The organism is Stenotrophomonas sp. YJH_SMC_135 (assembly GCF_059372355.1).
Map to the genome: position 1 here is coordinate 168,125 of NZ_JCAFVN010000004.1, position 113,515 is coordinate 281,639.

100 protein-coding genes and 1 riboswitch (2 of these 101 cut by a window edge) are annotated in these 113,515 nt (G+C 68.0%); of the genes, 43 read left to right on the forward strand and 57 right to left on the reverse strand.

Annotation, left to right across the window (positions count from 1 at the left end; translation table 11 throughout):
* Positions 1-348, reverse strand: the beginning of a protein-coding gene (gene oleC, locus AC5P98_RS15520; protein WP_041862955.1) for an olefin beta-lactone synthetase. Its footprint begins 1,311 nt before the window's first position; only the first 348 of its 1,659 coding nucleotides appear in the window; the start codon lies at positions 346-348; its stop codon lies beyond the left edge, outside the window.
* A 104-nt stretch (positions 349-452) separates the two neighbouring features.
* On the opposite strand from oleC, the gene AC5P98_RS15525 reads away from it, so the two are divergent.
* Positions 453-884 carry a YkgJ family cysteine cluster protein gene (locus tag AC5P98_RS15525; protein ID WP_029380125.1) on the forward strand — a complete coding sequence of 144 codons (432 nt, stop codon included), beginning with the start codon at positions 453-455 and terminating at the stop codon, positions 882-884.
* A 111-nt stretch (positions 885-995) separates the two neighbouring features.
* Here AC5P98_RS15525 and AC5P98_RS15530 read toward each other — a convergent pair whose 3' ends face one another.
* The 4 genes from AC5P98_RS15530 to AC5P98_RS15545 all read right to left on the reverse strand — a co-directional run bounded on the left by AC5P98_RS15530 (position 996) and on the right by AC5P98_RS15545 (position 6,527).
* Positions 996-1,886: an alpha/beta fold hydrolase gene (locus AC5P98_RS15530; RefSeq protein ID WP_014645544.1), complete on the reverse strand. Its 891-nt coding sequence runs from the start codon at positions 1,884-1,886 to the stop codon at positions 996-998.
* Between the two features lie 140 nt (positions 1,887-2,026).
* Positions 2,027-3,043, reverse strand: coding sequence for a 3-oxoacyl-ACP synthase III (locus tag AC5P98_RS15535; protein WP_014035559.1), 1,017 nt, complete (start codon positions 3,041-3,043; stop codon positions 2,027-2,029).
* Positions 3,044-3,146: 103 nt separating this feature from the next.
* On the reverse strand, positions 3,147-3,464 hold the full coding sequence (locus AC5P98_RS15540; RefSeq protein WP_005407628.1) for a DUF4156 domain-containing protein: 318 nt from the start codon (positions 3,462-3,464) through the stop codon (positions 3,147-3,149).
* Between the two features lie 213 nt (positions 3,465-3,677).
* Positions 3,678-6,527 (reverse strand): M16 family metallopeptidase, encoded by a 2,850-nt coding sequence (locus AC5P98_RS15545; protein ID WP_049405196.1) that lies wholly within the window; start codon positions 6,525-6,527, stop codon positions 3,678-3,680.
* 416 nt (positions 6,528-6,943) lie between these two features.
* Here AC5P98_RS15545 and AC5P98_RS15550 point away from each other — a divergent pair, with 416 nt between their 5' ends.
* Both AC5P98_RS15550 and AC5P98_RS15555 read left to right on the forward strand, forming a co-directional pair.
* On the forward strand, positions 6,944-7,420 hold the full coding sequence (locus tag AC5P98_RS15550; RefSeq protein WP_049405198.1) for an XAC0231 family protein: 477 nt from the start codon (positions 6,944-6,946) through the stop codon (positions 7,418-7,420).
* A gap of 69 nt (positions 7,421-7,489) precedes the next feature.
* Complete coding sequence (locus tag AC5P98_RS15555) at positions 7,490-7,969, forward strand: tRNA (cytidine(34)-2'-O)-methyltransferase (RefSeq protein WP_049405201.1); 480 nt, start codon at positions 7,490-7,492, stop codon at positions 7,967-7,969.
* Between the two features lie 202 nt (positions 7,970-8,171).
* Here AC5P98_RS15555 and AC5P98_RS15560 read toward each other — a convergent pair whose 3' ends face one another.
* On the reverse strand, positions 8,172-9,335 hold the full coding sequence (locus tag AC5P98_RS15560; RefSeq protein WP_049405203.1) for an acyl-CoA dehydrogenase family protein: 1,164 nt from the start codon (positions 9,333-9,335) through the stop codon (positions 8,172-8,174).
* A 257-nt stretch (positions 9,336-9,592) separates the two neighbouring features.
* Between AC5P98_RS15560 and AC5P98_RS15565 the strand changes: the two genes are divergently transcribed.
* Complete coding sequence (locus AC5P98_RS15565) at positions 9,593-11,269, forward strand: electron transfer flavoprotein-ubiquinone oxidoreductase (RefSeq protein WP_049405204.1); 1,677 nt, start codon at positions 9,593-9,595, stop codon at positions 11,267-11,269.
* Positions 11,270-11,334: 65 nt separating this feature from the next.
* A complete protein-coding gene (locus AC5P98_RS15570; RefSeq protein WP_014645538.1) occupies positions 11,335-11,736 on the forward strand; it encodes a c-type cytochrome in 402 nt (133 codons plus the stop codon).
* Here the strand turns inward: AC5P98_RS15570 and AC5P98_RS15575 are convergent.
* Positions 11,730-15,329 carry an ATP-binding protein gene (locus AC5P98_RS15575; protein ID WP_099475995.1) on the reverse strand — a complete coding sequence of 1,200 codons (3,600 nt, stop codon included), beginning with the start codon at positions 15,327-15,329 and terminating at the stop codon, positions 11,730-11,732. The two genes, AC5P98_RS15570 and AC5P98_RS15575, sit on opposite strands and share 7 nt — an antisense overlap.
* Positions 15,330-15,404: 75 nt before the next feature.
* On the opposite strand from AC5P98_RS15575, the gene AC5P98_RS15580 reads away from it, so the two are divergent.
* The 7 genes from AC5P98_RS15580 (at position 15,405) to pnuC (ending at position 24,224) form a co-directional block, all read left to right on the forward strand.
* The gene (locus AC5P98_RS15580; RefSeq protein ID WP_014035550.1) at positions 15,405-16,043 is read left to right on the forward strand and encodes a response regulator; all 639 of its coding nucleotides are present in this window, start codon (positions 15,405-15,407) and stop codon (positions 16,041-16,043) included.
* A gap of 376 nt (positions 16,044-16,419) precedes the next feature.
* Complete coding sequence (locus tag AC5P98_RS15585; RefSeq protein WP_049405209.1) at positions 16,420-17,190, forward strand: hypothetical protein; 771 nt, start codon at positions 16,420-16,422, stop codon at positions 17,188-17,190.
* A gap of 112 nt (positions 17,191-17,302) precedes the next feature.
* Positions 17,303-19,291, forward strand: coding sequence for a peptidoglycan-binding domain-containing protein (locus AC5P98_RS15590; protein WP_049405265.1), 1,989 nt, complete (start codon positions 17,303-17,305; stop codon positions 19,289-19,291).
* A gap of 247 nt (positions 19,292-19,538) precedes the next feature.
* Positions 19,539-19,946, forward strand: coding sequence for a glycine zipper 2TM domain-containing protein (locus AC5P98_RS15595; protein ID WP_014645533.1), 408 nt, complete (start codon positions 19,539-19,541; stop codon positions 19,944-19,946).
* Between the two features lie 121 nt (positions 19,947-20,067).
* Positions 20,068-21,192 carry a phosphotransferase enzyme family protein gene (locus AC5P98_RS15600; RefSeq protein WP_049405211.1) on the forward strand — a complete coding sequence of 375 codons (1,125 nt, stop codon included), beginning with the start codon at positions 20,068-20,070 and terminating at the stop codon, positions 21,190-21,192.
* 98 nt (positions 21,193-21,290) lie between these two features.
* Positions 21,291-21,386, forward strand: a riboswitch (TPP riboswitch).
* Positions 21,387-21,456: 70 nt separating this feature from the next.
* Positions 21,457-23,646: a TonB-dependent receptor gene (locus AC5P98_RS15605; protein ID WP_049405214.1), complete on the forward strand. Its 2,190-nt coding sequence runs from the start codon at positions 21,457-21,459 to the stop codon at positions 23,644-23,646.
* A gap of 8 nt (positions 23,647-23,654) precedes the next feature.
* Positions 23,655-24,224 (forward strand): nicotinamide riboside transporter PnuC, encoded by a 570-nt coding sequence (gene pnuC / locus AC5P98_RS15610; RefSeq protein ID WP_049405267.1) that lies wholly within the window; start codon positions 23,655-23,657, stop codon positions 24,222-24,224.
* Between the two features lie 106 nt (positions 24,225-24,330).
* Here pnuC and AC5P98_RS15615 read toward each other — a convergent pair whose 3' ends face one another.
* From AC5P98_RS15615 to AC5P98_RS15635, 5 genes are all read right to left on the reverse strand, one after another.
* A complete protein-coding gene (locus tag AC5P98_RS15615; protein ID WP_049405216.1) occupies positions 24,331-24,750 on the reverse strand; it encodes a hypothetical protein in 420 nt (139 codons plus the stop codon).
* 86 nt (positions 24,751-24,836) lie between these two features.
* The gene (locus tag AC5P98_RS15620; protein WP_049405218.1) at positions 24,837-25,811 is read right to left on the reverse strand and encodes a Dyp-type peroxidase; all 975 of its coding nucleotides are present in this window, start codon (positions 25,809-25,811) and stop codon (positions 24,837-24,839) included.
* Positions 25,812-25,934: 123 nt separating this feature from the next.
* The gene (locus AC5P98_RS15625) at positions 25,935-26,303 is read right to left on the reverse strand and encodes a VOC family protein (protein ID WP_049405220.1); all 369 of its coding nucleotides are present in this window, start codon (positions 26,301-26,303) and stop codon (positions 25,935-25,937) included.
* A gap of 68 nt (positions 26,304-26,371) precedes the next feature.
* Positions 26,372-27,139, reverse strand: a complete 768-nt coding sequence (locus tag AC5P98_RS15630; RefSeq protein ID WP_049405223.1) for a helix-turn-helix transcriptional regulator — start codon at positions 27,137-27,139, stop codon at positions 26,372-26,374.
* A 125-nt stretch (positions 27,140-27,264) separates the two neighbouring features.
* Positions 27,265-27,840 (reverse strand): OmpO family porin, encoded by a 576-nt coding sequence (locus AC5P98_RS15635; protein ID WP_005411880.1) that lies wholly within the window; start codon positions 27,838-27,840, stop codon positions 27,265-27,267.
* Between the two features lie 161 nt (positions 27,841-28,001).
* Between AC5P98_RS15635 and AC5P98_RS15640 the strand changes: the two genes are divergently transcribed.
* The 3 genes from AC5P98_RS15640 to AC5P98_RS15650 all read left to right on the forward strand — a co-directional run bounded on the left by AC5P98_RS15640 (position 28,002) and on the right by AC5P98_RS15650 (position 30,343).
* Entirely contained in the window at positions 28,002-29,006 is a 1,005-nt protein-coding gene (locus AC5P98_RS15640) for a DUF2268 domain-containing putative Zn-dependent protease (RefSeq protein WP_049405225.1), read from the forward strand.
* A gap of 211 nt (positions 29,007-29,217) precedes the next feature.
* Entirely contained in the window at positions 29,218-29,490 is a 273-nt protein-coding gene (locus tag AC5P98_RS15645) for a hypothetical protein (protein WP_010487149.1), read from the forward strand.
* A 166-nt stretch (positions 29,491-29,656) separates the two neighbouring features.
* Positions 29,657-30,343 (forward strand): L,D-transpeptidase, encoded by a 687-nt coding sequence (locus tag AC5P98_RS15650; protein WP_049405230.1) that lies wholly within the window; start codon positions 29,657-29,659, stop codon positions 30,341-30,343.
* Positions 30,344-30,446: 103 nt separating this feature from the next.
* Here AC5P98_RS15650 and AC5P98_RS15655 read toward each other — a convergent pair whose 3' ends face one another.
* Positions 30,447-30,893, reverse strand: coding sequence for a hypothetical protein (locus AC5P98_RS15655; RefSeq protein WP_049405231.1), 447 nt, complete (start codon positions 30,891-30,893; stop codon positions 30,447-30,449).
* A 325-nt stretch (positions 30,894-31,218) separates the two neighbouring features.
* Positions 31,219-31,884 carry an Ivy family c-type lysozyme inhibitor gene (locus AC5P98_RS15660; protein WP_049405233.1) on the reverse strand — a complete coding sequence of 222 codons (666 nt, stop codon included), beginning with the start codon at positions 31,882-31,884 and terminating at the stop codon, positions 31,219-31,221.
* 135 nt (positions 31,885-32,019) lie between these two features.
* Here AC5P98_RS15660 and AC5P98_RS15665 point away from each other — a divergent pair, with 135 nt between their 5' ends.
* Positions 32,020-32,475 (forward strand): YybH family protein, encoded by a 456-nt coding sequence (locus AC5P98_RS15665; RefSeq protein WP_049405235.1) that lies wholly within the window; start codon positions 32,020-32,022, stop codon positions 32,473-32,475.
* Between the two features lie 125 nt (positions 32,476-32,600).
* Here the strand turns inward: AC5P98_RS15665 and AC5P98_RS15670 are convergent, their stop codons facing one another.
* The 5 genes from AC5P98_RS15670 to AC5P98_RS15690 all read right to left on the reverse strand — a co-directional run bounded on the left by AC5P98_RS15670 (position 32,601) and on the right by AC5P98_RS15690 (position 35,685).
* Positions 32,601-33,626 carry an NAD(P)H-dependent glycerol-3-phosphate dehydrogenase gene (locus AC5P98_RS15670; protein WP_032959354.1) on the reverse strand — a complete coding sequence of 342 codons (1,026 nt, stop codon included), beginning with the start codon at positions 33,624-33,626 and terminating at the stop codon, positions 32,601-32,603.
* 20 nt (positions 33,627-33,646) lie between these two features.
* Entirely contained in the window at positions 33,647-34,165 is a 519-nt protein-coding gene (gene secB / locus AC5P98_RS15675; protein WP_005407596.1) for a protein-export chaperone SecB, read from the reverse strand.
* A 99-nt stretch (positions 34,166-34,264) separates the two neighbouring features.
* Positions 34,265-34,702: a rhodanese-like domain-containing protein gene (locus tag AC5P98_RS15680; RefSeq protein ID WP_005411869.1), complete on the reverse strand. Its 438-nt coding sequence runs from the start codon at positions 34,700-34,702 to the stop codon at positions 34,265-34,267.
* A gap of 57 nt (positions 34,703-34,759) precedes the next feature.
* On the reverse strand, positions 34,760-35,185 hold the full coding sequence (locus tag AC5P98_RS15685; protein ID WP_014035526.1) for a hypothetical protein: 426 nt from the start codon (positions 35,183-35,185) through the stop codon (positions 34,760-34,762).
* A gap of 32 nt (positions 35,186-35,217) precedes the next feature.
* Entirely contained in the window at positions 35,218-35,685 is a 468-nt protein-coding gene (locus tag AC5P98_RS15690) for a YiiD C-terminal domain-containing protein (protein WP_005407593.1), read from the reverse strand.
* A 35-nt stretch (positions 35,686-35,720) separates the two neighbouring features.
* Between AC5P98_RS15690 and AC5P98_RS15695 the strand changes: the two genes are divergently transcribed.
* The 3 genes from AC5P98_RS15695 (at position 35,721) to AC5P98_RS15705 (ending at position 38,914) form a co-directional block, all read left to right on the forward strand.
* Positions 35,721-36,530, forward strand: a complete 810-nt coding sequence (locus AC5P98_RS15695; RefSeq protein WP_049405876.1) for a uroporphyrinogen-III synthase — start codon at positions 35,721-35,723, stop codon at positions 36,528-36,530.
* A 104-nt stretch (positions 36,531-36,634) separates the two neighbouring features.
* A complete protein-coding gene (locus AC5P98_RS15700) occupies positions 36,635-37,612 on the forward strand; it encodes a uroporphyrinogen-III C-methyltransferase (RefSeq protein ID WP_049405878.1) in 978 nt (325 codons plus the stop codon).
* A 6-nt stretch (positions 37,613-37,618) separates the two neighbouring features.
* Entirely contained in the window at positions 37,619-38,914 is a 1,296-nt protein-coding gene (locus AC5P98_RS15705; RefSeq protein ID WP_049418860.1) for a heme biosynthesis HemY N-terminal domain-containing protein, read from the forward strand.
* 227 nt (positions 38,915-39,141) lie between these two features.
* Here AC5P98_RS15705 and AC5P98_RS15710 read toward each other — a convergent pair whose 3' ends face one another.
* Positions 39,142-40,437 (reverse strand): acetyl-CoA C-acetyltransferase, encoded by a 1,296-nt coding sequence (locus AC5P98_RS15710; protein ID WP_087786464.1) that lies wholly within the window; start codon positions 40,435-40,437, stop codon positions 39,142-39,144.
* A 93-nt stretch (positions 40,438-40,530) separates the two neighbouring features.
* On the opposite strand from AC5P98_RS15710, the gene AC5P98_RS15715 reads away from it, so the two are divergent.
* A complete protein-coding gene (locus AC5P98_RS15715) occupies positions 40,531-41,418 on the forward strand; it encodes a hypothetical protein (RefSeq protein WP_041862938.1) in 888 nt (295 codons plus the stop codon).
* Positions 41,419-41,529: 111 nt separating this feature from the next.
* Here AC5P98_RS15715 and AC5P98_RS15720 read toward each other — a convergent pair whose 3' ends face one another.
* The 14 genes from AC5P98_RS15720 to glnA all read right to left on the reverse strand — a co-directional run bounded on the left by AC5P98_RS15720 (position 41,530) and on the right by glnA (position 55,159).
* Positions 41,530-42,156 carry a superoxide dismutase family protein gene (locus AC5P98_RS15720; protein ID WP_049408330.1) on the reverse strand — a complete coding sequence of 209 codons (627 nt, stop codon included), beginning with the start codon at positions 42,154-42,156 and terminating at the stop codon, positions 41,530-41,532.
* A 32-nt stretch (positions 42,157-42,188) separates the two neighbouring features.
* On the reverse strand, positions 42,189-42,758 hold the full coding sequence (locus AC5P98_RS15725) for a superoxide dismutase family protein (RefSeq protein ID WP_075075898.1): 570 nt from the start codon (positions 42,756-42,758) through the stop codon (positions 42,189-42,191).
* Positions 42,759-42,851: 93 nt separating this feature from the next.
* Positions 42,852-44,300: a nitrogen regulation protein NR(I) gene (gene ntrC / locus AC5P98_RS15730; RefSeq protein WP_014645497.1), complete on the reverse strand. Its 1,449-nt coding sequence runs from the start codon at positions 44,298-44,300 to the stop codon at positions 42,852-42,854.
* Entirely contained in the window at positions 44,293-45,354 is a 1,062-nt protein-coding gene (locus AC5P98_RS15735; RefSeq protein WP_032959394.1) for a two-component system sensor histidine kinase NtrB, read from the reverse strand. The genes ntrC and AC5P98_RS15735 overlap by 8 nt, the downstream gene beginning before the upstream one ends.
* Positions 45,355-45,469: 115 nt before the next feature.
* Positions 45,470-47,515 carry a TonB-dependent receptor gene (locus AC5P98_RS15740; RefSeq protein WP_495230094.1) on the reverse strand — a complete coding sequence of 682 codons (2,046 nt, stop codon included), beginning with the start codon at positions 47,513-47,515 and terminating at the stop codon, positions 45,470-45,472.
* A gap of 104 nt (positions 47,516-47,619) precedes the next feature.
* Positions 47,620-47,934, reverse strand: coding sequence for a hypothetical protein (locus AC5P98_RS15745; protein ID WP_005411860.1), 315 nt, complete (start codon positions 47,932-47,934; stop codon positions 47,620-47,622).
* 108 nt (positions 47,935-48,042) lie between these two features.
* Positions 48,043-49,209, reverse strand: a complete 1,167-nt coding sequence (mltA, locus tag AC5P98_RS15750) for a murein transglycosylase A (protein WP_495230095.1) — start codon at positions 49,207-49,209, stop codon at positions 48,043-48,045.
* Between the two features lie 67 nt (positions 49,210-49,276).
* Positions 49,277-50,023, reverse strand: coding sequence for an N-acetylmuramoyl-L-alanine amidase (locus tag AC5P98_RS15755; protein ID WP_069118180.1), 747 nt, complete (start codon positions 50,021-50,023; stop codon positions 49,277-49,279).
* 67 nt (positions 50,024-50,090) lie between these two features.
* On the reverse strand, positions 50,091-50,579 hold the full coding sequence (locus tag AC5P98_RS15760; RefSeq protein ID WP_049408341.1) for a hypothetical protein: 489 nt from the start codon (positions 50,577-50,579) through the stop codon (positions 50,091-50,093).
* A gap of 51 nt (positions 50,580-50,630) precedes the next feature.
* Positions 50,631-50,798, reverse strand: a complete 168-nt coding sequence (locus tag AC5P98_RS15765) for a hypothetical protein (protein WP_154806562.1) — start codon at positions 50,796-50,798, stop codon at positions 50,631-50,633.
* A gap of 138 nt (positions 50,799-50,936) precedes the next feature.
* Positions 50,937-51,401, reverse strand: a complete 465-nt coding sequence (locus AC5P98_RS15770; protein ID WP_495230096.1) for a hypothetical protein — start codon at positions 51,399-51,401, stop codon at positions 50,937-50,939.
* Between the two features lie 235 nt (positions 51,402-51,636).
* Complete coding sequence (amt, locus tag AC5P98_RS15775; protein ID WP_053495709.1) at positions 51,637-53,067, reverse strand: ammonium transporter; 1,431 nt, start codon at positions 53,065-53,067, stop codon at positions 51,637-51,639.
* Between the two features lie 22 nt (positions 53,068-53,089).
* A complete protein-coding gene (locus AC5P98_RS15780; protein WP_004134334.1) occupies positions 53,090-53,428 on the reverse strand; it encodes a P-II family nitrogen regulator in 339 nt (112 codons plus the stop codon).
* A gap of 321 nt (positions 53,429-53,749) precedes the next feature.
* Positions 53,750-55,159: a type I glutamate--ammonia ligase gene (glnA, locus tag AC5P98_RS15785; protein ID WP_495230097.1), complete on the reverse strand. Its 1,410-nt coding sequence runs from the start codon at positions 55,157-55,159 to the stop codon at positions 53,750-53,752.
* Between the two features lie 222 nt (positions 55,160-55,381).
* Between glnA and AC5P98_RS15790 the strand changes: the two genes are divergently transcribed.
* The 3 genes from AC5P98_RS15790 to AC5P98_RS15800 all read left to right on the forward strand — a co-directional run bounded on the left by AC5P98_RS15790 (position 55,382) and on the right by AC5P98_RS15800 (position 57,702).
* On the forward strand, positions 55,382-56,176 hold the full coding sequence (locus tag AC5P98_RS15790; protein ID WP_014645490.1) for an undecaprenyl-diphosphate phosphatase: 795 nt from the start codon (positions 55,382-55,384) through the stop codon (positions 56,174-56,176).
* A gap of 73 nt (positions 56,177-56,249) precedes the next feature.
* The gene (locus AC5P98_RS15795) at positions 56,250-57,074 is read left to right on the forward strand and encodes an META and DUF4377 domain-containing protein (RefSeq protein WP_032961635.1); all 825 of its coding nucleotides are present in this window, start codon (positions 56,250-56,252) and stop codon (positions 57,072-57,074) included.
* A 169-nt stretch (positions 57,075-57,243) separates the two neighbouring features.
* Positions 57,244-57,702 carry an META domain-containing protein gene (locus tag AC5P98_RS15800; protein WP_049408347.1) on the forward strand — a complete coding sequence of 153 codons (459 nt, stop codon included), beginning with the start codon at positions 57,244-57,246 and terminating at the stop codon, positions 57,700-57,702.
* A 126-nt stretch (positions 57,703-57,828) separates the two neighbouring features.
* On the opposite strand, the gene AC5P98_RS15805 is transcribed toward AC5P98_RS15800, so the two are convergent.
* The 9 genes from AC5P98_RS15805 to AC5P98_RS15845 form a co-directional block, all read right to left on the reverse strand.
* Positions 57,829-58,440 carry a YbhB/YbcL family Raf kinase inhibitor-like protein gene (locus tag AC5P98_RS15805; RefSeq protein ID WP_014645487.1) on the reverse strand — a complete coding sequence of 204 codons (612 nt, stop codon included), beginning with the start codon at positions 58,438-58,440 and terminating at the stop codon, positions 57,829-57,831.
* Between the two features lie 10 nt (positions 58,441-58,450).
* The gene (locus tag AC5P98_RS15810) at positions 58,451-60,520 is read right to left on the reverse strand and encodes a tetratricopeptide repeat protein (protein WP_053495707.1); all 2,070 of its coding nucleotides are present in this window, start codon (positions 60,518-60,520) and stop codon (positions 58,451-58,453) included.
* Between the two features lie 56 nt (positions 60,521-60,576).
* Positions 60,577-61,566 carry a YheT family hydrolase gene (locus AC5P98_RS15815; protein ID WP_049408361.1) on the reverse strand — a complete coding sequence of 330 codons (990 nt, stop codon included), beginning with the start codon at positions 61,564-61,566 and terminating at the stop codon, positions 60,577-60,579.
* A gap of 52 nt (positions 61,567-61,618) precedes the next feature.
* Positions 61,619-62,410, reverse strand: coding sequence for a lysophospholipid acyltransferase family protein (locus AC5P98_RS15820; RefSeq protein WP_032961622.1), 792 nt, complete (start codon positions 62,408-62,410; stop codon positions 61,619-61,621).
* A 118-nt stretch (positions 62,411-62,528) separates the two neighbouring features.
* Positions 62,529-62,963 (reverse strand): hotdog fold thioesterase, encoded by a 435-nt coding sequence (locus tag AC5P98_RS15825; protein ID WP_014035502.1) that lies wholly within the window; start codon positions 62,961-62,963, stop codon positions 62,529-62,531.
* Between the two features lie 10 nt (positions 62,964-62,973).
* Positions 62,974-65,031 carry a phospholipase D family protein gene (locus AC5P98_RS15830; protein ID WP_049408351.1) on the reverse strand — a complete coding sequence of 686 codons (2,058 nt, stop codon included), beginning with the start codon at positions 65,029-65,031 and terminating at the stop codon, positions 62,974-62,976.
* The gene (locus AC5P98_RS15835; protein WP_014645483.1) at positions 65,028-65,645 is read right to left on the reverse strand and encodes a YceI family protein; all 618 of its coding nucleotides are present in this window, start codon (positions 65,643-65,645) and stop codon (positions 65,028-65,030) included. Before AC5P98_RS15835 ends, AC5P98_RS15830 begins: the two co-directional genes overlap by 4 nt.
* Before the next feature lie 4 nt (positions 65,646-65,649).
* On the reverse strand, positions 65,650-66,126 hold the full coding sequence (locus AC5P98_RS15840) for a SixA phosphatase family protein (RefSeq protein ID WP_014035499.1): 477 nt from the start codon (positions 66,124-66,126) through the stop codon (positions 65,650-65,652).
* A 49-nt stretch (positions 66,127-66,175) separates the two neighbouring features.
* Positions 66,176-66,805, reverse strand: a complete 630-nt coding sequence (locus AC5P98_RS15845; RefSeq protein ID WP_005420986.1) for a nucleotide-binding protein — start codon at positions 66,803-66,805, stop codon at positions 66,176-66,178.
* Positions 66,806-66,928: 123 nt separating this feature from the next.
* Here AC5P98_RS15845 and AC5P98_RS15850 point away from each other — a divergent pair, with 123 nt between their 5' ends.
* Complete coding sequence (locus AC5P98_RS15850) at positions 66,929-68,413, forward strand: AAA family ATPase (protein WP_014645482.1); 1,485 nt, start codon at positions 66,929-66,931, stop codon at positions 68,411-68,413.
* Between the two features lie 473 nt (positions 68,414-68,886).
* Here AC5P98_RS15850 and AC5P98_RS15855 read toward each other — a convergent pair whose 3' ends face one another.
* Positions 68,887-69,522 carry a tetratricopeptide repeat protein gene (locus AC5P98_RS15855; RefSeq protein ID WP_069118184.1) on the reverse strand — a complete coding sequence of 212 codons (636 nt, stop codon included), beginning with the start codon at positions 69,520-69,522 and terminating at the stop codon, positions 68,887-68,889.
* Between the two features lie 169 nt (positions 69,523-69,691).
* On the opposite strand from AC5P98_RS15855, the gene AC5P98_RS15860 reads away from it, so the two are divergent.
* Positions 69,692-73,378, forward strand: coding sequence for an indolepyruvate ferredoxin oxidoreductase family protein (locus AC5P98_RS15860; protein ID WP_495230099.1), 3,687 nt, complete (start codon positions 69,692-69,694; stop codon positions 73,376-73,378).
* Positions 73,379-73,451: 73 nt separating this feature from the next.
* Here the strand turns inward: AC5P98_RS15860 and AC5P98_RS15865 are convergent, their stop codons facing one another.
* Complete coding sequence (locus tag AC5P98_RS15865; RefSeq protein ID WP_495230100.1) at positions 73,452-74,066, reverse strand: DUF938 domain-containing protein; 615 nt, start codon at positions 74,064-74,066, stop codon at positions 73,452-73,454.
* 770 nt (positions 74,067-74,836) lie between these two features.
* On the opposite strand from AC5P98_RS15865, the gene AC5P98_RS15870 reads away from it, so the two are divergent.
* The 9 genes from AC5P98_RS15870 to AC5P98_RS15910 are packed head-to-tail and all read left to right on the forward strand — an operon-like array spanning position 74,837 to position 87,188.
* Complete coding sequence (locus tag AC5P98_RS15870; RefSeq protein WP_049419130.1) at positions 74,837-76,468, forward strand: TldD/PmbA family protein; 1,632 nt, start codon at positions 74,837-74,839, stop codon at positions 76,466-76,468.
* Positions 76,469-76,498: 30 nt separating this feature from the next.
* Complete coding sequence (locus AC5P98_RS15875; RefSeq protein ID WP_049419129.1) at positions 76,499-78,133, forward strand: TldD/PmbA family protein; 1,635 nt, start codon at positions 76,499-76,501, stop codon at positions 78,131-78,133.
* A 21-nt stretch (positions 78,134-78,154) separates the two neighbouring features.
* Entirely contained in the window at positions 78,155-79,489 is a 1,335-nt protein-coding gene (locus AC5P98_RS15880; RefSeq protein ID WP_014645476.1) for a TldD/PmbA family protein, read from the forward strand.
* Positions 79,489-80,196 carry a DUF4159 domain-containing protein gene (locus AC5P98_RS15885; protein ID WP_032957605.1) on the forward strand — a complete coding sequence of 236 codons (708 nt, stop codon included), beginning with the start codon at positions 79,489-79,491 and terminating at the stop codon, positions 80,194-80,196. The genes AC5P98_RS15880 and AC5P98_RS15885 overlap by 1 nt, the downstream gene beginning before the upstream one ends.
* Positions 80,197-80,212: 16 nt before the next feature.
* The gene (locus AC5P98_RS15890; RefSeq protein WP_049404208.1) at positions 80,213-81,196 is read left to right on the forward strand and encodes an AAA family ATPase; all 984 of its coding nucleotides are present in this window, start codon (positions 80,213-80,215) and stop codon (positions 81,194-81,196) included.
* A gap of 7 nt (positions 81,197-81,203) precedes the next feature.
* Entirely contained in the window at positions 81,204-82,100 is an 897-nt protein-coding gene (locus AC5P98_RS15895; RefSeq protein WP_423179830.1) for a DUF58 domain-containing protein, read from the forward strand.
* Entirely contained in the window at positions 82,097-83,218 is a 1,122-nt protein-coding gene (locus AC5P98_RS15900) for a BatA domain-containing protein (RefSeq protein WP_423179831.1), read from the forward strand. The genes AC5P98_RS15895 and AC5P98_RS15900 overlap by 4 nt, the downstream gene beginning before the upstream one ends.
* The gene (locus AC5P98_RS15905) at positions 83,215-85,383 is read left to right on the forward strand and encodes a hypothetical protein (RefSeq protein WP_495230102.1); all 2,169 of its coding nucleotides are present in this window, start codon (positions 83,215-83,217) and stop codon (positions 85,381-85,383) included. The genes AC5P98_RS15900 and AC5P98_RS15905 overlap by 4 nt, the downstream gene beginning before the upstream one ends.
* The gene (locus AC5P98_RS15910) at positions 85,380-87,188 is read left to right on the forward strand and encodes a hypothetical protein (protein WP_495230103.1); all 1,809 of its coding nucleotides are present in this window, start codon (positions 85,380-85,382) and stop codon (positions 87,186-87,188) included. Before AC5P98_RS15905 ends, AC5P98_RS15910 begins: the two co-directional genes overlap by 4 nt.
* A 59-nt stretch (positions 87,189-87,247) precedes the next feature.
* On the opposite strand, the gene AC5P98_RS15915 is transcribed toward AC5P98_RS15910, so the two are convergent.
* Both AC5P98_RS15915 and AC5P98_RS15920 read right to left on the reverse strand, forming a co-directional pair.
* Complete coding sequence (locus tag AC5P98_RS15915; protein WP_014645470.1) at positions 87,248-87,922, reverse strand: hypothetical protein; 675 nt, start codon at positions 87,920-87,922, stop codon at positions 87,248-87,250.
* A 40-nt stretch (positions 87,923-87,962) separates the two neighbouring features.
* Positions 87,963-88,481, reverse strand: coding sequence for a hypothetical protein (locus AC5P98_RS15920; protein ID WP_478439946.1), 519 nt, complete (start codon positions 88,479-88,481; stop codon positions 87,963-87,965).
* Positions 88,482-88,693: 212 nt separating this feature from the next.
* On the opposite strand from AC5P98_RS15920, the gene AC5P98_RS15925 reads away from it, so the two are divergent.
* The 3 genes from AC5P98_RS15925 to AC5P98_RS15935 all read left to right on the forward strand — a co-directional run bounded on the left by AC5P98_RS15925 (position 88,694) and on the right by AC5P98_RS15935 (position 92,595).
* The gene (locus AC5P98_RS15925) at positions 88,694-91,183 is read left to right on the forward strand and encodes a DEAD/DEAH box helicase (RefSeq protein WP_126411570.1); all 2,490 of its coding nucleotides are present in this window, start codon (positions 88,694-88,696) and stop codon (positions 91,181-91,183) included.
* A complete protein-coding gene (locus tag AC5P98_RS15930; protein WP_495230104.1) occupies positions 91,180-92,202 on the forward strand; it encodes a ribonuclease H-like domain-containing protein in 1,023 nt (340 codons plus the stop codon). The genes AC5P98_RS15925 and AC5P98_RS15930 overlap by 4 nt, the downstream gene beginning before the upstream one ends.
* A 78-nt stretch (positions 92,203-92,280) precedes the next feature.
* Entirely contained in the window at positions 92,281-92,595 is a 315-nt protein-coding gene (locus tag AC5P98_RS15935) for an I78 family peptidase inhibitor (protein WP_049404229.1), read from the forward strand.
* A gap of 66 nt (positions 92,596-92,661) precedes the next feature.
* Here AC5P98_RS15935 and AC5P98_RS15940 read toward each other — a convergent pair whose 3' ends face one another.
* Entirely contained in the window at positions 92,662-94,662 is a 2,001-nt protein-coding gene (locus AC5P98_RS15940; RefSeq protein WP_495230105.1) for a M56 family metallopeptidase, read from the reverse strand.
* A 3-nt stretch (positions 94,663-94,665) separates the two neighbouring features.
* Complete coding sequence (locus AC5P98_RS15945; protein WP_014645465.1) at positions 94,666-95,052, reverse strand: BlaI/MecI/CopY family transcriptional regulator; 387 nt, start codon at positions 95,050-95,052, stop codon at positions 94,666-94,668.
* 191 nt (positions 95,053-95,243) lie between these two features.
* Between AC5P98_RS15945 and AC5P98_RS15950 the strand changes: the two genes are divergently transcribed.
* Positions 95,244-96,371 carry a serine hydrolase domain-containing protein gene (locus AC5P98_RS15950; protein ID WP_100450930.1) on the forward strand — a complete coding sequence of 376 codons (1,128 nt, stop codon included), beginning with the start codon at positions 95,244-95,246 and terminating at the stop codon, positions 96,369-96,371.
* Here the strand turns inward: AC5P98_RS15950 and AC5P98_RS15955 are convergent.
* The 3 genes from AC5P98_RS15955 to AC5P98_RS15965 all read right to left on the reverse strand — a co-directional run bounded on the left by AC5P98_RS15955 (position 96,306) and on the right by AC5P98_RS15965 (position 99,760).
* Entirely contained in the window at positions 96,306-97,118 is an 813-nt protein-coding gene (locus AC5P98_RS15955) for a hypothetical protein (RefSeq protein WP_075075917.1), read from the reverse strand. The genes AC5P98_RS15950 and AC5P98_RS15955 overlap by 66 nt on opposite strands.
* A gap of 3 nt (positions 97,119-97,121) precedes the next feature.
* Positions 97,122-98,537: an XVIPCD domain-containing protein gene (locus tag AC5P98_RS15960; RefSeq protein WP_495230106.1), complete on the reverse strand. Its 1,416-nt coding sequence runs from the start codon at positions 98,535-98,537 to the stop codon at positions 97,122-97,124.
* 116 nt (positions 98,538-98,653) lie between these two features.
* Complete coding sequence (locus tag AC5P98_RS15965; protein ID WP_495230107.1) at positions 98,654-99,760, reverse strand: SDR family oxidoreductase; 1,107 nt, start codon at positions 99,758-99,760, stop codon at positions 98,654-98,656.
* 217 nt (positions 99,761-99,977) lie between these two features.
* Here AC5P98_RS15965 and AC5P98_RS15970 point away from each other — a divergent pair, with 217 nt between their 5' ends.
* Positions 99,978-100,286 (forward strand): hypothetical protein, encoded by a 309-nt coding sequence (locus AC5P98_RS15970; protein WP_014645461.1) that lies wholly within the window; start codon positions 99,978-99,980, stop codon positions 100,284-100,286.
* On the opposite strand, the gene AC5P98_RS15975 is transcribed toward AC5P98_RS15970, so the two are convergent.
* Complete coding sequence (locus tag AC5P98_RS15975; RefSeq protein ID WP_014645460.1) at positions 100,274-101,332, reverse strand: DNA topoisomerase IB; 1,059 nt, start codon at positions 101,330-101,332, stop codon at positions 100,274-100,276. The two genes, AC5P98_RS15970 and AC5P98_RS15975, sit on opposite strands and share 13 nt — an antisense overlap.
* A gap of 111 nt (positions 101,333-101,443) precedes the next feature.
* On the opposite strand from AC5P98_RS15975, the gene AC5P98_RS15980 reads away from it, so the two are divergent.
* The 3 genes from AC5P98_RS15980 to AC5P98_RS15990 all read left to right on the forward strand — a co-directional run bounded on the left by AC5P98_RS15980 (position 101,444) and on the right by AC5P98_RS15990 (position 107,969).
* A complete protein-coding gene (locus AC5P98_RS15980) occupies positions 101,444-101,833 on the forward strand; it encodes an I78 family peptidase inhibitor (RefSeq protein ID WP_014035471.1) in 390 nt (129 codons plus the stop codon).
* Positions 101,834-102,007: 174 nt separating this feature from the next.
* Positions 102,008-106,462, forward strand: a complete 4,455-nt coding sequence (gene gltB, locus AC5P98_RS15985; protein ID WP_495230108.1) for a glutamate synthase large subunit — start codon at positions 102,008-102,010, stop codon at positions 106,460-106,462.
* Between the two features lie 61 nt (positions 106,463-106,523).
* Positions 106,524-107,969 carry an FAD-dependent oxidoreductase gene (locus AC5P98_RS15990; protein ID WP_032962391.1) on the forward strand — a complete coding sequence of 482 codons (1,446 nt, stop codon included), beginning with the start codon at positions 106,524-106,526 and terminating at the stop codon, positions 107,967-107,969.
* Here AC5P98_RS15990 and AC5P98_RS15995 read toward each other — a convergent pair.
* Complete coding sequence (locus tag AC5P98_RS15995; protein WP_049404242.1) at positions 107,955-110,363, reverse strand: ATP-binding protein; 2,409 nt, start codon at positions 110,361-110,363, stop codon at positions 107,955-107,957. The genes AC5P98_RS15990 and AC5P98_RS15995 overlap by 15 nt on opposite strands.
* A gap of 166 nt (positions 110,364-110,529) precedes the next feature.
* Between AC5P98_RS15995 and AC5P98_RS16000 the strand changes: the two genes are divergently transcribed.
* Positions 110,530-111,396 (forward strand): methylglyoxal synthase, encoded by an 867-nt coding sequence (locus AC5P98_RS16000; RefSeq protein ID WP_049404244.1) that lies wholly within the window; start codon positions 110,530-110,532, stop codon positions 111,394-111,396.
* A gap of 321 nt (positions 111,397-111,717) precedes the next feature.
* Here the strand turns inward: AC5P98_RS16000 and AC5P98_RS16005 are convergent, their stop codons facing one another.
* The 3 genes in view from AC5P98_RS16005 to ttcA are tightly spaced (at most 59 nt apart) and all read right to left on the reverse strand, a layout consistent with a single transcriptional unit that may run on beyond the window.
* Entirely contained in the window at positions 111,718-112,497 is a 780-nt protein-coding gene (locus AC5P98_RS16005) for a M48 family metallopeptidase (protein WP_032962385.1), read from the reverse strand.
* A gap of 59 nt (positions 112,498-112,556) precedes the next feature.
* On the reverse strand, positions 112,557-113,462 hold the full coding sequence (locus tag AC5P98_RS16010; protein ID WP_005411825.1) for a recombination-associated protein RdgC: 906 nt from the start codon (positions 113,460-113,462) through the stop codon (positions 112,557-112,559).
* Between the two features lie 36 nt (positions 113,463-113,498).
* Positions 113,499-113,515, reverse strand: the end of a protein-coding gene (gene ttcA / locus AC5P98_RS16015) for a tRNA 2-thiocytidine(32) synthetase TtcA (RefSeq protein ID WP_032962383.1). It continues 904 nt past the right edge of the window; only the last 17 of its 921 coding nucleotides appear in the window; its start codon lies off the right edge, out of view — the gene reads right to left on this strand; the stop codon is at positions 113,499-113,501.

The window sequence follows — 113,515 nt, forward strand, 5'->3', positions numbered from 1 at the left end:
CTGCGGCTGCGCCTCGTCCAGGCACTGTTTCAGCGCGCGCTTGTCGATGCCCGGATCGACCAGCACCGGCACCGCGCCCAGCTTGAACAACGCGAACATCAGCAGGAAGAACTCCGGCGACGGCCGCACCATCACCACCGTGCGCACTCCACGGCCGATCCCATAGCCGGCCAGGCCGGCGGCCATGGCATCACTGCGGGCGTCCAACTGGCGGTAATCCAGGGTGACATCGTAGGCGGCCATGCCGTTGCCGGCGCCCCGGCGGCCCGGGCAGCGGATGGCGATCTGGTCAGGGCGTTCACGCGCCAGTTCAGGCAGGCGCGCGGCAATGTTGCAGGGTCGGTTCATCCGTTCATTGTCGCCGCTTACGGAATTTCTTGCGCGGCGGCCCACTTCGTGGAAAATCCGCACCCTCGTTCCTGATTCCGACTGCCGCCCGAGGCGGCTTGCCCATGCAACATCCCTGCATGACCTGCGGCGCCTGCTGCACCCAATACCGCGTGGCCTTCCACTGGATGGAATCGGACGAGGTCACCCCCGGCGGCGTGCCGCACCAGCTGACCGAGGTGCTGGACCCGCACCGCCTGTGCATGCGCGGCACCCACTCCAAGCCGGTGCGCTGCGTGGCGCTGGACGCGCAGATCGGCGTGTACTCACGCTGCACCATCCACCCCAACCGGCCCAGCGTGTGCCGTGAGGTGGATGCATCGTGGGAGTACGGCAAGGCCAGCCCGCAGTGCGACAAGGCACGCATCGCCTACGGCCTGGACCCGCTGACGCTGGCCGACTGGCGCTGGCGCGATGACGCCGACAATGACGACGATCACCCGGACGACAACGGCAACAGCCCGTCCTCACCGCCGCAGGCACCGGTCGCGGCGTAGTAGTGCCGGCCGCTGGCCGGCAACCTCATGAACCCTTCGAGTGTGCCGACCAACGGTCGGCACCCACCGGAAGAGGAAGGGGTGGGTGCCGACCGTTGGTCGGCACACCGATCAGATCGGGTTCTTGTCCAGAAAAGCGCGGATCTCCGGCACCAGCACTTCGTGCTTGTCTTCCAGCACGTAGTGCCCGGCGTCCTCGAAGGCATGCACCTGGGCCTGCGGCAACGCGGCCTGGAAGCCCTTCAGGAAGTGGTGGTCGAACACGAAGTCGCGCAGGCCCCAGCCGAGGAAGGCCGGTCGGTCGGCGAACGACGGCAGCGCCTTGCCGGCCCGCTCCAGCAGCGACCAGGCCTTGTCGGCCGGCGACAGCGGGATGTCCTGCATGAAACGGATGGTGCTGATCCGGTTGGCCCAGCTGTTGTACGGCGACACGTAGGCGCGGCGCACGTCGGCCGGCATCTTCCGCTCCACGCCCAGCCACGAGGCACCGGACGAGAACGCATTGAAGCTGCGGATGATCCACTCGCCGATCTTCCAGTGGCGGCCCAGCGCGATCTGCCACGGCATCGTCTTCGCCGCCGGCATCGGGAACGCGGCGGTATTGAGCACCACCAGGCGCTTGACCTGGTCGTGGTGCGACAGCGCCCAGCCGAAACCGATCATGCCGCCCCAGTCGTGCACCGCCAGGGTCACCGGGCCGGTGATGCCCAGATGCTTGAGCAGCGCATCGAGGTCGTCAACGCGCGACTGCAGCGTGTACTCGTAGCGGCTGTCATCGGGCTTGTCCGACAGGCCCATGCCGATGTGGTCCGGCACGATGCAGCGGTATGTGTCCGACAGGCCGGCCACCAGCGTGCGCCAGTAATAGCTCCACGACGGGTTGCCATGCACCATCACCACCACTTCGCCATCGCGCGGGCCTTCGTCGAGATAGTTCATCGACAGGCCGGGGCGAACCTCGAAGCGCTGCGGGTGGGCGGGGTAACCGGGAAGATCGCGCATGCGGAGCACCTAGGGAGAGTCGCGGCGCAATGTGGAGCCGAACCGTTGCTCGGCTGCTCTCCGGTCCGCTGCGGAAGAGCCGCGCTGCGCGCGTGAGCCGAGCATGGCTCGGCTCTACAGGAGGTCGGGCAGCGGGCTGCTTACCAGACCACTTCGGCCATCGAGCAGTTCAGGCCGGAACCAATGCCCAGAAGTGCAATGCGATCGCCCTTCTTCAGCTTGCCCAGCTGCTTGAGCTTGCTCAGCACGATCGGCACCGAGGCCGGGCCGATGTTGCCGTGCTCGCCGAAGATGGTCATGACCTTCTTCGGGTCGATGCCGAAGTTCTTGATGAACGCAGCGGTGTGCGGCTGGCTGACCTGGTGGATCACGAACTGGTCCAGCTCTTCCACGGCCCAGCCCAAGGCGATCTTCGCGGCGGTGAAGGTCTTCTGGGCCAGCTTGATGCCTTCGATCAGCAGCAGGCGGGTATCGGTGACCATGCGGTCCAGATTGCCCAGGCACAGCTGGTTCCACTCGGTGGCCGAACGGGTCACGCCACCCTTGTAGCGGGGTGCATCCGGCACCAGTTCCGAGCGCGCCATCACCATCGCGGCGGCGCCCGAACCGGTGGTCAGGGCGGCCAGCTCGTTGCGGAAGTCGTCGGCGGTGACGTCCGGGGCGGTCATGCGCTCCAGGGTCTTCTCGTACACCAGGTTGGCGGTCTCGCCATCCACCACCAGCGCGTAGTCGATGTCGCCACGCTCGATCATGCGCGCCGCGATATCCATGCCGTTGATGAAGGCCAGGCAGGCATTGGCGACGTCGAAGGTCATGCACTCGTCGCTGACGCCGAGGTTGCCCGACACGATCGAGGCGGTGGACGGCTCCAGGTAGTCGCGGCTGACCGAGGTGTTGACCAGCAGGCCGACCTGCGTCGCATCGATGCCTGCGTCTTCCAGCGCCTTGCGGCCGGCCATGGTGGCGGCATCGGACGCCAGCACGCCGTTGTCCCACAGGCGGCGGGCATGGATGCCGGCGATATCGCCGAGCACGTCGGTGCGGATACCGAGGCGATCCAACGTCGGCTGCAGCCGCTCGTTGATTTCCTTGGTCGTCAGCGTATGCGGCGCATCAACGTGTGCCAGGCCGGCGATCGAGACATTCTTGAAGAGCATCGAGGTTAGCGCCAAGGCTCAGGCAAAAGGGGGCGCTATTCTATAACCCCCGGGGCCTTCACCGCATCTTTACGAATTCAGGCTTGGCCGTATGGTGAAGCGTTCAGCGCGGCGGGCACTGGAACGCGGCGAACCGCTGGCTGCCATCGGCGGGCGCGGCGGCGGCCTGTACGGCGTTGGCGCCGGCACTCGGGGCCTCGTTGCGGGCCAGGGTTTCCAGCTCTTCCTGCACGCGCAGCGGGTTGCGGTTGTAGAAGCCGACCTTGCTCTTCACGGTGACCACCACCTCGCCCTTGGCGATGCAGCCGGCCGGAACCGGACCTGCCGGCAACACGCGGGTCGCCTTGCCGGCCGGTTCGATCGGCACCCAGGTACAGGCAGTGACGGTGAGCAGCAGGGAGGAAAGCAGCAGAACGCGCATGGGCAGATCCTGGAAGGGTATGGGGCGATTCTGCCTGAACAGCCTGAATCGGGGGTAGCCGGGGCCGGGGTCAGAGCCCCTGCGGGGATCCGACCCCAGGTCGGCGGAGGGGTCGGATCCCCCGCAGGGGGCTCCGACCCCTTAAGGGTTTGCCGGCCAGCGGCCGGCACTACCGGGGGAGCCGGCCCGCCACAGGGCGGGCCGGGTCGTGCCTTATTTCTTGACCGGGTTGCCCTCGGCGTCGATCACCGTCACCTCGCCCAGGTTCAGCGCGCGCACGGCCGCTTCGGTCTGCTTGAGATCGCCCACCACCACCCAGGTCAGGGCCTGCGGCTTGATCTCGGCAGCGGCCTGCTGCACCTGCGCCGGGGTCATCGCTTCGATCTCGGCCTTGCGACGCAGCACATAGTCGTCCGGGCGCTTGAACTGCACGATCGAACCGATGGTCGCGGCCACGGCACTGGCGGTCTCGTAGGCACCGGGCAGGCTGAGGGTCTGGATGTTGCGGATGCGGTTGACTTCGGCAGCGGTGGCCGGCTTGCTGCCGTCGGCGAATGCGGCGATCTCCTTGCGCATTTCCGCCAGTGCCGGGCCGGTCTTGTCGATCTGCACCGGCGCACTGGCCATCCACGGGCGCTGGCCCACCGAACTGGTCGCGCTGCTGCGCGCGCCGTACGACCAGTGCTTGTCCTCGCGCAGGTTCATGTTCAGGCGCGAGGTGAAGTCGCCGCCGATCACGCCGTTGGCAATGTCGAAGCGGGTCGAACTGGCGGCGCTGGACGGCGCCACCACCTGGCCGGCGAACAGGTTGGCCTGCACCGCACCCGGCTGGTCGATCAGGAACACGCGCGGGCCCTTCGGCAGCGCGACATCGGTGGCCGCCTTCACCTGCGGCGCCTCGCCGGTCGCCTTCCAGTCACCCAGCTGCTTGTCCAGCAGCGGCACGATCTCGGCCAGGGTGGTGTCACCGACCACGATCAGGGTGCCATTCTGCGGGCGCAGCCAGTCGTGGTGGAAATCAACCAGATCTTCGCGGGTGAGGCCGTTGATCGCCGCCTCGTCGCCGCTGCCGGTGAACGGGATGGCGTACGGGTGGCCCTTGCCGTACAGCAGCGGCGGCAGCACGCGCATGGCCACTGCACCCGGGTTCACCTTCTCCTGCTGGATGCCGGCGATCCAGGTCGCCTTGACCCGGTCGATCTCGCCCTGCTCGAAACGCGGTTCGCGCAGCAGGTCGCGATACAACGCCAGCGACGGTGCCAGGTTTTCCTTCAGCGCCGACAGGTCCACGCTCATCGAGTCCAGGCCGGCCGAGGCATCCAGGCTGGCGCCCAGTGCGTCGGCGGCGTCGGCGAAGGCCAGCGAACCGAGCTTGCCGGCGCCTTCGGTCATCAGGCTCATGGTGAAGTTGGCGGTGCCGGGCTTGCGACCCTGGTCGGCGCTGAAGCCGCCCGGGAACTGGTAGCTGAACTGCACCACCGGAATCTCGTGGCGTTCGGCCAGGATCACCTGGGTGCCGTTCTTCAGCGTGGCGCGCTGCAGTGCCGGGAACTTCAGCTGCGGGAACTCGCGGGTCTGCGGCACGCCGGCCTTGCGGTCCACCTGTTCCGGCAGGGTGCTGTACTTCGGGTCCACCGCCGGCACGGTGAACGGCTTCGGCGTCTGGCTCGGTTCTTCCTTCAGCGCCACGCGCTCACCCGGTGCGATCACCAGGGTGTGGCTGCCCTTGTCCAGCCACTGTGCGCCCAGGCGGCTCAGATCGGCGGCACTGGCCTTCTCGATGTTGGCCAGCGAGGTGCGGAAGCAACCCGGGTCGCCGGTGAACACCGCGCACTCGGCCAGCGCATCGGCCTTGCCGCCGAAGCCACCGATGCGCTCGATGCCACGGATGAAGCCGGCACGGGCGCCGGTCTTGGCGCGCTCCAGCTCGGCCGCGGTCGGGCCCTGCTTGATCAGGCGGTCCAGTTCCTCGTCGATGATCTTCTCGACTTTGGCCGGGTCCTGGCCCTGCTTCACGGTCGCCACGATCACGAAGTTGGAGCCCAGCTGCGAGGTCGACAGGCCCGAGCCGATGCTGTCCACCAGCTTGTCCTGGTGCTGCAGGCGCTGGCTCAGGCGTGAGGACTTGGCGCCGCCCAGCACTTCGGAGAACAGCTGCAACTGGTCGATGTCGGCGGTGCCGACCTGCGGCACGTTCCAGGCGCGGTAGATGCGCGCCTGCGGCACCTTGTCGGTCATCGTCTCGCGGGTATCGGCACTGCGCTTGGCCACGTTCACCGCCGGCTGCGCCATGGTCGGGCCAGCGGGGATGCTGCCGAAGTACCTGGCGACCTTCTCCTTGGCGGTGGCCAGATCGATGTCGCCGGCCAGCACCAGCACCGCGTTGTTCGGGCCATACCAGGTGCGGAACCAGGTCTTCACGTCATCCAGCGAGGCCGCGTTGAGATCGTTCATCGAGCCGATCACGCCGTGGTGGTACGGGTGGCCAACCGGATACAGCGCCTTGTTGATCTGGTCCCAGGCCTGGCCGTAGGGCTGGTTCTCGCCCTGGCGCTTCTCGTTCTGCACCACGCCGCGCTGCTCGTCCAGCGCAGCCTGGTCGATCGCACCGACCAGATGGCCCATGCGGTCCGACTCCATCCACAGTGCCATGTCCAGCGCGGTGGTCGGCACGTTCTCGAAGTAGTTGGTGCGATCGGTGTTGGTGGTGCCGTTCTGGCCGGTGGCACCGACCTGCTTGAACGGTTCGAAGAATTCGCCGTCGTGGTTCTCGCTGCCCTGGAACATCAGGTGCTCGAACAGGTGCGCGAAGCCGGTGCGGCCGGCCGGCTCATCCTTGCTGCCCACGTGGTACCAGACGTTGACCGCGACGATCGGCGCCTTGCGATCGGTATGCACGATCACGCGCAGGCCGTTGGGCAGGGTGAACTGCTCGTACGGGATATCGACCTTGGCCGGTGCCGTCGGCCTGGCGGCAAGCGCGGAGGTGGGCGCAAGCGTGCCCAGGGCGGTGCTGAGGGCGACGGCCAGCAATGCGGCGCGCGGGCGAAGGGCGAGAGACATATCCGGATCCTTGGTCACATAGGTGAACCCCGATCCTAGCCTGCGCAGGCAACGGCAGGAATCGGTCGCCAGTCACTGGGGGTGTTTGCCCTGAAGGCCTTCCGGCCCGGCCCCAGCCGGGGGGCGTGAACCGTCACATGTGCCGGCTGAAGGCGTCCGGACAGTGTCCGCGGCACATCGAATGGACAGGTGTCCGCCCACCGGACACTTCTCGATTGATAAAAAACCCTTGTAAATCAATGAATAAAAGTTGGCACGGGGATTGCTTGGCACTTCCTGCGCCAGGAAGGGCTTCAGACGCAAGCTGACTGAAGACTGAACAAATGCAGGGAATCGAAAATTCTCCTTGCATCCCCAGAATCGGTGTACTACCTTACTACCACACCACTGCTCACCAACACTAAACAGGCCCCGTCATGAACGCCAAGACCATTGCCATCGCCATCGCCCTGATCGCCGGCACCGCGGTTGTTTCGTCGGTGCAGGCCTCCGAATCCATCAAGACCCTGGCCACCGTGCAGGTTCGCCCGGCCGCCGACCAGCTGGCCCAGCAGGCCTGGGAACAGGCCAGCGGCATCCCGACCCTGGCCACCGTGGAAGTGCGCCCGAGCGCCGACCAGCTGGCCGAGCGCAGCGGCTACGTCGCCGCCCCGGTCGCCGCCGCGATGCCGATCACCACCCTGGCCTCGGTGGAAGTGCGCCCGAGCCTGGAACAGCGCGTCGCCCTGGCCGCCGAACTGGAAGCCCAGCGCTACGCCGCCACCCTGGCTGCCGCTGCCACCAGCGTCGCCAACCAGGTGATCGTCAACCTGCCGGCCCTGCAGGTGCGTCCGAGCGCTGCCGACCTGCAGGCCCTGGCCACCGAAACCGCCCAGGTCCTGCTGCGCCCGTAAGCGGTGCCGCCCTGCCCAGCGCAGGGCGTGCGCCGTAGAGGCGGCCGCCGTCGCAGGTACACTGCGCCGATGAATGCCGCGCCCCCGTTCCACGTAATCCTGTTCCAACCGGAAATCCCGCCCAACACGGGCAATGTGATCCGGCTCTGCGCCAACACCGGCGCGCAGCTGCACCTGGTCGAGCCGCTCGGCTTCGCACTGGAAGACAAGCAGCTCAAGCGCGCCGGCCTGGACTACCACGAGTACTCGCGCCTGCAGGTGCACCCCGACCTGGACACCGCGCTGGCGCGGATCGCACCGAAGCGGTTGTTCGCCCTGAGTACGCGTGCCAGCGTGCGCTATGACAGCGTGGCGTTCGAAGATGGTGATGCCTTCCTGTTCGGCCCGGAAAGCCGTGGCCTGCCGCAGGACGTGCTCGATGCGCTGCCGGATGGCCGCCGCCTGCGCCTGCCGATGCAGCCGGACAACCGCAGCCTCAATCTTTCCAACACCGTTGCCGTGGTGATGTACGAGGCGTGGCGGCAGCATGGGTTTGCCGGCGGCGCGTAAACCGCCTCAGGTGGGTGCGAAGCGCTGCTGATGGGTGTGACCTGCTTCTGGTGGGTGCGGACCTTGGTCCGCACTGTTCCCCGGTCGCGTGCCGAAGGAGTGTGCCAACCAAGGTTGGCACCTACCAAAGACAGATCAAGGCGGCTGCAGAAACTTCTGGAAAGATGTGCCAACCAAGGTTGGCACCCACCGGAACCAGGTTTCAGAACGCGTTGATGCCGGTCAGTTCGCGGCCGATCACCAGCTGGTGCACGGTCTCGGTGCCTTCATAGGTGATCACCGATTCCAGGTTCAGTGCGTGCCGGATCGCCACGTGTTCGGTGGTGATGCCGGCCCCACCCAGCAGATCGCGACATTCGCGGGCGATGTCGATCGCCATGCGGCAGTTGTTCCATTTGGCCAGGCTGACCTGCTGCGGCTGCAGCTGCCCGGCTTCCTTCAGGCGGCCCAGCTGCAGCGCCAGCAGCTGCGCGGTGGTGATGCGGCGGGCCATTTCGGCCAGCTTGATCTGCGCGCTCTGGGTGGCCGCCAGCGGGCGGCCGAACAGCACGCGCTCCTTGGAATAGCCCAGCGCTTCATCCAGGCAGGCAACGGCGGCACCGATCGGGCCCCAGCTGATGCCGTAACGGGCCTGGGTCAGGCAGCCCAGCGGCCCCTTCAGGCCCTTCACGTTCGGCAGGCGATGGCTGTCGGGCACGCGCACGTCATCGAAGAACAGCGCGCCGGTCAGCGACGCGCGCAGGCTCATCTTGTGCTTGATCTCCTGCGTGGTGAAGCCGGCCATGCCCTTCTCCAGCACGAAGCCCTGGATGCCGTCCTCGGTCTGCGCCCAGACGATGGCCAGGTCGGCCACCGGGCCGCTGGTGATCCACATCTTGCTGCCGCTGATGCGCCAGTCGCTGCCGTCGCGCACCGCGCGGGTCTTCATGCTGGCCGGGTCGGACCCACCGTGCGCCTCGGTCAGGCCAAAGCAGCCGATCAGTTCGCCGCGCGCCATCGCCGGCAGCCACTGCTGGCGCTGTTCCTCGCTGCCGTAGGCATAGATCGGGTACATGCACAGCGAGCTCTGCACCGAGACGAAGCTGCGCAGGCCCGAATCGCCGCGCTCCAGCTCCTGGCAGATCAAGCCATAGCTGACCGCACCCAGATCACCGCCGCCGTATTCGGCCGGCAGGGTGGCGCCCAGCAGGCCCAGCGAGGCGATCTCCGGCACCAGTTCAGAGGGGAAACGGGCCTGGTCGAAGGCATCGCCGATGATCGGCAGCACGCGCTCGTTGGTGAAGCGGGCGACGCTCTCCTGCACCGCGCGCTCTTCCTCATTGAGCAGGGAACGGACATCGAACAGATCGTACGGATGCAAAGCCATGGCACTCACGCGCAGTCAGGACCCGGCCATTGTCGGTCATCCGGGCAGAGCGTGCCGACCAGGGTCGGCACCCACCCGGGCCGCAGCCTTACGCTGCACCGCAGCAATCGTGACGTGAACATCGGCGATCTAGCTCGATCACGCGCGGCCCGGTACCCTGACACATTCAAACAACCGTTTCGCTCGTGGCTGCACGCGCGATTCCCAGGCACCGCCGGTGGCCCCGATGCCGGCCCTACCCACGAGTCATGCAATCGATGAGCGCTGAAGCCAACGCCCTGCCCCCGCGTGAAGTAATGGAATTCGACGTGGTGATCGTCGGCGCCGGCCCCGCCGGCCTGGCCACCGCGATCCGCCTGCGCCAGCGCGCGATCGAAGCCGGCCGCGAGTTGTCGGTGTGCGTGCTGGAGAAGGGGTCCGAACCAGGCGCGCACGTGCTGTCTGGTGCGGTGATGGATCCGCGCGCGCTGACCGAGCTGTTCCCGGACTGGGCCGAGCGCGGCGCACCGCTGAAGCAGAAGGTCACCCGTGACGAATTCCTGTTCCTCAGCGAAACCGGCGCGCGCAGCACGCCCAACGCGCTGCTGCCGGAGTGCTTCCACAACGAAGGCAACTACATCATCAGCCTGGGCGAAGTGACCCGCTGGCTGGCGCAGCAGGCCGAGGCGCTGGAAGTGGCGATCTTCCCCGGCTTCGCCGCAGCCGAGGTGCTGTACGGCGACAACGGTGAAGTGATCGGCGTGGCCACCGGCGACATGGGTATCGAGAAGGATGGCAGCATCGGCCCGGCGTTCGAGCGCGGCATGGCGCTGCAGGCGAAATACACGATCTTCGCCGAAGGCGCGCGCGGCCATCTCGGCCGCCAGTTGATCGCGCGTTACACGCTGGACGAAGGCAAGGACCCGCAGGCCTACGGCATCGGCATCAAGGAGCTGTGGCAGATCGACCCGTCCCGGCATGAGCCGGGTCTGGTGGTTCACGCCGCCGGCTGGCCGCTGGACAGCGACACCTACGGCGGCGCGTTCCTGTACCACGCCGACGGCGGCAAGGTCGCCATCGGCTACGTGGTAGGCCTGGACTACAGGAACCCGTGGCTGAGCCCATTCGAAGAGTTCCAGCGCTTCAAGACCCATCCGTCCATCCGCAAGCATCTGGAAGGCGGTACCCGCATCGGTTACGGCGCGCGTGCGATCACCGCCGGTGGCCTGCTGTCGCTACCGAAGACGGTGTTCCCGGGCGGTGCACTGGTCGGCTGCGAGGCCGGCTACCTCAACGCCAGCCGCATCAAGGGCAGCCATGCCGCGATCAAGACCGGCATGCTGTGCGCCGACGCCGCGTTCGACGCGCTGGCCGCCGACCGCCAGCACGATGAACTGAGCTCCTACCCGAAGGCGTTCGAAGCCAGCTGGCTGTTCACCGAACTGCAGCAGGCCAAGAACTTCAAGCAGTGGTTCAAGAAGGGCCAGACCGTGGCCACGCTGATGACCGGCGTCGAGCAGTGGCTGCTGCCGAAGCTGGGCGTGCGCAACCCGCCGTGGACCCTGCACCGGACGCAGCCGGATCATGCCTGCCTGGAACCGGCCGCCAAGCACACCCGCATCGCCTACCCGAAGCCGGATGGGGTGCTGACCTTCGACCGCCTCAGCTCGGTGTTCCTGAGCAGCACCAACCACGACGAGAACCAGCCCAGCCACCTGACGCTGAAGGACCCCAGCATTCCGGTGAAGGTGAACCTGGCCGAGTACGCAGGCCCGGAAGCCCGCTATTGCCCGGCCGGTGTGTACGAGTTCGTTGGCGAAGCCGACAATGCGCGCCTGCAGATCAACGCGCAGAACTGCGTGCACTGCAAGACCTGCGACATCAAGGATCCGACCCAGAACATCGTCTGGGTGACCCCGCAGGGCGGCGGCGGCCCGAACTACTCGGGCATGTGATCGCCCCGGGCTGCGACCGTGTGTCGCAGCCCGACCGCTCCACCGCACCGCTATCCTGCCCACCCATGCGTGCCTGCCGCCTGCTCACCGCCGTTGCCGTGGCCCTGCTTGCCACGGCCTGCCAGCGCCCGCCCGCGGTGCCGGCCACGCCCGAACAGGCCCGGCAGCAGGCCATGCAGCGCGCGTTCGAACTGTGTGCCGGCTGCCACACCGTGCAGCCCGGTGGCATCCACCGCTTCGGACCCAACCTGCACGGCGTGATCGGCCGCCGCGCCGGCAGCCTGCCCGACTATGGGTATTCCGACGGCATGCGCCGCGCCGACATCACCTGGACCGCACAGACGCTGGATACCTTCCTGCAGTCACCCACGCACCTGGTGCCGGGCACCCGCATGTACAACGCCTTCCCCAGCGCAGAACGCCGCGCCCTGGTGATCGCCTACCTGCAGCAGCAGTCGGCTCAGTGAGCCAGGCGCTGCAGCTGTTGCTGCAGCCGCGCCACGAACGTCGTTACGGTGGCGAACAACGGCGCCGTATCGGCCTCTGCCGCATCCTGCAGGCGCTCGACCAGGGCATTGGCCTGCTGGGCCAGTGCCGTGGCCCCGATCGCCCCGAGCCCGCCGGCCTGGCGATGCAGGTGCAGCGCCGCAGCCTGGCGGTCGCCAGCCTGCACGGCGCGCTGCACGGCGGCCAGGTCACCCTCGCTGGCCTGCAACAGGCTGTCGCGCAGCTGCTCGGCCACCACGCGCGAGCCGAAGCGCTGCTGCAGGGTGGCCAGATCAGGCAATGCTTCACCGTCGTCGGCGGCAACCTCCGGCACCGGCACCTCGAACGACTGGCCCTGGGCCTGCGGCAGCCAGCGCAGCAGCGCCGCACGCAGCGTGGCCAGCGACAGCGGCTTGGCCAGTACCTCGTCCATGCCGGCCTCGCGGCAGCGGCGCGCATCGTCGTCCAGCACGCTGGCGGTCAGCGCCAGCACCGTCAGCCGCGGCTGGCCGGTACGGCCCTCGCGTTCGCGCAGCAGGCGGGTGAAGCCAAATCCATCGAGTACCGGCATGCGGCAGTCGGTGATCACCAGGTCGAAGCTCTCCGACGACAGGCGATCCAGCGCCTGCTGGCCATCGCCCAGCAGCACATGGGGCACGCCCAGCTGCTGCAGCCGCCACGCCATCATCGCCTGGTTGGTCGGGTGGTCCTCGATCACCAGCACCCGTGCCTGACGCAGCGCGGCGGGCAGCAGCGCGGTCTGGTCCTGCTCGGCCAGCAGTGCCGCCGCGTCCTCGCTGCCGGCCTCCACCAGCGATACCCGCACTTCGGCGCGGGTTCCTTCGCCCAGCGTGCTGTGCAGGGTCAATTCGCCCTGCATCATCTGCACCAGTCGCTGGCAGATGCTCAAGCCCAGGCCAGTGCCGCCGTGGTCACGCTGGATGTAGGCACCGGCCTGCGTAAAGGGCGCGAACAGGTGCTGCAGTTGTTCCGGTGCGATGCCGATGCCGGTGTCGGTAACGCTCAGGCACAGAGGTTGCACGCCGTCTTCGCTGGTCGGCCCCAGCACCTCCAGCTGCAGGCGCACCTCGCCCTGTGCGGTGAACTTGATGGCATTGCTGAGCAGGTTGAACACGATCTGGCGCAGCCGCACGCCGTCCACTTCGTGGGCCGGCGCCAGCTCGGGATCGATCTGCACGTGCAGCGCCAGGCCACGCGCGCTGGCCTGGGCCGACAGCAGGCGGCACACGCTCTCCAGCAGGGGCCGCAGCGGTTGTGGCACCGGTTCCAGGCGCAACGCCCCTGCTTCCAGCCGCGAGTAATCGAGGATGTCATCGAGGATCTGCCGCAGCATCTGGGCCGAATCCTCGATAACGCCGAGGATGCGCTGCTGTTCGCTGTCCAGCGGTGAGTGCGCCAGCACCTCCAGCATCCCCAGCACGCCACTCATCGGCGTGCGGATCTCATGGCTCATCGTGGCCAGGAAGCGCGATTTGGCCTCGGCGGCCTGCTCGGCGTCCGCCTTCGCCGCCGCCAGGGCATCGGCCTGCATCCGCGCTTCGCTCACGTCCACCCAGTAACCGCTCCATATCACCGCGCCCTCTTCGGCGGCATAGGGGTGGGCCTGGCTGCGCACCCAGCGCACGCCCTCCCCATCGCTGCGCAGGCGGAACTCCAGGATCAATGGGGCGAACTGGCGCGCGGCCTGCTCGATGGAGTGCAGGATGTGCGCGCGGTCCTCTTCCTCGATGCGTTCCAGCAACACCCTCGCATCCTGTTCGGCCTGCTGCCGTGTAATGCCGAACAACGCAGGCAGGTCACCGGCGATGAACGGGAAGCTGAGCGCGCCATCGGCGTCGCGACGCGCCTGATAGACCACTGCAGGCAGGTTGTCGGTCACCTCGGCCAGACGCTGCTCCAGCTGGCGACGTCCTGCCACCTCGCGGCGCAGCCGCCAATGGCCGACGCCATGTACCAGCAGCGCGGTCAGCAGCACCAGCAGCACCGGCACGCCCCACCGCAGCACCTTGTTCCAGTCGACACCGTTGCGGTACTCCACCCCCAGCCAGGCATTGCGCAGGGCCTCGCGCTTGCGTGGGGTCATCTGCAGCAGCAGGCGATCGAAGGTGGTAGCCAGTGCCGCGTGGCGACGATCCACGGCCAGCACCAGCTGGTCGTTGAAGCCGGCCGGTGCCGCCACCTGCAGCCGCCCCGGGAAACGGCTGCGCAGCAGGTGATCGACCACGGCAAGGTTGCCGATGTACGCATCGGCGTCGCCAGCGAGCAGGCGCTGCAGCGACTGTTCGGCACTGCGTGCAGCGATGATCCGCGCCTGCGGTGCCTGCTGCAGCACGTAGCCGCGCACACGCTCCGGGTCGGACAGCAGCACGCGCTTGCCCTGCAGGTCAGCCAGGCCCAGCAGCGACTCGCCATCGCTCCTGACCACAATCACGTTCGGCACGCTGATGAAGGGCTGGCTGAACACCCAGTCCGGGCCCAGGTAACGTGAATCGACAGGAATGCCCATCACCGCCTGCAGCTCACCGCGGCGGGCCTTCTCGCGCACCTCGTACCAGTCGTGGCTGTCCTCGACCTGCAGGTTGGCACCGGCCTGCATCAGGCGCTGCAGGTATTCGCTGGCCAGCCCGCTGGGCCGGCCATCCTCGCCGGTGAACGACAGTGGCGCGGCATTCGGGGCGAAACCGATCTTCAACGGCTGCTCCAGCACGCGCTTCTCGGCCTGGCTCAGCGCCAGCTGCGCCGATGCCGACCAGTGCGGCGGTGGCAGCCATCGTTGTGCGAGGGCATCACGCTGGGCCTGGCTGGTGGCCGCCAGCGCCAGGTCCAGGGCTTCAGCCAGGGGTTGCTTGCTGTTGGGAATGCCGAAGTGCAGCCGTTCAGGGGGCAGGTCGCTGGGCCGCAACAGCGCCACGCCCTGCAGGCGCCGGCTGGCAATCAGCTCGGTGGCGACAAAGGCATTGCCGATGTAGACGTCGGCCTTGTCGTCTCTGACCATCTGCAATGCGCTCAACGTGTCGTTTACGACAAGCTGGCGGGCACGCGGGAATCGGGCGCGCACCTGCGGACCGGTCAGGAAATCCTGCTCGATCACCACCCGCAGACCCTCCAGGTCGGGCATGTCGGAGGCACGCAGGTCGTCCGGCCGGCCCACCAGGGCCAGCGGCGCTTCGCTGTAGGCCGCGGTATAGACCATGCAGCGGGTGCGGTCGGCACTGAGGCCGACATTCATCACCACGTCGATCTCGCCACGACATGCCGCATCCAGCACGGATGTCCAGTCCGGATAGCGGCGCGCCTCGACCTTCATGCCGAGCTGGCGTGCAAGATGCGACAGGTAGTCCGGTCCCAGACCGACCTGCTGGCCGTCACGGAGGGACTCGAACGGCGGCCAACCGCTGTCATACTGCCCGACAACGATGGTCGGATGCGCCACCAGGTATTCGCGCTGCAACGGGCTGAGCGGCAGCAGCCCAGGGGCCGGCTGTGCCTGGGCCACGGGCAGGGCCAGCACCGCCAGCAGCAGGAGCAGCCCGCGAACAGCCCACCTACGCATCTGCGTCGATCTCCTAGAATCCTGCCAGGGACCGCGATGGTCGCGGTCCGGCGTGCCCGATGGCCATACTAGAGCATGAGCTTGCGCATCATCATCGCAGACGATCACCCGGTGGTCCGCATCGGTACCCGCGCCGTCATCGAGTCGAGCGGCGTGGGCCGCGTGGTCGGCGAGGCCGACAGCGCGCAGGCGCTGATGACCCTGCTCGCCAACCAGCCCTGTGACCTGCTGGTCACCGACTACTCCATGCCGGGCAGCCCGCAGGCCGATGGCTTCGCCATGATCGGCATGATCCGCCGCCGGCATCCGGACCTGCCGGTGCTGATGCTCAGCGTCTCCAGCAACCTGGCGATCCTGCGCATGGTGCTCGACAGTGGCGTGCTCGGTCTGGTCGACAAGAGTTCGTCAATGGACGAGCTGCCGCAGGCCATCCAGTCGGTGTACCGCGGCCAGCCCTACATCAGCCGCAGCCTGCGCGAGCGGGTGGACGCGGCCGGCAGCTGGCGCATGCGCGAGGGCGACGGCAAGCCGTTGTCACCACGCGAAGTGGAGGTGCTGCGGCTGCTCGGCACCGGCATGACGGTGAAGGAGATTTCGCTGCAGCTGCACAAGAGCGTCAGCACCATCAGCCGGCAGAAGGGCGACGCCATGCTCAAGCTGGGGTTGAAGGGCGACGCCGAATTGTTCGACTACCTGCGTGACGGCAAGATCTGAGACGCACTTCACATCACAGACCCGGCTGCCGCACCCCCTCTTTGACGGTCTGCGGATCTGTGCCAAGATGGACGGGCATGAGTTCTCAATGCGAGGTCGAAGGAATCGACCGGCTCATGTCCTCGCTCCCGTCCGTGGTGGATGGGGTGCGGCTTCCTGCCGGCCGTCTGGCCCGGCAACGCTGACCATGGAGAGGCGCATGCAGTCCCCCCCCGAGCTACGTTGGACCCTGCTGTTGCGGCCCCTGCGCGCATTCGCGGCATGCCTGCTCGTCTCTCTTTCCGCTGCCGCCTGCAGCGCCGCCGATCCGGCCCCCTCGTCCTCCCAGCCTGCGCCTGCGCAGGCTGCCAAAGCGCCCCGACAGGATGTTGCCCCGATGCAGAACCCCTCTCCCGATGCCGCCGTCACCCCGCCCGACGCGCCTACCGTGATGTATTTCATCTACCAGGTGGATGGCGACGGTGCGACGTCCTATGAGGTCCAGAACGGCAGCGTGGCGACCTTCTGGTTCGGCCACCGCTTCACCCTGGACGGCACCACCTACTACACCGGCTTTTCCTGGGATACCCGCGAGCATTACGGCAAGCCGGGCGAACAGCAGCCGGCCGGCCCCGACGACCGCGCCAATCTGGCCGAGGCCACCTTCGTACTGGCCAGCGGCGACGCGAAGAAGCCGTGGAAGTTCCGCGGCCAGGAATGGACCATCGGTGCGCTCGGCGCCTACGACAAGGCCGACGACGTCGATACCCGGCGCAAGCCGATCGAACACCGCACCGCCGACGGCCGCCTGCTGCTGGCAGTGCCGACCAGCAGCTTCGACCGCGGCATCAGCAGCAGCGGCTACGCCCTGCTGCTGTTCAACCCCAAGCGCAGCGAGGACGACCTGGACAGCAAGGTCTGGCGCTATGTCGGCTCGGTGCGCACCGGCGAAGACAACAGCGCGGCCTGCGACGACGGCAACGTGATGCCGTGCACCGACAGCGATGGCGAACTGGCCTTCGTGGCCGATGGCAACGGCCTGCCGCAGCTGACCGTGACCTTCAAGGGCACCACCATCGAAGCCCCGGGCAAGACCCGCGCGCTGGGTGCCGGCGACACCGTGCACTACCGCTTCGACAGCAAGGCCCAGCAGTACATCGCGCCCTGATTTCCATCCGCCGCAGGCGGGTTACCTGTTGACCGACATGTTCTTGACTCACGGATGAGTCCGGTTGGCGATTCGCGGCATCGGCCGCTCCATCAACCCCGAGGAAAACGTCATGGCACAGCATGACTACAGCAAAAAGGAAGTCCTGGACATCGTCGAGCAGGTCGCCCGGCAGAAGGGCATCCCGGTCGATGACTTCATGCGCTTCGCGCACATCGAGACCGGCGGCACCTTCAACGAGCGCGCCCACAACACCTCGACCGGCGCCAAAGGCCTGTTCCAGTTCGTGCCCGGCTCGGCCCGCCAATACCACCTGACCGGCCACGAATTCGACCCGACCCGCAACACCGAAGCCGCCGCGCAGATGTACCAGGACAACCTGGGCTCGATGGCGCGCCGCAATGAGCGCACCGGCCACCCGTACCTGTCCGGCGGCGACACGCCGACCGGCCTGGACCTGTACCTGGCCCACCAGCAGGGCAGCGCCGGCTATGGCTCGGTGCAGACCGCGATCGCCACCGGCACCTTCGGCGTGGTCCGCAACGGCCATGGCGAAGAGATCAACATGCGCCGCAACGTGCTCAACCAGATCGGGTCCGATGCCAAGGCGCTGACCGGCCACACCCTGGCCGAAATGCGTGGCATGAACGACGGCGACCTGGCGCGGACCTTCTCCAGCTACTACATCCACAAGTACGCAGCGATCAGCATCCCGGAAAAGCACATCACGCCGCAGACCGTGGCACCGGGCCAGGCCCAGGCTCCAGCCACACCTGCGCAGACCGCCGCAGTGGGTGCCGCTGCGGCCACGCTGGCGGCGACCGCAACGGCTCCTGCTGCGCCGAAGCCGGGCATCGAACTGCACGCCGCGTACGACGCTGGCGTGAAGTACGACGATGTGAAGTACGCCATCAACATCCCGGGCCACGCGCTGTACGTGCCGGGCAAGACCGGCAAGAACGTGGACCAGGGCTACATCGATTGCTCCGGCTGGGTCGGCACCCTGCAGAACCGGACCATGGACGAGATCAACCAGAAGGCCGGGCACGCTGTCTTCAGCAAGGCCGACCGCATCGACTTGGGCAACCTCGGTTCCGGCGGCATCGTGCACAAGGCCGTCGAACAGTCCGGCGTGCTGCTCGAGCGCGACGCCATCCTCAAGCCCGGTGCGCTGAAGGAAGGCATGGTCATCGGCCTGGATACGGCCAGGACCCGCCACGAGCACTGGAATGGCATCGACCACATCGTGATGGTGGTGCGCGACCCGAACACCGACAAGCTGCTGATCAGCCAGTCCACCGGCAGCAAGGGCGTGCACACCATGCCGGTGGAGGATTACCTCAAGCAGGTGAAGGACCACCCGCACTGGAAGCTGTTCGCGTCGGACCCGTTGTCCAAGGCGCGCGACCTGCTGGAAAGCCGCACCCAATCGCATGAGCAGACCCAGGGCAAGCCTGCGGCCGAACACAAGGCCGCTGCCGCCCCGCACGCCGAGCTGTACAAGCCGGGCGCGCACAGCGAGGGCGTGCGCAAGGTGCAGGAGCAGCTGGGCCACCTCGGCTATGCCGGGGCCGACGGCAAGCCGCTGGCCGAGGACGGCCGCTTCGGCCGCAATACCGAAGCGGCGGTACGCCAGCTGCAGAAGGACAACGGGCTGGTTGCCGACGGCATCGTCGGTGCGAAGACGCTGGATGCGATCAAGGAGGCCCGCGAGCGCCCGCTGCTGAACGACGAGCGGCACCCGCGCCATCCGATGTACCTGCAGGCCACCGAAGGCCTGGAGCGGATGCCGGCGGGCACCTTCAAGGACCGCCACGCGCTGGAAAGCGCCGCAGCGGCCCTGACCAGGGAGGCGCATGCCGCCGGCCTGCAGCGCATCGACGCGGTGGTGCCCAGCCCGAACGGTGAGCGCCTGTTCGCCGTGCAGGGCACGGTCGGTGACCCGGCGGCCAGCCGCGTTGCGGTGGAAACCCGCACCGCCAGCGAGCAGAGCATGGCGCTCAGCAGCGGCGCGGTGCAGGGCGCGCCGAACGTGCTGCACCAGCAGCAGGACGCGCAGCAGGAACAGACCCGCCAGGCGCAGAAGGCCATGGGCGTCTGAGCCCGCAGCGCCTTGCAGACCGGGAGGGGCCGCGCCATGCGCGGCCCTTTCCCTTTCTGCCAGCTGAGCGGTAAAAGCCACTTTCAGCCTTGCTTCATGCCGCCTGCCGCTAGATGAATGCGCAAGCCGCCCGGTAGGCCAGGCAATGTTCCGGCAATGTCGGAACGCCAGCGTGGTCTCCACGGCAGCCGGGGCGCCCCGCGCCCTCCCTGCCCAGCGTGGCATGCACCTCACAGGAGAACCGAACATGCTCAGTACTTCCACACTCAGCTTCCGTGGTCTGGCGATGGCCCTGGCACTGGTTGCCGGTGTCGCCGTGGTCAGCGATGCCAGCGCGATGTCGAGGAAGGACAAGCGCACCCTGGTCGGCGCCGTGGTCGGTGGCGTGGCCGGCAACCTGCTGTCCAACGGCGACCCTGCGGCCACCGTCGGCGGTGCCGTGGCCGGCGGCGCGATCGGCAACCTGACCACCTCCGACCGCCGCGACCGCCGTTACTACGACAATCGCCGTTACGACGACCGCTACGATCGCCGTTACGACCGTGGCTACTACCGCAGTGGCTACTACGACCGTGGCGATGACCGCCGCTGGCAGCGTGAGCGCTACTACGACAACCGCTACTACCACGACCGCGGCCGCCATCGCGGCTGGTAAGCAGCGCCGACATACCGATGACGCGGAGACGGGCGGGTCGATGACCCGCCCGTTTGCGTTGGCCACGCGCATGGCGTTGAATGCGCAGCCTTGGATGTGACTTTCCCGATCGGACTGTGGCATGACGTCTTCCTCCCACCGCGTGCAGGGCCTCAACAACGACGAGGTCGCTGCCGACTGGCCACCGATCAGCGCGGCGGACATCGCGTGGCTGAGTACGCGTTACCCGCAGCTGGGCGGGCACAGCCAACCGCGCTGGCACAGCCCGCGGCCGCTGTCTGCCGCCGCCATCGTCGACGACACGCGCGGCGCGGTGTTCATCAAGCGCCACCACCACAGCGTGCGCAGCGCGGCCTGTCTGGAAGAAGAACACCACTTCATCGCCCATCTCGCCGCCGCCGGCGTGCCAGTGGTGCAGGTGCTGCCGGCCACCGATGGCCACACTGCGGTCGAACACGGCGAATGGACGTTTGAACTGCACGATGTCGGCGTGGGCGACGACCTGTATCGCGACGCGGTGTCGTGGTCGCTGTTGACCGATGTCGCGCAGGCCCGCGAGGCAGGGCGCACGCTCGCACAGCTGCACCGTGCCGCCGCCAGCTACCACGCGCCCCAGCGCAGCACCCATCTGCTGGTGGCGCGCGACGACCTGATCCGTGCCGACGATCCGATCGCCGCCATCAAGGCAGGACTGGATGAACGTCCCGGGCTGGCACGCTATCTCGCGCGCATTCCATGGGAAGCACAGCTGCAGCGCGACGTGCTGCCGTGGCACGCCGGCCTGGCCGAGCGCCTGCGCGCCGAGCCCCGGCTGTGGGCGCACAACGACTGGCATGTCTCCAACCTGCTGTGGCGCAACGGCGAGGTCAGCACCGTGCTGGATTTCGGCCTGGCGTCGCCCACCAGCGCGCTGTTCGACCTCGCCACCGCGATCGAGCGCAACGCCGTGGCGTGGCTGGAACTGGAGCGCGGCATGGAGGCGGTGCGCATCGATATCGCGCTGGCCCTGCTCGACGGCTACCGCGAGGTGCTGCCGTTGTCGGCGGCACGCGTGCACCTGCTGGCCGACCTGCTGCCAATGGTCCATTTCGACTTCGCACTGTCCGAAGTGGAGTACTTCGAAGGTGTCACCCGCTCAACCGCGAATGCCGACGTGGCCTGGCAGCCCTTCATGCTGGGCCATCCGGCGTGGTTCCACAGCGCGCCGGGACGGGCACTGCTGCAGGCCCTGCACGCCGTCGCGTGATCCGGTTGACGCAGCGTTGCGGTCAGATCCCTTTCCGCAGGAAAGGGATCTGACCCCGGCTGGCGCTCGCAAATCCGTACCATTTGTAGTGAAATGGTCACCTGAAGCGGGGGTGCCTGGATCTGCCAGGCTGAGAGAGTCCCTTGGAACCTGATCCGGTTTGCACCGGCGTAGGGAGCTTTGAGCCGCAGCCACACCCCCATCATGGGCCGGTGCACCTGCGCGCCGTCGCTTCGTCTCCCTTGTTGTCCGAAGACGAACCGAATGAACCGCTGCCTGCGCCCCACCCTGCTCTCACTCGCCCTCTGCGCCGCGCTGCCGCTGCATGCCAGCGAGGCCGAGGCCACCACCGATGCGGCTGCCACTGGTGCCGAACGCTCGCCGACCGAACTGGCGGCGGTGCGCGTGGAGGCCGGCAAGCCGAAGGCCGATACCTCGCGCGTGAATGCCTTCGGCGGCGGTTCGTGGAAGGACACGCCGGCTTCGGTGAACGTGCTCGAGCGCGACTATCTCGAACGTCGCCAGGTACGTTCGCTGTCCGAGCTGGCCAGCAACGATGCCTCGCTGGGTGATGCGTATGCACCTGTGGGCTACTACCAGAACATCGCCATCCGCGGCTTCGCGCTGGACGCCGCCACCGGCTACCGCTTCAACGGGCTGTCCATCGCCGGCGAGCAACGCCTGGCGCTGGAGAACGTGCAGTCGGTCGAGATCCTCAAGGGTGAAGCCGGCCTGGCGGCAGGGGTGATGGCGCCGGGCGGGATCATCAACTACATCGGCAAGCGCCCGGCTGAAGTACGCACCGCCACGCTCGGCACCGATTCGGAAGGCTCACGCTACGTCGCCGTCGATGTCGGCCACTGGATCACCCCGCGCTTCGGCCTGCGCCTGAATGCCGCATGGGACTCCAGCAATTCCTACGTCGCGCACGCCGATGGCCGCCGCAACTTCTACTCGCTGGCCGCCGACTGGCTGATCGGCGAGCGCGGCAAGCTGGAAGTAGATGCCAACTACCAGACCAGCTCGCAGCGTTCGGTGTCCGGCTACCAGCTGCTGGGCGCACGCGAACTGCCGCGCGGTGTCGACCGCGAGCACCTGCTCGGCTACCAGCCGTGGCAGCGCCCGGTGGATATCGCCAGCACCAACATCACCGCGCTGCATACCTACGACTTCAACGATGCCTGGCAGTCGCGCGTCTCGGTCGGCCACAGCCGCTCGGTGATCGATGACAACGTCGCCTTCGCCTACGGCTGCTACTACGCCGTGCAGTGCGCCGATGGCAGCGTGCCGGGCAACTACTTCGCGCCCAACGGCGACTACGATGTCTACGACTACCGCAGCCCGGACGACACCCGCCGCAACCAGCAGGCCCGTGCCGAGCTGCGCGGCCGCTTCGAGACCGGCAGCGTCGGCCATCAGCTGACCGTCGGCGCCGACTACTTCCGTCGTACCGTGGAAAGGCGCCCGAGCGTCAACGAGTACGTCGGCACCAGCAACATCCACGACCCGCAGGTGCCCGTGTTCGAGCCGTCGCCGAAGATGCCCGGCCCCTCCGCACGACGCCTGGACAGCCGCCAGACCGCGTTCTTCGCGCTGGACCGGATGAGCTTTGGCGATGACTGGCAGTGGTTGGCCGGTGGCCGCTTCGTGCGCCTGGACGAGCGTGCCTACGACAAGCGTGGCGTTCCGCAGCGGCACAGCCGCCTGTCGCGGTTCCTACCGCAGACCGCGGTGGTGTGGAAGGCCACCGATCAGCTCAACGCCTATGCCAGCTACGTGCGCGGCATTTCGCTGGGCCAGGAAGCGCCGTTCTGGACCAGCAATGCCGACACTTTCCTGCCGTCGGTGCAGTCGCGGCAGCTGGAAGCAGGCGTGAAGTACGTGCCGGTCGAGGCGCTGACGCTGGGTGCAGCGGTGTTCCGCATCTCGCAGCCCTACCAGTACGCCAGGCCCGACAGCAGCGACGTCGGCTACACCTTCGTCGAGGAAGGCACGCAGACCCACACCGGCCTGGAGCTGACCGCCAACGGCCAGCTGACCGACGCACTGCAGATCGTGGCCAGCGCCAGCGTGCTGCAGGCGCGCGCGCGCGACACCGGCACGCCGGCCTATGAAGGCCATCAGCTGGTGAACGTGCCGAAGGTACGCGCCAGCGTGCACGTGGCCTACGCGCTGCCGTTCGTGCAGGGCCTGGACGTGACCGGTGGCTGGCGCTATGCCGGTGCCAACGTGGCACGCGCCGATGGTGGCGTGCGCGCGCCGGACTACTCGGTGTTCGATGCCGGCCTGCGCTTCCAGCATCGCCTGCACGAACGCGCGGTGACCTGGAACCTGTCGGTGGACAACGTATTCAACCGCTTCTACTGGCGCGATACCGGCAGCAGCGGCGGTGACTACTACCTGTTCCCCGGTGCACCGCGACAGGCCCGCCTGTCGGTGACGTTCGCGCTGTGAGCGGCGTGATGCTGGAGTGGACCGCCGCGCTGTGCAGCATCCTCGGCGTCTGGCTGATGGCCCGGCGCCGGCTGGCAGCGTGGCCGGTGGGCCTGCTGTCGGTGGCGCTGTATGGCCTGGTGTTCGCCGAGGCCAAGCTGTACTCGGACACCTTGCTGCAGGTCGCCTTCGGTGGCTTCCTGGTCTATGGCTGGCTCAACTGGCGGCAGCACGCCGCCGATGAGGGCAGCATCCGCATCGTGCCACTGGCACGCGACACGCTGCTGCGCGACCTGGCCTTCGGCCTGTGCGGTGGCGTGGCGCTGGGTGCGGCCATGCACACCTTCACCGATGCCGCGCTGCCCTGGCTGGACGCGATGCTGACCGCGCTGAGCCTGGTCGGCCAGTGGTGGCAGGCACGCCGCCACGTGGCCTGCTGGTGGGTGTGGATCGCGGTGGACGTGGTCTATGTGGGTGCGTACCTGTTCAAGTCGCTGCACGTGACCGCGGCACTGTACGTGTTCTTCCTCGGCCTGGCCGTGTTCGGCCTGCGCGCATGGAGCGCCGCCGCGCGTGAACCGCAGGTGGCAACGCGGTAGCGCCACGCCATGCGCGGCCGGGCTACCGGTAGTCGCCAACCTGGGTTGGTGCGCGCCTGCCGACCAAGGTCGGCATCTACCCACCACATCCACGCATGGCGTGGATCTACTTCGGCTCCAGCAACAGGCCCAGGCGCAGCGGTTGGCGCATGTCGGCCGGCGGTGCCGCCTGCAACGGCGCGGCCTGCAGCGTCGCGCGCAGGTCGGCGTCGACTTGGGCATCGCCCAGGCTGTCGAATTCCAGTTTCGAAATACGGCCATCCGCCGCGATCCACACGCTCACCGGCAGCGGTGCCGGTGTGTCAGGGTGCGCCTGCAACCACGCCAGCACACGCTGCGCCTGCGGGTCCTGTTCCTGCTGCAGGCGCTGCTGCAGCCGGCCACCCACGGCGGCGGCGTAGGCCATCCAGTGCGCGGGGGCTTCCTGCGCGGAAACGTTGGCACTCCCCAGTGCCAACGCGCCGAACACCGCGGCCAGACGCCGCCACCAGCGGCGCATGCCGGTCCTGTTCCCTGCCATGGCCATCGCCTGCCTCCTGCACTCCCATCCAGCGCGCCATGGTCGGCGCCCTAGATGACAGGCAGATGGCGGCCGGTGATGGCCCGGCGCGATCACTCGCCCAGGTCGGCCAGCACCTTGCGTGAGGGCGCGAAGAAGGTCACGCCGGTGGTGGCGGTGGAGAAGTCGAGGATGCGGTCATGCAGCGGCGCAGGATTGCCGATGAACATGCGCTCGAGCATCTTCTCGATCACCCACAGGCGGCGGGTGTAGCCGATGAAGTAGGTACCGTACTCGCCACGCCCCGGGTTGGCGAACGGCATGTTGTCGCGCAGGATCTCGTGCTCGCCGTCGGCATCCTCGATGGTGCACAGGGTCTTGTGCGATTTCTGCGCATCTGCCGGCGCGTCGTCCAGCTCGATGTTGTCGTGCTTGGTGCGGCCGATGATCGCCTCCTGCGCCTCGGTCTTCTGCGCGCGCCACGCATCGAGGTTGTGCAGGTACTTCTGCACCACCACGTAACTGCCGCCGGCATGCTCCGGGTCCTCGTCACCCACGATCGTGGCTTCCGGCAGCGACAGCCCCTCCGGGTTGGCGGTGCCATCGACGAAGTCGAGCAGGTCGCGGCCATCGAAATAGCGGAAGCCGGCCACGTCATCGACCGCTTCGACCGCATCGCCGAAGGCCATCAGCAGGTTGCGCTCGAAGGCCACGATCAGGTCCATGGTGCGTGCGCGGATGTGGTACAGCAGGTCACCGGGCGTGGACACGGCGGTGTGGGTCGCGCCCTTGATCTCGCGGAACGGCTTCAGCTCGCGTGGCGGCGTGGAGCCTACCAGCGGCTGCCACACGCGATGGCCGATGGCCACGTTGCAGGTGAAGGTGCGCTCGATCTCGCGGATGGCGGTGTTCTTGATCAGGTCATCGGTGCTGGCCAGCACCTCGCGCGCCTTGGCGATCGACGCCTCGTCATCCTTCACCTTCAGCACCAGGAACGCCGCCGAATGGGTGAGCGGCGCAGTGATCTGCTGCGGCTCGTTGTCGAGCGTGTGGTTGACGGCGGTGATCGGTGCGGGCTGGGAGTTCACGGCGGTTCCTGCTGGCTTGAGGCGGACGCATCGCGTGTGGCGATGTGCGGGCGATCATAGCGGAACCGCCTGACCGGGGACGGAGCGGTTCTCGTTCCGTCCACCAGCGAAGGTACGAAGACCTCAGTCCACATCACTCCAGACCGCCAGTTCGTAGCCATCCAGATCGCGGAAGTGGAAGCGGCGGCCCCCGGGGAAGGCGAACACCGCCTGCACCACTTCGCCACCGGCGGCGACCACGCGCTGCCGTGCGTCGGCCAGGTCCGCGCAGTACAGGATCACCAGCGGTCCTCCGTGAGCACGCAACGGCGCGTCAGACACGAAGCCGCCCTTCAGCCGGCCATCGTCGAACTCGGTGTAGGACGGACCATAGTCGGTGAACTGCCAGCCGAACACCTCGCCGTAGAAGCGTTTGCTGCGGGCGATGTCGGCGACGTTGAATTCGATGTTGTCGATGCGGCGTTCGGCTTCGTGGGTAGCTTCGTGGCTCATGAGGTTGCTCCGTGATTGGAACCCCAGCTTCGGTCAGCGCGGCACGGCGGTCTTGAACAAAACGGCCATCATTGTCCCCACTCCAGGCGCAGCTCGCTGGCGGTCATGCCAGTCACCTCGCGCGCCTCGCGGCTGAGATGGGCCTGGTCGGCATAGCCGGCATCAGCGGCCAGCATCGCCAACGAATGCTGTGGCAGCGCGCGACTCTGGCGCAGGAAACGTTGCAGCCGCAGGATCCGCTCCAGCGTCTTGGCGCCGTAGCCGAACTGCGACTGGCTGAAACGCCGCAGGCTGCGCGGGCTCAGGCCCAACTGCGCCGCCAGCGTATCCAGCGTGGCATTACCCGCGGCGAGCGCTTGGAACAGGACATGGGCGCGCTGCGCCGGCGTATCGAGCGCGGCCGCACCCATGTGCTGTTGCAGGCAGTGCGCCATTCGCTGCAGGCGCTGTGCAGGCGCGGTGTCGCCGATGGAGGCCGCCGCCTTGTTCGCCCACGCGCCCTTCAGATCAGCCAGTGGCACGGCCTGGCCGATGATCCCGGCCAAAGGCAGGCCCAGCGCGGCCAATGCCTGGCCGGGGCGGAAGCGTGCGCCCAGCACCTGCGCACCGGGTGCCAGCGCCGGGTGCGCGGCCACACGGTCCGGGCCGACGACGAACAGCGCACCGTCGCGCCAGAGGATATCCACGCAGCCATCGGGCAATACGGTGATGTGCCCATCGGCATCGGCAGGAAGCTGGCTCTGCCACAGCTGGCCAAAGTGGCCGCGCAGCGGCGCAGGCGTCAGATGTTCCTGGTAGGTCGTGCCGGTGCCTGCAAGAGAGGAAGGGTCGCCCATGCCGCATTGTGGCGCCACGGGGCCCATAAAAGTGAAGCCCGGCGCGAGGCCGGGCTTCGGTTGGCGTGTGGGAGAGAGAGAGAGAGTCACACGCCAGCACAACACGCACTAACGACAGGCGTTTGTTACCAGGTGAAGCGCGGGCCCACGAACCACTCGCGGTCGCCGGCCTTGGCCAGCTTCACTTCGCCGCTCAGGCCCCAGTTCTGGTTGAACTTGGCGGTGGCGCCGACGCGGCCGTAGAACTCGCCGTCCGGGTTGATGCCGTGCTTCTTGGTGTAGTCCTCGTAGCCGGCCATCACGTAGCCTTCCACGTACGGGTTGAACGCGGTGCGCACGCCGACTTCGGTCGAATAGCCGTTGAAGTCCAGGCCATGCTTCATGTCGAACTTCTGGTACGCAACGCGGGCCACCAGGTCGGTGTTCGGTGCGATGCCGTAGTTGTAGCCGGCACCGATGCGCCACTGGTCGACGTCATTCTTGAACTTGTCGGTCTCCTGCGCGCTGTAGTCGCCGAAGATGTGGAAGTTCGGGTGCACCGCCACGGAACCCTTCACCTTCCAGCCATCGGCGTCGCCGCCCTTGGCATCGGTGTTCACGTAGCCGCCTTCAACGTAGTTGTACGACAGGCCGTCGGTTGCCGATGCAGCGAACGGCAGGGCAGCCAGGAGACCCAGGGCGAGCAGCGAATTCTTGTTCATCGGGACACACCTTTAATTATTTTGGTTTCGTCGGCCGCCTCCCGGGAGGGGGAGAGAGAGGAGGCGGTCGACAGGTGTGAATTATCCGTTAGGGGGTCTAATCGACCCTGAATATTGAACTGACTGGTGTATAAATAAGGCTGGCGTTCAGGGAACTCCACATGCCGCACGCGTCCGTCGCATCACTGCTGTTTCCGCCCCATGCGCGCCGCGCGGTGCGGGTGCTGCTGCTCGTCGCCCTGCCGATGATGCAGCTGCCAGCCAACGCGGCCGAGCGCGCCCAACCTTCTGCACGCATCGTGGTACAGACAGACGATGTCACGCGTTTCTTCAGCGTGCTGGATGCCACTGGAGGAAAACCAAGTGCCGAAGACCTGCAGCGCGGCTATCTGGACACCGGCACGGAGGCATTGCGCAGCTTCACCGACAGCCGCATCGGATCAATGGAGCGTTTGGCCAGGGCCATCCAGGACAAGCCGGCGTTGTTCGCCAGGGCGCGGACCTGTGCAGCGGCATTGCCGGCGATCCGCGCGCGGGTTGCCGACGCACTCGATCGGTTGGGCACGCTGCTCCCCACTGCACGTTTTCCTCCGGTCACCGTGCTGGTCGGGCGGGGTAACAGCGGCGGCGTCACCACCGAAGATGGTGTGGTGATCGGACTGGAAGCACTGTGCAACGCCGACTGGATGCAGCCTGACGTCGGCGATCGTTTCGTGCACCTGATCGCCCATGAGTACGTGCACGTGCAACAGCCCGGTGCGAGCGTCGATGTCGCGCAGCCCACCCTGCTCTATCAGACGTTGCTTGAAGGCGGCGCCGAGTACGTGGGTGAACTGATCTCGGGGCAACCGGCCAACGCGCATCTGCGTCGCTGGGCCCAGGGCCGCGAATGTGCGCTGGAGCGCGCGTTCGTACAGGACAGTGGGGGCACCGATCTTTCGAAGTGGCTGTACAACGGCCCCGGCGATGAAGCACGACGTGGAGATCTCGGATACTGGGTCGGCTACCGCATCGCGCGCAGCTATGTTTCCCGCGCGCCAGACAGGACCAGGGCCATCGCCACGCTGCTGGATGTGCGGCCCGACACCGCCGCGACCGTGTTCGAGGCGGGTGGATGGACGCCTGCCTGCACTGCTGCCAAAGGCGTGGAAACGCAAGTGCTGTGAGAGCCGCTTCATACTGATGAATTGGCGACCTTGAACAGGCACAAGGCACGCCGCCGACGTAGATCAGCTCGCCTGATCCCGCTTGTTAATGTTGGGTCAGGGGCCGGCTTCACAGTGCTTCCACGTATTCAAATTCCAGCTGAAAGCGCTTGGTAGCGGCGGGAACAAACGCCGCTATATTCCAGCTTCCCCAGACGAAGGAGGGAGTGCAATGAACCTGAACCCGCAACACATGAAGACGGCCCGCGCACTTGCTGTGGCTCTCATCGCCACCGTAAGCCTTGGCGCCTGCGCGTCATACAAGAACGAGTTTGCAACCATCAACTCGCGTCTCGATCAGCTCGACGTCAAGGTGCAGGGCGCTGCGCAGAGCGCGGAGTCCGCCAACCAGTCCGCACAGCAGGCCAATCAGCGCCTGGACCAGATCGAAGGTCGCGTGCAGCAGCTTGAAAGGGCACCTGCCGGCCGCAAGCCGCGCGGGTAATCGCTCCCTCACCGTTTGAATTGATCCACCTCTGTATCGGGTGCATCGGGACCCAGTGGCCTTCACCGGCCACTGGCATCCTTCCACCCACGATTGCATTGCAAGGAGCCGTCCCATTCGTACTTCCCCCTCCCCTGCACGCCGCGCCCTCCATGCCGCCCTGGCCATGGCACTGGCCGTTGCGTGCAGCGGCGTAGCCAACGCCAGGGACAAGGACGCACCTGCACCATCGGTCGCCGCCGTTGATGAACTTCCGCCCGACCAGAGCGTGTCCGAGACAGTGATCGAGCTGGCCGGCTGGGTGGTCGCCAGCAAGGACAACCAGGGCTATCCGTTTGCGGTCATGGACAAGGCGGCGGCGCAGGTTCTGGTCTTCGGCGGTGACGGCAAGCTGCGCGGCGCCGCACCGGCGCTGTTTGGGTCGGCGATCGGCGACCATTCCGCACCGGGCGTCGCCAAGCTCGCACTGAGCGCGATTCCCGGCCACGACCGCACCACGCCTGCCGGCCGCTTCATTGGCGGTTACGGCCCGTCCGACGATGCCGGACGCGTGCTGTGGGTGGACTACGATTCCGCCGTGTCGATGCACCCGCTGCCGCCGGGCAGCCCGAAGGAAAAGCGCGCCGAGCGGTTGGCATCGCCCTCGCCGGACGACAACCGCGTCACCCACGGCTGCATCAATGTCTCGCCCGCGTTCTACGAGCAGATCGTGCAATCCACGTTCGAGAAGGGCGGCGTGTTCTACATCCTGCCGGACAAGGATTCGATCGCGAAGACGTTCCCGGAGTTCGCGCAGAGCCGTGGGGATGCAAAGGACGAAGGCGAGAAGGGCGCGCGGCGCGCGAGCAAGTAACACTGCCGACGTACCCTCCATGCCGAGGGAACCCGCATTGCGCGCCGACTTGGTTCAGGTGTTACGTCTGCATGAGCGTTGGTGGTGGATCCCACAGCCCGGTCTACTGACTGATAGCAGTCATTCGAGCAACCCGGAACATTACTGCCGTCTCCTTGGCATAGGCAGTGGCGCCGGGCATGCGGATTTTTCTCAGATAGTTTCTTAGATCTGGGCCCTCGCTACGGTGCAACCAGTACTCGATCAGATGACCGATGGGCATGTGCAGGTTTGCGGGCTCATTGACAATATTGTCTGGCCCTCCTTCCGCTTCCATGTATGCAGTGAGCTTCCGCGCAATGTATCTGAAGGTCTGAACGCGTTCCGCTTCAATCAGGCCCAGCAGCGCTTCAGGTGTCACCTCGGCGTACCCCATCCATTCTTCATGCAAGCGGACAATGACAGCCCTGATGGGTGCGTCTTGGTTGAAAGGGTGCCCGATCAGATGCGATTCCAATTCAGATAGGTAGTCGCGATAGGCAGCAGAGACCAACAAATCCCTCAGATTCATGGTGCGCAGTCATGGAAAAGAGGAGCCGTTTATAGCGATCAGACTCTGACTCCGTAAAGTGCGAACTGCGACACCATTGCGATGGAAGCTTGCTTCGCTGCTGTGCTCCAGTAGGCACAACATCGTCTGCATCTGCTCCGAAAGCAGGCAGCCCTCCGCTGAAGCGGGCGAGCAGGGCGTTCGATAGTCCACCGTGGCGATCTTGATGATGGCCAGTCTGTCGCTGACAGCACAGGCCAGCGCGCGTATGCGGCCGGAAGGGTGACGCGGGCGACAACGCCCGCGATTCCGCCGGGTATGATTCGGCGCTGCGGAGCGCGCCACATCACTCGCAGAGTGCGCTGTCTTCCTTCAACGCGGCATCCTGCAGTGGCTGGCGCTGTTCGATCTGCGCACGTTGTTCCGCCGTCGGCTCGCCCAGCCACCAGACACGGCAGCGCGCGGTAAGACGGCCGACCATCTTCGACTGGTCGGCCGAATACAGCATCGTCAATGCGGTGCCGGGGCAGTCGTGGGCCTGGCAGGCGGTATAGAACCACCACGGCTCGCCCTGCAGCACCAGCAGCTCACCAGGACCGCTGGGCCCGCTCAACAGGCGTTCGCGCAGCGATGGAATCTCCCTGTCAGCGGATTCGGCTGCGGCTGTGTCCTTCATCAGGGCGTTGAACGCGGCCAGCACCTTCGGGTCCTTGCGGCCGCAGTCGTCCACGGTATTGCCGCCCACCAGGGTGAAGAAATGCGTCGCCAGCGGGTTGTCCGCGCAGGTGAGTTCGCCGTCGGCACTCGGGTCTTCCGGTTCGCCTTCGTTGTCCCACACCGAGGGATCCACGCCATCTTCGATGGATGGCGCCTTCTCGACCACCGTTGCCGTGGCCGCAGGTGCTTCTGTGGCCGGTGCTGGTGCGGCTGGTGCTGCATCGGGTGCCGGTGCCTGCCCGCAGGCGGCCAGCAATGCGACCGTCAGTGCCATCCCTGTGATTCGAATCTTCATTCCCTGTCCTTGTCTGATCTGCGCTGCATCCAGCAAATCGGCAGCCGCGTGATTCTAACCAGCACCGTGCCAGGATGCGTTCGTAGCGTCCCGTCATCGCCTGGAGCCGGACGCATGCGCCGTACACGACTCGCCATGATCTTCTGCAGTGCCCTGCTGCTGGCATCGCCGGCAATTGCCCACGATGCAGAAGGCGCGAAGCCTGCACGGCCTCTCCCGGGCGCAGCCCTGCCCGCACCGCTGGAGCGCGTACTACGCGATTACGAGCAGGTGTGGCGCTCGGCTGATGCCAAGGCATTGGCTGCGCTGTTTGCCGAGGATGGTTTTGTACTGCAGAGCAACCAGCCGCCGGTGCGCGGGCGTACTGCGATCGAGGCCGCGTATGCCGGCCAGGGCGGCAGTCCGTTGCGGCTGCGGGCGTTGGCTCACTCGGTGGAGGGCAACACGGGCTACATCATTGGTGCGTATCGCTACGGCAGCAACGAGGGGGACACCGGCAAGTTCACGCTGGCGCTGAAGCGCGTGGGCGACGGGCCGTGGTTGATCTTCTCGGACATGGACAACACCAGCGCGCCGCCACGGGCGCGGTGATTGCCGCCGTCGGGCGCCGACCAAGGTTGGCAGCTACCAGAAGCGGGTTCGGCAGTAGATCCACGCCACGCGTGGATGGGTCGCGCACATAAAAAAACCCCGGCACGTGGCCGGGGTTTTTCGATTCACTTGAACAGCGTGTCCGGGTATTCCGGTTTCTGTTCCCGCGCCAGCAGTGCGCGCAGGCCTTCTTCCGGGGTCTGCTCGCCGTGCAGCACGGCACGCACGCCGTCGGAGATCGGCAGGTCGATGCCATGGCGGCGCGCCTGTCGCATCACTTCGTCGGCGGTCTGCACCGACTCGACCACCTGGCCGATTTCGCGCACGGCATCCTGCAGCGACTGGCCACGGCCCAGGGCCAGGCCCAGGCGACGGTTGCGCGACAGGTCGCCGGTGCAGGTCAGCACCAGATCGCCCAGGCCGGCCAGGCCCATCAGCGTTTCCGGCTTGGCGCCAATCGCCGCAGCCAGGCGCAGCATCTCGTTGAGGCCACGGGTGATCAGGCCGGCACGGGCGTTGAGGCCCAGCTGCATGCCATCGGCCACGCCGGTGGCCACCGCCAGCACGTTCTTCATCGCACCGCCCAGCTCGGCACCGACCATGTCGTCGCCGGTGTAGGCGCGGAACGCCGGGCCATGCATCGCCTCGGCCACCGTCTGCGCGAACTCGGGCACGTCGCCGTGCACGGTGATCGCGGTGGGCAGGCCCTGGGTTACTTCCTTGGCGAACGACGGCCCGGTGACGACGGCCAGAGGCACGTCCTCGCCCAGCACTTCGCGCGCCACTTCATGCAGGAAGCGGCCCGAACCGGGTTCGAAGCCCTTGGTGGCCCAGGCCACGCCGGCACCGGCCGGACGCAGCGGCGCCAGCGCGCGCACGGTTTCACCGAACGCATGCGACGGGGTCACCACCAGGATCCAGGCCGCGCCTTCCACCGCCGACGCCAGGTCGGTGGTGGCACGCAGGCTGTCCGGCAGCGGGATGCCCGGCAGGTAGCGCGGGTTCTCGTGGCGCTGGTCGATGGCCTCGACCACGGCAGCGTCGCGCCCCCACAGCACGGTCGGATGACCGTGCCGTGCGAGCAGGCTGGCCAGCGCGGTTCCCCAGGAACCGGCGCCCAGCACGGCGATCTTGTCAGCGGGAGTGCTCATCCGTGACGTCGCGGCAGGAATCAGGCGTTGCCAGCCGGCTCGGAGTCAGCCAGCGACGGTGCGTCGCCCTGCTCCTGGCGCTGGCGCAGGGTTTCTGCGTACAGGCCTTCGAAGTTGATCGGCTGCAGGAAGAACGGCGGGAAGCCGCCGGCCTGGATCAGGTCGCTGATCAGCTGGCGCACGTACGGGAACAGGATGTTCGGGCACTGGGTGCCGAGCAGCACGTCGATCGACTGCGGGTCCAGGCCGACCAGGCCGAACACGCCGGCCTGCTTCACTTCGGCCACGTAGGCGGTGCGCTCACCGGCCTGGCAGGTCAGGGTCACGGCCAGCACGACTTCGAAGGCGTTCTCACCCAGGCGCTGCACCTGCTGGTTCAGGTTCAGCTGCAGCTCCGGCTGCACCTGGTCATTGAAGATGGTCGGGGCGTTCGGCGACTCGAAGGAGACGTCCTTGACGTAGATCTTCTCGACGGTGAAAGCGGGGCCGGTGGCGGCATCGACCGGCGCAGCAGCGCCGTTGGTGATCTCTTCGGACATTTCCAGTAACTCCAATGAATGCAATGAAAACGATGGTCGAATTACTGCGATGGGGGCGGGATCAGGCCCATACAAGGCCGGATCCGCCACCTGCGGCAATCAGTTGCGGCCCTTGACCAGCGGCAGCTCGGCCTGCTGCCAGGCGGGAATGCCGCCGTCGAGCACGTAGACCTTCTCGAAGCCGGCCTTCTTCAGCGCCTTGGCGGCGGTTTCCGAGGCGTTGCCGCTGCGGCACACCAGCACCACCGGCGACTGCTTGGCGTTGGCCACCAGCTTGTGGTCCGGGCCGAAGGCACTGGCCTGGGCGTTGCGGCTGCCGGCAATGTGGCCCTTCTCGAAGTCACCGCTGGCCGACAGGTCGACCACCACCGTGCCGCCCGCGTTCATCAGCTGGGTCAGTTCGGCGGGCTTGATGCCCTTGAAGCCCCGGAACAGGCGGCGGATCTCGGTGACGATGATGGCCACGGTCAGGCCGACCAGGGCCGCGGACAGCATCGGGTTTCGGCCTGCAAAGGCCAGCAACTCTTCGTAATTCACTCAGGTCACGGGTCGATTAAGCGGGCGCCGATTGTCGCACAAGCCGGACGCAGCCCGTCACTGCCCCTTCCACAGGTCCGGCAGGCCGGCGGTCTGCCACCAGCGCTTGGCTTCCGGGTCCCAGCGCCAGCGCTCGACCACGACCACCGTGCGCTCGGCCTGGGTGTTCTGGTTGATCACCCCGATTTCGACCCGCCGCTCGACCAGTCCCCCGTCCAGTGAGGCACTGCTGCGCTCGCGGTAGGACGACACGCGCAGCTGCGCGTAACGGTTGAGCTCGAACTCGGTGGGCGGCTTTTCCTTGCGCAGCTTGGGGTCGAGGTAGCCGATGGCATCGTCCATGCTGCCCCAGCGGATGGTCGCCCCGTAGGCGATCTGGGTCTCTTCCAGCAGCTTGCGCTGCTTGCGGCTGAGGTCGTCGGCCGAGGCCACGGCACTGGCCAGCAGCAGGGAACAGATCAGGAACTGGATCAGGCGGCGCATCAGTGGTTTCCCCAGAACGTCAGCCTGCCATCCTACCCTTTGGCGAAGGCAACGAAGCGACCGCTGAATTCGGCGGCGGGCTTGCCATCGGCGCCGGGCTGGGTGGCGATGATGCTGATGCGGGCCTTGCGGCGCTGCCGGAAGGTGTTCAGGAAGGCATCCCAGCCGGTGGCCTCGGCCGCTTCGGCGTGGGCGTGCAGGTCTTCGTAGACCGGGGCCAGGTAGCGCAGGTTGCTGTCGGCCACGTAGACCTCGGCATCGTGGCCGGCCAGGCGCAGGCGCAGGCTGACCAGCGCCCAGCCGGACAGGGTCAGCACCGAGGCCAGGCTGCCGCCGAAGGCGTTGCCCTTGTCGTTGACGTTGGCGGCCAGCGGCGCGGTGATGCGCAGCACGCCATCGGCATAGCCGTCGAGCTGGATCTGCATGGCGCGCACCGCCGGCATGCAGTCCAGCACGTCCTGCAGGGCGGCCAACGAGGAAGTCAGGGCATCAACGGACATCGGAGCAGCGACCACGACAACGAAGGGCCCGCATAATGCAGGCAATGGTCGACCATACGATACCCACTGGCGCCACACGTTCCGGCGCGCGCTGGACCCTGATCTCGCTGCGCCCGCAGGGCCAGAATGTGGCGCTGCGCCGCGCCGTTGCTGGGCTGGGCGGGCATGTCCTGGCCCTGGCGCCCTGGCGCCTGCAGCGCCTGCATGGCACGCCTGTGGTGCGTCAGCTGCAACGCGCGCTGAACTGCGATCGGGTGGTGTTCACCAGCCCGGCCGCCGTGACCGCGGCCGCCACCCTGCTGCCGCTGGCCGAGGCGCAGCGCAGCCCGTGGCTGACCGTCGGCGAAGGCACCGCGCGCGCATTGCGGGCACACGGCATCACCGAGGTGCATGCGCCGCAGCGGATGGACAGTGAAGGCCTGCTGGCGCTGCCGGTGCTGGCTGACGTACAGGGCCTGCGCATCGGCCTGGTGACCGCGCCCGGCGGGCGTGGCCTGATTGCCGCGCGGCTGCAGGCGGCCGGCGCCACAATCGAACGTGCCGACATCTACCAGCGTCGCCTGCTGCACCTGCCGCCCCGTGCGCTGGCTCGATTGGCGCATTCAGCGCAGCCGTGGATGCTGGCGGTGAGCAGTGGCGAAGCGCTGCAGCATTTCTGGCAGCAGCTTCCGCCGCCCTTGCAGCAGCGTCTGCAGGCGCACGCGACTGCCGTGGTGGCCAGTGATCGCCTCGGCGAACAGGCCCGGGCACTGGGCCTGCAGCATGTCGTGCGCGCGGCAGGCCCCACCAGCGCGCAGCTGGTGGCGGCCGCACACGCCACGCTCACCGTCCCGGCAGCGACCTGAACAGGGACGTGGGTCACGCTTGCCGCTGTCGTCGGCAACAGTGATGCTGTGCACAACGCGGCCTGCCGGCCCCCGACCGGCGACGTTGCCGACAAGGAAGCCCGATGAACGACACTCCGCCCGTTTCCCCGCCCCGTCGACCCGTGCGCTGGCTGCTGCCGCTGGCCGGTGTGGTCGTGCTCGGCGTGGGCGGCTATGCCGGCTGGTATGTCTGGCAACAGCAACAGAACGAACAGGCAGCGCAGGCACAGACCACGGCTGTCCAGCTGAAGGGCCTGGAGGCCACGCTGGATGCGCTGCGTCGTGACCAGCGCGCGACCAGCCAGCGCATGCAGGACGCGGCCGCCACCAACCGCGTGCTGCGCGACGAGATGCTGGGCCTTTCCCAGCGCAGCGCATTGCTGGAAGAGAACCTGGCCAAGCTGGCCGACAGCGCCAACCAGGGCCGCCAGGCGGTACAGCGCGATGAGGCCGAACTGCTGCTGACCCAGGCCGCGCAGCGCCTGAACTACGCCGACGATGTGGAAGGCGCACGCCGGTTGTACGCCCAGGCCGCGACGGCACTGGCCGAACTGCCCGACAGTGATGGCCTGAACCTGCGCCAGGCGCTGGTGCAGGAGCGCGAGGCACTGGATGCGCTCGGCAGCGGCCCCCGCGTGCAGTCGCTGCAGCGCCTGGATGCTGTGGGCAGGGCACTGCAGGGCCTGCCTTCGCAGATCACCGGCACGACCGGCAGCAGCACCGCCAAACCCTGGTGGCAGGCAGCTCTGGCGCCGTTCGTGGACATCACCCCGAGCCGCCAGAACGGCCCGCTGACCGCCGCCGAACAGCGCAATGCCGACGACGCGCTGCAGCTGGAACTGACATTGGCACGTGCGGCAATCGAGCGCGGCGACCGCGCGGGGCGCAATACCGCATTGGACCGCGTGGAGCACTGGGCACAGCGGCGCTGGCCGGATTCACCAGCCCTGCGCGCGCAACGTGCTGAACTGAAGGCCTTGCGCGAACTGCCGCTGCAGGCCAACGACGCTGTCCTTGGCAGCACCCTGCAACAACTGCGCACCCAGACCGACCGGAGGTAAGCCCGCATGAAACCCCTGCAATCCCTGGTCGTGCTGTTGCTGGCCGTGGCCATCGGCGTGGTCGCTGCGCAATGGCTCGGCGCCGATGACCTGAACCGCTTCGGCGAAGTGACCCTGCGCTACGGCGGCTACGACTACCACAGCAACCTGCCGAAGGTGGCGCTGCTGGCAGTGATCGCGGTGCTGGTGCTATGGCTGCTGTGGAGCCTGATCGCCGCACCGTTCCGCGCCTGGGGCCGCTACCGCCGCAAACAGGGCCGGGTGCGCCTGATCGACGGCCTGCAGGCCTATGAGCACGGCCAGTGGCAGCGTGCCGAGAAACTGCTGGACGGTGCCGCCAAGGACCCGGAGGTGAGCGCGGTGGCGCTGGCCAACGCCGTGCGCAGCGCGCAGGCACGTGCCGACGGCCCGGCTGGCGAGGCGCTGCTGCAGCGCCTGGGCGAAAGTGATGCCACCCTGCAGGCGCTGCTGCGCGCCGAACAGCTGCTGGCGCGCGATCTGCCGGTGGATGCGATCAACGCATTGGACGTAGCGGCGATCCAGCCGCTGCCGCCACGTGGCCTGTGGCTGCGCACCGAGGCACTGGCACAGGCCGGCCGCGCCCACGAGGCGTATGGCCAGCTGGGTGCACTGCGCCAGAGCAAGGTGCTGCCGGCCGAGGCCAGCAGTGAACTGGAAGCACGCCTGGCTGCACAGGCGCTGCTGGAAGCGGCCGACGTCAACGCACTGGCCGCGCAGTGGGAAGCCACGCCGAAGGCACTGCGACCGACTCCGGACGTGGTTGGCGCCTATGCCAGCCGCGCGGTGGCGCTGGACTGGGACGAGCCGGCGCTGCTGGCGCTGGAACAGGCCCTGGACCAGCGCTGGGATGACGAACTGGTGGCGCTGTATGGCCGTCTGCCGGCCGAGCGCCTGGCTACCCGCCAAGCCAACCTCGCACGTTGGCGCAACGTGCATGACGGCTCGGCCGCGTTGCGCTTGGCGCAGGGCCGCGTGGCCCTGGCCCAGCAGCAGTGGGAGGCCGCCGATGCGTTCCTGCACGAGGCCATCGCCGCCGGCGCCGGTGCACCGGCGTGGGAAGCGCTGGGTGAACTGTTCGCCCAGCGTGGCGAACACGCGCTGGCCGCGCAGTGCCTGGCCAATGCGCTGCGCCTGCAGCGCGGCGAGGACAGCGTGGCGCTGGTGCGCGGCGGCGAGACGCCACTGCGTGCCACGGTGGAAGAACAGCCGCTCGCGGTGCAGCCGCCGGTGTATGACGCCAACGAAGAGCGCGACGAATTCGGTAATCCGCGGTTGCCGTAACCGCTGCTGAAGTGGGCCGACCAACGGTCGGCACCCACAGGAGCAAAAAACGCCGCCCAATGGGCGGCGTTTTCATCTGCGGGACCTGGTAGTCGCCAACCCTGGTTGGCGCGTGGCCTCTTCCGAGCGATGCCGTTTCACGGCCGACCAAGGTCGGCATCTACCACAGCAGATCCAGCACGCATTTCTGGTAGTCGCCAACCTTGGTTGGCGCGCGGTCGCAGCGATCAGCGTTCGACGATCGCCACCACGCCCATGCCGCCGGCGGTGCAGATCGACACCAGCGCGCGACCACCGCCGCGTTCGGCCAGCTGCTTGGCGGCGGTGGCGATGACGCGGGCGCCGGTGGCGGCGAACGGATGACCGGTGGCCAGCGACGAACCCAGCAGGTTGATCTTGTCCGGGTCGATGCGGCCCAGCGGTGCGTCCAGCCCCAGGCGGTTGCGGCAGTAATCCTCGCTCTCCCACGCACGCAGGGTGCACAGCACCTGCGCGGCGAAGGCTTCGTGGATCTCGTAGATGTCGAAGTCCTGCAGGGTCAGGCCATTACGCTTGAGCATCTCCGGCACCGCGATGGTCGGCGCCATCAGCAGGCCTTCGCCATGCACGAAGTCCACCGCAGAGACATGCGCGTCGCGCAGGTAGGCCTGCGGCTCATGGCCGTGCGCGCGCGCCCACTCTTCGCTGGCCAGCAGTACCGCAGCGGCACCGTCGGTCAGCGGGGTGGAATTGGCGGCGGTCAGCGTGCCGCGGCCGGAGACCTTGTCGAACGCCGGCTTCAGCGTGGCCAGCTTTTCCAGCGAGGTATCCGGGCGCAGGATGTTGTCACGCTCGACGCCACGGAACGGTGCGATCAGGTCGTTGAAGAAGCCACGCTCATAGGCGGCGGCCAGCTTCTTGTGCGAGGACACCGCCCACTCATCCTGCGAGTCGCGCGAGATGTTCCATTCCTTGGCCATGTCCTCGCAGTGGTCGCCCATGCTCTTGCCGGTGCGCGGCTCGGCCACGCCCGGGAACTCGGGCTTGAGCTCGGAGAACTTGAAGCCGGCGGTGAGCGCGCGGATCTTGTCGCCGGTGCTCTTGGCGCGGTTGGCGGCCAGCAGGCGTGCACGCAGCTTCTTGCCGTAGACGATCGGCACGTCGGACGTGGTGTCAGAACCGCCACCGATGCCCGATTCGATCTGGCCCAGCGCGATCTTGTTGGCCACGGTGATGATGCTGTCCAGCGACGTGCCGCAGGCGCGCTGCAGGGTGATGCCCGGGGTCAGCGGCGACAGGCCGGAGGACAGCGTGGCCTCACGGCCCAGGTTCCAGTCGCTGGAGTGCTTGATCACCGCACCCATCGCCACTTCGCCCAGCTGCTGGCCGTGCAGGCCGAAACGTTCGACCAGCGCGCCCAGCGTACGGACCGACATGCCGAGGTTGCCGACATCCGAATACGCGGTGTTCTGGCGGCAGAACGGAATGCGGACGCCACCGAGGATGGCGACGGGACGAGCGTTGGGCATGGAGATACCTGGCATGGATGAGGGTGTCTGCAACATGGCCTGCACGGCGGAGCAGGCATAATGGAGCCAAGTGTAGCTGCCGCCCTGTGATGGGCCAACCGTGGAACCATGAGCAAACCCGACCCCGCGATGAATGCCCTTGGCGTGCTGGCCCTGGAACTGGCCGGCGGCGAAATCCCCCGCCAGGCGGTGCTCAGCGCTGAACAGGCCGGTGAACTGGCCGAACGCGTCGGCCGTGACCTTTCCAAGCTGGTGCCGCAGGTGGCCGAGCTGGACCTGGTGTTCGCGGCCGCCCATTTCGACCCGGCCGAAGTACTGCGCCCGGGCTGGCCGATCCATCGCCGCCTGGAAGAACTGCAGATGCGTGCCCCGGGCCGCAACCAGGGCCCGCGCCTGCTGGCCTTCGGCACCGATGCCGCAGGCGATGTGCCGCTGCCGTTCCAGGCCGATGCGACCCTGGTGGGGGGCGGCCTGCGCGTGGTGCCGTTCCTGCTGACCGGCAGCGACGTGGCCACCACCAACGCGGTGGCCAATGCGCTGGAAGAAACACTGCTGGCCAACGGCATGGCGCATGCCGACACCGCGTTGATGGCACAGAACAGCTTCGGTGCCCGCATCGAACACGCGCGCTATTTCACCGTGAACGACCTGGCCGCGATGATGTCGATGCAGTACGACAACCAGGGCCTGGCGGCGCTGTGGCCGCTGATCGAGACCGCGATCATGGCGCCGGGCGAAGACGAGTGGCTCAATGCCGCGCCCGAGCCGCTGCTGCGCTATACCCATGGCGAGGCACGCATGGCGCTGTTCGATCCGGCGGGTTGGTGCGCGTACTACAACCACAGCAAGAACGATTGCGACCGCCTGCAGGGCATCTACGAGCAGTTCCTGATGCGCCAGCGGCAGATGGCCGCGGTGCTGGAAGCGCACGGCGTGCCGGTGCTGTTCGTGCACTGCGAGGCCGGGCAGGACGCGCGCGAGCTGCTGGCGCGCTGAAGACGGGTAGTGCCGGCCGCTGGCCGGCAACGTCCGGATCTGCGATTGCCGGCCAGCGGCCGGCACTACCGATAATGAAGAACGCCGTCTTGCGCCGGCGTTCCTTGATTCTTACGGGGCCTTCTGGATCACCGCACACGCCAGGCGTGCGCCGGCGTTGCCGGTCGGCTGGGTCTTGTAGTCGTCCGCATCGGCGTGGACGATCAGGCCGCGGCCGATGATGTCGAAGTCATCACCCTTGCCGATGTTGACATTGCTCGACACCGGGCCGTCGATGGTGGCCACGCCCTTGTCGTCGGCCTTGATGTTGGGCATGTCGCCGCCGTGGTGCGGATCGGTGGCGACGTTGCCGTGATCCTGCTTGCCCGGGTTGAAGTGGCCGCCGGCGCTCATGCCGTCCGGCGCGCTGCAGTCGCCCTTCTCGTGGATGTGGAAGCCGTGCTCGCTGCCCGGCTTCAGGCCGGTGATCTGGCCGGTCACGTGGACCTTGCCGTCGACCACCTTGAAGGTGACGCTGCCCTTGGTTTCGTTGCCCTGGGTCGGTGCCAGCTCGGCCGTTGCCGAAGCATCGGCCGCCGGTGCCGCAGCCGGTTCAGGAGTTGCAGCCGGCTCGGTGGTGGCGCCGTCAGCCGGCGCGGCCGGCGGAGTCTCAGTCTGCGGCGCGGCGGGCTGCTGGTTACAGGCCGCCAAGCCCAGCGCGGCGATGGCCGCAAACAGCGAAGTGTGGATCAGACGCATTGGAATCTCTCCCTGGATGTTGCCTGCAGTGATCAGCGGACGACCCGGATCACGCCACAGGCGATGCGGACGCCGGCATTGCCGGCGGGCTGGCTGCGATAGTCGTCGGCGTTGGCATGCACGACCAGTGCACGTCCGGCGATATCGGTGGCGGCGCCTCCGCCAAGGGTAACGCCCTTGAGGTGGATATCGACGTTGGCGCGGCCCTGGGCATCGGCACGCAGGTTGTCCATGTCGCCCAGGTGGTGCTTGCCGGTGCCGGCGCGGCCATGCGCGGCGCCACCGGGGTTGAAGTGATTGCCGGCGCTGCTGGCATCCACCGCGCTGCAGTCGCCGCGCTCGTGGATGTGGAAACCGGCCTGCTGCATCGGCTGCAGGCCACCGATCAGGCCGGTGACGTGGATACCGCCGGGCTCCACCATCAGTGCGATGCGGCCACTGACGATGCTGGCCGAGGCCGGCGACAGATTGGCTTCACCCTGCTTCGCTGCGCTGACCACGGTGGGCGGCGGCGGGGTGGGCTCGGCCTTCTTCGGCGCGCTGCCACAGGCAGACAGCAGCACGGCGGCGGACAACGGCAGGATGGCAAAGGACAGACGCATCGAAGACTCCTTGCAGGTGACACTAAGCATTGCATCGTCCATGAACGATCAACGGTTCGGCAAGCGGGCGCGAGGATCGCGTGCAGGGACCGTTCAATGGCCCCCGCGACGGCGCCCGGCGCCCAGCTTGCGGGTAAGGGTATTGCGGCCGAGGCCGAGGCGGGCAGCGGCTTCGGCGCGGCGACCGTGGGTGATCTGCAGCGCTGCCTCCAGCAGGGCATGGTCGACCCGCTCGCGCACCTGCGCGTGCAGCCCTTCCACGCCTTCGGCCAGCTGACGGCGCGCCCATTCGGCCAGCAGCGCTTCCCATTGGCCCGGATCGGCTGCGCTGGCGCTGTTGCGGCGGCCGCGCGCGCGGTTCAGCGCGGTATCGACATCGGCCACGCCGATGGTGTCGGCGGCGGCCAGCGCGGCCATCCGCCAGCACACGTTCTCCAGTTCGCGCACGTTGCCCGGCCAGTCGTGTTCGCGCAGCGCCTGCAGAGCCGCGGCGGTGAGGCGCTTCGGCGGCGTATCCAGCCTGCGTGCGGCGGCGGCCAGGAACGTGCTGGCCAGTTGCGCGATGTCCTCACGGCGCTCACGCAGCGGCGGCAACTGCAGGCGCACCACGTCCAGGCGATGCAGCAGATCGGCGCGGAACTTGCCTTGCGCGACCAGGCCTTCCAGATCCTGGTGGGTGGCGGCCACCACGCGCACATCGACGCGGATCAGCTCGCGGCCACCGACGCGGAAGAACTCACCCTGCGCCAGCACACGCAGCAGGCGGGTCTGCAGCGGCAACGGCATGTCGCCGATCTCATCCAGGAACAGCGTGCCGCCGTTGGCCTGCTCGAAGCGGCCGACATGGCGGCGTTGCGCACCGGTGAAGGCGCCAGCTTCGTGGCCGAACAGCTCGCTCTCCAGCAGTTCGGCCGGGATCGCGGCGGTATTGAGCGCGACGAACGGACCCTGCGCACGCGGCGATTCGCGGTGCAGCGCATTGGCCACCAGCTCCTTGCCGGTGCCGGTCTCGCCGGTGATCAGCACCGCCAGCGGTGCCTGCGCCAGGCGACCGATGGCGCGGAACAGCGCACGCATCGGCGGGGTATCGCCCACCAGTTGCGGCGGCTGGTCGCCGGGCGTTTCGGCGGCGGGGCTGGGGGCGGCCAGCGCGGGCGCCACGGCCGGCAGCACCCGTTGCGCCAGCGCCACGGCATCGTCCAGGTCGAACGGCTTGGACAGGAATTCATGCGCGCCCCCGCGGAACGCACCGGCGGTGCTGGCGACATCGGTGTAGGCCGACATCACCACCACCGGCAGCTGCGGCAACGCGGCCTTGAGCTTGTCCAGCAGTACCAGGCCATCGTCGCCGGGCATGCGCACATCGGTGAACAGCAGCGCCGGTGGCGGGCCCGCGCTCAACGCCTGCAGGGCGGGAGCGGCACTGTCGAAATCGACGACCTGGTACCCCGCCTCGCGCAGCGCGGTGCACAGTACGAAGCGCACCGCACGATCATCGTCGACCACCCAGATGCGCTGTGCGGTGGTGGGGGACTCAGACATCTCGCGGGGCCTCCTCGGCAGGAGCGGCGCCGTTGCCGATCGGCAACAGCAGGGTGAACACGGTATGGCCCGGACGCGAGCGGTAGGTGAGCGTGCCGCGATGCTCGCGCGCGACCTGCTGGGCCAGTGCCAGGCCCAGCCCGGTGCCTTCGGCACGGCCACTGACCAGCGGCAGGAACAGGTGTTCGGCCAGCTCCTCGGGCACGCCACGGCCGTCGTCGGCGATTTCCAGGCGCAAGGCCAACGTGTGCAACTGCTCGGCGATGCGCACCCCATGCTCCACGCGGGTGCGCAGGGTGATGCTGCCGGCACCGGCCTGGATCGCGTTGCGCACCAGGTTCCACACCGCCTGGGTGAGGCGGTCGGCGTCGCCGTGGAATTCGGGAATGCTGGGGTCGTAGTCGCGCTGCAGGCGTACCGCCCAGCCGGCCTCGTTCTCGGCCAGGCGCAGCACGCGCTCGAGCGCGGCATGGATGTTCAGTTCCGCATGCGGCGCAGCCGGGGCCGGCGACAGCAGCTGGTCGAGAAGGCCGTTGAGGCGCTCGATCTCCGAGCCGATCAGTTCGATCAGCTCACGTTCGCTGGCATCGCGCTGCGCCGCGCGGCGGGCCAGCAGCTGGGCCGCGCCCTTCAGCCCGGCCAGCGGGTTGCGCAGCTCGTGGGCCAGGCCCTTCAGCGCCGCGCTGAGCGCACTGGGCAGCGCCTGGGTCGGGTCCAGCCCGGGGAATTCATCGACCGGATGCGCCTCCAGCAGCCAGCCACCATCGTCGCGGCGGCTCATCCAGCCCTCGGCGAAGCGCGGCGCCTCGCCGGGCACCGCCAGCGCCAGCCGGTTCAGGCGCAGGCTGTCGCGCTCATCGCGGGCCAGGAAATGGGCAAGTGCCTCGCCCTGCACTTCCAGTGCGGCCAATGGCCGACCCAGCAGGCGCCGGACGCTGACGCCCAGCCAGCGGGCGAAGGCCGGATTGCAGCCGGCAATGCAGCCATCGGCCCCGGCCCAGGCCAGCGGCGTGCCCAAGGCATCAAGGGACGGCGGGGGTGCGGGGTCGGACATTGCACCAATGTAGTGCAAAACGCGGGGTTCGGGGTCAGAGCCCTTTCCTGGCGGAAAGGGATCTGACCCCTGCTGCAGGTCGAGCAAGCTCGACCATTGCCAGATGCGTGGCCGGTTACAGCTTCATGTTGAGGCCGACGAATACGCTGCGGCCCGGCGCCGGCGAGAACATCGGGCGGGCGCTGTCCCAGAAGAAGCTGTCGTACCAGGCGTAGGCGTACTGGCGGGCGGTGACGTTCTTCAGTTGCAGGTCCACGCTGAAACGCGGGGTGAGCTGATAGGCAGCACTGAGGTCGAGCACGGCGAAGCCACCGAACTTGCCGGCCACGTTGCGCTCCTCAAGGTAGTAGTCGCCCTGCGCGCGTGCCTGCAGGCCGAGGCGCAGCGCGTCGCTGGCGCGGTAGTCCACACCCAGATTGCTGATGTGGCGCGGGGTGGCGGCCACTTCGCGGCCGTGCAGGGAAATGCCGGCATCGCGGTCGTCGCGGGTGATCTTCGCTTCCTGGTAGGCGTGCGACGCCCATACCGTCCAGTCATCGCCCAGCTGCAGGCTCAACTGCGCATCCACGCCGCGCCGGCGGGTCTTGCCCAGGGTGACCGTGGTGCCGGTGGCCGGCATGTTGGATACCTCGTTTTCCGCGTCCTGCTGCCACACCGCCAGGCGCGCTTGGGCGCCCTGGAACGGCTGGAACTTCAGGCCCAGCTCCATGCCCGTATTGGTGGACGGCTGCATCGGCGCCTGCCCCGGGGTGAGATAGGCCGGTGCGGTGGACCCGGTCAGCACCTGGAAGGTGCGGCCCCAGTTGGCGTAGACGTGGGTGGTCTGGCCCAGGCTGTGGATGATGCTCAGCTTGGGCTGGCCGATGCTGCCGTAATCCTGCAGCCGGGCGGTGATGCCGTTCATCAGGTGCGTGCGGCCACTGAAGCGATCGATACGATAGGCCGGCACGATCTTCCACGCCTCGGCGGGCTGGTAGATGGCCTGCACGTAGGCGCCCCAGTTGTCGAAGCTGTGGCGGTCGTCGTTCTGCACGCGCGCCGGCGGCTGGCTGTAATCGGTCGGTTCAGCGTAGGCGTAGCGCTCGCGGATATAGCCGTTGTCCTGCTGCTCGTAGTTCAAGCCGCCTTCGACGGTAAGCGTGGGGCTGGCCTGCCAGGTCAGCGTGCTGAGCAGGCCAGTCTGGCGTTCATCCCACACGCGGCGCTGACGCGGCAGGTTGCCGGTGGGCAGGTCGCTGAAGGTCACGCGGCGGTCGTCTTCATAGCGGTTGTAGTAGAGCCGCGTGCCGAAGCTGAGTGCGTCGGACAGCTTCAGGTCGACGTGCGCGGCGATCTGCCGCATGTCGCGGTCATCGCCATCGTTGCCGTTGCGCAGCTCGCTGCCACGGCGGCGCGTGCGCAGTTCCTCGGCGGTCATGAAGCCCGGTTCGTCGGCCTCATGGTGGTAGGCGCGCGCGGTCAGGCCCACGCGCAGCCCTTCGTCCAGCGTGCCGAAGAACCACTTGCCGCCCAGCGAGTACTTCCTGGAGGTGTCGTGGTCGCGATAACCATCGCTGGCCTGGGTGCCGACAAAGTAGTTCTGCGCGAAGCCATTGGCTTCGCGGCCAATCGCCAGCTGCGCATCACGGGTGTTGTAGCTGCCGTAGGCCAGGCGCGCATCGGTGTAGCTGCCGCCCTGGCGCGTGCCGAAGTTGACGTTGCCACCGATGTTGTGCAGCCCATAGCGCGGGTCGTTGGTACCACGCACTACTTCGATGTAGCTGATGTCCAGCGGGAACAGCATGTCGATGAAGCGCTGGTTGCCGCTGTTGACGTTGCTGGGGATGCCGTCGATGAGGGTCTTGATGGCGTTGAGGTAGCCCTCGCCGTTGAAGGCGCGGAAGCTGACCTTGCCCGATTCGGCACCCTGCCGGGTTTCGGTGAGCTGGATGCCGGGCATCTGCCCAAGCAGTTCCCAGCTTTGCGAAACGTTGCGGTTTTCGATCTGGTCTGCACCCAGCACGTCCACCGAGGTCAGCACCTGGTGCGCACTGAGCTGGCCTTCGCCGTGCTGGTGCACCTGCACCTTGCCGAGGGTGAGCGCGGCGTCGGCCGACTGCGCGAAGGCTTCAGGGGCGAACGGTGCGGCCGCCAGGGCGGCGACCAGCGTGGAGGTCTTCATGGGAAGGAGGCAGTTGCGGCGAAATGTAATCATATAACATTTCACATGCCCGCTTTTGCAGCGTCGAGCAAGGCTCGGCGCTACAAGGGCGGGAGCCAGGGGGATTACACCGGGTAGCCGGTGGCTTCCCGTGCCTTCTTCCAGGCGGCTTCGAATTCACGCGCGGAGATTTCGTCGTCCTCGTCGAAATCCAGGAACGACACCGGCTGGTCGGCCAGCAGGAAACGGTCATCGCTGTGGGCGTGCTCGTCGGCCCAGACCATCTTGGTGCCGTAGATTTCCACCTGCCGCACGATCTTGTCGCCGCGCGCTTCCATCAGCACGTTGCCCTTGCCCAGGCCCGATTCGGCCCAGTGCTTGTAGTACTTCTTTGCGGCGGATTTCGCGCCGGGTTTTGCGTTGTGCTTTGCGTAGGTCATTGCAGGGGTCCTGGCCGCAGGCGCGGCCGGAAAGTTCGGAATGGCGCCATTATCAGGCATCCGGGGCCAGAGCCCTTTCCTTTGGAAAGGGATCCGCCCCCTGCTGGTTCAGTTCGGCAGGGGCACGCCCTTCGGCCACAGCATCCAGATGTTGCCCTTCTGCTTCATGTCGCCGGCCAGCTTGCCGGCGGCATCGCCACTGCCCCAGTACAGGTCGGCGCGCACCTCGCCGGCGATGGCGCCGCCGGTGTCCTGCGCAGCCACCGGGCGTACCACGGGCGTGCCATCGGGGCGCGTGGTCGACAGCCACAGCAGGCTGCCCAGCGGCACCACGGTACGGTCCACCGCCACGCTGTAGCCCGCAGTGAGCGGCACGTTCAGTGAACCGCGCGGGCCTTCCGGGCTGTCCGGATTGCGCACGAAGAACACGTAGCTGGGATTGCTGCGCAGCAGTTCCGGCACGCGCGCGGGATTGGCCCGGGCCCAGGCGCGGATCGCGTCCATGGTGACGTCTTCCTTCTTCAGCTGGCCCTGGTCCACCAGCCAACGACCGATGGCACGGTAGGGGTGGCCGTTCTGTTCCGCATAGGCCAGCCGTACCTGCTTGCCATCGGCCAGGCGCACGCGGCCGGACCCCTGGATCTGCAGCAACTGCAGGTCCATCGGATCGGTCAACCAGGCCAGCACCGGCGCCTTGGCGCCCTTGGCCGCGATGGTGCCGGCGTCGTCATAGGGCTTGAGCACCTTGCCTTCGACGCGCCCGCGCAGGCGCTTGCCCTTCAGTTCCGGGTAGAGGCTGTCCAGCTGCACCACCACCAGATCATCCGGCGTGCCGTACACCGGCACCGTCGCCTTGTCGGTGCGGGTCAGGCTGCCGGGGTAGATCGGCTCGTAGTAGCCGGTGATCAATCCGTCGGCCTGATGGCCACCGGCACGCAGCGCATAGGCATCGAGGTCGCGCTGCAGGAACTGGCGGATCGCGGCCGGGTCCTTGTCTGACACCGCTGCGGCGGTGGCGCAGGGCTTGGCCCAGACAGCGTCGCTTTTCAGGCGGGCGCAGCTGCTGCGCCAAGCCACGAAGCCGGCCTGCAGATCGCTGTCCGAGACCGCTGGCAGGGCTTTCCAGTCGACCTTGGCGTAGGTGGCCGCCGGCGGTGAGGTCGGCGTGGGCGCTTCGGAACCCGTGCGCGGAGCCGTGGTGGCGCAACCGGCGAGCACCGCCGCTGCCAACAGGGTCCAGTTCTTGCGCTTGAAGAAGGTAGCGGAATCGATCATGCCGCCATGGTGGCGGGCCGGCTGCTGGGCGGCAACCCAGCGCGAGGCCGAGCGTTCATGCGCGGGGTCACGGCGTCTGCAGCAGCAGCGAGTGCAGGATGCGGGCGTCTTCGGCATCCAGCGTCTTCGGCAGGTCGTCGCGGCCACGGAAGCGGCGGTGGAACGCAGCGACGGTGGCGTCGCGGTTGTCGAGCGGATAGCCGAAGCGGGCCAGCGCATTCCACGCGTCGAATCCTTCCGGTGCCGCGCCGTCGGCCGCGCGCGGCCACACGCCGAAGCCGGCCTCGGCCAACTGCTGCCATGGGAAGAAGCGGCTCGGATCCTGCTTGCGCGTCGGCGCCAGGTCGGCATGGCCGATCACCTGGCGCGGCGGGATGTTCAGGCGCGAGGTGAGGTCGCGCAGCAGCAGGATCAGCGATTCGATCTGCGCCGCACTGAACGGGCTGCGGCCATCGTTGTCGAGCTCGATACCGATCGAAGCCGAGTTGAGATCGGTGATGGTGCCCCAGCGCCCGGCGCCGGCGTGCCAGGCACGGCGCTCATCAGCGACCAGCTGGTAACGATGGCCATCGGCGCCGATCAGGTAGTGCGCACTGACCGGCCCACCGCTGTTGGCCGTGCGCAACGTATGCAGGCTCTGCTGCACCGATTTCTGCTCGGTGTGGTGGATGACGATGATGACCGGGGTGCGCGCGTTCTGGTTGGGTGATGGGACCCAGGTGGCGAGCGGGTTGTGCTGCACAGGCGCGGTGGCGGTGCAGGCCGCCAGGACCAGCACTGAGAGGGCGGACAGCAGCAGGCGAGGGAGACTCATGGTGTGATTCTAACCACAGGCGATGAAGAGTCGCGGTCGCGAGATCCCGGACCAGCACGTCCCGACTTCAGTGTTCGGGGTCGAAGCAGCCGCCGGCCTGAGTGAACCTTTGGACGGCGTCCTCCCCCTCTGCCTCGTACTCGATGGCGAACGGCATGGGCGGACGATGCTTCTTGTGCGGATTCATGCTTCGAAACACTGCGTAGCCCTCAAGCACAGCCAATATCTGGGGTCGCGTCAGCAAGACAACGTCCTGGGAGTTCCATCGCGAATACACCAGGAGGAAATCGGCTGCCCGCAGGACGGCATGCCCCTCTCCATAGTGGACGCATGCGCTGCCCTCGTCATCCCTTGTGGGCGCAGCAAAGGCACTGCGGGTCCGCAGTTCGCTGCCGCAGCCGAGATGGCCGAAGTCTCCATCCAGCCATGCTGCGATTTCACCGACACCCCGTCCCTGCCCATGGTGGACGACCGGCGCGTCACCGATCTTCTCTTCTCCGGAAGGAACGTGGCAATCGCCGGTCCAGTAGGGGAAAAGAACTGCACGGATAGTCATTCGAAACCCATTCCCTGGTGCCGCAACGGAAACCCCTGTCCCACTTCCAGTCTACCCGACCTGATCAAGGATCACGTCAATCACGCCTGCCCGCTCAAGGCGTGACTTCACTCCCTCACTGACGATCAGTGCAGCACCGAAGTTGTCCACATGATCCACATCACCCAGCACCCATTTGCTGCCAATGCCGCTGCATGGACGGAGCCTGAAATAGTTCACGCCTGCTCCTTGCGCGCTGGACGCCGTTCGGAATCTGGGGCGACACCCGCCCCGACAACGGGACAGGTCGTCCTGATCCAGAGCACAGCTTGAAGGAAAAGGGCATCTTCTACGAGAAGCCGTTCCGCAAAAGGCGCTTCAGGCGATGGGGAACAGCGGCCCACGACTCCAGGGCACTCCGGCATCGGAGAACAGCCGTTCGATCTCATCCTGGAATCCTGGATGAAATGTCGTCTCACCGCTCGACTGCGAACGCAGGTAACGCGAGACCAGATCCAGGCACAGCTCCGTCGCTTCCATGTAGGTATCCAGCCACAGCACCTGCCCCTCGTCGGAAAGCTGATCCGGACGGACAACCGAGAGCTTGTGGCAGAAGGCATCGATGCTGGAAAGCCCCAGCTCCGGAGGCAGGCCGTAGGAGAGTCGCCACAGACCGGAGGAAAGGCAGCGACAGGTGAGCTCCACAGCGAAGCTCCAGTGTTCTCGATCTCCTGCGCCGGCCACACTACGCACCAGCGCATGCGGACTGTAGTCGTCCAGGGTCAGCAGGTAGACATACCATTCGATGTCTTCCATCACTGCTGCGGAAGTCGCCTGGATCACGCCTACTCCGTTCTGTAGTCCATCGAGGTCGTTGGAGGCGTGTACACGCCCACCTGCAGACAGCCATTGGAGCAGGAACGGTAGAGCCACGCCATGCGTGGATGGGCTACCCGCTGTGCCGACCAACGGTCGGCACCCACCAGAGCAGGAACAGTGCCGAGCAAGCTCGGCACCCACCAGAGCTGTAGAAGTGCCGACCAACGGTCGGCACCCACCACGTCAGTGCGCCGCCACGTCAGGCCTCGTAGGCGGACTCGCCGTGCGAAGTCACATCCAGGCCGGTGCGCTCTGCTTCTTCGGTCACGCGCAGGCCGACCACGACCTTGACCACCAGCAGGATGACCGCGGTCACCACCGCCGACCACACCACGGTCAGGCCGACGCTGACCACCTGCACCCAGACCTGATGGGCGATATCCAGATCGGCCTTTGTGCCGCCCAGCGACTGCGCACTGAACACGCCGGTGAGGATCGCGCCGACGATGCCGCCGACACCATGCACACCGAACACGTCGGCGGTGTCGTCCACCTTCAACAGGCGCTTCAGGCCGGTCACGCCCCACACGCAGACCACGCCAGCGACGAAGCCGATCACGATCGCGCCAAGCGGCCCGACGGTGCCACAGGCCGGGGTGATGCCGACCAGCCCGGCCACCGCACCCGACGCAGCGCCCAGTGCCGACGGCTTGCCCTTGCCGATCGCTTCCACCAGCGTCCAGCCAAGCACGGCGGCAGCGGTGGCCAGCACGGTGTTGAGGAAGGCCAGCGAGGCCACGGTGTCGGCCGCTGCTGCCGAGCCAGCGTTGAAGCCGAACCAGCCCACCCACAGCAGCATCGCGCCGATGTAGGTAAACGGCACATTGTGCGGCTTCAGCGCGGTCTGGCCATAGCCCAGGCGCTTGCCGACGAACCACGCGCCGACCAGGCCGGCGACGCCCGCGTTGATGTGGACCACGGTACCGCCGGCGAAGTCGATGGCACCCAGCTCACCCAGGTAGCCGCCACCCCAGACGATATGTGCCATCGGGATGTAGCTGAGGGTGAACCACAGCGCCGAGAACAGCAGCACCGCGCGGAACTTGATGCGCTCGGCGAAGGCACCGACGATCAGCGCGGTGGTGATGCCGGCAAAGGTCGACTGGAACGCGACGAACAGATAGTCCGGCAGGCCCTTGATCGGCGTGTTGCCCACCGACTCCGGGGTGAAGCCCTTGAGGAAGGCGAATTCGGTGAACGAGCCGAAGAACGGATTGCCGGCGCTGAACACCGCGCTGTAGCCATAGGCCACCCACAGCAGCAGCACCAGCGAGAACACCACCAGGATCTGGCTGAGCACCGACAGCACATTCTTCGAACGCACCAGGCCGCCGTAGAACAGGGCCAGGCCCGGTACCACCATCAACAGCACCAGCAGGGTCGAGGTGAGCATCCAGGCGACGTCGCCACGATCATAGGCGGCGGCCGCTTCGGCCACGGCCGGCGCCGCGGCGGTGGCGGCCGCATCGTGCAGCGGCTCGACCGCCACGCTTTCGCTCGGCAACGGCGATACCTGGGCCTGGGCATGGGCGCTGCCCGGCCAGGCACCGGCGGCCAGTGCGCTGAGCAGCATCAACAGGCACACCAGATGGAACCGGGCTTGCCACCCGGTGAGAAGGCGCATCTTCATGGGGGGAATCTCCGGAAGGGGGTTACAGCGCGTCGGCACCGATTTCGCCGGTGCGGATGCGGATGACCTGTTCGACGGCGGTGACGAAAATCTTGCCGTCACCGATCTTGCCGGTGCCTGCCGACGACTGGATCGCTTCGATCACCGCGTCGGCACGCTCGTCGGTGACCACCGTTTCGATCTTGATCTTGGGCAGGAAATCGACGACGTACTCGGCGCCGCGATACAGCTCGGTGTGGCCCTTCTGGCGACCGAAACCTTTCACTTCGGTCACGGTGATGCCCGACACGCCTGCATCGGACAGGGCCTCGCGGACCTCGTCGAGCTTGAACGGTCGGATGATGGCGGAGATCAGTTTCATGCGCATGTCCCGAGGGTGGATGGGGCCAGCGCGCCAGCGCGCGTTGGCATCAGGCAACCACGGGTCATCAGGATGATGACCGTGGCTGTTGCACCGGACACGTACAGGGCCGGGACGGCCGTGCCTCTCTCCTTGCACGACCGACGCGGGAGGGAGGGCGGCCCTGGTCGCGTATCCGGTCTCTCTCTTGCCCCTGGATAGGGATCAGCGCCCATTCGTAAACGAACGGGATCCGACCCCGATCTGACCGCGGCTCCCCAGCCGCGAAAACGGAAGCGATGACGGCGGGTGGGAGGGGGAACCCACCGCCATCGCATCCGGTCAGCTGGCGTAGTACAGCTGGTATTCCAGCGGGTGGGTGGCCGCGCGGAACTTGGTCACTTCCTGCATCTTCAGCGCGATGTAGCCGTCGATGAAGTCATCGCTCATCACGCCGCCGGCCTTCAGGAACTCGCGGTCCTTGTCCAGCGCTTCCAGCGCCTGGTCCAGCGAGGAGCAGACCTGCGGGATCAGCTTCTCTTCCTCCGGCGGCAGGTCGTACAGGTCCTTGTCGCTCGGTGCACCCGGGTCGATCTGGTTCTTGATGCCGTCCAGGCCGGCCATCATCAGTGCGGTGAAGGTCAGGTAGCCGGACTGGATCGGGTCCGGGAAGCGCATTTCGATGCGGCGCGCCTTCGGGTTGGACACCCACGGAATGCGGCACGAGGCCGAACGGTTGCGGGCCGAGTAGGCCAGCATCACCGGCGCCTCGAAGCCCGGCACCAGGCGCTTGTAGCTGTTGGTGCCCGAGTTGGCGAAGGCATTGATGGCCTTGGCGTGCTTGAAGATGCCGCCGATGTACCACAGCGCCAGCTGGCTCAGGCCACCGTAGCCGTCACCGGAGAACAGGTTGGTGCCGCCCTTGGACAGCGACTGGTGCACGTGCATGCCGCTGCCGTTGTCGCCCACGATCGGCTTGGGCATGAAGGTAACGGTCTTGCCGTTGCGGTGCGCGACGTTCTTGATCACGTACTTCATGCGCAGCAGTTCATCGGCCTTCTGCACCAGGGTGCTGAACTTGGTGCCGATCTCGCACTGGCCCGCAGTGGCCACTTCGTGGTGCTGCACTTCCACTTCGATGCCGACCTGTTCCAGGGTCTTGCACATCTCGGCGCGCAGGTCGTGCAGGGTGTCGGTCGGCGGCACGGGGAAGTAGCCGCCCTTCACGCCCGGACGGTAGCCGCTGTTGGCGCCGTCGTACTTGGCGCCGCTTTTCCAGGCGGCTTCTTCGGAATCGACCTTGAAGAAGGTGTTGCCCATTTCATTGGCGAAACGGACCGAGTCGAAGATGAAGAACTCCGGCTCCGGGCCGAAGAACGCGGTTTCGGCGATGCCGGAGGACTTCAGGTAGGCCTCGGCGCGCTTGGCGATGCCGCGCGGGCAGCGGCCGTACGGCTGCATGGTGGCCGGATCGAGGATGTCGCAGCTGATCACGATGGTCGGATCTGCGTAGAACGGGTCGACGTAGGCGCTGGTGGTGTCGGGCAGCAGGACCATGTCCGATTCGTTGATGCCCTTCCAGCCGGCGATCGAGCTGCCGTCGAACATCTTGCCTTCTTCGAACAGCGACGGTTCGACAATGCTGACCGGGAAGGTGACGTGCTGCTCGACGCCACGCATATCCACGAAACGCAGATCGACGAACTCGATCTGGTTGTCCTTGATCAGCTTCTCAACGTTTTCCACGGACATCGGTACGACCTCGGATGGGGATGAATGCCTGCTGAGGTACAGCAACGACCGTGCCAACTTTTCGCTGGCCGCAAGTCATTGATTTCAAAAAGGGCGCTCCGTGGCGGTGCAGAACGGTGCGCACCAAACGGGTGCACCCGCCACCAGACGCACCCGTTTGGTGCGGCAGGGATCGTCTATCCTCTCGACCTTCTTCCTTCCGCCGCGCGTCACGCACCGTCCATGTCCGACCTGCTCTCCGCCCTGCTGCTGGGCATCCTCGAAGGCTTGACCGAATTCCTGCCGATCTCCAGCACCGGCCACCTGCTCATCGCCCAGCACTGGCTGGGTGCCCGCTCGGACTTCTTCAACATCGTCATCCAGGCCGGCGCGATCGTGGCCGTGGTGCTGGTGTTCCGCCAGCGCCTGCTGCAGCTGGCCACCGGCTTCAACCAGCGCGAGAACCGTGAGTACGTGTTCAAGCTGGGCGCCGCCTTCCTGGTCACCGCCGTGGTCGGCCTGGTGGTGCGCAAGGCCGGCTGGTCGCTGCCGGAGACGGTCAGCCCGGTGGCCTGGGCATTGATCATCGGTGGTGTCTGGATGCTGCTGGTGGAGGCCTACACCGCGCGCCTGCCCGACCGCGACCAGGTGACCTGGACGGTGGCGATCGGCGTGGGCCTGGCACAGGTCGTGGCCGGCGTGTTCCCCGGCACCTCGCGCTCGGCCTCGGCGATCTTCCTGGCCATGCTGCTGGGCCTGAGCCGCCGCGCCGCCGCCGCCGAGTTCGTGTTCCTGGTCGGCATTCCCACCATGTTCGCCGCCAGCGCCTACACCTTCCTGGAAATGGCCAAGGCCGGGCAGCTGGGCAGCGAGGACTGGGCCGACGTGGGCGTGGCCTTCCTTGCCGCGGCCATCACCGGCTTCGTCGTAGTGAAGTGGCTGATGGGCTACATCAAGTCGCACAGGTTCACCGCCTTCGCGATCTACCGCATCGCACTGGGCGCGGCGCTGCTGCTGTGGTTGCCCTCCGGCAGCTGAACAGCGCCGGGGTACGGTAACCCCGTTGCCGGCCCCACCCCGTTTCCCCCACGGTTCCCCAAGGAGAATCACCATGAACCGCAAGCTCACCCTGCTCCTCCCGCTGGCCCTGATGGCCGCCTGCAGCCAGACCCCGGCCCCGGCCGGCACCGGCGGCGACGACGTGGCCCCGGCCGCGGCCAAGGCAGCAGACCAGCAGACGCTGGCGCACCTGGATGCGCAGCGCCTGCAGAGCCAGCACTGGCTGCTGCAGCAGGCCACCGGCGCCGACGGCAAGCGCATCGACGCGCTGTTCGCCCGCGAAGACAAGCCGGTCACCCTGGACTTCGCAGATGGCCGACTGTCGGTCAGCAACACCTGCAACCGCATGGGCGGCGGCTACACCCTGGCCGACGGCAAGCTGACGGTCAGCGCGATGGCCTCGACCATGATGGCCTGCACCGACAAGGCGCTGATGGCGCTGGACGAAGCCGTGTCGAGCCGCCTGCAGGGCGAGCTGAAGGCCGAGCAGGATGCCGATGGCAAGCTGACGCTGACCAACGCCAAGGGCGACGTGCTGGTGTTCAACCCGGAGCCGACCGCTGAAACCCGCTACGGCGGCGCCGGCGAAACCGTGTTCCTGGAAGTGGCCGCCAAGACGCAGAAGTGCTCGCACCCGCTGATCCCGGACTACCAGTGCCTGCAGGTGCGCGAAGTGAAGTTCGACGACAAGGGCCTGAAGCAGGGTGAGCCGGGCAAGTTCGAGAACTTCTACGGCACCATCGAGGGCTACACCCACGAAGACGGCGTGCGCAACGTGGTGCGCGTGAAGCGCTACGAAGTGAAGAACCCGCCGGCCGATGCGCCGTCGCAGGCGTACGTGCTGGACATGGTGGTCGAGTCGGCCATCGAGAAGTGATGTAGCGCCGACTGTTGGTCGGCTGCATCTTGAAGGGCGGCCGCAAGGCCGCCCTTCTTCATTGACGTTGTAGCGCCGACCGCTGGCCGGCTGCCCTGCGGAGCACCGCCAACACACGGATATTGCCGGCCAGCGGCCGGCACTACCCGCATGCATCAGGGAGATCGGCATGAAGCACGTCCCCGCCTTCACCATTGTCGCGCTGCTGGCCATGTCTACGGCTGTGGCCGCTGCCAGCACGCCCACCACCGGGCAGCTCGAGGCACATCCGTGGCAACTGGCGCGCGCCACCGACGCACAGGGCCGGCGCATTGACGCGTTGTTCGTGCGTGGTCGACCGCCCTACACGCTGCGCTTCCAGCCCGGCTACATGAGCCAGTTGAACCTGTGCAACCAGTCAAGCAGCACCTATCACCTGCAAGGTGACCGGCTGGTCCTGGAGGGCGGCATCATCACCACAGCCGCGTGCATCCGGCCCGAGGTGGCCGAACAGGAACGTGTCGCCGGCACGCTGGTGAATGCACGCGCAGAGCTGACGCTTGCGCTGGATGAACGTGGCCGCCTGCTGCTGCGCAATGCGCACGGCGATGTGCTGGTGTTCGCGCCGGTACCCGGTACGGACGAATGAAAAGGGCGGCCGCAGGGCCGCCCGTCTTCGTTGGCGATGGCGCCGGTCGCTGGCCGGCTGCCATGCGCGGATCCGGCAGCACACGGGCGTTGCCGGCCAGCGGCCGGCACGACCCGTCATGCCGCCTCAGCCCAGCGCCGGGTTCAAGGTGTAGGTGCCGTGCAGTGCCGCTTCGGCGAGCACGTGGCCGTGCATGGCGCGGTAGGCGTCGGCGGCGGTGAAGCGTGCCGGCAGCTGCAGCGATGCCACGTCCAGCGCGAACACGCGGAAGAAGTAGTGGTGCAGGCGTTCGTCGTTGAACGGCGGGTACGGGCCGTCATAGCCCAGGTAGTCACCGGCCATGTCCGGATTGCCTGCGAACCAGCCGGTGAAGTCGTTCAGGCCCTGGCGGCTGCCGGCCGGGCCGGCCGGTTCGGACTTGCCCTTCACCACGAAGCCGTCGCTGCAGCTGCCTGCGGCGATCTCGCGCACCGAGGCCGGAATGTCGGCCATTACCCAATGCACGAAATCACAGCGCGGCTGGTCGCGCGGCACGCTCATGTCGGTGCGGCCGACCGTCTCCGGCACGGTCGGCACGTCCGGATCGACACACACCAGCAGGAACGAACGGGTGCCCTCCGGCACATCGCTCCAGGCCAGGTGCGGATTGCGGTCCGGTGCGAAGCCCGCGGCATCGCCGGCGGCGAATTCGCGGTCGATCGGTGCACCGTTGGTCAGGCTGTGGCTGCTCAGTTGCATCGGCGTGTCCTCACTCTTCCGGGTAACCCAGGCGCACCGCGATCGGGGTGAGCTTGGCGAAGGCGGCGCTCATCACGTCGCGGTAGTTGCGCCAGTGGCCCGGCGGGAAGCGCGGCGCACCCAGTTGCGCGGCTGGCGGCATCGGCCGCTCGAACAGGCGGCCCAGCAGTTCGGCCATCGCCTGCGGATCGTTGCCGATCTGGTCGATGCGCAGCAGCACCTGCGGGTACAGATCGTCCTCGTGCAGGGCGGCGACCTGGGCCAGCGCGCGCGCCAGCCATTCGCTGGCTTCGGCCAGCGAGGTCATTGCCAGCGGTGCGGCGGCACCGTAGGCCACCCAGTCCAGCAGCATGTCGCGCGGATCGCGCAGCACCACCAGCAGGCGGCCCTGCGGCAGCTGCGGGCGCAGCGCCCACAGCAGCGCGTTGTCCCACCACAGCAGCCAGTCGATGATCGCGTCGTCCTGCACGCCGCGCGACGGCAGCTGTTCGCGCCAGCGCTGCACCAGCCGCTCCGGGGTCAGCACGCCCGAGGCAAGGTCCTGCAGCGTGTGGTAGTTCTGGAACGCGTCGTCGGGTGCGTTGGAGGTATAGCGGTCGCTGCGCAGCACCGGGCTGGCGGCGGCCAGGCCGGTCGCCACGCGCTCCACGCCCGAACCCGGCGCGCCCCACAGGAAGATCGGCGCGGAAGTGGCATCACCGTCGATCTCGCCCTTGTCCGGCCAGCTCGGCGGCGCCTTGGCCTGCGGCGGCAGCGGCAGGCGCTGCGGTGCCTGGTCGGCCTGCAGTGCCAGCCAGGTCTGCAGCGCGTCTTCGTGCTGCCCGGCGCGATCCTGGATCTCACCCAGCCAGGTGCGCAGGTCGGCGCGGTGGCCTTCCGGTGCCATGTCGATCAGCGCCTGCACGCGGGCGACCGCGGCGGCCGGATCGCGCTGCAGCAGGCCTTCGACCAGGCGGGTTTCGCCGCTGACGCGGCCCGGTTCGAGGTTGACGATGCGCTCGGCGATCGCTTCGGCCTGGGCGTGTTCGCCCACCATGTCGTGCAGGCGCAGGCGCGCTTCCAGCGCCGGCAGGTGGCCCGGCATCGCGTCCATCCAGCGCTCGACCGTGGCGGCGGCGGTGGCACTGCCGACCTCTTCCACCGCCAGGCGTGCCAGCCACAGGTCGTGCAGCTGCGGGTGCTGCTCCAGGGCGGCATCCAGGCGTGCGCGGGCCTCGTCTTCGCGGCCCAGGCGCTGCCAGGACATCAGCAGCAACTGCAGTACGTCGCGGTCGTCAGGCAGCGATTCCAGCAACGGCAGCAGGTGCTCCAGCGCCTGCAGCGGCTGGCCGCCGCGCAGTGCCAGTTCGCCGGCCAGGCGGCGCATCGATGGCGTATCCAGGCCCTGCTGCTGCAGCGCGATCTGCATCGCTTCGGCGGCAGCGTCCAGGTTGCCCTGGCGCATGGCCAGCTGCACCACCAGGCCATGCAGCGAGGCGATGGTCGGGTTCAGTTCCAGCACGCGGCGGAACGCCTGCTCGGCGAAGGCCAGCATGTTCTTGCCCAGGTAGGCGAAGCCCAGTGCGTAGAGCACGCGAATGTCGTTGGGCTGGGCCTGGTTGGCAGCCGACAGCAGCGTCAGCGCGCGATCGGCATCATCGCGGCGCAGCGCGATCATGCCGTCGATGGTCAGCAGTTCCGGGTGGTCCGGTTCGACACGCGAGGCCAGGGTGGACAGGCGCTGCGCTTCATCGAAATCGTTGCGGCCGATCGCCAGGTGGGCCTGCATCAGGTAGGCAGCGAAGGCGTTCGGGTCCAGCCCGGTGGTGCGCGTCAGTGCTTCGCCAGCGCCGTCGAACTGGCGCAGGGCCAGCAGCAGGCCGGCGTGCTGCAGGTGCAGCTGGGCATTGTCCGGGGCCAGCTGCAGCGCCTGCTGCAGGGCCTCCATCGCGTCCTCGGCCTTGCCCTGCTGCTGCAGCGCAAGCGCCAGCCAGCGGTGGGCCTCGGCCTGGCCGGGTTCATCACGGGTCCACGCCTGGGCCAGCTGCACGGCCTGGTCGGCCTCGTTCTGGCGCAACGCTTGGATGATCTGGTCTTGCATGGCGGTCCGGTTCAAGGGCAAACCCGCATTGTAGCGGCCTGCGCGCCCGTGCCGGTTCAGCCTTGCAGCACGCGCTGCAGGCGCTGCGCCACCCAGCGCTCGGAGAAGCCGTCACCGCGCCAGTTTTCCAGGAAGCCACAGTGGCCGCCCCAGCAGGCGGTTTCCAGGTGCGCCTGGCGCGGCAGCTGCCAGTCGCTGAAGGTCGCGTACGGGATCACCGGGTCATCCTGCGCCATCAGGATGTCGGCCGGCACCTGCAGCGAGGACAGGCGGTCGCCGGCAATCGAGTAGCCGTCGAAATAGGCCTGCAACGAGCCGAAACTGGTGTGGCGCTCGACCAGCCAGGCGGTCAACGCGCGGATGTCCAGCTTCAGCACGCGGTCGTCGCAGTCGCTCAGTTCGGGGAACAGGTCGCGCTTGCGCCGCAACGAACCGGCCCACTTGCGCCGGAAGTACCAGTCGTACATTGCCGGGCCGTTCTCGATGCTCTCCATGGTCAGCGCCGGGTCCAGCACCGGGCATACCGAGGCGACGCGCAGCAGCGGCACGCCGGCCGCCGGCGCACGCAGGGCCAGGCGCAGCACGAAGTTGCCGCCCAGCGAGTAGCCGGCGGCCACCAGCGGCAGCTGCGGCCAGCGCTGGGCGATATCGCCTGCGGCATGCACCACTTCGTCGATCAGGTTGGAGTGGAAGATGCCGGGGTTGAGGTGATGGGTATTGCCGTGGTCGCGGAAATTCAGCCGCACCACGTCGAAGCCCTGTTCGAGCATGCGCGCGGCCGCCATGCGCATGTAGCTGGATTCGGCACTGCCTTCCCAGCCGTGCAGCAGCAGGGCCATGCCCTTGGGTTCGCGACCTTCGACATGGCTGTGCCAGCCCTGCAGGCGCACGCCGTCGCCGCCGTCGAGGATCAGTTCTTCGCTGATCGCGCCGGTCGCGGCCAGCAGCAGCAGGCCGCGCTGCAGGCGCATGCGGCTGGAGCTGAGCATCGACTGCAGGTGCGGATTGCGCAGCCAGCGCGGTGGCTGGTAGTCAGCCGCGTGCAGCGTCGGCGTGCCGGCGTCCAGGACGGGTGGCGGGATCAGGGCCACCGCACCCTCACTGCGTGCTCATGGCCGCCACGATGCGCGCGCGCGACGTCTCCGCGATGCGCCGACGGCCTTCCAGGTCCTGCGCACCGATCGGTGCCAGGAAATGCACTTCCGCACGCCGCGCCGGCTCACCGAGCAGGCGCAGGAAATTGGCGAAGAAACTCTCGCCGGGGCCGAACGCGACAATGGTCTGCGCGTCGCCCTTGAGCCCGTACACCAGAGCCACCGGCTGCACCGGCACGCCGGTCTCAACCGCCGCCTGGAAGATGCGGGCATGGAACGGGCCCACTTCGTGGCCACCGCGGGTACGCCCTTCGGGGAACACGCCCACTGCCTTGCCTTCGCGCAGGCGATCGGCCATCACCTGCATCACGCCACCGAGCGATTCGGTGTTGCCGCGCTGGTGGAAGATGGTCTGCCCGCGCGCGGCCAGCCACCCGACCAGCGGCCAGCTGGCGATCTCGCGCTTGGCGACGAAGCCCATCATGCGCTGGCTGTGCAGGATGCAGATGTCGACCCAGCTGACGTGGTTGGCGACGAACAGCACGGCGCCGGGCAGCGGCCTGCCGATCTGCACCAGGCGGAAGCCGAAGATCCACATCAGCCCCCCCTGCCACCAGTTGACCACTTTGGCCCCCAGGGTCGCCTCGCCCACGCGCAGTTCGCCCCACGGCCGAAGCATGCCGATCAGGATGAGCGGCAGGAACACGATGATGTGGACCAACAGCAGCGGTACGCGGTACAGGTAACGGCACACACGCGCCACGCCGCCGCGGGGGGCCGGAGTGGGGGAAGTCATCCGCGCACGATACCGGAGGGCCGTCATCGCTGCCAGCCGATTTAGGCCATAACACCCATCGACCGGGGCAATCGGCAGGGAACGCTGGGTTCCGCTGCCGTCACCGCCCGTCCGGGGCTCAGCCGTGGCCGGCCGCCACCACCGCCAGGGTCAGCCGCGAGATGCACACCAACCGGCCCTGCTCGTCCTCGATGCGGATCTCCCACAGCTGGGTGCTGCGGCCCACGTGCAGCGCGCGGGCGGTGCCGGTGACCGTGCCCGAACGCACCGCACGCACGTGGTTGGCGTTGATTTCCAGCCCCACGCAGATCTGCTTGGCCGTATCCACGCACAGGTTGCCGGCGCTGCTGCCCAGGGTCTCGGCCAGCACCACCGACGCGCCGCCATGCAGGATGCCGTAGGGCTGGCGGGTGCGCTCGTCCACCGGCATGGTGGCCTGCAGCCAGTCGTCACCGGCCGCGCTGAAGACGATGCCCAGCGACGCGATCGCGGTGTTGCGGCTGAGCGTATTGAGCTGCTCGAGGGAAACGGCTTCGCGGAACACCTGGGTCATGCGGGCACCTTCAGAGGATGGGAACGAGGCCGGCGCCGAATGCGGTCAGCATGCGTACCAGCAGCCACTTCGGGCCGACATTGACCTCGGGGAAATCACCCACGGCGACATAGCAGCGGTGGAAGCCCGGGTCCTGCCGGGGCAACGGCTGCGGGCAGTCCGGGCCGGGCTTGAACTCGTAGTCGGTGGCATAGCGCCACGGCCAGAAGTCGAGGATCGGCAGTGCTTCGGAGGCCTTGCCGACGCTGTAGTTGAGCCCGGACAGCACCGGCGGCTTGGCCCGCGGCGCCACCGTCCACGAGTTCTGCGGGTGGGTGTCGCGCAGGATGCTCTCGGCCAGCTGCTCGGCGAAGGCCGGGTCGTCAATGATCACCGCGCCTTCGGTGTTGTAGTTCTCGCTGCGCGGGTCGAAGTTGTGGGTACCGACCACGCCGATGCGGCGATCGACCACCAGCGACTTGGCATGCAGGCCCATGCGCGCGCCCTTGCGGGTGACCGGCAACGGCTTGTTGACCGCCTTGCTGCCCAGGAACGAGGGCCGGGTCTCGGTGCGCAGCAGGCGGGTCTCGACCTCGCTGCCGGCCGCACGGCGGCGCTCGCGCGCGTTCTGGTAGGCACTGCCGGTGCGCGGATGGTTCACCGGCCCCTGCTTGCCGGTGGGTGCCGGATGCTCATCGCGATCGCGACGGTCGCCGGCATTGCTGCCGGCAGCACTGCCGCCGATCAGCGGGTTGCGCCCGCCGTCGTCGTCGCCTTCCGGCGCGGCGATCGGGTCGGGCAGCAGGTTGCGGTAATCGACCGGTGCATCCAGCGGGAACGGCTTGTATTCGAAGATGTTGAAGCCCAGTTCGCGCATGTTGCGCCGCTTGTACTTGTACGACAGCGCATAGACGATCGGGTTGTCGGTCGCCGCCAGGCTGTTGCTGGACACCACCACGCGCGGCGGCTGCGGTCGCTTGCGCAGCTCGCGGAACAGCTTCTGCGCCGGTTTGGACAGCACCAGGTACGGCGTCTGCAGGATCACTTCCTTCTGCGCGCCGGCGATCAGCGCATCCAGCTGCGGCTCGGTCACGTGCTGTCCGGCCAGCGGCGCATCGGCCTTCTCGCGCCGGTGCTTGCGCGGCAGGTCGGCGACATAGCGCACCGAGGCCACCGGCAACGCGGTATCGACGAAGGAACGGCTGACGAAGTCCATGTCATTGGCTTCGGCACTGACCCGCTCCACCCGCTCGGGGCGGCGGAAGCTGGCCGGCGGCAGGGTCGGCACGCCCTCGCGCAGCAGGGTGCGGCCGACATCGTTCAGGCGCTCGGCCGGCACGCTGCGCCTGGCGCGCCAGAAGGCATCGAAGTTGGCCGCCATCGCCCGCGCCTCCGGGCCGGCGATCAGCACGTCGCGGTCGCGGAAGTTGTACTCGCGGTCCCAGTCATAATAGTCGTCCTGGTAGTTGCGGCCGCCGACCACGCCGATCGCATCGTCGATCACCAGCAGCTTGTTGTGCATGCGCTGGTTGAAGCGGCGGAAGCAGCACAGCACGCTGCCGGCATAGTCGAAGTAGTTCAGCCGGGCCTTGCCGAAGGTCGGGTTGTAGACCCGCAGCTGGAAGTTCTGGTGCGCGCCGGACAGGGCGCCGAGGATCTGCAGGTCGGAGATCGCCGAGAGCTGGTCGATCAGCACCCGCACCTTCACCCCGCGCCGCGACGCGGCCAGCAGCTCGTCGATGACCAGCCGGGCACTGTCGTCCTTGTCGAAGATGTAGGTCTGCAGGTCGATGCTGCGGGTGGCGCTGCGCAGCAGGTTCAGGCGCGCGACCAGGGCACCCTCGCCCTCGTCGAGCAGGGTGGCGTAGTGGCGTGGCTGTTCCGGGGTGGATTCGGTGAACGCCCGGCCCGCCAGCGCACGCAACGGCGAGTCCTGCGCGCAGCGGTCGGCGCGCTGGCAGTCGACGTCGGTCGAGCGCGCCTGCACGGCAATCGCTTCGGCACGGTCACGCTCGGCATGCGAGAGCGATGCACAACCGCTGCCCAGCAACACGGTTGCCAGCGCCAGTACGCGCAGCAGGAGGTTCACGGTTTCGGCGCCTCGCTCAGGCGCGCACGCAATACGAAGGTCACTCGGTCACTCAAGGCTAGCTGCCAGCTGTCCATTCCGTACCGGCCTCGCTGCACGGTACCGCGGCTGACGACGTCGCAATCATAGCCGGGTCGGGCGCACTCCGCCTTCTCGACCTGCAATGACTCGGGGTGGCTGATGCCGCGCAGGGTCAGCCGGCCGTTGATGGCGCCGCCCTGCTCCACGGTCTCCGGCCAGTAGGGCAGCGAGTCGAACTCGACCACCGGATGGCGCCCGGCATCGAAGAACTCCTCGCCGCGCATCCAGCCGGTATAGCGCGCCTTGCCGGGGATCTCCACCGAGCGGGTGAACATCTTCAGGTGCACCTGGTGACGGCCGTCGGACAGGATCTCGATACGCCCCTCGAAGTGCGGAAACACGCCTTCGATGCGCTGGCCGAAGCGGGTGCGCACCTCGAAGCCGATCCGCGAGCGCTGGGTATCCAGGCGCAATACCCGTGGCGCCTCGGCGGACACGGGCGGCAACGGGGTCGGTGGGGGCGCCGCGGCCCAGGCCGGGCCGAGCGCCAGCAACGCGGGCAGCAGGAAGCGGCTGCGCCGCGCCAGGCTCATCGGATCACGGCCACCAGAACGCGTTCAGGCTGGCCACGCCGGGTTCGATCGAGGCCTCGCGCGGGAAGCCAAGCACGGCCACGCCGCCCGGCGGCATGCCGCGATAGTCACTGCTGGTGCCGTCGGTCATCAGGGCCACCAGCTGCTCCAGGCCCGGGTTGTGGCCGACGATCAGCACCCGGTCCAGGTCACGACGCTCGTCCACCAGCGCCGCCAGGGTGCCCGGGGTGGCTTCGTAGATCCGGTCTTCCAGGCGCTTTTCGACATAGCCGATGGCCGTCATCACCGCTTCCAGGGTCTCGCGGGTACGTCGCGACGGCGAGCACAGCACGCAGTCGGGCAGCAGGTTGTTTTCCTTCAACCACTTGCCGGCGGCTTCGGCCTCGGCGAGCCCCACCGGCGACAGCGGCCGGTCGAGGTCGGCCTGGCCGGAAACGGCGGGTTCGGCATGGGCATGGCGCAGCAGGATCAGTTCACGCATCGCGGGTTTCCATGGAGAAGAGGATGCAGCAGGAGAAGTGAGGCAGGCATCAAAGCTTGAGCCAGGACAGCAGCGGCTCCCAGTCGGCCTGGTGTTCGCGCACCTGGGCGGAGCGATAGTCGAACAGGCTGCGGCCCAGGCCGGTCATGACCACGTAGCTCTGGCTGTCACGCAGCTGCGCGACCACCGGGTATGGCCATTCGGCCAGCATCTGCAGCGCCTGCTGCGAGGTCTGGGTCCAGGGCTTGGTGCGGTTGAGGACCAGCCCCACCGGCAGCTTGCGGCTGTGCACGCGCGGGTTCTGGGCCAGGCTGTTGAGGAAGCCGACGATGGCTTCGATATCCAGCGCCGAGGGCAGCACCGGCACCACCACGGCGTCGGCCGCGTCCAGGAAATGGGGGATATCGTCGGCCAGCGCACCGGCCGGTGCATCGATGATGACGGTATCGGTACCGTCGGGCAGCTTCTGCGCCCACTGCTTCTTCCGATACACATCGATGGGGAGCACCGCGCTTTCCAGCCCTGCACGCCGTTGTGCCCAGCGGGTGCTGGAGCCCTGCGGGTCGGCATCGGCGATCACCGTGGCCTTGCCCTGCAATGCCGCGTACGCGGCCAGGTGGGTGGCGACGGTGGTCTTGCCCACCCCGCCCTTGGAACCGGCCACCAGGATCGTCTTCATGCCAGCCTCGCTTCCGGGTACGTGCCCCGAGCGTACACCGGCGGTGGTGACGGGAGGTAGCACCGTGCTGAACCAGTGGCCATCGCCTTTGCTATCGTGGCGCCCCCGAAGGATCGAACCGGCATGAGCGAACTGCAGGACCTGAGCGCACTGATCCGCGCCAATACCCCCCTGATCGTGATCGAGACCCAGGATGAGGCCCGCATCGTCGAGCTGTTCCGGCAGACGCTGATGCACGTGTGGCGGGCCCTGCACCGCTGGTCCATCACCGAGGGCCTGCGTCGCATCGACCTGGACCGCGAGGACCCGCCGGTCGGCCCGCCCGATGCCAGCGCCGCCCTGCAGATGATCCGCCAAGCCGATCAGCGGGGTGTCTACCTGCTGCTCGATTTCCACCCCTACCTGGGGTATGCCAGCCACCAGCGCGCGCTGCGCGACCTGATCCAGCGCCGCCATAGCGAGCCGCATGTGCTGGTGCTGATCGGCGCCAAGGTCGAGCTGCCGGCCGAGCTGGAGGCCCTGGCGGTGCGCTTCAACCCGCGCCTGCCCGATGCCAACGCCCTGCTGAAGATGCTGCGCGAGGAGGCCGACGCCTATGCGCGCGAACACGGCGGCCGCCGTGTCGAGGTCGACAGCGAGGCGGTGAAGAAGATCCTGAAGAACCTGCAGGGCCTGAGCCTGGTCGATGCCCGCCGCATCGCCCGCCAGCTGATCTACGCCGATGGCGCGCTGCGCGACGACGACCTGCCGCAGCTGGCACGGCTGAAGTTCGAGCTGCTCAACCGCAGCGGCCACCTGTTCTTCGAGCATGACAGCGCGCGCTTCGGCGACGTGGCCGGTGCCAACCGGCTCAAGCGCTGGATCAGCCAGCGCCGGGTGGCCTTCATCGCCGGCTCGGCACCGGCCGGACTGGACCCGCCGCGCGGCATGTTGCTGCTGGGCGTGCAGGGCTGCGGCAAATCGATGCTGGCCAAGGCCACCGCCGCCGGCTTCGGCGTACCGCTGCTGCGCCTGGACGTGGGCGCGCTGTACAACAAGTACCACGGCGAGACCGAGGCCAACCTGCGCCAGGCGCTGGCCTCGGCCGAGCAGCTGGCGCCCTGCGTGTTGTGGATGGACGAGATCGAGAAGGGCCTGGCCAGCGGTGGCGAGGACGGTGGCGTATCGCGCCGCGTGCTCGGCTACCTGCTGACCTGGATGGCCGAACGCAAGGCGCCGGTCTTCATCGTCGCCACGGCCAACCAGGTACACGAGTTGCCGGCCGAACTGCTGCGCAAGGGCCGCTTTGACGAGATCTTCTTCGTCGACCTGCCCACGCCTGAGGTGCGTGTGGAGCTGCTGCGGCTGCACCTGGGGCGACGCCAGCTCAACGGCGACGACTTCGCGCTGCCGGCGCTGGCGGCCGCGGCCAATGGCTTCTCCGGCGCCGAGATCGAGCAGGCGATCGTGGCCGGGCTGTATGCGGCGCACGCCGAAGGCCGGCCGTTGGATACCGAGCTGCTGATGAACGAGATCCGTGCGACGCGGCCGCTGTCGGTGCTGATGGCCGAGCAGGTAGAGGCATTGCGGGCATGGGCGTCGGGGCGGACGGTTTCCGCGGACGATTGAGGGGTTCCGGCGAACGGCGCAGCCCCTCGTGGCTGGTTGCTGAAAGCAACAGCTGCGGTTGGCGATCAGCCACGTGGAAGAAAGAAAAAGAGCAGAAGCAAAAGCAAAAGCGGTTGGCTGGCTGCTCTTGAGGCCCTGGGGTCAGATCCGTTTTCCAGAGGAAAACGGATCTGACCCCAGTTCGATTTCTATCCCTGGCAGATCTCATCCACGCATGGCATGGACCTACCGTGTCGACCAAGGTCGACACCTACCAACAGCCGCCGGAACCTGTCGAAGGCGGGGCACTGTGGGTTTGCGGGGTGTGAGCCGCATGGATGCGGCGACCAAGCCCCCATGGATGGGTTTACGGCGGCCCCGCAAACCCACAGTGCCCCGCCATCCCGCAGGAAGCCCGCTGTTGCTTCGGCTGCTGCAGTTGCTCCAGCCGTTGCCTCTGCGGGTGCCGGGTGCAACCCGGCCCCCCCCTTCCCTCAGGGCCAGGCCGGCGGCGCGGCCGCCCAGGCCTGCTGCACTTCCGCCAGCGAGGCGCGCTCGTCGTCACGCCACAATGGCAACAACTGCGCAAAGCGGCTGCTGTCGCTCCATTGCGTCGGCTCGGTACGCACCGCTGCGGCATACCACTGCACCGCCTCCTGCTTCTGCCCGGCCCGCCACAGCGCCAGCGCATAGGTGGGTGGCAGCCAGCCCGGCTTGCTCAGCGAACCACCGGCAGCGGCCTGCCATTGCTCCAGGGCGGCTTCAGGCTGGCCCTGACGCAACAGGTCCCAGCCGTAATTCCAGCGCACGCTACGGCCCAGGCTGCCCTGCACCGGCGCATCCTTCAGTGCTTCGCGATACAGCTGTTCACCCAGCTCGGTGCGGCCCTGCGCAATGGCCACCGACGCCAGCTGCACGGTGGCCTCCACGGTACGCCGGCCGCGCTCGCGCTGTTTGAGCAGCTGCGCCACCAGCGCATCCCCGTCGGACTGGACCACGACCATCGGCACGGCGGCCGCATCGCTGTCGAAGTAGAACTCCTGTGGTGCCGGCACCGCCGGCGCGGCCCACACGGGGGCCGTTCCCGAGACCAGCAACATGCTGCCCAGGATCTTTCCTGCAACTGACATCCCTTCTCCCCAGGCCGCAACCGCAGCCTCCCTCTCTCTCCCCGATCCTAACCCCAGCATGGCCGCCGGCGCGAGTGCCGGGCCGGTCGGGCCTCGCTGCTACAATTCGCGCCTTTCCCGCCGCGTGCCTGCACGCGGCCGGTGCCAGCCGATCCTGACCGGGCCAGCCATGACCAGTACCGCGCAACTCACTTCGCCCTCTTCCGCCGACCTGATCGACCGTGACTACACGCTCGACCACAAGTACACCCGCAACGAGGGGCGGATCTACCTGAGTGGCGTGCAGGCGCTGGTGAAACTGCCGTTGATGCAGCGGCTGCGCGACGCGCACGAAGGCATCGACAGCGCCGGTTTCGTCAGTGGCTACCGTGGCAGCCCGCTGGGCGGCTTTGACCTGGAGCTGTGGCGCGCGCGCAAGCACCTCGACGCGGCCAAGGTGAAGTTCACCCCCGGCCTGAACGAGGACCTGGGCGCCACCATGGTGTGGGGCACCCAGCAGACCAACCTGTTCCCCGGCGCCAACGTGCAGGGCGTGTTCGGCATGTGGTACGGCAAGGGCCCGGGCGTGGACCGCTGCGGCGACGTGTTCAAGCACGCCAATGCCGCCGGCACCTCGCGCCATGGCGGCGTGCTGGCGCTGGCCGCCGATGATCACGCCTGCCGCAGTTCAACCCTGCCGCATGGCAGCGAGGACGAGTTCGTCAGCGCGATGATGCCGGTGCTGAATCCGGCCGGCGTGCAGGACATCCTGGACATGGGCCTGCTGGGCTGGGCGATGAGCCGCTACACCGGCCGCTGGGTCGGCTTCAAGACGATCGCCGAGACGGTGGAATCGTCGGCCTCGGTCGAGGTCGATCCGATGGCGCGCCGCATCGTGCTGCCGGAAGACTTCGAGATGCCGACCGGCGGCCTCAACATCCGCTGGCCGGACCCGCCGCTGGACCAGGAAATGCGCCTGCACCGCTATGCGGTGAAGGCCGCACAGGCGTTCGCCCGCGCCAACGGCATCGACAAGGTGGTGATGGACGCGCCGCGCGCGCGGCTGGGCATCGTCACCACCGGCAAGAGCTACCTGGACGTGCTGCAGGCGCTGGAATACCTGGGCCTGGATGAAACGGCGTGCGCCGACATCGGCATCCGCGTGTACAAGGTCGGCATGACCTGGCCGCTGGAGCCGCAGGGCATCGCGCGCTTCGCGCAGGGCCTGGAAGACATCATCGTGGTGGAGGAGAAGCGTGCCTTCATCGAGCGCCAGATGAAGGAACAGTTCTTCAACTGGCCGGCCAGCTGGGGCCAGCGCCCGTCCATCGTCGGCAAGTACGACGAGAGCGGCGAGTGGATCCTGCCGTCCACCGGTGAACTGACCCCGGCCACCATCGCCGGCGTGATCGGTCGCCGCATCCAGAAGTTCTTCAACAACGAATCGATCGAGCAGCGCCTGCAGTGGATGCAGGAGAAGGAAGCCGAACTTGCGTTGCCGCGCGCCAGTTTTCCGCGCGTACCGCACTACTGCTCCGGCTGCCCGCACAACACGTCCACCAACGTGCCGGAAGGCTCGCGTGCGCTGGCCGGCATCGGTTGCCATTACATGGTGACCTGGATGGACCGCAGCACCGATACCTTCACCCACATGGGCGGCGAAGGCGTGACCTGGGCCGGGCAGGCGCCGTTCACCGATACCCCGCACGTGTTCCAGAACCTCGGCGACGGCACCTACTTCCACAGCGGTTCGCTGGCGATCCGCCAGGCGGTCGCTGCCGGCGTCAACATCACCTACAAGATCCTCTACAACGATGCGGTGGCGATGACCGGCGGCCAGCCGGTGGACGGCCCGCTGAGCGTGCCGGACATTGCAAAACAGATGCGTGCCGAGGGCATCCACACCATCGTGGTGCTGTCGGACAACATCGGCAGGTGGACCGGCCAGCGCGAGCACTTCCCCAGCGACGTCGAGTTCCATGACCGCAGCGAGCTGGACGAAGTGCAGAAGCGCCTGCGCGAAGTGAAGGGTGTTTCGATCCTGATCTACGAACAGACCTGCGCCACCGAGAAGCGCCGCCGCCGCAAGCGCGGCAAGCTGGAAGACCCGCAGAAGCGGGTGCTGATCAATTCGCTGGTCTGCGAAGGCTGCGGCGACTGCGGCAAGAAGAGCTTCTGCGTGTCGGTGCTGCCGAAGGAAACCGAGTTCGGGCGCAAGCGCGAGATCGACCAGTCCAACTGCAACAAGGACTATTCCTGCGTGAACGGCTTCTGCCCGAGCTTCGTCACCGTGCACGGTGGCCAGCCGCGCAAGGGCAGCAAGCGCGATGCGTCCACGCTGCTGGACAACCTGCCGGCACCGACTCTCCGCGGCAGCCTGGAGCAGCCCTGGAACATCCTGATCACCGGCGTCGGCGGTACCGGCGTGGTGACCATCGGCGCGCTGCTGGGCATGGCCGGCCACCTGGAAGGCAAGGGCGCGACCGTGCTCGACCAGACCGGCCTGGCGCAGAAGGGCGGCGCGGTGACCACGCATATCCGCATTGCCCGTCGCCCTGAAGACATCCACGCCGTGCGTATCGCCGCCGGTGAAGCCGACCTGGTGCTGGGCTGCGACATGGTGGTGGTCAACGACTACTGGGCGCTTTCGAAGGTGCGTGCCGGCCGTTCGCAGGTGGTGCTGAACACCTACGAAGCGATGCCGGGCACCTTCACCACGCGCCCGGACATGCAGTTCCCCGCCGCCGACATCATTGCCGGCGTGCGCGTGGCACTGGGCGGCCAGGAACCACTGCTGCTCGATGCCACCCAGCTGGCCACCGCGCTGCTGGGCGATGCCATCGCCGCCAACCTGTTCATCCTCGGCTACGCCTGGCAGCAGGGCCTGGTGCCGCTGTCGTTCGACTCGCTGATGCGCGCCATCGAGCTCAATGGCGCGGCCGTGGCGATGAACCAGCAGGCGTTCGCCTGGGGCCGCCTGGCCGTGGTCGATCCGCAGGCCGTGCAGCAGGCGGCCGGCCTGGTGCGCAACCGCCACACCGATGCCGAATCCACCCCGGGCCCGCTGCATCCGCTGCCACCAGGCGAGTGGGAGGGCAATGAATGGGGTGCCACTGCGGCACCGCGCAACACCGGCGACGAACGCGAACTGCGCGGCCTGCCCTCGCACGGTGGCGACGTGGCGTTCCTGCCGCTGGATGACGCCCGCCTGTCGCGCTCGCTGGATGAAATGATCGAGCGCCGCGCCGCGTTCCTGGTCGAGTACCAGGACACTGCCTACGCCAACCGCTACCGCAGCCTGGTCGAGCGCGTGCGCACCGCCGAAGCCGACCGCATCGGCGGCTCCACTGCGCTGACCGAGACCGTGGCCCGCTACCTGTTCAAGCTGATGGCCTACAAGGACGAGTACGAAGTGGCCCGCCTGTACACCAGCGGCGACTTCCAGCGCCGCCTGCAGCAGCAGTTCGAGGGCGATTACCAGCTGCGCTTCCACCTGGCGCCGCCGCTGTTCGCCAGGAAGGATGAGCAGGGCCGGTTGCTGAAGAAGGAATACGGCCCGTGGATGTTCAAGGCCTTCGGCCTGCTGGCCAGGCTGAAGTTCCTGCGTGGCGGCCGCTTCGACGTATTCGGGCGCACCGCGGAACGCCGCATGGAGCGCAAGCTGATCGGCGATTACGAGGCCACCGTGCAGCTACTGCTGGACGGCCTGGATGACGACCGCCTGGCCCTGGCGGTGGAGATTGCCAGCATCCCCGAGCACATCCGCGGCTTCGGCCACGTCAAGGAAGCGCATTTCGAGCAGGCCAAGGCGCGCGAAGCGGCCCTGCTGGCGCAGTGGCGCAATCCGAAGGCGCTGCATATCGTGCAGGTGGCCTGAAGGGAGTGCCGGCCGCTGGCCAGCATTCATCCGGGCAATCGGTTGCCGGCCAGCGGCCGGCACTACCGATGGTTTACCCCAACCGCCACAGCAGCAGGCGGTTGTTGGCCGGCATCGCCACATCCCCCAGGCGGGTGAATCCGTGGTCGGCGGCCAGCGCCTGCACCGCTTCGCTATCGCGGATGCCGCTGCGCGGGTCGCGCGCCTTCAGCCAGGCATCGAACTGCGCGTTGCTGTCGCTGCTGTAGCGGCCGCCGTAGTTGAACGGGCCGTACGCCGCCAGCAGCGCGCCGCGACGCAGCACCGATGGCAGCGCGGCGAACAACGCCTGCACGTGCGCCCAACTCATGATGTGCAACGTGTTGGCGCTGAACGCGGCGTCGAACGTGCTGCCCTGTGGCAGGCTGAGCCCAGGCGCCGGTGGCAGTTCCACCTGCAGCGCCACCGCCGGCAGCAGGTTCAGCAGCGCCGCTTCCGCGCGCCAGGCCTCGATGCCGGGCAGATGGTCCGGATGGTCGCTGGGCTGCCAGCGCAGCCAGGGCCAACGCTCGGCGAAGAAGGCCGCGGGCTGGCCGGTGCCGCTGCCGATTTCCAGCACCCGATGGCGGTCGCCCATCCACGGGTCGAGTGCGGCGGCGATCGGTTCGCGGTTGCGCTCGCAGGCTTCTGAATACGGCTTGCTCGACATCAGGAGGGTGTCCGGGCGGGGGCGGCCCCATTGTGCACCAGGGAGTGTTCCGAGCAGGGCTGCGCCCTGCACCTGCTTCAAGCCACAGCAACGGCAACAGCCAAAGCCAAAGCAACAGCAACAGCGGGCTTCCTGAGGGATGGCGGGGTGGATCCGGTGGCAGGGGACGCCGTAAATCCGTCCATGGAGGCTCGGTCGCGCCATCCATGGCGCTCACGCCCCTGCCACCGGACCCACCCCGCCTTCGACAGTTGGCCGCGATCTGTCGGAAACACTCTTGGGGTCAGATCCGTTTTCCGCAGGAAAACGGATCTGACCCCGAATTTCATTCGATATCTGACAGATGTGTCGACCAAGGTCGACACCTACCAGCAGCGCACGGAATCTGTCAGAGGCGGGGCGGTGTGGGTGGGCAGGACCGTTGGCGCCATGGATGGCGCCATCGAGCCCCCATGGGTGAGGGCACTTTGCTTGCGAAGCACTGCTTCGCAAGCGCCCGAACGCCCAGCCGCCAGCGGCTGGGCCGGACCCCGGAGGGGGGTTAACGGCGTGTCCTGCCCACCCACACCGCCCCGCCATCCCTCAGCAAGCCCGCTGTTGCTGTGGCTGTTGCTCCGGCTCTGAGCAGGTGCAGGGCGCAGCCCTGCCGTAACACCCCCAACCATGACTGCAGTCACTTGCCCGGATGCCCCGCGCTGGCGAAAGTCGAGTGGTTGACGTGATCGGCTCGGCCCGTTGCCGGCCGCACGCAAGCGAGAGAGAGAAACGCTGTGCAACGACGTGAGTTCCTGGCTTTTTCCGGTCTGGGCCTGGCGGGCCTGCTGCTGCCGCATTCCCGTGCCATCGCCGCCGAGCAACTGCTCGCCCCGGTCGACACCCTCCAGCGCAGGCGCCTGGCGGACGTGGCGCTGGCCACCGCACGCACGGCCAAGGCCAGCTACTGCGATGTGCGCATCGGCCGCTACCTCAACCAGTCGGTCATCACCCGCGAGCATCAGGTCGGCAACGTGACCAACCGCGAATCGTCCGGCGTGGGCGTGCGGGTGATCGTCAACGGGGCCTGGGGCTTCGCTGCCACCCACCAGCAGACCGAGGCCGCCGTACGCGCTGCGGTCGAGCAGGCGGCCGCGATCGCCCGCGCCAACGCCAGCATCCAGACCCGGCCGGTGCAGCTGGCGCCGACGCCGCCGGTCGGGGAGGTGCGCTGGCAGACCCCCGTCCGCAGGAACGCGATGGCGGTGCCGATCCAGGACAAGGTCGAACTGCTGCTGGCCCTCAATGCCGCCGCGCTGGATGCGGGCGCCGACTACATCAATTCCACCCTGTTCCTGGTCAACGAACAGAAGTACTTCGCCTCCAGCGATGGCTCGTTCATCGACCAGGACATCCATCGCATCTGGCTGCCGTTCACCGCCACCGCCATCGACAAGGCCAGCGGCAGGTTCCGCACCCGCGCCGGCCTGTCCTCGCCGATGGGCATGGGCTATGAGTTCCTCGATGGCGATGCGCGCGGCAAGGTGCACCTGCCCGGTGGCATCACCGCTTACCGCGATTCCTACGACCCGGTCGAGGACGCCATTGCGGCCGCCCGCCACGCGCGCGAGAAACTGAAGGCGCCGTCGGTGAAGCCCGGCAAGTACGACCTGGTGCTGGACCCGTCCAACCTGTTCCTGACCATCCACGAAAACGTCGGCCACCCGCTGGAGCTGGACCGCGTGCTCGGCTACGAAGCCAACTACGCCGGCACCAGCTTCGCCACGCTGGACAAGCGCGATGCGGGTTTCCGCTGGGGCAGCGACATCGTCACCTTCTTCGCCGACAAGACCCAGCCGGGCAGCCTCGGTGCGGTCGGCTACGACGACGAGGGCGTCAAGACCCAGCGCTGGGACCTGGTGCGCGACGGCATCCTGGTCGATTACCAGGCCACCCGCGATGAAGCCCATATCCTCGGCCGCGATGCATCGCATGGCTGCAGCTACGCCGATTCCTGGTCCAGCGTGCAGTTCCAGCGCATGGCCAATGTCTCGCTGGCGCCGGGCAAGCAGCCGCTCAGCGTCGAGGACATGATCAAGGACGTGGAGAACGGTATCTACATCCACGGCCGGGGGTCGTACTCGATCGACCAGCAGCGCTACAACGCGCAGTTCGGTGGCCAGCTGTACTACCAGATCAAGGACGGAAAGATCGCCGGCATGATCGAGGATGCGGCCTACCAGATCCGCACGCCGGAATTCTGGAATGCCTGCACGGCCATCTGCGATGAACGCGATTTCCGCCTGGGCGGTTCGTTCTTCGACGGCAAGGGCCAGCCCGGCCAGGTCTCGGCGGTCTCGCACGGTTCGTCCACCACCCGCTTCAACGGCATCAACATCATCAACACCGCGCGCAGTCTCGGCGCTTGAGCCACCCATCCTTCGACATGGAGAGCAGCCTTGCAAAGACGTGACTTCCTGGCCCTGACCGGGCTTACCGCGGGCGGGCTGATCGTGCCCTCCTTCTTCGGCAAGGTGATCGCCGCCGAGCAGCTGCAGTCCAGCCTCGACCCGGCATTGAAGAAGCGCCTGGCCGACGCGGCGCTGCAGGCGGCGCGCAGCGCCGGTGCCACCTACTGCGACGTGCGCATCGGCCGCTACCTGCGGCAGTTCGTGATCACCCGCGAGGACAAGGTGCAGAACGTGGTGAACACCGAGTCCACCGGCGTGGGCATCCGCGTGATCGTCAACGGCGCCTGGGGCTTCGCCGCCACCAACGCACTGGGTACCGCCGACGTGGCCAGGGCCGCGCAGCAGGCGGCGGCCATCGCCAAGGCCAATGCCGGCGTGCAGACCGCACCGGTGCAGCTGGCCAAGGCGCCGGGCGTGGGTGAGGTGAGCTGGCGCACGCCGATCCGCAAGAATGCGATGGAGGTGCCGATCAAGGACAAGGTCGGTCTGCTGCTGGACGTCAACGCTGCCGCAATGGGCGCTGGTGCCAGCTTCGTCAACTCGATGCTGTTCCTGGTCAACGAGCAGAAGTACTTCGCTTCCACCGATGGTTCCTATATCGACCAGGACGTGCACCGCATCTGGGCGCCGATGACGGTCACCGCCATCGACAAGAGCAGCGGCAAGTTCCGCACCCGTTCGGGCCTGTCCTCGCCGATGGGCCTGGGCTACGAGTACCTGGACGGCGCCGCCGCCGGCAAGGTGGTCAGTCCGAATGGCGTGGTCAACTACAGTTCTTCCTACGACATGAAGGAAGACGCCATCGCCGCCGCCCGGCAGGCGCAGGAAAAGCTGAAGGCCCCGTCGGTGAAGCCGGGCAAGTACGATCTGGTGCTCGATCCGTCGCATACCTGGCTGACCATCCACGAGTCGATCGGCCACCCGCTGGAACTGGACCGCGTGCTCGGCTACGAAGCCAACTACGCCGGCACCAGCTTCGCCACCCTGGACAAGCGCGAACAGCATTTCCAGTACGGCAGCGATCTGGTCAACATCTTCGCCGATAAGACCCAGCCCGGCAGCCTCGGCGCGGTGGCATACGACGATGAAGGCGTGAAGTGCAAGCGCTGGGACCTGATCAGCAACGGCAAGCTGGTGGACTACCAGACCATCCGCGACCAGGCCCACATCCTCGGCAAGACCGAGTCCGACGGCTGCTGCTATGCCGACTCGTGGTCCAGCGTGCAGTTCCAGCGCATGGCCAACGTGTCGATGGCACCGGGCAAGACGCCGCTGAGCGTGCCGGACCTGATCAAGGACGTGGAGAACGGCATCTACATCATCGGTGATGGCTCGTTCTCGATCGACCAGCAGCGCTACAACGCGCAGTTCGGCGGCCAGCTGTTCTACGAGATCAAGAACGGCCAGATCACCCGCATGCTGGAAGACGTGGCTTACCAGATCCGCACGCCGGAGTTCTGGAACGCCTGCACCGCCGTGGCCGACGAACGCGACTACCGCCTGGGCGGTTCGTTCTTCGACGGCAAGGGCCAGCCGGGACAGGTCTCGGCGGTCTCGCACGGCTCGTCCACCGCGCGCTTCAACGGCATCAACGTCATCAACACCGCACGCAGCCTCGGCTGACCGGTCAGGAGCCCTTACACCATGAGTATCTTCACCGAAGCCCAGGCCAAGGCCATCCTCGACAAGGTCATCGCCCTGTCCAAGGCCGACGAGTGCACCGCCGTGCTGGCCGGCGCGATCAGCGGCAACATCCGCTTCGCGCTGAACAATGTCTCCACCAGTGGCATCGTCGACAACACCGAACTGGCAGTCACCGTCGCCTTCGGCAAGCGCGTCGGCACCGCCTCGATCAACGAGTTCGACGATGCCGCGCTGGAACGCGTGGTGCGCCGTGCCGAAGACCTGGCCCGCCTGGCCCCGGAGAACCCGGAGTTCATGCCGGCCATCGGCAAGCAGAGCTACCGCGCCAGCCCCACCTTCAGCGAATCCACTGCTGCCATCGATCCGGCGTTCCGTGCCAAGGTCGCCGCCGATTCGATCGCCCCGTGCCGTGGTCACGGCCTGATCGCCGCCGGCTTCCTCGAGGATGGCCAGGGCTTCCAGGCCACCGCCAACAGCAACGGCAACTTCGCCTACCAGCGCACCACCAACTTCGATTACACCTGCACCGTGCGCACTGAAGATGGCCGCGGCTCGGGCTGGGTCGGCCGCAACCTGAAGGATGCGGCCGACTTCAAGGCCGACCAGGACATCCGCATCGCCATGCGCAAGGCCACCGAGTCGGCCGAAGCCAAGGCGCTGGAACCGGGCAAGTACACGGTGATCCTGGAGCCGGCCGCAGCGGCAGGCCTGATCAGCTTCATGATGAACTTCTTCAGTGCGCGCTCGGCCGATGAAGGCCGCAGCTTCCTGTCGAAGAAGGGTGGTGGCAACAAGCTGGGCGAGCAGGTCTACGACCCGCGCGTGACCATGATCGCCGATCCGTGGCATCCGGACGCACCGGTGCTGCCGTGGGACAACGAAGGCCTGCCGCGCGAGCGCATGGCCATCATCGAGAACGGCAAGATCGCCAACCTGGACTACTCGCGCTTCTGGGCGCAGAAGCAGGGCAAGACCGCCAAGGCCTCGCCGGGCAACCTGCTGATGAGCGGTGGCGACAAAAGCACCGCCGAGCTGGTGCGTGGCACCCAGAAGGGCATCCTGGTCACGCGTACCTGGTACATCCGCATGGTCGATCCGCAGACGGTGCTGCTGACCGGCCTCACCCGCGACGGCACCTTCTACATCGAGAACGGCCAGATCAAGCACCCGGTGAAGAACTTCCGCTTCAACGAGTCGCCGGTGATCATGCTCAACAACATCGAAGAGCTGGGCAAGCCGGTGCGTGTGGCCGGTGATGAGTCCAGCTACGTGATGATGATCCCGCCGATGAAGCTGCGCGATTTCACCTTCACCTCGCTGTCCGACGCTGTCTGATGGATCGCCGGGCCTGCCTGCGCTGGTTGGCCGCTGCCGCTTCGGCGGCGGCGCTGCCGGCCTGGGCACAGGCAGGCCCGCGCAGTTCGCGCTACGACTTCTGGTTCACCCGCCTGCAGTACGACTCCGGTGACTGGGACGTGGACGCGCGCATGCCGTCCAACCTGATCACCTCGCTGATCGACTACACCTCGCTGCGCGTGGACCCGCAGGAGCACGTGGTGGCACTGGCCGACCCGCGCATGCTGGAAGCGCCGTTCTGCTACCTGGCCGGCCACACGCTGGTGGAGTTCAATGCCGCCGAGCGGCAGAACTTCGTGCGCTATGTGCGCAATGGCGGCTTCGTCTTCGTCGACGACTGCAACCACGATATCGATGGGCTGTTCGCCACCTCGTTCGAGGCACAGATGGGCCGCCTGTTTGGTCCCAGGGCACTGCAGAAGCTGCCCAACAGCCACCCGCTGTACCGCAGCTTCTTCCGTTTCCCCGATGGCCCGCCGGCCACCAGCTTCGAACTCAACGGCTGGGGCGACGACCTGGTGCACGACTACCTGAAGGGCATCGAGATCGATGGCCGCCTGGGGCTGCTCTACAGCAACAAGGACTACGGCTGCGAGTGGGACTACGACTGGCGCAACAAGCGTTTCCTGGCCGAAGACAACACCCGCTTCGGCGTCAACATCGTGATGTACGCGTTGAACAATTGATAGGACCTGCACGCCCATGACTTCCCCCGACCTCGATTCCCTGTTGCCACGCCTGGATGCGCTGCGCGCCGCGCTTGCACGCGCCGTGGTGGGCCAGCACACCGTGGTCGAGCAGCTGCTGATCGGCCTGCTGGCCGGCGGCCACTGCCTGCTGGAAGGCGCGCCCGGGCTCGGCAAGACCCTGCTGGTGCGCTCGCTCGGGCAGGCGCTGGAACTGCAGTTCCGGCGCGTGCAGTTCACCCCCGACCTGATGCCCAGCGACATCCTCGGCACCGAGCTGCTGGAGGAAGACCACGGCACCGGCCATCGCCATTTCCGTTTCCAGCAGGGCCCGATCTTCACCCACCTGCTGTTGGCAGACGAACTCAACCGCACCCCGCCCAAGACCCAGGCCGCACTGCTGGAAGCGATGCAGGAACGCACGGTCAGCTACGCCGGCACCACCTACGCACTGCCGGCGCCGTTCTTCGTGCTGGCCACACAGAACCCGATCGAGCAGGCGGGCACTTACCCGCTGCCGGAAGCGCAGCTGGACCGCTTCCTGCTGCACGTGCTGGTGGATTACCCCAGCGAGGACGAGGAGCGGCAGATCCTGGAACAGACCACCGGCGGCGCCAACGACGCGGTGCCGAAGGTGATGGATGCAGAGGCGGTGATCGCGCTGCAGGCCGCCGTACGCCAGGTGCATGTCAGCCCGGATGTGCTGGCCTGGATCACCCGCTTGGTGCGCGCCAGCCGCCCAGGCGAAGGCGCACCCGCCGCGATCAACCAGTGGGTGAAGTGGGGCGCGGGCCCGCGCGCCGGACAGTCGCTGGTGCTGGCGGCAAAAGCGCGCGCATTGCTGCAGGGCCGCTTTGCCGCCACCCGCGAGGATGTGCAGGCACTGGCCGCGCCGGTGATGCGCCATCGCCTGCTGCTGTCGTTCGCCGCCGAGGCCGAGCAGAAGCGTGCCGACGACGTGGTCGCCGCCCTGCTGCAGGCCGTGCCGTTCCCGGGTTGAGCCACCCGTGAACGCCGGTACCCCGCTGACCTTGCCACCGGAACTGCGTGCGCGCCTGCGCACGCTCCGCGTGCGGCCACGCCTGGCCAGTGGCGCCAGTGGCATCGGCCAGCACGCCAGCCGCAGCCGCGGTGCCGGCCTCGAATTCGCCCAGTACCGTGCCTACGAACCAGGCGATGAGCTGCGCCAGATCGACTGGAAGCTGTATGCACGCTCGGACCGCTTCTTCGTGCGCGAATCCGAACGCGAAAGCCCGATCACGGTCTGGCTGCTGCTTGATGCCACCGCCTCGGCCGGCCAGGCCGATCGCGCGGCACCGCAGCGCACCCGCCTGGACCACATGCGCGGTGTGGCCGCCTGCGTGGTGGAACTGGCCCTGCAGCAGAGCGACCGTTTCGGCCTGCTGGCGATCAATGGCGATGGACTGCAGTTGGTGCCCGCAGCGAACGGCGCACGCCAGCGTGATCGCGTGCACCTGCAACTGCATGCACTGCAGGCGCGTGGCGGCTGGCCTGTGGCCGATCGCCTGCGCCCGCTGTGGGAGCGCGTGCGCCCGGGCGATCTGCTGCTGGCGATCGGCGACGGTTTTGACGAGGCCGGCATTGTGCTGCTGGAACAACTGGCCAGCGCACGCCGCGAAGTGGCACTGCTGCAGATCCTCACCGCCGACGAGCGGGACTTCCCGTTCGGCGCAGGCCATCGCTTCCGCGATCCGGAGACCGGCGAGGAACTGCTGGGCGATGGCGCGGCGATCCGCACCGACTACCTGCAACGCTTCGCTGACGCACGCAACGCATTGCAGTCGCGCCTGCAGGCCAGCGGCATCGCCAGTGCCACTGGCTGGCTCGACCAGCCGCTGGACCAACCACTGCAGGCACTGTTTGGCCGCAGGGGCGGCGCATGACCCTGCTGTTCCCGTTGGGCCTGGCCGCGCTCGCTGCAGGGTTGCTGCCGCTGCTGATCCACCTCGCCCGCCGCCATCCGTACACACCGCTGGATTTCGCCGCGCTGCGCTGGCTGCGTGCACAGATCCGGCCGCGCCAGCGCATCCGCTTCGATGACTGGCCGTTGCTGCTGGTGCGCCTGCTGTTGCTTGCCGCGTTGGCCTTGCTGCTGGCACGACCTGCATTGACCGGGCCTGCGCCAGCCCTCACTGCGTGGACGGTCGTAGCCCCAGGGCTGGACGCGACCGCACTACGCGGCACCGCCGAAGCGGGCAACTGGCATTGGCTGGCGCCCGGCTTCCCTGCCATTGATCAAGTGCCACCCGCGTCCACGGCTTCCCTGCCCAGCCTGCTGCGCGAACTGGACGCACAGCTGCCTGCGGGCACCGCATTGACCGTGCACGTTCCCGATCCCCTGCCCGGCCTGGACGGCGCACGCCTGCAGCTGTCGCGCGAGGTGCAGTGGCGCCCGCAGCCGATACCGGTGAGTGAGCGACCGAGTGCCGCAACGTTGCCGCGCCTGCGCGTGCACAGCGATGCTTCGGCCGCCGTCCAGCACTGGTTGAATGCACTGCAGCGCGCGTGGGGCAGGCAGGCGCCGCTCGCGCCTCTGGTGGCGGATGCGCTGCCCGAACGCGGCGAGATCGGCGTGTGGAGCCGCACTGGCGCACTGCCGGCGAACTGGCAGGCGTGGCTGCAGGACGGCGGACGTGTAGTGACTGCCGGCAAGCCTGCCGCCGAGGCCAGCATCCTGCTGCGCAACACCGAGGGCTCCCCGCTGCTGTGGCAGCAACGCATCGGCCACGGTGTCCTGCTGTCTCTGCCCGGCGACTGGGATGCCTCAGGCAACGCTGCGCTGCGCGATCCGCAGTTGCCACGCGCGCTGCTGCTGGCTCTGCAGCCGCCTCCGCTGCCACGCCTCGGCGATGCCCAGGACCAGGCCCCCCGCCAGGCAGCACTGCCTGCGGCAACGCCGCCGCTGCGCAAGCTCACCCCGTGGTTGCTGCTGGCCATCGTGCTGCTGTTCGCGCTGGAACGCTGGATGGCCAGCAGTCATCGACGCAGGGGGCCCGCATGAACACCCTGCAGCTCGCCTGGCAGCACGCGCGCCGCCGCCGTGCGCTCGTCACCCTGCTGCTGGGCCTGCCGTGGGCGCTGGCCGCAACGGTGCTGGCGCTGCGCCTGGCGGGCTTCGATATCGCCTGCGTGATCGGCACCATCGGCCTGCTTGCCTGCGCAGCGCTCGCCACGGCACGCTCCCGCCAGCTGGACCCGCAGTGGTTGCAGCGCCAGCTCGATGGCAGCGGCGCCAGTGAGGACAGTGCCGACCTGCTGTTTGCCGATGCGCTTACCCTCAATCCGCTGCAGCAGCGCCAGCGCGCGCATGTGCTGGCCACGCTGGAACGCGCGATGCCGGAACTGCGTCCGCGCTGGCCGCGTGGAGCATTGGCGCTGTGCTGGATCGCGGGCCTGGCCATCGTTGCGCTGGCATTCGGCTGGCCACGTTCCAGCCCCGGCTCCGCGCCGGCCCGTGCGTCGGCGCCTGGCAGCACGGCTGCCGCGGGCCCACTGCACCTGCAGTCCACCCGCATGCGCATCGACGCGCCGGCCTATACCGGCCAGGCCACGCTCACCCAGAACGCACTGGATGCCAAGGTCGCCGCCGACAGCCGGCTGTCGTGGTCGTTGCGCTTTGATCGCGCACCGGACAAGGCATGGCTGCAGTTCCACGATGGTCGCCGGTTGCCGCTGAACGAACACGATGGCCAGTGGCAGGCACAGGATGTGGCGCGCACGCCGGTGCTGTACCGCGTGGTGAGCGAGCCGGCGTTGGCCGGAACCGACCTGCATCGTCTGGACGTGGTCGCCGACCGCGCGCCCGGCGTACGCGTGCTGGAGCCGGCCGCCAGCCTGGTGCTGGGCACGCCCGGGCAACGCCAGTGGTCGTTGCGCTTCGAGGCCACCGACGACTACGGCGTAGCCGCGCAGGCAACGCTGTCGGTCACCACCACCCAGGGCAGCGGTGAGAACATCACCTTCGTGAAACGCAGCGTGACGCTTGGCGGCAGCGGCGAAGCCACCGCGCGGCGTTTCGCCCACACGCTTGATCTGGCTGCGCTGGGCGCGCAACCGGGCAACGATGTCATCGCCCAGCTGGAAGTGCGCGACAACCACGCGCCAACGCCGCAGACCGGGCGCAGCAGCAGCGTGATCCTGCGCTTGCCTAGCGCCGAGGTTGCACTCGGTGCCGAACTGGAAGGCCGCATCAAGAAGACCCTGCCGGCCTATTTCCGCAGCCAGCGGCAGATCATCATCGATGCCGAGGCGTTGATCCGGCAGCGACGCAGCCTCGCCGCCGAGGACTTCGTGAAACGCAGCGATGCGATCGGTGTCGACCAGCGCATCCTGCGCCTGCGCTATGGCCAGTTCCTGGGCGAAGAAAGCGAAGGTGCACCGAAACCACCGCCGACCAGCGACCTGCCCACCAGCGATGCGCCGGCTGCAGACAGCCACGACGACGATCACGATCACGGCCATGGCGGCGAGGCCGGAGCGCACGATGAGCATGGCCACGACCACGGCGGCAAGGCGTCCAATGCCGATGCGCCACCGGTGTTCGGCAGCGCCACCGATGTGCTGTCGGAGTACGGCCACACCCACGACCATGCCGAGGCCGCGACCCTGCTCGACCCGCAGACCCGTGCCACGCTGAAGGCCGCGCTGGACCAGATGTGGTCGGCCGAAGGCGAGCTGCGCCAGGGCCGTCCGGAGCAGGCGTTGCCGTTTGCCAACAAGGCGCTGGCTTTCATCAAGCAGGTGCAGCAGGCCGAACGCATCTATCTGGCCCGGGTCGGGCCGGAGCTGCCGCCGATCGATGAAGGGCGCCGGCTGGGTGGCGATCGCGCCGGGCTGGCCAGTCGCGAACTGCCGCTGGCCGCACGCACGCCGCCCGACCCGGCCATCATCGAAGCGTGGCAGCGCCTCGGCGATGACACCAGCGTGCCCGACCTCGACGCACTCGCCAGCTGGCAGCAGCGCAATGCCGCCTACCTGCCCGACGCACTCGATCTGGCTGCCGCCATCGAGCAGCTGCGCATCGAACCCGGTTGCCGCGACTGCCGCCAGCGCCTGCGCGCGCAGCTGTGGCGGGCGCTGCAGCGTCCATTGCCGCAGGCGATGCGGCGCAGTGCCGCCGATGCGATGGGGCAGCGGTACCTTGATGCGCTGGAGGCGCAGCCATGAACGCCTCTGCTGTGAACCTGTGGATTGCGCTGGCACTCGCCCTGATCGTGGTCATCGCCAGCGTGCGCCAGCTGCGTGGCAATGCCGCGCGTCGTGGCCGCCAGTGGATCGTGATTGCGCTGCAGCTGATCGCTGCCACGCTGCTGTACTTCTGCCTGGTCCCGCCCACCGGCCAGCAACCCGCGGTCGGCCTGGTCGTGCTGGGAATCGATGCCGACAAGGCCGGCGCGCTGCCGGCCAGCGCAGGCCCGCGGCTGCTGTTGCCGGAGGCTGCCGATGTGCCCGGGGGCCAGCGCGTGCCGGACCTGGCCACGGCGCTGCGCCAGCATCCGGCTTCCACGCTGACGCTGGTCGGTGCCGGCCTGGTCGCGCGTGACCGCGACGCGGTACTGCCACGCGACGTGCGCTGGCAGCCGGTAGCTCCGATGCGCGGGTGGATCGCGCTGCAGCCACCCGCCGACGCCGCGCCCGGCGCACGCTTCGACGTGCATGCACAGGCGCGCGGCGTCACCAAGGCCAAGGCGGAACTGCTTGATCCCGCCGACAGCGTGGTCGATCGCGTGGACGTTGCCGAGGACGGTCGCGTGCAGCTCAGCGGCATCGCCCGCGCCGAGGGCCGCAGCGTGTTCCAGCTGCGCCTGCTCGATGCCGGCGGTCATGTGGTGGACAGCGCGCCGGTACCGCAGCAGACCCTGCCGGCGGCACCGCTGCGCATGCTGGTGCGTGCCAGTGCGCCGGGCCCGGAGCTGAAGTACCTGCGCCGCTGGGCCGCCGATACCGGCATCCGCGTGCAGGTACAGGCCGATACCGGGGCAGGTGTCAGCGTGGGGGATGGCGCGGTCGCGCTGGATGCAGCGTCACTCGCGCGCAGCGATCTGTTGCTGCTGGACGAGCGCAGCCTGGCCGCATTGAGTGCCGGCCAGCTGGCTGCCGTGCGGCAGGCGTTGCGCGACGGCCTTGGCGTTCTGTTGCGCAGTGCAGGCGCACCTGCAGCCGGCGCGCGCCAGCGCCTCCGCGATCTGGGCCTGCCAGTGCAGGGCGATGGCAGCAGCCACGCCCTCGAACTTCCCGGCGACGGCGACAGCGCGGTCCTCGCCGCACGACGCGGCCCGCTCGCCGCCGGAACGCTGCCGACCGGCTACGGCGAGGACGCTGACCGCAGCTCGCACAGTGCGCCCCTGCCCGCGCTGGAAGCACTGGCGCTGCAGGCGCCAGGCAGCAACGCCCTGCTGCGGGATGGGACGGGCAAGGCCGTCGGCGGCTGGCGCGCTGCCGGCAAGGGTCGCATCGGCCTGCTGCCGATCACCGACAGCTGGCGCTGGGTGCTGGCCGGGCGCGATGATCGCCACGGTGAACTCTGGAGCAGCGTCGTCGCCACGCTGGCGCGTGCGCAGGGCAGCGGTGATGCGCTGTGGTCGCCGCAGACGCTCGGCTGGGCGGGCGAACGGCAGGCGCTGTGCGGCGTGCAGGCGCCACTGCAGGTCTTCAACGCGCGCGGCGAAGGCACGCCGCTGATCGTCGATGGCGCGACGTCGGCCCTGCGCTGTGCCGGCTGGTGGCCGCGCGAGGCGGGTTGGCAGCGCCTGCAGCACGGCGACACCACGGTCTGGCGCTATGTGTTCGACCCGAAGGCCGCACCTGCACTGCACCAGCAGGCGATGATCGATGCAACCACGCGAGCGTTGTCCGTCAGCGGGCCGACGAACACGGCGATGATGCAGCCCGTGCCGGGCTCACGCTGGCCGTGGTGGCTGGCGTTCACGGTGTGCGCATCGCTGCTGTGGTGGCTGGAACGGCGGCGCTGACCCGGGGTCGGATCCCTGTCGCCCGCGAAGGGGCTCTGACCCCCTCCGTCATGCGTCCTTCAGCGTTTCCCCGCGCGCCGGTAAACGCCGTTGAAGCGCACGTTCATGCCACCGCATTCGCTGTTGTCGGCCACGATCAGCACCTCGCCCAGCGAGTGCACGCGCACCCGGCACGTGTCCTCGACGAACTCGACATCAGCACCACGCGGCGTCGCGCGCGCTTCTACCTGGCCCATGTTCGGGCCATACGGGCGCTGTTCCGGCGTGGGGTTGGCAGAGGGCCAGTAGGCGTCGCCATCCACATGCAGTTGTCCACCCTGCACGGTGATGCGCAGGCCGTTGTCGCCGTCTTTCCAGTGGCCCACCCAGTCCTGCAGCGTTGGCACGGCCACCGGCAACGGCTGCAGCTTGCTGCGGTCCACCCAGCCGGCGCTGCCGCCCACCTTGTTCGGGAAGAACGCACAGCGGTAGCGGCCAAGGTCGCGACCGGTCACCACCGTATCGCCGTTGACCACATAGCTGCGCTGGCGGCAGGCCGGTTCGCCCTTGGCGGGGCACCCGTCCATGTCGCCGAGCAGATACAGGCGCGGTGCGTCGACCACCCGCGCCAGCGCGAACCGGCTCTGTTCGGAGGGGAACGCGCCATTGCGGCACGCGCCATCACCGGCGATGCCGGCAGCAAAGGCGGACGCGGGCAGCAATGCAGCCAGCAGGCAGAACGAACGCAGGAACATGGCAGCGCTATCGGTTGAGGAACCGGCAGGATATACCGGCCTACTTCACCGGCGGTGCATCACCGGCATCCTGCTGCTGGGAGAACCGCAGCGCACGCTGCCGCTGTTCGGCACTGAGCTCAGGCGGTGGCCGGGCGATGGCGGACTGGATCTGGTCGGGGCCACCGGTGAGCTTGTTCAGGCCCCGGCCCGCCGCCAGCACGCCCTTGACCACGCCCATCATGATGTAGCCGCCGCCCATGCTGACCTGCTCCGGTGACGGTGGCTCGCTCCAGTCGCGGCTGAAGCGGTTGTCGCCGAACTTCACCGGGTTCTTGAAGCGGTACAGGTCCAGCGGCTCGTCGTCGGGCTTGAGTGCACGCACCTCGCCGAGGGTGGTGACGTTGTCCTGCGGCAGGGCGGTGGAGATCGGCGCGGTGGCTGCTGCCGGGGCATCAGCAGGGGGAACGGGTGCAGGATCGGGCACCGACATCGGCGCGGCCTGCTGCGCCTGCGCGATGCCGGCCAGCAGCATGCCGGCCAGGAGTGCTCCCTGCGTTCCACGTCGTGCCACAGCCATCCGCCCTGTTGGTTGCGTCCAGCGCCCAAGGATACGGATGCCGGCTTCAGATTTCGTTGCTGCACTGGCAGCTGTTCAGCCAGGGGAGATGCGGCGGCGCCACGGGACGCGAGCACTGAACGGTTCACGCCCTCCGTGTGCGATGTCTCACATCCTGAGACGTGGATGTGGTGCCATGTGACCCCTCGCAATCCGTCCCGGCTCCACTTTCCATGGCTTACGAACTCGCCAAGCGCACCGCCGATGCCGAGCAGAAGCTCGCCACCCGCGATGGCCTGCCCGCCCGTGACGGCGCCCTGCTCAGCGCGCGCCTGCAGCGCCGCTACCAGGACCGCATCACCGGCAGCTTTGCCATTCCCGGCCGCGAGGGCCGCTACGCCCCCATTCCCGATGCGGTACCGCCGGCCCTGGCCGCGGCCCTGAAGGCACGCGGCATCGAGCAGCTCTACAGCCACCAGGCCGAGGCCTGGGAGGCCAGCCAGCGTGGTGAGCACGTGGCCATCGTCACCCCCACCGCCAGCGGCAAGTCGCTGTGCTACACCCTGCCCGTGGTCAGCGCGGCGATGCAGGACAAGGCCAAGGCGCTGTACCTGTTCCCGACCAAGGCGCTGGCACAGGACCAGGTGGCCGAGCTGCTGGAACTCAACCGTGCCGGCGATCTGGGCGTCAAGGCCTTCACCTTCGATGGCGATACCCCGGGTGATGCGCGCCAGGCGATCCGCCTGCATGGCGACATCGTGGTGTCCAACCCGGACATGCTGCACCAGGCGATCCTGCCGCATCACACCAAGTGGGCGCAGTTCTTCGAGAACCTGCGCTACATCGTCATCGACGAAGTACACACCTACCGCGGCGTGTTCGGCAGCCACGTCACCAACGTGCTGCGCCGGCTCAAGCGCATCTGCGCGTTCTACGGCGTGCAACCGCAGTTCATCCTGTGCTCGGCCACCATCGGCAATCCGCAGGCGCATGCCGAGGCGTTGATCGAGGCACCGGTCACCGCGATCACCGAATCCGGTGCGCCCAGCGGACCGAAACAGGTACTGCTGTGGAACCCGCCGGTGATCAATCCGGACCTGGGCCTGCGCGCCTCGGCACGCTCGCAGAGCAACCGCATCGCGCGCATCGCGATCAAGTCCGGGCTGAAGACCCTGGTGTTCGCGCAGACCCGGTTGATGGTCGAAGTGCTGACCAAGTACCTGAAGGACATCTTCGACCACGACCCGCGCAAGCCGCCGCGCATCCGCGCCTACCGTGGCGGCTACCTGCCCACCGAGCGCCGCGAGACCGAGCGTGCGATGCGCGCCGGCAACATCGACGGCATCGTCAGCACGTCGGCGCTGGAACTGGGCGTGGATATCGGCAGCCTGGACGTGGTCATTCTCAATGGCTATCCCGGCAGCGTGGCCGCCACCTGGCAGCGCTTCGGCCGCGCCGGTCGCCGCCAGCAGCCGGCGCTGGGGGTGATGGTGGCCAGCTCGCAGCCGCTGGACCAGTACGTGGTGCGGCACCCGGACTTCTTCGCCGAGGCCTCGCCCGAACATGCACGCATTGCACCTGACCAGCCGCTGATCCTGTTCGACCACATCCGCTGCGCAGCCTTCGAACTGCCGTTCCGGGTTGGCGATGGCTTCGGCCCGATCGATCCGGAAGTGTTCCTGGAAGCGCTGGCCGAAACCGAAGTCATCCACCGCGAAGGCGAGCGCTGGGAATGGATCGCCGACAGCTATCCGGCCAACGCGGTGAGCCTGCGCGCGGTGGCCGACGGCAACTTCGTGGTGGTCGACCGCAGCGACGGCCGCCAGCAGATCATCGCCGAGGTCGATTATTCCGCCGCCGCACTCACCCTGTACGAAGGCGCCATCCACATGGTGCAGTCCACGCCCTACCAGGTGGAGACGCTGGACTGGGACGGCCGCAAGGCCTATGTCACCCGCACGCATGTGGATTACTACACCGACAGCATCGACTTCACCAAGCTCAAGGTGCTGGACCGTTTCGACGGTGGCGTGGCCGGCCGTGGCGATTCGCACCATGGCGAAGTGCACGTGGTGCGTCGCGTGGCCGGCTACAAGAAGATCCGCTATTACACCCACGAGAACATCGGCTATGGGCCGGTGAACCTGCCCGACCAGGAACTGCACACCACTGCGGTGTGGTGGCAGCTGCCGCAGGCGCTGCTGCTGCGCGCGTTCGCCAGCAAGCAGGATGCGCTCGATGGCTTCCTTGGCGCCGCGTATGCCCTGCACATCGTCGCCACCGTGGCGGTGATGGCCGATGCGCGCGATCTGCAGAAGTCAGTCGGCAACGGCGATGGTGCCTGGTTCGCGATCGCCGACCAGAGCGGCCGTGGCCAGCTGCGCGGCAGCGAAGGCGACCCTGGCGCGGTGGAGCTGCTGCAGGAGTTCGTGCCGACCGTTTATCTGTACGACAACTTTCCTGGCGGCGTTGGCCTGAGCGAGCCGCTGTGGCAGCGCCAGGCCGAGCTGGTGCAGCGCGCGCGCGAACTGGTGCAGCGTTGCGACTGCAAGGCCGGTTGCCCGGCCTGTGTCGGCCCGGTGCTGGCTGCACAGGAGGAAGATGAAACCTCGCCGCGCGCGCTGGCGCTGCGCGTGCTCGACCTGTTCGACGCAGAAGCCTGCCAGCACGTGCGCGACCTGGTGGTGACCACGCGCGAGCCGATGGAGCTGCTGGCACCGTGAGCCTGAGCCTGGAAAAGCTGCGCCTGCTGCGGAAGCAGGCCGGCGACCCGAAAGCAGTCACGCCGGTGGCACCCGAGCCGCCCCCCCCGGCGCCGGCCCCGGTAGCCGCCAACGATGCACGGCAGCCACCGGCAGAGCGCTCGGTGTTCGCCTGGGTCGAACAGGAAATCCGCCACAAGCCGACCGGCGCTGCCGCGCCTGTGACGCCCGCCGCACCGTTGCGTCGACCGGAAGTGGGCAGCCTGCACCGCCTGCTCGGCCTGCGCTCGCGTGGTGGAGCCGCACCGGCACGCGCCAGTGCCCAGGATCGCCAGCTCCCCGGCGAGGAAATCGCGCCGGGCCTGTTCCTGATCGAGTCGCTGCAGCCGCAACCGATTCCCGTAGAACCGCTTTCCCTGGCTTTCGCCAGGCGCGAGCACGAGCACGTCGCCGCGCGCGACCTGCTGTTCTTCGATACCGAGACCACCGGCCTGGCCGGCGGCACTGGCACCCGCGCCTTCATGATCGGCGCCGCCGACTGGCATGTGTGCCCGCAGCGTGGCGAAGGCCTGCGCATCCGCCAGTTGCTGATGTCGACGATGGCCGCCGAGGACGCGATGCTGGACACCTTCGCCCGCTGGCTGCAGCCGTCCACCGTGTTCTGCAGCTACAACGGGCGCAGCTACGATGCGCCGCTGCTGAAGGCGCGCTACCGGCTGGCCCGCCAGCGTTGCCCGATCAGCGCGCTGGATCACGTCGACCTGCTCTACCCGACCCGCCGCCGCTATCGCGGCACGTGGGAGAACTGCAAGCTGTCCACCATTGAGCGCCAGCTGCTGCGCGTGGTGCGCGAGGATGACCTGCCTGGCTCCGAAGCCCCGGGCGCATGGCTGCGTTTCCTGCGCGGCGGCGATGCGGTGAACCTGCGTCGGGTGGCCGACCACAACCATCAGGACGTGGTCACCCTGGCCCTGCTGCTGCAGCGACTGGTGCGCGAGGAGCAGCGCGAGCGCGAAACACTGGCGCTGGTCGGGCAGTAATGGCCAAGGGCCGCGTTGACATGCCCTGACGGTGGCAGCGGTGACACTGCCGCCACCATCCACGCCTGGAGCCCGACGATGCGCCTCAATCCGCTTGCCCTGCTCGCCATCCTGCCGCTGGCCGCCTGCAGCCACGCCGGCAGCAGCACCACCCACGATGCCGCACCGGCACCGGTGGCCGATGCCGCCCACGAATGCAGGCCGGAAGCGCTGGAAGCCTTCACCGGCAAGACCGCCGACGAGGCCACCATCAAGAAACTGGTCGCCGATAGCGGTGCCCGCAACGCGCGCGTGGTCAAGCCGGGCATGGAGGTAACCATGGACTTCCGCCAGGACCGCGTGACGGTGCAGGTGGACGGTCAGAACCGGATCGAGCGCGCCAGCTGCGGTTGATCAACCCAGTGGGTGCCGGCCACTGGCCGGCACCCCACATTGCCGGCCAGCGGCCGGCACTACCAGTCAGAGTCGCTCGGCCTTGCCGCTGGCCAGTGCGCGCGCGATCACCTGCTGCGCCTGCCGCGACGCCTGCTCATGCACGCGTGCCTGACGCTCACCCAACGCAGCCTGCCGGCTGCCCAGCGCCGCCTGGCGGCTGGCCAGTTCAGACTGCTGGCTGGCCAGGCGCTGCATGCCGCGGGTGTGGGTGGCCCGCGCGGTTTCGTTGTCCACTTCCTGCATCGCACGACGTGCCTCTGCAGCAGCCTCACGTGCAGCCTCACGTGCAATGGCCGCATCGTTGGTCGCGCCCCGCGCCGCCTTCGCCGCTTCTGCCGCCGCTTCGCGGTTGATGTCATGCGCGGCCACCGCGCTGCGCGCAGCCTCGGCAGCGGCCAGTGCCATGCGGCGCGCCTCCTCGCCCTGCAGGCGGCCCATCTCGCCCATCTGCCTGCCGAGTTCGCCCTGCTGGCGACCCAGCGCACTCTGTTGGCGGCCCAGTTCGCTCTGCTGGCGGCCCAGATCCGCCGCGCCGCTGTAGGCACGCTGCAGGCTCTGGATCATCATCGGGTCTCGCACCACGTAGCGCTTGTCGCCCTTGCGGAACCACAGCGCCGGGCCCTTGCCGAGCTGTCTGCGGGCCACCGTCACGTCGTCCATGCCGCCGTTGGCGAAGGTCGAATCGCCATCTACCAGCACGAAGGCCTCCGGCGGCGATTTGCCCAGGTCCAGGCGGCCGTAGGTGGTGATGGAAGTGGTGCGGGAGGTCGTGTGTTCACTGTGCATGCCGGTATCGACATCGACATCCGCATCCACGTCGACCGCCACATCCGCATCGTCCGGACCTGACAACGCCTCGACATCAGCCGGCTCGGCGGGCGGCGCGGGCGCCACCGGCCCGGCCGGAACGCGCGCGGACGAAGGCGGTGCGGGCGGCGCTTTCGGAGCCTTCGGCGGCGGCGGCGGCACGACCTTCGGCGCCGCAGGAGGCGCGGGCGGTGCCGGCGGCACCGGCGCTGCGACCAGCCGCATCGGCGCCACGCCCACCACCAGCACCACCGCAGTCAACGCCATCGCCAGGATGCGCGGGCAGGACCGGCGCGACTGCAGCGAGAGCAGGCGGCGCTTGAGGCTGGTGGTATCCGGTGCGGCACTGGCCACGCCCAGATGCGGCTGCGGTGCCACGCCCAGCTGCAGCAGCAGACGGCCATAGGCCTGGCGGCTGGCACCGTGCTGGCCAACCACCGCTGCATCCACCGCTTCCTCGCGCGCCTGTGCATATTCACGCACCGACAGGCGCAGCAGCGGGTGGAAGAAGAACAGGTGCTGGGCCAGTGCAGGCAGCAGGCCCCATTGCAGGTCACGCCGCTGCAGGTGCTGCAGTTCGTGGGTCAGGGCCAGGTCCAGCGCGTCGCCCTGCAGGGCGTTGTCGCCCGCCGGCAGCAGCAGCACCGGGCGGAACGGCCCGACCAGCTGCGGTGCGTCCACCTGCGTGCTCATCCACAACCGCGGCGCAGGACGCACGCCGTGCGCATCGGAGGCCAGCTGCAGGGCCTGCACCAGCGCCTCGTCCTCGCAGGGATAGGCCGCTGCCAGCAGCGCGCGGCAGCGACGCCACTCACCGAAGGTACGCAGGGCCATCAGCAGCACGCCGGACATCCACAGCGTGGCCAGTGCGACGGCCCACCATGCCACCGCCGGCACATCCGCGGCGGGCATCGGCATTGCGGCCAACAGCTGTGCCGAGGCCTCCGGGGCCAGCGGGTAGACCATGTCGGCGGCCACATCGGTCGCGCTCATCGCCACCGCCTGCGGCGCCGGCAGCCAGGCCAGCTGCAACGGCTGGCTCCAGAACAGGCCGAGCACAGCCTGCAGCGAGACCAGCCACCACAGGCGGCAGCGGGTCGCCGCCGACAGCGACGGCAGCGCGCGGCATACGCCATACACCAGGGCCACCAGCAGCACGGTCTGCAGGCTGGTCCAGCCCAGCCGTTCCAACATCGGGATCAGCATCGTGGTGTCCATGGCTCAGCCCTCGTGGCGGCGCGATTGGAGTTGGGCAACCAGCGCTTCCAGTTCGGCCAGCTCGTTGTCGCTGACCTGCTGGCGCTGCGACAGGTAGGCCACGAACGGCGACACCGAGCCCTGCAGGGTGTTGTCGACGAACTGCGCCACCGCGCCCTGCAGCACGCTCTGCGGGCCACGCGTGGCCTGGTAGCGGTAGACACCGTCCTGCTGCTGGCGCTGAAGATACCCCTTCGCCCGCAGTCGCTCCATCATCGTCAGCACGGTGGAGCGGGCCAGCCCACGGGCCTCCCCGTAGCCACTGGCGACCTCGCCGACGGTGGCCGGCGCATGTTCATCGATGTACTGCAGCAGGGCCAGCTCCTGGTCCCCGATCGTCTTGCCACGCATGACACCACTCCCTTGACTACACGTGTCGCCACTGTCTGCGTGACGACAACTGTAGTCAACCCCCCGGAAGTCATGGGCCGACGAACGGTAGGCACCACCGAGCGCCTAAACCTTTGACCCGCCCGCTGCATCCGATCCGCAACGCCCCGCTGGAATTCCACATGTCCCGCCCAATGCTCCGTGCCCTGCTCATGCTCATCAGTGCATTGCCCTTCGCCGCCGTTGCTGCCAGCCAGGACCAGGACCAGGCCAACGACCAGACCCGCCGCCTGATCCGCCAGATCATGCTGGAGCAGCGCATCCCCGGATTGCAGGTCGCGGTGGTCAAGGACGGGCAGATCGTGCTGTCCGAGGCCTACGGTCTGGCCAATGTCGAGAACGGTGTGCGTGCCTCGCGCGACACCCGCTTCCCGCTCAACTCGGCCACCAAGGCATTCACCGGCGTGGCGGCTGCGCAGCTGGCGCAGGAGGGACGACTGGATCTGGACGCGCCGGCCTCGCGTTACCTGGATGATCTTCCGCCAGCGTGGAGAGACGTGCGCGTACACCAGTTGCTGGCGCATGCCTCAGGCCTTCCGGACATCCTTGATGCGAACGGACTGCTGGGCGGTGGCTCCGAAGCACAGGCGTGGACGGCGGTGACAGCTCGGCCGCTGGAAGCGGCGCCCGGGCAGCGCTTCGCCTACAACCAGACCAACTATGTCCTGCTGGCACGGATCATCGCGCAGCAATCCGGTATGTCCTACGAACGTTTCCTGGCCACACGCCAGTTCAGCAGCGCGCGCATGGCCCGCACCACCTTCGGCGACAGCTACGACCTGATTCCGGATGCGGCGACGATGTACAGCCTGGCCCCGCGTGCCACCGATGCTGTGGATGCACCGTCCCGCCTGTCGCACTGGTTCTACGACATACCGCCTTCGCTCTGGGCCGGTGGCGGCATCCTCACCACCGCCGACGACACCGCGCGCTGGCTCGTCGCACTGACCGAAGGCCGTTTGCTGCCGGAGACGGCACTGCGGCGGATGTGGAGCGCAGAGCGCCTCGCTGATGGCCGCGCCGGCCCGTGGGCGGGTGGCTGGGCGGTACTGCGCGCATCGCCCGACCTTCAGGTGGCCGGTATCGGCGGTGCGCGCTCGGCCTTCGTGGTCTATCCCGAGCGCGGCGTGGCGGTCGTGGTGCTGACCAATCTTGTCGGTGCCAATCCGCAGCAGTTCATTCCGCGCATTGCCGACTTCTATGTGCGCGATGCCTCAACGCCCCGTCACGAACGGGTCGGCCTTGCACGGCAGCAACGGGCTGTCATCGCAGGGCCATAGCGCGGCGGGAACGGCCCTGGCCACTTCGAAGTGATCCTGGTTCCAGTGCAGGAAACCGCCGTGGATGGCATTGCCATGGTCGAAGCTGCGTGCATCGGCGGCCAGTGGCTGTTCGGGGTCGGCTTCGGCCACCCAGCGCAGCACTGGCACTTTGTCCAGCACGCCGATGAAGGCGAACAGATCGCCCGCGCCCTTTTCCTGGTAGGCCGTCATGGTCGCCGCATCGGGCAATCCGGCCTGCGCCAGGATGGATGCGGTGACATCCTGCAGCGGTGCGGCTCCCTGTGCGATGTAGGCGCGCATGCCCGTGGTGGTTGCCGGGCAGCCCTGCAGCTGCACCAGATAGCCGGTGGTACCGCCACTGCCGGAGAACGACCGCATCCAATAGCGGAAACGCGGCCCGCTGCGATCAGTAACCATCAAATCCTGCTGGCCATCCTGCGCGGGAATGGAGAGCACCTGCACCTTGCTGGCGCTCTCCACGTTGCACTTCAACTGCGCCAGCACCTGCCTGGCAGGTTCGGGCAGCGTAGCGTAGCGGCCGCCGGGATGGCCGCTGCCGGAAGCCTTCGGCAATGCGGGCAGTCCGCGATCCGTGGGAAGGGTCTGCGCAGGCAGGGCCTCCGGTTTCGCGGCCGAGCTGGCAGTGGGCGCCACCGGCGCGACGCGCTCTCCAGCGGGCGCGCAGGCACTGCAGGCCAGCAGCAGCATCAATGGAACGCTCGGCGTCAACTGCGATCGGATCATCGATCAACGCCCTCCCATCGCCGGCGCGTCCTGCTGCTGTGCCGGCGCGGGCGCAGGTGCAGCCTGTTCGCGCGATTGCTGCTGCAGCTGGCGCAGGCCGGTTTCCACCGCAGTCTCGCGCACCTCCGCCGCATTGACCCCTGCGCGCAGCGCCGCAGGATCGCCCGGGCTGCCCTGCACCAGGAACAGTGTCTCGCCAGCCGCACGGCCGGCGCTGGGATTGCTGGCCACGATCTGGTCGACCCGGGTGATGCCCGCGGCCTTCGCTTCGCGCAGCATCACCAGGCTGTAGTCCTCGGCATGCTCGGCGTAGCGTCCGCCCAGGGCCTGCAGGCGCGTACTGATCTGCTGCTGCAGGGCATGATCGCGATGCTGCGGTTGACGGGGGTCATCGTTGGCCGCGAGCGGCACGTCCTGCCCCAATTCGCGCGTCTGGCCGGGTGCAACCGAGGTCAGCACGTACTGCCAGCGGTTCTGCCCAGGCGTGCCGCGCACCGTCGACACGAAGTCGTCATACTCGCCGCCACCGATGGTCTGGCAACCGGCCGAATCGGTGTTGGAATGGCTGCCACGATGGATCTTGAAGGTGTCGTTGAGGTCCTGCACGCCCTGGGTATCACGCGCATCGAACCAGCCATCGCCATTGCTGTCGCGCTCCACCCGTCCGGCGCCCGCAGTGATCGCGTCCTGCGAAGGACGCAGTGCGAACTCATCGGGATGGCCATTGCGCGGATGGGTGGTGGCGCGCATCTCGATGGTGCCCTCGCCCAGGCGCCCCAGATCCTTGACCCGGTCGCCGTTGACGTCCTCGCCCTCGGTCTTGGTACGCGGCGCCACATTGCCAAAGCCCGGGCTGCGCGGCGCGGTCTTGGCATGGCCGTCGTACTGGGCGGTCGGCTCGGTCGTGGCCTGGTTGAACTCGCGCACGTGGCCGCGGCCCTGCGCATCCTTCCACAGCACCACGATGCGGTCATCGTAGACCCCACGTCCGCGCGCCTCGGTCGTGCGGTTCTCATCGCGCAACCCCAGCACCACGCGGTCCTGGGTTGCCATTGCATCGTTCGCTGCGATGTTGCCGCGCTGGGCCACGATGCTGCCATAAACGTCGTACTGCTGGGCCTGGCTCAATCCCGCTGTCTCGGCAGCATCGGGCATCCGCGGCGGGCGCATCGCCTCGCCCAAGCGATCCAGCATCGGATTCACCGTAGCTGCATCCGCTGCGGCCACGCCCCCGTTCCGGCGCAAGCCCTCAAGCTCGGCGGCCGCACGCGCCGAGATATAGCGATCCAGCGATTCCTGCACCACTGCGCTCTGGCCGTCGTGCAGGGCCTGGAGGCGGGTGGCGGCAGCACGCGCATCGTTCCGCCGCAGCAGGGCGACGACCTCGTTGGCTGCGGCATTGATATCCATTTCGGGCATGGTCGGTCCTTGAACATGGTCGGTACAGGATCAGCCTACCCCAATCGCACGGTGTGGGGCCTTTGACAGGCCGCACACCTTCGCTGCCGCCGGATCCAGGCGGGAACCGACACGACTCAGCCGCGCGGCCCACCCATCACCGGCAGGATCGCCCCGCTGATGTAACTTGCACAGACCGGCGAGGCCAGGAACACATACGCCGGTGACAGCTCTTCAGGCTGTGCAGGCCGGCCCATGTCGCTGTCCTTTCCGAACTCGGCGACATCCCCGGCCTGCTTGTCGGCCGGGTTCAGCGGCGTCCATACCGGCCCCGGCGCCACGCAGTTGACCCGGATGCCGCGCGGCAGCAGCTGGCTGGCCAGGGCCTTGGTGAACGCATGGATCGCGCCCTTGGTGGCCGAGTAGTCGATCAGCGCCTTGCTGCCGAAGAGTCCGGTTTCCGAGCCGGTGTTGATGATGCTGGCCCCCTCGCCCAGATGCGGCAGTACCGCACGCGCCATCTGGATGTAGCCGCCGATGTTGGTCTGCAGCGTCTCCTGCAGGTGCGCGTCTTCCAGATCCTCCAGCCGCTCGCAGTGCAGCTGGAACGCGGCGTTGTTGACCAGGATATCGATGCCACCGAAGGCCTTGGCCACCTGCTTGACCGCCTTGTTGCAGAAGCGCGGGTCGCGCACGTCACCGGCGATCACCACACAGCGGCCACCTTCGCGCTCCACGTGCTGGCGGGTGATGTCGGCATCTTCGGCCTCGTCCAGGTGCAGGACCGCCACATCGGCGCCTTCGCGTGCGAACAGCACGGCCACAGCACGGCCGATGCCGGAATCACCGCCAGTGACGATCGCGCGCATGCCCTGCAGCTTGCCGCTGCCGGTGTAGTCCGGCGCGAGGAAGCGCGGCGCCAGCTCCAGTTCGTGTTCGCGCCCCGGCTTTGCCAACTGCTGGGCCGGCATGGCCTCCGGCTGGCGGCGTGCGCCGGCCTGGGTCGCGGTCTTTTTCGTGGCCTTCTTGGCTGCGCGGGCGTCCTTGGCCTTTTCCTGGTCCTGCAGGCGCCGCTGCCGGGCGGCAACGCGGGCGGCGCGGGGATCACCAGCCGCCGCCTTGCGGGTTGCGGTCTTCACCACCCGCGGGCGAGCGGGGTCGGCAGCGGTCTGGGGCGCGGTGCTGCCCTTGCGCACCTTGGGTGAGGCTTTGCGGCGGGCGGGGGTCTTTCGGGTGGTGGCCATGCAGGTCTCCTCGGGGGGGAATGGGATCGGCGGCCAGCGGCCGGCACTACCGGGCGCATGCGCCGCAGTACCGGGGGCGGCATCCGCCGCGACTGCAGCGTCTCCGCCCAGGCTGTTGGCGGGGGTGAGCGCACCGTGTCCACGATGTGCACGGTGTTCATTCCGCCACCACGTGCGCCGTCGCACGCTGCACGCAACCACACCAAGGAACCCTTCCATGAAGCATGCCATCGCCACCGCCGCCGTCTGTCTCGCCCTCGCCGCCTGCAGCAGCACGCCGGTGGCCCAGGTGCAGCCGATCGACGGCGTGATTTCCGGCCAGTGCCACAGCGACAGGGTGCGTGGTGCGCTCGGCCTGGCCGCCTCCGCCGCAACCGTCGAGCGCGCGCGCGTGGACAGCGACAGCCTGCACGTGCAGGTGCTGCGCCATGACGGCCCGCGCGTGCCGCCGGCACACGAAGGCGGTGACCGCCTGACCATCGAGAAGGGCCGCACCAACAACATCACCGCGATCTATTGCGGCTGACGTCTGCGGCTGAGCCGGCGCGCCCTGCGCAGCACGCGCAGGGTGGCCTGCTCCCACTGGCGCGGCCCACGCAGGCCGGCCAGTTCCGCCAGTTCACCGCGCTCCCAGCCGGCGAACACGCAGGGGTCGATGTAGGCCTTGCGGCACACCGCAGGCGTATTGCCCAACTGGGTCGCCACCTTGCACACCACCTCACGCTGTACCTTGGCCAGCGCACGCTGGCTGGCCGGTTCGGGCAACTCGGTGGCCGCGAACGCTTGCACCGCGGCCAGGGTGCCGCCCCAGGTGCGGAAATCCTTGGCGGTGAATTCCTCGCCCATCACCTCGCGCAGGTAATCGTTGACCGCACCGGAGTCGACCGGCTGGATGGCACCGTCGTCGTCGCGATACTGGAACAACGCCTGGCCCGGCAACTGCTGCACGCCGCGCACCAGCGTGCCCAGCCGGCGGTCACCTACCGTCACTTCGTGCAGCTGCCCGGATTTGCCGCGGAAGCGCATCCGTACGCGCCCGCCGCGCAGCAGGTCGAGGTGCCGGTTGCGCAGCGTGGTCAGGCCAAAGGATCTGTTTTCCTTGGCATAGGACTCATTGCCTACCCGCACCAGGGTGTCGGCCAGCAGCGCGACCACGACCGCCAGCACCTTCTCGCGGGGGAAGCCGCTGTGCTTGAGATCGCGGCTGAGCCGGCGCCGCAGCGCGGGTAGTGCTTCACCAAAGGCGATCACCCGGTCGAACTTGCCGGCGTCGCGCACTGCGGCCCAATCGGCGTGGTAGCGATACTGCTTGCGCCCGCGGGCATCGCGGCCGGTGGCCTGCAGATGGCCATTGGCGTGGGCGCAGATCCATACGGCGGTATAGGCCGGTGGGATCGCCAGCGCGCGGATGCGCTGCAGGGTGGCGGCATCGCGCACCGCGTGGCCATCGGCATCGCGGTAGCTGAAGCCCTTGCCGGCGCGGCGCCGGCTGATGCCCGGCTGGGTGTCATCGACATAGCGCAGGCCCGCAGCGCGCGCGGCCTGTCGTTCGGGGGTAGAGGGGGTCGGCATGCGCGCAGTGTCGCTGCCGCGCTGCCGCGATCCTGTCGATAACACAAGACAAACACGTGAGGATCGGTTCGCCGCTATGCTCGGGCTTTCACAATCCCTTCCGGAGTCATGATGTCGTTCCCGATTCGCGCCCGTTCGCTCTCCGCCCTGCTGCTGCCGGCCGTGCTGGCCCTGACCGCCTGCCAGGCACCGGCGCTGGATGAACAGGATTCGGCCACGGCCCATGCCCAGCAGGCTGCCGAAGCCGCCAAGGCACCGGCCGACGAAGCCGGCAAGGCCACCGAGGCACCGCCGGTCGGCACCTGCGATGCCAGCCAGGTGCAGAGCCTGGTCGGCCAGGCCTACGCCGACGCGCTGGGCAAGCAGGCGCAGGAAGATGCCGGTGCCCACCAGCTGCGCGTCATGAAGCCCAACGACGTGGCCACGATGGAATTCCTCGGCGACCGCCTGAACATCGAAGTGGACGACAAGGGCCTGGTCAGCGGCGTGCGCTGCGGCTGAGGGCGACCCCGCGCCGGCACGGGGTTGCCGGCGCGTTCTGTTGCACCTGCAACCGTGTATTGCGGCGCTGCAGCAACCTGTGATCTAGTCGAGGCATCCGGTGGCCTCACGATGCGCTCCAGGGAATGAGCGGGGACGAGTGTCGCCGCCAACCCTATACGCATCGAGGTAGAGATGGCCCCCCGCAACCGCCAAGGGCTTTACGACCCGCGCTCCGAGCGCGATGCCTGTGGATTTGGCATGGTCGCCCAGCTCGACGATCAACCTTCGCGCCTGTTGGTTGATACCGCCATCGCCGCGCTTTCGCGCATGACCCACCGTGGCGGCGTCGCCGCCGATGGCCTGACCGGCGATGGCTGTGGCCTGCTGCTGCGCCGCCCCGATGCATTCCTGAAACTGCTGGCCAGCGAAGCCGGCATCACCACCGGCGCGCGCTTCGCTGCCGGCCTGGTGTTCCTGCCGCACGACACCGAGGCCGCCGACGCCTGCCGTACCCAGCTGCAGGCGCAGGTGGAAGCGGTCGGCTGCAAGGTCGCCGGCTGGCGCGAGGTACCCACCGATGACAGCGTCTGCGGCCAGCTGGCGCGCGATACCCTGCCGCGCATCGAACAGGTGTTCGTCGATGCCGGTGTCGGCCAGGACGATGCCGGCTTCGCGCTGGCGCTGTTCCTGGCCCGTCGCCGCAGCGAACAGCAGCTGCGCGATCACGCTGATTTCTACGTCACCACCCTCACCCCCGATGCGATCAGCTACAAGGGCATGGTGCTGCCGGACAAGCTCAGCCGCTTCTATCCCGACCTGCAGCGGCGCGAACTGGCCTCCAGCGCGATCGTGTTCCACCAGCGCTTCTCGACCAACACGCTGCCGCGCTGGCCGCTTGCCCACCCGTTCCGGATGCTCGCCCACAATGGCGAGATCAACACCATCGAAGGCAACCGCCGCTGGGCCCAGGCGCGCAGCAAGGTGTGGAAGACGCCGCGCTTCGACATCGCCGAATTCGACCCGGTGATCTCCATGCACGGCTCGGACTCGCAGAGCCTGGACAACATGCTGGAACTGATGGTCGCCGGTGGCATGGAGCTGATCCAGGCGCTGCGCATCCTGGTGCCGCCGGCCACCCAGTCGCTGGAGTTCAAGGACCCGGACCTGGCCGCGTTCTACGAGTTCCACGGCCTGAACAGCGAGCCGTGGGATGGCCCGGCCGGCATCGTTGCCTGCGACAGCCGCTACGCCGTCTGCACCCTCGACCGCAACGGCCTGCGCCCGGCACGCTGGATGCTGACCGCCGACCGCCACTTCCTGGTTGCCTCTGAAGCGGGCGTGTGGGAAGTGCCCACCGAGCGGGTGGTGCGCAAGGGCAAGCTTGGCCCCGGCGAAATGATCGCGATCGACCTCAAGCGCGGCGACCTGCTCGACTCCGATGCGGTCGACCGCATCAACCGCGGCCGCGCGCCCTACAAGCAGTGGCTGCAGCAGGGCGTGACCTACCTGCAGACCGAACTGATCGACCCGTCGCTGGTGGAAGAGCCGTTCGACGAAGCCACCCTGCGCAGCTACCACAAGCTGTACCAGCTCAGCAGCGAGGAAGTGGAGCAGGTGCTGCGGCCGCTGGCCGAGACCGAGCAGGAAGCCACCGGCTCGATGGGCGACGACACGCCGATGGCGGTGCTTAGCCAGCGCAGCCGCCCGCTGTACGACTATTTCCGCCAGGCCTTCGCGCAGGTCACCAACCCGCCGATCGATCCGCTGCGCGAAGACTGCGCGATGTCCCTGTCCACCCAGCTCGGCAAGGAGACCAACATCTTCCATGCCGGTCCGGAGACGGTGAACCACGTCATCCTCAATTCGCCGGTGCTCAGCCAGCGCAAGCTGCGCCAGCTGCTGAAGATGGACCAGTACGCGCAGGCCAACCGCCTGCTCGACCTGTCCTACAGCGAAGACGAGGGTCTGCGTGCCGGCATCGAGCGCATCTGCGCCGAGGCCGAACAGGCCGCGCGCGACGGCATGGTGATGCTGCTGCTGTCCGACCGCTACCCGGTGGCCGGGCGGCCGATGGTGCATGCGCTGCTGGCCACCAGCGCCATCCACCACCACCTCTCGCGGCTGGGCCTGCGCTGCGACGTGAATCTCATCGTCGAGACCGGCACCGCGCGCGACCCGCACCACATGGCCTGCCTGCTCGGCTTCGGCGCCACGGCGGTGTATCCGTACCTGGCCTACCAGACCCTGTTCGACCTGGGCCGCCGCGGCATCCTCAAGCTCAGCAAGGGCGGTGAGCAGTCGCAGATCGGCCGCCGCTACCGCAAGGGCGTCTACAAGGGGCTGTCGAAGATCATCTCGAAGATGGGCATCTGTACCGTGGCCAGCTACCGCGGCGCGCAGCTGTTCGAGATCATCGGCCTGGAACCGGAGGTCGTCGATCTGTGCTTCCCGGATACCGCTTCGCGCATCGGTGGCGCGGGTTTCGCGCGCCTGGATGCCGACGCGCGCGAGCTGTGCGCGCAGGCGTGGGACGCGCAGCAGGACGTGGATGTCGGCGGCCTGCTGAAGTACGTGCACGGCGGCGAGTACCACATGTACAACCCGGACGTGGTCACCACCCTGCAGCGCGCGGCGCGCAGCGGCGATCCGCGTGCCTGGCAGCAGTACTGCGATGCGGTGCATGCGCGCCCGCCCTCGGCACTGCGTGACCTGCTGGAACTGGTCCCTGCCGCCACGCCCGCACCGCTCGATGAAGTGGCCCCGGCCAGCGAACTGTTCCCGCGCTTCGATACCGCGGCGATCAGCCTCGGCGCCCTGTCACCGGAAGCGCATGAAGCGCTGGCGATTGCGATGAATCGCCTGGGGGGCCGCAGCAATTCCGGCGAAGGCGGTGAAGACCCCGCACGCTATGGCACCGCCAGGCGCAGCAAGATCAAGCAGGTGGCCTCCGGGCGCTTCGGCGTGACCGCCGAGTACCTGGTCAATGCCGAGGTGCTGCAGATCAAGGTCGCGCAGGGTGCCAAGCCCGGCGAGGGTGGCCAGCTGCCCGGGCACAAGGTCAACGAACTGATCGCGCGGCTGCGCTATGCGCGCCCGGGCATCGGCCTGATTTCGCCGCCGCCGCATCACGACATCTATTCGATCGAGGACCTGGCGCAGCTGATCTACGACCTCAAGCAGGTCAACCCGACCGCGCTGGTGTCGGTGAAGCTGGTCAGCCATGCCGGCGTCGGAACGATTGCGGCGGGCGTGGTCAAGGCCGGTGCGGACCTGATCACCATCTCCGGCCATGATGGCGGCACCGGTGCCTCGCCGGTCAGCTCGATCCGCTATGCCGGCGTGCCGTGGGAGCTGGGCGTGGCCGAGGCGCACCAGGCGCTGCTCGCCAACGACCTGCGCGGCCGTACCCTGCTGCAGACCGATGGCGGCCTGAAGACCGGGCTGGACGTGGTCAAGGCCGCATTGCTGGGCGCCGACAGCTTCGGCTTCGGCACCGCGCCGATGATCGTGCTGGGCTGCAAGTACCTGCGCATCTGTCACCTCAACAACTGTGCCACCGGCGTGGCCACCCAGGACGAGCGCCTGCGCGAGAACCACTTCACCGGGCAGCCCGAGCGCGTGGAGAACTTCTTCCGGCTGCTGGCCGAAGAAGTGCGTGGCTGGCTGTCCTACCTGGGCGCGCGTTCGCTGGAAGAGATCGTCGGCCGTACCGACCTGCTGCGCCAGATCGAATCCGCGCCGCGCGACGGCGTGCGCGTGGACCTGTCGCGCCTGCTGGCCGACAGCCGCTACGAGGGCAGCCACTGCGCCGCGCAGCGCCTGTACGAATCGCCGGACAGCCTGGCCACGCAGATGGATGGCCTGCTGGCGCCGGCCATCGAGCACAAGCGCGGCGGCGAGCATCGCTTCCTGATCCACAACACCGACCGCAGCATCGGTGCCCGCCTGGCGGGTGCGGTGGCACGCGCGCACGGCAACCAGGGCATGGCCGAGGCACCGCTGGAACTGCGCTTCCGTGGCAGCGCCGGGCAGAGCTTCGGCGCCTTCAATGTCGGTGGCCTGCACCTGGAAGTGGAAGGCGAAGCCAACGATTACGTCGGCAAGGGCATGGCTGGCGGCCGGCTGGTGGTGCGGCCGCCGCGTGGCGCGCGCTTCGAGGCACGCAGCACCGCCATCATCGGCAACACCTGCCTGTACGGTGCCACCGGCGGTGAGCTGTTCGCTGCCGGCCGCGCCGGCGAGCGCTTCGCGGTGCGCAATTCCGGCGCACTGGCCGTGGTCGAAGGTGCCGGTGACCACTGCTGCGAGTACATGACCGATGGCGTGGTGCTGGTGCTGGGCAAGGTCGGGCTGAACTTCGGCGCCGGCTTCACCGGCGGCCTGGCCTACGTACTGGACGTGGACCGTGATTTCGTCGACCGCTACAACCACGAGCTGATCGACATCCATCGCGTGTCCGCCGAAGGCTTCGAGAACTACCGCCAGCACCTGCACCGCCTGATCGGCCGCCATCGCGAGCTGACCGGCAGCATCTGGGCACAGCAGATCCTCGACGAGTTCCGCGATTACATCGGCAAGTTCTGGCTGGTCAAACCCAAGGCCGCCAGCATCGAGTCGCTGACCGAAACCCTGCGACGCGCCGCGTGATGTTTTCCGGTAGTGCTGGCCGCTGGCCGGCAACGTTCCCCCTCGCATTCCAGAGCCCGCCATGAGCCGCAAGCACGCCTTCCAGTTCCTCGACCTGCCCCGCACCATGCCGCAGCGCATCCCGGTGGAACTGCGCACGTCCGGCGACTGGGGCGAGCTGTACGGAAAGTTCGGCAAGGAGGACGCCCAGTACCAGGCGGGCCGCTGCCTGGACTGCGGCAACCCGTACTGCAGCTGGAAGTGCCCGGTGCACAACGCCATTCCGCAGTGGCTGCAGCTGGTGCAGGAGAACCGCATCCACGAAGCCGCCACGCTGTGCCACAGCACCAACCCGCTGCCGGAGGTGTGCGGCCGGGTCTGCCCGCAGGATCGCCTGTGCGAGGGCAGCTGCACGCTGGAAGAGTTCGGTGCGGTCACCATCGGTGCGGTGGAGAAATACATCGTCGATACCGCGCTGGCCAGCGGCTGGCGCCCTGACCTGGGCGCGGTGCAGCCGACCGGCCGCAGCGTGGCGGTGATCGGGGCCGGTCCCGCCGGCCTGGCCTGCGCCGACCGCCTGGCCCGCGCCGGCATTGCCGCGGTGGTCTATGACCGCTACGAGCAGATCGGCGGCCTGCTGCAGTTCGGCATTCCCAGCTTCAAGCTGGACAAGGACGTGATCCACCGGCGCCGCGACGTGCTGGAGGGCATGGGCGTGCAGTTCCGCCTCGGCGTGGAGATCGGCCGCGACCTCAGCGTGCAGCAGCTGCTGGACACCCACGATGCGGTGTTCATCGGTACCGGCGCCTACCGCTACACCGATGGTGGCCTCGACGGCCAGGACCTGAAGGGCGTGCTGCCGGCGCTGCCGTTCCTGGTGCAGAACAGCCGCATCGTCGGCGGCGATGACCCGAAGGGCCGGCCGATTGCCGGCTGGGAAGACACCATCGCCCTGCCCGACCTCAACGGCAAGCGGGTGGTGGTGCTCGGTGGTGGCGATACCGGCATGGACTGCGTGCGCAGCGCGGTGCGCCTCGGCGCGGCCAAGGTCACCTGCGCCTACCGGCGCGACGAAGCCAACATGCCCGGCAGCGCTCGCGAAGTGGCCAATGCGCGCGAAGAGGGCGTGCGCTTCCTGTTCAACCGCCAACCGCTGTCGATCGAAGCCGGCGCCGACGATGAAGTGATCGGCGTGACCGTGGTCGAAACCCGGCTGGGCGAACCCGATGCCAATGGCCGCCAGAACGCCGTGCCGATCGAAGGCAGTGAATCCCTGCTGGAAGCGGACGTGGTGATCATCGCCTTCGGCTTCTCGCCGAGCGTGCCGGCGTGGCTGGCGGACCTGGGGGTGGAAGGCCAGCCCAACGGCCGCATCGTCGCCGGGGGCAAGGACCGCCTGCCGTTCCAGACCGCGCATCCACGCCTGTTCGCCGGTGGCGACGCGGTACGCGGTGCAGACCTGGTGGTGACCGCCGTGGCCGAAGGCCGCGACGCCGCTGCCAGCATCGTCCGCCTACTGGCGCACTGAGTCCGGCAACAGCAGCTCCTCCAGCAGCGCGCGCAGTTCGCACGGCGCCACCGGCTTGGCCAGGAAATGGTCGATGCCCGCATCACGGCAGGCCTCGCGTGTGCGTTCCAGCACACTGGCAGTCAGCGCGACGATCGGCACCTGCGCACGGATGGTGCAGGTATCGCCACGGATCGCCCGTGCCAGCGCGAAGCCGTCCATGTGCGGCATATGGCAGTCGGTGATGACCAGATCAAAGGGCTGCGCCTGCCAGGCCTCCCATGCCTGCTGGCCGTCGTCGCAGGCGTGTACCTGCAGCCCCAGCTCGCGCAGGCGCTGTACCAGCAACTGCAGGTTGGTCGGATGGTCTTCAACAACCAGTGCCCGCGCCGGCGGCAGCGGCCGTTGCACGGCCGTCGTGAGCACCGGTACCACCGTCGGTGCCGCACAGGCCGCCAGCACCAGTTCCAGCCATACGGTGGTTCCCTTGCCCGGCGCGCTGCGCAGGTGCAGCTGGCCCCCCATCGATGCCGCCAGCTCGCGGCAGATCGACAGGCCCAGCCCACTGCCACCAAAGCGGCGCGTGGTCGAGGTCTCGGCCTGCTCGTAGGCAGCGAATACCGCCTGTTGCCGCTCCATGCTGATGCCCACGCCCGTATCGGTCACCTGCAGGCGCAACCGCTGCCCGCCATCGCGCTGCTGCAGCACATGGGCCTGCAGCACCACGCTTCCCTGCAGAGTGAACTTGAGTGCATTACCGGCCAGGTTGAACAGGACCTGGCGCAGGCGCAGCCCATCGGCCAGCGACCACTGCTGCAGCATGGGGTCGATCTCGCTGTGCAGGTGCAGGCCGCGGCTGGCCGCGACGGGCATCAACAGCTGCTGCACCGCGCGCACCAGCGCCGCAAGATCGGTCGGCCGCAGCTGCAGTGGCGCTGGCTGCAGGCGCTGGCTGTGCAGCACATCGTCCAGGATCTGCCGCAGCATCTGCGCGGCATCACCCACGGTGGTCAGCACCTGCCGCTGGCCCGCATCCAGGTCACTGGCAGCCAATCGCTCCAGCATGCCCAGCAGGGTACTCATCGGCGTGCGGATCTGGTGGCTCATGGTCGCCAGGAAATGGCTCTTGGCCAGCGCCGCCTGCTCGGCCGCGCGGCGCGCCTCGGCCAGCGCTACTGCACGCGCCTGTGCTTCACTGACATCCAACCAGTAGCCGCTCCACTCCACGCTGCTGTCATCGCACTGCAGCGGTCGTCCCTGTGAGCGGACCCAGCGCCAGCCCTGCGCCGACCGGGTGCGGAACGTAACGTCGATGGGACCGCGCACCAGCGCGGCCGCTTCGATGCACGCCATCACCCGGCTGCGGTCGTCGGCATGCATCGCGGCCAGCAGTTGCAGATGGTCGATCCGCGCAGTCTCCACGCTTACGCCGAACAACGCCTGCACGTCACCGGCGATCTGCGCCAGGCTGTAGTGGCCGGTTGCCGAACGGCGGGCCTGGTAGACCACCGCCGGCAGGTTCGCGGTGACGTCGTGCAACCGCTGCTCCAGCACGCGGCGACGCACGCTCTCGCGATGCACGCGCCAGTAGCCGAAGGCATGCAGCAGCACGAGCGCGAGCAGGATCAGCGACGCCGGCACCAGCCAGCGCAGCGCCGAACCGGTGAGCCGCGCGCGTGGCCGGTCCGGCAGCCAGGCGCTGCGGCTCGACGCGCGATGTGCATCGCTCTCCTTCAGGAGCCGCTGGTCGAAAGCAGCGACCACCTCGGCACAGGCCGGCACGGCCGCGAGTACCAGTGCATCGCCGAAGCCTGCGGGTGCCGCGATCACCACAGCATCACCTGGCTCCGCGCGGAGCGCGGCCTCCAGTTCAGCGAGATTGGCGACCACGGCGTCGACCAGCCCGGCACGCAGCAGTGACAGCGCGTGGTCCAGCGGCGCAGGGGCCAGCAGCTGCGCCCCCGGGGCCTGCTCGGCCAGCAATGGCTCCAGCGGCAGCCGGTCCGGGCTGGCCACGCTGCGGCCACGCAGGCCCTCCAGCCCCAGCACCGCAGCGGCGCCCTCGCGCCGCACGATCACCTGCGGCACCTCCAGGTAGGCCCTGCTGGCCACCCAGCCTGTCGGCAGCTGTGCGCGCGGCCAGCCCAGCAGCACCTGGGTGCCGGCCGGCAGTGCTCCCTCGGTAAGTACCGTCGCAGGCAACGGCTTCGCATGCTGCGCCGCCTGCATGCCCAGCAGCGGCAGGTAATCCGCGGCCAGTCCCGCAACCTCGCCCTGCTGGCTGTATGACAGGGGCGGCCGGTCGGAGCGCCATGCCACCTGCAGGGGGCCCGTACAACCGGATGCAGCGGCGATGCCGGGCAGCAACAGCGATGCCATGACGGCGGCGACGGCGCGGCGGCCGGCGACATTCACGGTAGACGTCCTCATTTCGCGGGCAGGAACCACGGCCGCGCAGCGGTACCGCTGCCAGCCACGCTAGCGAGGCAGGCTTCCGCGACAATGAGAAAAATTGGAAAAGCATCCGCATCGGCGAATGCCGACATACACTGCCGCTTCTACCCGTCCTACGGAGCGCTCGATGCGTATCGGCCTGGCCGCCAACCGTCTCCATCACCACGATGCGCGCGCGGCGCTGTTCCGCTGGCTGCGTGCCAGCGAGGCAGGCCTGCGCGAACTGGGGGCGTCACTGCATGCGGTCGGGCGCACCCACGATGCGATCGAACGGCAGGGATTCCTGGCCGGCTACGGCGGCCTGCACCGGTATCCCTACGGCCGCGAGGGAGGCCTGATGAAGCTGGTGGCCGAAGTGGTCGGCATGGGGCCGGAGCGGACACTGGACGGTGCGATCTACCTGATCGACCCGGTCGATCCGTCCTCGGTGTTTCCGGAAGCAACCGCGCTCAAGCGGCAGTGTGTGATCCACGGCAAGCCGTTCATTTCGACCGTGGCCACTGCACGCGACTGGATCGAGGTGGAGCGCATCCACGCCGGGCTGGCTGCCGACACCGGTGCCGACGACCTGCATGCCTTCCAGGGGCAGACGCTGGCGCTGATCGCGCATGATGCGATGAAGCCGGCGATGCTGGCCTTCGCTGACGAGTACTTCGATGTGCTGGCCCGGTTTGGCCAACGCGTTGCGACGGGCACCACCGGGCAGCGCTTGAACGAGCTGGCCTGGAGCCGGGGTTGGCCCAGCGATACGCCGTGGGTGACGCGTTACCAGAGTGGCCCGATGGGCGGCGATGCACAGATTGCCGACCGGGTGCTGGAGGGGCGCTGCCAGCGCGCGATCTTCTTCGAGGACCCGCATGTGGCACGCCAGCACGAGGCCGATATCCAGCTGCTGGAGCGCGCGGTGACGACGGTGACCGACCAGGCGGTGTGCATCACGGCGCCGCGGGTGGCGGCACGCTGGGCGGCAGCGGCGGCGTTGCGGGCGGGGTGAGGGTTTCGGCCAACGGCTGAGCCCCTCGTGGTGGGTCGTTCAAATCAGGAGCCGTGCTCGGCCGGGCGGGGTGGATTGCGCAGGGGTCGCTGCAAGTACGTCCTTTGTAAGCTCGGTCGCCGCATCCATGCGGCTCACGCCCCTGCGCAACCCACCCCGCCCGGCCACGGACAGTTTCCTGTGTGCCCATCACGGAAGGAAGAAGGAAGAGCAGGAGCGGGTCGCGCGCTGCGCGCGCTTTTGTAGAGCCGAGCCATGCTCGGCTGCTGTCGATCGCGAGGGCTGGATATCCGCGCCACGCGCGTCAGCCGAGCATCGGCTCTACAGCAGCTGGCGAAGCATCGCCTTCAGCCTGCGCCCTTCCAGCTGGAAGTAGTCGCGCTGCTCGCGCCACGCGGGGAAACGTTGTTCCACTTCGTGCCAGAACGCGGGCGAATGATTCGGCTGGATCAGGTGGCAGAGTTCGTGCACCAGCACATACTCGAATGCTTCAGGGCGCCCCAGCACCAGTGCCAGGTCCAGTGCCATGCTGCCATCCGGCGCCAGCGAGCCCCACTGCGAAGACATCACCTTCAGCCGCAGGCGGCTGGGTGCACGTGGCAGGGTGGGCAGGTACTTCGGCAGCCAGCGGCCGACATCGGCGCGGGTCTGTGCTTCGTAGAACTCGCGCAGCAGGCGACGCAGGGTGGCATCGCCGGCACGGGTCGGCCACTGCACGCAGGCGCCGTGTTCGTCGATCTCCAGCCGCGCATAGCGGCCTTCCTGCCAGCGCAGCGGCAACAGGTCGCCACGCAGTGGCAGCACGCCGTCCTCGCCCGGCTGCAACGGGGCGGGCAGGCCCTGGCTCTGGTACTGGCGCAGCTGCAGCGCCAACCAGTCGCGGTGCTGTTCCAGGAATCGCTCGCCCATCACCAGGCTGGCCCGCGGCGGCAGCGTCAACCGTGCGCCGCGCTCGTCCACGCTCAGCTTGATCCGGCGCGCGCGCGGATCGCGCACGCGCAGCACCTCGATCTCGGCATCCTCCAGGCGCAGGCGAACGGTGTCGCGCTGCACGGTAGCGGGCGGGGTCGGGCTGATCAGGCGGCGCAGCAGACGGCTCATGCGCCCAGCATAGCGCTGCTTCGGGCCGCCGGATGACCGGCGGCCCACAGGGTGCCTGTTCAGTCAGCCTTGCTGAGCTTGAACGCTTCTTCCAGCAACAGGAACAGGCGGCGGATCTCGGCGCTCTGCAGGGCGAAGCGGGCGTCGAACTCGGCGCGGCGGCCGTCTTCGTCGGCATGCTCCAGCTGGTCCAGTGCGCCGTCGAGGAACTTCAGCTTGCGCACGATCAGGTCGTCGCCGATCACGAAGGACAGGTTGTCCTCGAAGATCAGCGCCAGCTTGGTCACCTGCTTGCCGGCGTCCAGGTGCTTGTCGATCTCGTCGCAGCGCAGTTCCTGGTGCTGGCACTTGACCACGGCGCCGCCTTCCACCGGATCCTTCATCTCGCACTCTTCGCCCAGGCTCAGCCCGGTCGGCAGCGGCTCGCCGGCGATCCAGCCGGTCAGGATCGAACGCGGTGCGACTTCGGCGTTCAGCGGCATCGCCGGGAAGCTGCCGAGCAGGCCGCGGATGTCGGACATGAAGTACTCGCCGGTCTTGCGGCTGGAGGTATCCACCGCCACGTAGCCGTGCTGCAGGTCGATGAAGGCATCATTGCGCGAGGACTTCACGAAGGCGCGCGGCAGCAGTTCATGCAGCAGGTCGTCCTTCATCCGCTTGCGCTCGCGGCCACCCGGGCGGCGGCCTTCCTTCTCCTCGATCTCCTCCAGCTTGCGCTCGAGCAGGTCGTTGACCACCGCCGCCGGCAGGATCTTGTCCTCGCCGCCCACGGTCAGCCACAGGTGTTCGGCGATGCGGTGGGAGAGCAGTTCCTTCTCCTCGCGGCCGAACGGCGAGATGAAGCCGCGCGAATTCATTTCCAGCGCGCCGACCGGCTTCAGCAGGGCGTGCGGCAGCAGGGTGTCGACTTCGGAAAAATCGGTGGTGGTCGGGAAACGGAAGAACGTCAGGTTGCGAAAGAACATGGAATTCCGGATGGCGAAGAGGAAGGGCGCCCGACCTTAAACGGTGGGCGTCT

Coding starts and splice junctions, on each gene's coding strand:
- AC5P98_RS15525 (WP_029380125.1), top strand. CDS start 453: ATGCAACATCCCTGCATGACCTGCGGCGCCTGCTGCACCCAATACCGC.
- AC5P98_RS15530 (WP_014645544.1), bottom strand. CDS start 1,886: ATGCGCGATCTTCCCGGTTACCCCGCCCACCCGCAGCGCTTCGAGGTT.
- AC5P98_RS15535 (WP_014035559.1), bottom strand. CDS start 3,043: ATGCTCTTCAAGAATGTCTCGATCGCCGGCCTGGCACACGTTGATGCG.
- AC5P98_RS15540 (WP_005407628.1), bottom strand. CDS start 3,464: ATGCGCGTTCTGCTGCTTTCCTCCCTGCTGCTCACCGTCACTGCCTGT.
- AC5P98_RS15545 (WP_049405196.1), bottom strand. CDS start 6,527: ATGTCTCTCGCCCTTCGCCCGCGCGCCGCATTGCTGGCCGTCGCCCTC.
- AC5P98_RS15550 (WP_049405198.1), top strand. CDS start 6,944: ATGAACGCCAAGACCATTGCCATCGCCATCGCCCTGATCGCCGGCACC.
- AC5P98_RS15555 (WP_049405201.1), top strand. CDS start 7,490: ATGAATGCCGCGCCCCCGTTCCACGTAATCCTGTTCCAACCGGAAATC.
- AC5P98_RS15560 (WP_049405203.1), bottom strand. CDS start 9,335: ATGGCTTTGCATCCGTACGATCTGTTCGATGTCCGTTCCCTGCTCAAT.
- AC5P98_RS15565 (WP_049405204.1), top strand. CDS start 9,593: ATGAGCGCTGAAGCCAACGCCCTGCCCCCGCGTGAAGTAATGGAATTC.
- AC5P98_RS15570 (WP_014645538.1), top strand. CDS start 11,335: ATGCGTGCCTGCCGCCTGCTCACCGCCGTTGCCGTGGCCCTGCTTGCC.
- AC5P98_RS15575 (WP_099475995.1), bottom strand. CDS start 15,329: ATGCGTAGGTGGGCTGTTCGCGGGCTGCTCCTGCTGCTGGCGGTGCTG.
- AC5P98_RS15580 (WP_014035550.1), top strand. CDS start 15,405: ATGAGCTTGCGCATCATCATCGCAGACGATCACCCGGTGGTCCGCATC.
- AC5P98_RS15585 (WP_049405209.1), top strand. CDS start 16,420: ATGCAGAACCCCTCTCCCGATGCCGCCGTCACCCCGCCCGACGCGCCT.
- AC5P98_RS15590 (WP_049405265.1), top strand. CDS start 17,303: ATGGCACAGCATGACTACAGCAAAAAGGAAGTCCTGGACATCGTCGAG.
- AC5P98_RS15595 (WP_014645533.1), top strand. CDS start 19,539: ATGCTCAGTACTTCCACACTCAGCTTCCGTGGTCTGGCGATGGCCCTG.
- AC5P98_RS15600 (WP_049405211.1), top strand. CDS start 20,068: ATGACGTCTTCCTCCCACCGCGTGCAGGGCCTCAACAACGACGAGGTC.
- AC5P98_RS15605 (WP_049405214.1), top strand. CDS start 21,457: ATGAACCGCTGCCTGCGCCCCACCCTGCTCTCACTCGCCCTCTGCGCC.
- pnuC (WP_049405267.1), top strand. CDS start 23,655: ATGCTGGAGTGGACCGCCGCGCTGTGCAGCATCCTCGGCGTCTGGCTG.
- AC5P98_RS15615 (WP_049405216.1), bottom strand. CDS start 24,750: ATGGCCATGGCAGGGAACAGGACCGGCATGCGCCGCTGGTGGCGGCGT.
- AC5P98_RS15625 (WP_049405220.1), bottom strand. CDS start 26,303: ATGAGCCACGAAGCTACCCACGAAGCCGAACGCCGCATCGACAACATC.
- AC5P98_RS15630 (WP_049405223.1), bottom strand. CDS start 27,139: ATGGGCGACCCTTCCTCTCTTGCAGGCACCGGCACGACCTACCAGGAA.
- AC5P98_RS15635 (WP_005411880.1), bottom strand. CDS start 27,840: ATGAACAAGAATTCGCTGCTCGCCCTGGGTCTCCTGGCTGCCCTGCCG.
- AC5P98_RS15640 (WP_049405225.1), top strand. CDS start 28,002: ATGCCGCACGCGTCCGTCGCATCACTGCTGTTTCCGCCCCATGCGCGC.
- AC5P98_RS15645 (WP_010487149.1), top strand. CDS start 29,218: ATGAACCTGAACCCGCAACACATGAAGACGGCCCGCGCACTTGCTGTG.
- AC5P98_RS15650 (WP_049405230.1), top strand. CDS start 29,657: ATGGCACTGGCCGTTGCGTGCAGCGGCGTAGCCAACGCCAGGGACAAG.
- AC5P98_RS15655 (WP_049405231.1), bottom strand. CDS start 30,893: ATGAATCTGAGGGATTTGTTGGTCTCTGCTGCCTATCGCGACTACCTA.
- AC5P98_RS15660 (WP_049405233.1), bottom strand. CDS start 31,884: ATGAAGATTCGAATCACAGGGATGGCACTGACGGTCGCATTGCTGGCC.
- AC5P98_RS15665 (WP_049405235.1), top strand. CDS start 32,020: ATGATCTTCTGCAGTGCCCTGCTGCTGGCATCGCCGGCAATTGCCCAC.
- AC5P98_RS15670 (WP_032959354.1), bottom strand. CDS start 33,626: ATGAGCACTCCCGCTGACAAGATCGCCGTGCTGGGCGCCGGTTCCTGG.
- secB (WP_005407596.1), bottom strand. CDS start 34,165: ATGTCCGAAGAGATCACCAACGGCGCTGCTGCGCCGGTCGATGCCGCC.
- AC5P98_RS15685 (WP_014035526.1), bottom strand. CDS start 35,185: ATGCGCCGCCTGATCCAGTTCCTGATCTGTTCCCTGCTGCTGGCCAGT.
- AC5P98_RS15690 (WP_005407593.1), bottom strand. CDS start 35,685: ATGTCCGTTGATGCCCTGACTTCCTCGTTGGCCGCCCTGCAGGACGTG.
- AC5P98_RS15695 (WP_049405876.1), top strand. CDS start 35,721: ATGCAGGCAATGGTCGACCATACGATACCCACTGGCGCCACACGTTCC.
- AC5P98_RS15700 (WP_049405878.1), top strand. CDS start 36,635: ATGAACGACACTCCGCCCGTTTCCCCGCCCCGTCGACCCGTGCGCTGG.
- AC5P98_RS15705 (WP_049418860.1), top strand. CDS start 37,619: ATGAAACCCCTGCAATCCCTGGTCGTGCTGTTGCTGGCCGTGGCCATC.
- AC5P98_RS15710 (WP_087786464.1), bottom strand. CDS start 40,437: ATGCCAGGTATCTCCATGCCCAACGCTCGTCCCGTCGCCATCCTCGGT.
- AC5P98_RS15715 (WP_041862938.1), top strand. CDS start 40,531: ATGAGCAAACCCGACCCCGCGATGAATGCCCTTGGCGTGCTGGCCCTG.
- AC5P98_RS15720 (WP_049408330.1), bottom strand. CDS start 42,156: ATGCGTCTGATCCACACTTCGCTGTTTGCGGCCATCGCCGCGCTGGGC.
- AC5P98_RS15725 (WP_075075898.1), bottom strand. CDS start 42,758: ATGCGTCTGTCCTTTGCCATCCTGCCGTTGTCCGCCGCCGTGCTGCTG.
- ntrC (WP_014645497.1), bottom strand. CDS start 44,300: ATGTCTGAGTCCCCCACCACCGCACAGCGCATCTGGGTGGTCGACGAT.
- AC5P98_RS15735 (WP_032959394.1), bottom strand. CDS start 45,354: ATGTCCGACCCCGCACCCCCGCCGTCCCTTGATGCCTTGGGCACGCCG.
- AC5P98_RS15740 (WP_495230094.1), bottom strand. CDS start 47,515: ATGAAGACCTCCACGCTGGTCGCCGCCCTGGCGGCCGCACCGTTCGCC.
- AC5P98_RS15745 (WP_005411860.1), bottom strand. CDS start 47,934: ATGACCTACGCAAAGCACAACGCAAAACCCGGCGCGAAATCCGCCGCA.
- mltA (WP_495230095.1), bottom strand. CDS start 49,209: ATGATCGATTCCGCTACCTTCTTCAAGCGCAAGAACTGGACCCTGTTG.
- AC5P98_RS15755 (WP_069118180.1), bottom strand. CDS start 50,023: ATGAGTCTCCCTCGCCTGCTGCTGTCCGCCCTCTCAGTGCTGGTCCTG.
- AC5P98_RS15760 (WP_049408341.1), bottom strand. CDS start 50,579: ATGACTATCCGTGCAGTTCTTTTCCCCTACTGGACCGGCGATTGCCAC.
- amt (WP_053495709.1), bottom strand. CDS start 53,067: ATGAAGATGCGCCTTCTCACCGGGTGGCAAGCCCGGTTCCATCTGGTG.
- AC5P98_RS15780 (WP_004134334.1), bottom strand. CDS start 53,428: ATGAAACTGATCTCCGCCATCATCCGACCGTTCAAGCTCGACGAGGTC.
- glnA (WP_495230097.1), bottom strand. CDS start 55,159: ATGTCCGTGGAAAACGTTGAGAAGCTGATCAAGGACAACCAGATCGAG.
- AC5P98_RS15790 (WP_014645490.1), top strand. CDS start 55,382: ATGTCCGACCTGCTCTCCGCCCTGCTGCTGGGCATCCTCGAAGGCTTG.
- AC5P98_RS15795 (WP_032961635.1), top strand. CDS start 56,250: ATGAACCGCAAGCTCACCCTGCTCCTCCCGCTGGCCCTGATGGCCGCC.
- AC5P98_RS15800 (WP_049408347.1), top strand. CDS start 57,244: ATGAAGCACGTCCCCGCCTTCACCATTGTCGCGCTGCTGGCCATGTCT.
- AC5P98_RS15805 (WP_014645487.1), bottom strand. CDS start 58,440: ATGCAACTGAGCAGCCACAGCCTGACCAACGGTGCACCGATCGACCGC.
- AC5P98_RS15810 (WP_053495707.1), bottom strand. CDS start 60,520: ATGCAAGACCAGATCATCCAAGCGTTGCGCCAGAACGAGGCCGACCAG.
- AC5P98_RS15820 (WP_032961622.1), bottom strand. CDS start 62,410: ATGACTTCCCCCACTCCGGCCCCCCGCGGCGGCGTGGCGCGTGTGTGC.
- AC5P98_RS15825 (WP_014035502.1), bottom strand. CDS start 62,963: ATGACCCAGGTGTTCCGCGAAGCCGTTTCCCTCGAGCAGCTCAATACG.
- AC5P98_RS15835 (WP_014645483.1), bottom strand. CDS start 65,645: ATGAGCCTGGCGCGGCGCAGCCGCTTCCTGCTGCCCGCGTTGCTGGCG.
- AC5P98_RS15840 (WP_014035499.1), bottom strand. CDS start 66,126: ATGCGTGAACTGATCCTGCTGCGCCATGCCCATGCCGAACCCGCCGTT.
- AC5P98_RS15845 (WP_005420986.1), bottom strand. CDS start 66,805: ATGAAGACGATCCTGGTGGCCGGTTCCAAGGGCGGGGTGGGCAAGACC.
- AC5P98_RS15850 (WP_014645482.1), top strand. CDS start 66,929: ATGAGCGAACTGCAGGACCTGAGCGCACTGATCCGCGCCAATACCCCC.
- AC5P98_RS15855 (WP_069118184.1), bottom strand. CDS start 69,522: ATGTCAGTTGCAGGAAAGATCCTGGGCAGCATGTTGCTGGTCTCGGGA.
- AC5P98_RS15860 (WP_495230099.1), top strand. CDS start 69,692: ATGACCAGTACCGCGCAACTCACTTCGCCCTCTTCCGCCGACCTGATC.
- AC5P98_RS15865 (WP_495230100.1), bottom strand. CDS start 74,066: ATGTCGAGCAAGCCGTATTCAGAAGCCTGCGAGCGCAACCGCGAACCG.
- AC5P98_RS15880 (WP_014645476.1), top strand. CDS start 78,155: ATGAGTATCTTCACCGAAGCCCAGGCCAAGGCCATCCTCGACAAGGTC.
- AC5P98_RS15885 (WP_032957605.1), top strand. CDS start 79,489: ATGGATCGCCGGGCCTGCCTGCGCTGGTTGGCCGCTGCCGCTTCGGCG.
- AC5P98_RS15890 (WP_049404208.1), top strand. CDS start 80,213: ATGACTTCCCCCGACCTCGATTCCCTGTTGCCACGCCTGGATGCGCTG.
- AC5P98_RS15900 (WP_423179831.1), top strand. CDS start 82,097: ATGACCCTGCTGTTCCCGTTGGGCCTGGCCGCGCTCGCTGCAGGGTTG.
- AC5P98_RS15905 (WP_495230102.1), top strand. CDS start 83,215: ATGAACACCCTGCAGCTCGCCTGGCAGCACGCGCGCCGCCGCCGTGCG.
- AC5P98_RS15910 (WP_495230103.1), top strand. CDS start 85,380: ATGAACGCCTCTGCTGTGAACCTGTGGATTGCGCTGGCACTCGCCCTG.
- AC5P98_RS15915 (WP_014645470.1), bottom strand. CDS start 87,922: ATGTTCCTGCGTTCGTTCTGCCTGCTGGCTGCATTGCTGCCCGCGTCC.
- AC5P98_RS15920 (WP_478439946.1), bottom strand. CDS start 88,481: ATGGCTGTGGCACGACGTGGAACGCAGGGAGCACTCCTGGCCGGCATG.
- AC5P98_RS15925 (WP_126411570.1), top strand. CDS start 88,694: ATGGCTTACGAACTCGCCAAGCGCACCGCCGATGCCGAGCAGAAGCTC.
- AC5P98_RS15935 (WP_049404229.1), top strand. CDS start 92,281: ATGCGCCTCAATCCGCTTGCCCTGCTCGCCATCCTGCCGCTGGCCGCC.
- AC5P98_RS15940 (WP_495230105.1), bottom strand. CDS start 94,662: ATGGACACCACGATGCTGATCCCGATGTTGGAACGGCTGGGCTGGACC.
- AC5P98_RS15945 (WP_014645465.1), bottom strand. CDS start 95,052: ATGCGTGGCAAGACGATCGGGGACCAGGAGCTGGCCCTGCTGCAGTAC.
- AC5P98_RS15950 (WP_100450930.1), top strand. CDS start 95,244: ATGCTCATCAGTGCATTGCCCTTCGCCGCCGTTGCTGCCAGCCAGGAC.
- AC5P98_RS15955 (WP_075075917.1), bottom strand. CDS start 97,118: ATGATCCGATCGCAGTTGACGCCGAGCGTTCCATTGATGCTGCTGCTG.
- AC5P98_RS15960 (WP_495230106.1), bottom strand. CDS start 98,537: ATGCCCGAAATGGATATCAATGCCGCAGCCAACGAGGTCGTCGCCCTG.
- AC5P98_RS15965 (WP_495230107.1), bottom strand. CDS start 99,760: ATGGCCACCACCCGAAAGACCCCCGCCCGCCGCAAAGCCTCACCCAAG.
- AC5P98_RS15970 (WP_014645461.1), top strand. CDS start 99,978: ATGAAGCATGCCATCGCCACCGCCGCCGTCTGTCTCGCCCTCGCCGCC.
- AC5P98_RS15975 (WP_014645460.1), bottom strand. CDS start 101,332: ATGCCGACCCCCTCTACCCCCGAACGACAGGCCGCGCGCGCTGCGGGC.
- AC5P98_RS15980 (WP_014035471.1), top strand. CDS start 101,444: ATGTCGTTCCCGATTCGCGCCCGTTCGCTCTCCGCCCTGCTGCTGCCG.
- gltB (WP_495230108.1), top strand. CDS start 102,008: ATGGCCCCCCGCAACCGCCAAGGGCTTTACGACCCGCGCTCCGAGCGC.
- AC5P98_RS15990 (WP_032962391.1), top strand. CDS start 106,524: ATGAGCCGCAAGCACGCCTTCCAGTTCCTCGACCTGCCCCGCACCATG.
- AC5P98_RS16000 (WP_049404244.1), top strand. CDS start 110,530: ATGCGTATCGGCCTGGCCGCCAACCGTCTCCATCACCACGATGCGCGC.
- AC5P98_RS16005 (WP_032962385.1), bottom strand. CDS start 112,497: ATGAGCCGTCTGCTGCGCCGCCTGATCAGCCCGACCCCGCCCGCTACC.
- AC5P98_RS16010 (WP_005411825.1), bottom strand. CDS start 113,462: ATGTTCTTTCGCAACCTGACGTTCTTCCGTTTCCCGACCACCACCGAT.